General features: G+C 64.3%; 111 protein-coding genes, 3 tRNA genes and 1 pseudogene (1 of these 115 only partly in view). 52 read left to right on the top strand and 63 right to left on the bottom strand.

The features are described 5' to 3' along the window. Positions 1-11: 11 nt before the first annotated feature. Positions 12-323, top strand: a complete 312-nt coding sequence (locus AC1C2N_RS05950; protein ID WP_483406493.1) for a hypothetical protein — start codon at positions 12-14, stop codon at positions 321-323. Between the two features lie 74 nt (positions 324-397). Here the strand turns inward: AC1C2N_RS05950 and AC1C2N_RS05945 are convergent, their stop codons facing one another. Next, the gene (locus AC1C2N_RS05945) at positions 398-1,978 is read right to left on the bottom strand and encodes a CYTH and CHAD domain-containing protein (protein WP_495433246.1); all 1,581 of its coding nucleotides are present in this window, start codon (positions 1,976-1,978) and stop codon (positions 398-400) included. 193 nt (positions 1,979-2,171) lie between these two features. Here AC1C2N_RS05945 and AC1C2N_RS05940 point away from each other — a divergent pair, with 193 nt between their 5' ends. Then, positions 2,172-2,360, top strand: coding sequence for a hypothetical protein (locus tag AC1C2N_RS05940; protein ID WP_495433245.1), 189 nt, complete (start codon positions 2,172-2,174; stop codon positions 2,358-2,360). Beyond that, positions 2,357-2,809, top strand: a complete 453-nt coding sequence (locus AC1C2N_RS05935) for an HhH-GDP family DNA glycosylase (RefSeq protein WP_495433244.1) — start codon at positions 2,357-2,359, stop codon at positions 2,807-2,809. The genes AC1C2N_RS05940 and AC1C2N_RS05935 overlap by 4 nt, the downstream gene beginning before the upstream one ends. Here AC1C2N_RS05935 and AC1C2N_RS05930 read toward each other — a convergent pair. Then, positions 2,806-4,245: a lipase maturation factor family protein gene (locus tag AC1C2N_RS05930; protein ID WP_483406497.1), complete on the bottom strand. Its 1,440-nt coding sequence runs from the start codon at positions 4,243-4,245 to the stop codon at positions 2,806-2,808. The genes AC1C2N_RS05935 and AC1C2N_RS05930 overlap by 4 nt on opposite strands. Before the next feature lie 138 nt (positions 4,246-4,383). On the opposite strand from AC1C2N_RS05930, the gene AC1C2N_RS05925 reads away from it, so the two are divergent. Beyond that, on the top strand, positions 4,384-5,160 hold the full coding sequence (locus tag AC1C2N_RS05925; RefSeq protein ID WP_483406498.1) for a pyridoxamine 5'-phosphate oxidase family protein: 777 nt from the start codon (positions 4,384-4,386) through the stop codon (positions 5,158-5,160). A gap of 8 nt (positions 5,161-5,168) precedes the next feature. Here the strand turns inward: AC1C2N_RS05925 and AC1C2N_RS05920 are convergent, their stop codons facing one another. Continuing rightward, the gene (locus AC1C2N_RS05920; RefSeq protein ID WP_495433243.1) at positions 5,169-5,591 is read right to left on the bottom strand and encodes a hypothetical protein; all 423 of its coding nucleotides are present in this window, start codon (positions 5,589-5,591) and stop codon (positions 5,169-5,171) included. A 98-nt stretch (positions 5,592-5,689) separates the two neighbouring features. Here AC1C2N_RS05920 and AC1C2N_RS05915 point away from each other — a divergent pair, with 98 nt between their 5' ends. Then, positions 5,690-6,082, top strand: coding sequence for a PPOX class F420-dependent oxidoreductase (locus AC1C2N_RS05915; protein ID WP_495433242.1), 393 nt, complete (start codon positions 5,690-5,692; stop codon positions 6,080-6,082). A gap of 33 nt (positions 6,083-6,115) precedes the next feature. On the opposite strand, the gene AC1C2N_RS05910 is transcribed toward AC1C2N_RS05915, so the two are convergent. The 3 genes from AC1C2N_RS05910 to AC1C2N_RS05900 form a co-directional block, all read right to left on the bottom strand. After that, the gene (locus AC1C2N_RS05910; protein WP_483406501.1) at positions 6,116-6,667 is read right to left on the bottom strand and encodes a type 1 glutamine amidotransferase domain-containing protein; all 552 of its coding nucleotides are present in this window, start codon (positions 6,665-6,667) and stop codon (positions 6,116-6,118) included. 162 nt (positions 6,668-6,829) lie between these two features. Then, a complete protein-coding gene (locus tag AC1C2N_RS05905) occupies positions 6,830-7,432 on the bottom strand; it encodes a DNA alkylation repair protein (RefSeq protein ID WP_495433241.1) in 603 nt (200 codons plus the stop codon). 50 nt (positions 7,433-7,482) lie between these two features. Beyond that, complete coding sequence (locus AC1C2N_RS05900; RefSeq protein ID WP_495433240.1) at positions 7,483-7,965, bottom strand: MarR family winged helix-turn-helix transcriptional regulator; 483 nt, start codon at positions 7,963-7,965, stop codon at positions 7,483-7,485. A gap of 260 nt (positions 7,966-8,225) precedes the next feature. On the opposite strand from AC1C2N_RS05900, the gene AC1C2N_RS05895 reads away from it, so the two are divergent. After that, positions 8,226-10,001: a stealth family protein gene (locus AC1C2N_RS05895; protein WP_495433239.1), complete on the top strand. Its 1,776-nt coding sequence runs from the start codon at positions 8,226-8,228 to the stop codon at positions 9,999-10,001. A gap of 172 nt (positions 10,002-10,173) precedes the next feature. Here AC1C2N_RS05895 and AC1C2N_RS05890 read toward each other — a convergent pair whose 3' ends face one another. Beyond that, the gene (locus AC1C2N_RS05890; RefSeq protein ID WP_483406505.1) at positions 10,174-11,142 is read right to left on the bottom strand and encodes a phosphodiesterase; all 969 of its coding nucleotides are present in this window, start codon (positions 11,140-11,142) and stop codon (positions 10,174-10,176) included. Positions 11,143-11,357: 215 nt separating this feature from the next. Here AC1C2N_RS05890 and AC1C2N_RS05885 point away from each other — a divergent pair, with 215 nt between their 5' ends. The 3 genes from AC1C2N_RS05885 (at position 11,358) to AC1C2N_RS05875 (ending at position 14,825) form a co-directional block, all read left to right on the top strand. Continuing rightward, positions 11,358-12,836 carry a phytoene desaturase family protein gene (locus AC1C2N_RS05885; protein WP_483406506.1) on the top strand — a complete coding sequence of 493 codons (1,479 nt, stop codon included), beginning with the start codon at positions 11,358-11,360 and terminating at the stop codon, positions 12,834-12,836. Beyond that, complete coding sequence (locus AC1C2N_RS05880) at positions 12,833-13,276, top strand: SRPBCC family protein (RefSeq protein ID WP_483406507.1); 444 nt, start codon at positions 12,833-12,835, stop codon at positions 13,274-13,276. The genes AC1C2N_RS05885 and AC1C2N_RS05880 overlap by 4 nt, the downstream gene beginning before the upstream one ends. Positions 13,277-13,463: 187 nt before the next feature. Continuing rightward, positions 13,464-14,825 carry an ABC transporter substrate-binding protein gene (locus AC1C2N_RS05875; RefSeq protein ID WP_495433238.1) on the top strand — a complete coding sequence of 454 codons (1,362 nt, stop codon included), beginning with the start codon at positions 13,464-13,466 and terminating at the stop codon, positions 14,823-14,825. Between the two features lie 70 nt (positions 14,826-14,895). Here the strand turns inward: AC1C2N_RS05875 and AC1C2N_RS05870 are convergent, their stop codons facing one another. Together AC1C2N_RS05870 and AC1C2N_RS05865 are read right to left on the bottom strand one after the other, a co-directional pair. Next, entirely contained in the window at positions 14,896-15,852 is a 957-nt protein-coding gene (locus tag AC1C2N_RS05870) for a carbohydrate ABC transporter permease (protein WP_483406509.1), read from the bottom strand. After that, positions 15,849-16,775, bottom strand: a complete 927-nt coding sequence (locus AC1C2N_RS05865) for a carbohydrate ABC transporter permease (RefSeq protein WP_495433734.1) — start codon at positions 16,773-16,775, stop codon at positions 15,849-15,851. Before AC1C2N_RS05865 ends, AC1C2N_RS05870 begins: the two co-directional genes overlap by 4 nt. A gap of 364 nt (positions 16,776-17,139) precedes the next feature. On the opposite strand from AC1C2N_RS05865, the gene AC1C2N_RS05860 reads away from it, so the two are divergent. Next, the gene (locus tag AC1C2N_RS05860) at positions 17,140-17,862 is read left to right on the top strand and encodes a hypothetical protein (RefSeq protein WP_495433237.1); all 723 of its coding nucleotides are present in this window, start codon (positions 17,140-17,142) and stop codon (positions 17,860-17,862) included. A gap of 43 nt (positions 17,863-17,905) precedes the next feature. On the opposite strand, the gene AC1C2N_RS05855 is transcribed toward AC1C2N_RS05860, so the two are convergent. From AC1C2N_RS05855 to AC1C2N_RS05845, 3 genes are all read right to left on the bottom strand, one after another. Continuing rightward, positions 17,906-20,947 carry an ATP-binding protein gene (locus AC1C2N_RS05855; protein ID WP_495433236.1) on the bottom strand — a complete coding sequence of 1,014 codons (3,042 nt, stop codon included), beginning with the start codon at positions 20,945-20,947 and terminating at the stop codon, positions 17,906-17,908. Positions 20,948-20,984: 37 nt separating this feature from the next. After that, a complete protein-coding gene (locus tag AC1C2N_RS05850) occupies positions 20,985-21,350 on the bottom strand; it encodes a hypothetical protein (protein ID WP_495433235.1) in 366 nt (121 codons plus the stop codon). A 107-nt stretch (positions 21,351-21,457) separates the two neighbouring features. Beyond that, positions 21,458-22,993 (bottom strand): DUF7059 domain-containing protein, encoded by a 1,536-nt coding sequence (locus AC1C2N_RS05845; RefSeq protein ID WP_495433233.1) that lies wholly within the window; start codon positions 22,991-22,993, stop codon positions 21,458-21,460. 52 nt (positions 22,994-23,045) lie between these two features. Between AC1C2N_RS05845 and AC1C2N_RS05840 the strand changes: the two genes are divergently transcribed. Both AC1C2N_RS05840 and AC1C2N_RS05835 read left to right on the top strand, forming a co-directional pair. Continuing rightward, a complete protein-coding gene (locus AC1C2N_RS05840) occupies positions 23,046-23,438 on the top strand; it encodes a YccF domain-containing protein (protein ID WP_483406514.1) in 393 nt (130 codons plus the stop codon). Positions 23,439-23,849: 411 nt separating this feature from the next. Further along, positions 23,850-25,997 carry a RecQ family ATP-dependent DNA helicase gene (locus tag AC1C2N_RS05835; protein WP_495433232.1) on the top strand — a complete coding sequence of 716 codons (2,148 nt, stop codon included), beginning with the start codon at positions 23,850-23,852 and terminating at the stop codon, positions 25,995-25,997. On the opposite strand, the gene AC1C2N_RS05830 is transcribed toward AC1C2N_RS05835, so the two are convergent. Then, positions 25,975-26,517, bottom strand: coding sequence for an 8-oxo-dGTP diphosphatase (locus AC1C2N_RS05830; RefSeq protein ID WP_495433230.1), 543 nt, complete (start codon positions 26,515-26,517; stop codon positions 25,975-25,977). The two genes, AC1C2N_RS05835 and AC1C2N_RS05830, sit on opposite strands and share 23 nt — an antisense overlap. A 52-nt stretch (positions 26,518-26,569) precedes the next feature. Beyond that, the gene (locus AC1C2N_RS05825) at positions 26,570-26,950 is read right to left on the bottom strand and encodes a TraR/DksA family transcriptional regulator (protein WP_483406517.1); all 381 of its coding nucleotides are present in this window, start codon (positions 26,948-26,950) and stop codon (positions 26,570-26,572) included. Between the two features lie 137 nt (positions 26,951-27,087). Between AC1C2N_RS05825 and AC1C2N_RS05820 the strand changes: the two genes are divergently transcribed. The 8 genes from AC1C2N_RS05820 (at position 27,088) to AC1C2N_RS05785 (ending at position 35,678) form a co-directional block, all read left to right on the top strand. Next, entirely contained in the window at positions 27,088-27,441 is a 354-nt protein-coding gene (locus tag AC1C2N_RS05820) for a hypothetical protein (protein WP_483406518.1), read from the top strand. 122 nt (positions 27,442-27,563) lie between these two features. Beyond that, positions 27,564-27,854: a GIY-YIG nuclease family protein gene (locus tag AC1C2N_RS05815; RefSeq protein WP_483406519.1), complete on the top strand. Its 291-nt coding sequence runs from the start codon at positions 27,564-27,566 to the stop codon at positions 27,852-27,854. Positions 27,855-27,927: 73 nt separating this feature from the next. After that, complete coding sequence (locus tag AC1C2N_RS05810; protein ID WP_495433228.1) at positions 27,928-30,072, top strand: DUF6049 family protein; 2,145 nt, start codon at positions 27,928-27,930, stop codon at positions 30,070-30,072. After that, positions 30,065-31,693 carry a murein biosynthesis integral membrane protein MurJ gene (murJ, locus tag AC1C2N_RS05805; protein ID WP_495433227.1) on the top strand — a complete coding sequence of 543 codons (1,629 nt, stop codon included), beginning with the start codon at positions 30,065-30,067 and terminating at the stop codon, positions 31,691-31,693. Before AC1C2N_RS05810 ends, murJ begins: the two co-directional genes overlap by 8 nt. Before the next feature lie 193 nt (positions 31,694-31,886). After that, positions 31,887-32,861 (top strand): thioredoxin-disulfide reductase, encoded by a 975-nt coding sequence (gene trxB, locus AC1C2N_RS05800; protein WP_108392816.1) that lies wholly within the window; start codon positions 31,887-31,889, stop codon positions 32,859-32,861. 26 nt (positions 32,862-32,887) lie between these two features. Next, on the top strand, positions 32,888-33,211 hold the full coding sequence (gene trxA, locus AC1C2N_RS05795; protein ID WP_495433225.1) for a thioredoxin: 324 nt from the start codon (positions 32,888-32,890) through the stop codon (positions 33,209-33,211). Positions 33,212-33,351: 140 nt separating this feature from the next. Beyond that, a complete protein-coding gene (locus tag AC1C2N_RS05790; RefSeq protein WP_495433224.1) occupies positions 33,352-34,674 on the top strand; it encodes an aminotransferase-like domain-containing protein in 1,323 nt (440 codons plus the stop codon). 50 nt (positions 34,675-34,724) lie between these two features. Next, complete coding sequence (locus AC1C2N_RS05785) at positions 34,725-35,678, top strand: D-alanine--D-alanine ligase family protein (RefSeq protein WP_483406523.1); 954 nt, start codon at positions 34,725-34,727, stop codon at positions 35,676-35,678. 18 nt (positions 35,679-35,696) lie between these two features. On the opposite strand, the gene AC1C2N_RS05780 is transcribed toward AC1C2N_RS05785, so the two are convergent. The 8 genes and pseudogenes from AC1C2N_RS05780 to rpmH form a co-directional block, all read right to left on the bottom strand. After that, the gene (locus AC1C2N_RS05780; protein WP_495433223.1) at positions 35,697-36,659 is read right to left on the bottom strand and encodes a ParB/RepB/Spo0J family partition protein; all 963 of its coding nucleotides are present in this window, start codon (positions 36,657-36,659) and stop codon (positions 35,697-35,699) included. Then, complete coding sequence (locus AC1C2N_RS05775; RefSeq protein WP_483406719.1) at positions 36,659-37,579, bottom strand: ParA family protein; 921 nt, start codon at positions 37,577-37,579, stop codon at positions 36,659-36,661. The genes AC1C2N_RS05780 and AC1C2N_RS05775 overlap by 1 nt, the downstream gene beginning before the upstream one ends. A 2,064-nt stretch (positions 37,580-39,643) precedes the next feature. Next, the gene (rsmG, locus tag AC1C2N_RS05770; RefSeq protein ID WP_483406525.1) at positions 39,644-40,279 is read right to left on the bottom strand and encodes a 16S rRNA (guanine(527)-N(7))-methyltransferase RsmG; all 636 of its coding nucleotides are present in this window, start codon (positions 40,277-40,279) and stop codon (positions 39,644-39,646) included. 126 nt (positions 40,280-40,405) lie between these two features. Then, positions 40,406-40,924, bottom strand: coding sequence for a Jag family protein (locus AC1C2N_RS05765; RefSeq protein ID WP_495433222.1), 519 nt, complete (start codon positions 40,922-40,924; stop codon positions 40,406-40,408). 187 nt (positions 40,925-41,111) lie between these two features. Continuing rightward, a pseudogene (gene yidC, locus AC1C2N_RS05760) lies at positions 41,112-42,068 on the bottom strand (membrane protein insertase YidC); the annotation flags it as partial. A gap of 6 nt (positions 42,069-42,074) precedes the next feature. Continuing rightward, the gene (gene yidD, locus AC1C2N_RS05755; protein ID WP_495433221.1) at positions 42,075-42,416 is read right to left on the bottom strand and encodes a membrane protein insertion efficiency factor YidD; all 342 of its coding nucleotides are present in this window, start codon (positions 42,414-42,416) and stop codon (positions 42,075-42,077) included. Continuing rightward, positions 42,413-42,754, bottom strand: a complete 342-nt coding sequence (rnpA, locus tag AC1C2N_RS05750; RefSeq protein WP_495433220.1) for a ribonuclease P protein component — start codon at positions 42,752-42,754, stop codon at positions 42,413-42,415. Before rnpA ends, yidD begins: the two co-directional genes overlap by 4 nt. Before the next feature lie 27 nt (positions 42,755-42,781). After that, positions 42,782-42,919: a 50S ribosomal protein L34 gene (gene rpmH / locus AC1C2N_RS05745; RefSeq protein ID WP_010204566.1), complete on the bottom strand. Its 138-nt coding sequence runs from the start codon at positions 42,917-42,919 to the stop codon at positions 42,782-42,784. 329 nt (positions 42,920-43,248) lie between these two features. Between rpmH and dnaA the strand changes: the two genes are divergently transcribed. The 11 genes from dnaA to AC1C2N_RS05690 all read left to right on the top strand — a co-directional run bounded on the left by dnaA (position 43,249) and on the right by AC1C2N_RS05690 (position 55,299). Beyond that, entirely contained in the window at positions 43,249-44,679 is a 1,431-nt protein-coding gene (gene dnaA / locus AC1C2N_RS05740) for a chromosomal replication initiator protein DnaA (protein ID WP_495433218.1), read from the top strand. A 401-nt stretch (positions 44,680-45,080) separates the two neighbouring features. Next, positions 45,081-46,229: a DNA polymerase III subunit beta gene (gene dnaN / locus AC1C2N_RS05735; RefSeq protein WP_483406529.1), complete on the top strand. Its 1,149-nt coding sequence runs from the start codon at positions 45,081-45,083 to the stop codon at positions 46,227-46,229. A 60-nt stretch (positions 46,230-46,289) separates the two neighbouring features. Beyond that, entirely contained in the window at positions 46,290-47,180 is an 891-nt protein-coding gene (gene gnd / locus AC1C2N_RS05730) for a phosphogluconate dehydrogenase (NAD(+)-dependent, decarboxylating) (RefSeq protein WP_495433217.1), read from the top strand. Positions 47,181-47,212: 32 nt separating this feature from the next. Then, complete coding sequence (gene recF, locus AC1C2N_RS05725) at positions 47,213-48,409, top strand: DNA replication/repair protein RecF (RefSeq protein ID WP_495433216.1); 1,197 nt, start codon at positions 47,213-47,215, stop codon at positions 48,407-48,409. Between the two features lies 1 nt (position 48,410). Further along, a complete protein-coding gene (locus tag AC1C2N_RS05720) occupies positions 48,411-48,926 on the top strand; it encodes a DciA family protein (protein ID WP_483406532.1) in 516 nt (171 codons plus the stop codon). Positions 48,927-49,048: 122 nt separating this feature from the next. Continuing rightward, on the top strand, positions 49,049-51,055 hold the full coding sequence (gene gyrB / locus AC1C2N_RS05715; RefSeq protein WP_108389780.1) for a DNA topoisomerase (ATP-hydrolyzing) subunit B: 2,007 nt from the start codon (positions 49,049-49,051) through the stop codon (positions 51,053-51,055). Positions 51,056-51,126: 71 nt separating this feature from the next. Next, positions 51,127-53,712, top strand: a complete 2,586-nt coding sequence (gene gyrA, locus AC1C2N_RS05710; protein ID WP_495433215.1) for a DNA gyrase subunit A — start codon at positions 51,127-51,129, stop codon at positions 53,710-53,712. 2 nt (positions 53,713-53,714) lie between these two features. Further along, positions 53,715-54,119: a DUF3566 domain-containing protein gene (locus AC1C2N_RS05705; RefSeq protein ID WP_483406534.1), complete on the top strand. Its 405-nt coding sequence runs from the start codon at positions 53,715-53,717 to the stop codon at positions 54,117-54,119. A gap of 75 nt (positions 54,120-54,194) precedes the next feature. Then, positions 54,195-54,268: transfer RNA gene (locus AC1C2N_RS05700), tRNA-Ile, on the top strand. Between the two features lie 36 nt (positions 54,269-54,304). After that, positions 54,305-54,377: transfer RNA gene (locus AC1C2N_RS05695), tRNA-Ala, on the top strand. A gap of 469 nt (positions 54,378-54,846) precedes the next feature. Then, on the top strand, positions 54,847-55,299 hold the full coding sequence (locus tag AC1C2N_RS05690) for an NUDIX hydrolase (protein ID WP_495433214.1): 453 nt from the start codon (positions 54,847-54,849) through the stop codon (positions 55,297-55,299). Here the strand turns inward: AC1C2N_RS05690 and AC1C2N_RS05685 are convergent. After that, complete coding sequence (locus AC1C2N_RS05685) at positions 55,296-55,727, bottom strand: pyridoxamine 5'-phosphate oxidase family protein (RefSeq protein ID WP_483406536.1); 432 nt, start codon at positions 55,725-55,727, stop codon at positions 55,296-55,298. The genes AC1C2N_RS05690 and AC1C2N_RS05685 overlap by 4 nt on opposite strands. 118 nt (positions 55,728-55,845) lie before the next feature. Continuing rightward, on the bottom strand, positions 55,846-56,376 hold the full coding sequence (locus AC1C2N_RS05680) for a DNA helicase (protein ID WP_483406537.1): 531 nt from the start codon (positions 56,374-56,376) through the stop codon (positions 55,846-55,848). A 104-nt stretch (positions 56,377-56,480) separates the two neighbouring features. Here AC1C2N_RS05680 and AC1C2N_RS05675 point away from each other — a divergent pair, with 104 nt between their 5' ends. From AC1C2N_RS05675 to AC1C2N_RS05635, 9 genes are all read left to right on the top strand, one after another. Next, positions 56,481-57,023 carry a peptidylprolyl isomerase gene (locus tag AC1C2N_RS05675; protein ID WP_483406538.1) on the top strand — a complete coding sequence of 181 codons (543 nt, stop codon included), beginning with the start codon at positions 56,481-56,483 and terminating at the stop codon, positions 57,021-57,023. Between the two features lie 24 nt (positions 57,024-57,047). Then, positions 57,048-57,896 (top strand): rhomboid family intramembrane serine protease, encoded by an 849-nt coding sequence (locus tag AC1C2N_RS05670; RefSeq protein ID WP_495433212.1) that lies wholly within the window; start codon positions 57,048-57,050, stop codon positions 57,894-57,896. Between the two features lie 45 nt (positions 57,897-57,941). Continuing rightward, complete coding sequence (locus tag AC1C2N_RS05665; protein ID WP_108389788.1) at positions 57,942-58,187, top strand: cell division protein CrgA; 246 nt, start codon at positions 57,942-57,944, stop codon at positions 58,185-58,187. Positions 58,188-58,417: 230 nt separating this feature from the next. Next, positions 58,418-59,224: a class E sortase gene (locus AC1C2N_RS05660; protein WP_483406540.1), complete on the top strand. Its 807-nt coding sequence runs from the start codon at positions 58,418-58,420 to the stop codon at positions 59,222-59,224. 2 nt (positions 59,225-59,226) lie between these two features. Continuing rightward, positions 59,227-59,385, top strand: coding sequence for a hypothetical protein (locus AC1C2N_RS05655; protein ID WP_483406541.1), 159 nt, complete (start codon positions 59,227-59,229; stop codon positions 59,383-59,385). Between the two features lie 7 nt (positions 59,386-59,392). Then, positions 59,393-60,040, top strand: a complete 648-nt coding sequence (locus AC1C2N_RS05650) for an anthranilate synthase component II (protein ID WP_483406542.1) — start codon at positions 59,393-59,395, stop codon at positions 60,038-60,040. Between the two features lie 194 nt (positions 60,041-60,234). Beyond that, on the top strand, positions 60,235-60,870 hold the full coding sequence (locus AC1C2N_RS05645; RefSeq protein WP_495433210.1) for a hypothetical protein: 636 nt from the start codon (positions 60,235-60,237) through the stop codon (positions 60,868-60,870). After that, positions 60,867-61,280, top strand: coding sequence for a phage holin family protein (locus AC1C2N_RS05640; protein ID WP_483406544.1), 414 nt, complete (start codon positions 60,867-60,869; stop codon positions 61,278-61,280). The genes AC1C2N_RS05645 and AC1C2N_RS05640 overlap by 4 nt, the downstream gene beginning before the upstream one ends. Then, positions 61,277-61,951: a DUF3618 domain-containing protein gene (locus tag AC1C2N_RS05635; RefSeq protein ID WP_495433209.1), complete on the top strand. Its 675-nt coding sequence runs from the start codon at positions 61,277-61,279 to the stop codon at positions 61,949-61,951. The genes AC1C2N_RS05640 and AC1C2N_RS05635 overlap by 4 nt, the downstream gene beginning before the upstream one ends. A 93-nt stretch (positions 61,952-62,044) precedes the next feature. Here AC1C2N_RS05635 and pknB read toward each other — a convergent pair whose 3' ends face one another. Genes pknB through AC1C2N_RS05600 form a run of 7 tightly spaced genes read right to left on the bottom strand, consistent with a single transcriptional unit; the run spans position 62,045 to position 70,955 of the window. Next, positions 62,045-63,739, bottom strand: coding sequence for a Stk1 family PASTA domain-containing Ser/Thr kinase (gene pknB / locus AC1C2N_RS05630; RefSeq protein WP_495433208.1), 1,695 nt, complete (start codon positions 63,737-63,739; stop codon positions 62,045-62,047). Between the two features lie 59 nt (positions 63,740-63,798). Further along, positions 63,799-65,532, bottom strand: a complete 1,734-nt coding sequence (locus AC1C2N_RS05625; RefSeq protein ID WP_495433207.1) for a protein kinase domain-containing protein — start codon at positions 65,530-65,532, stop codon at positions 63,799-63,801. Then, positions 65,529-66,983: a peptidoglycan D,D-transpeptidase FtsI family protein gene (locus tag AC1C2N_RS05620; protein ID WP_495433206.1), complete on the bottom strand. Its 1,455-nt coding sequence runs from the start codon at positions 66,981-66,983 to the stop codon at positions 65,529-65,531. The genes AC1C2N_RS05625 and AC1C2N_RS05620 overlap by 4 nt, the downstream gene beginning before the upstream one ends. Beyond that, a complete protein-coding gene (locus tag AC1C2N_RS05615) occupies positions 66,980-68,401 on the bottom strand; it encodes an FtsW/RodA/SpoVE family cell cycle protein (protein ID WP_483406549.1) in 1,422 nt (473 codons plus the stop codon). Before AC1C2N_RS05615 ends, AC1C2N_RS05620 begins: the two co-directional genes overlap by 4 nt. Further along, the gene (locus tag AC1C2N_RS05610; protein WP_483406550.1) at positions 68,401-69,660 is read right to left on the bottom strand and encodes a Stp1/IreP family PP2C-type Ser/Thr phosphatase; all 1,260 of its coding nucleotides are present in this window, start codon (positions 69,658-69,660) and stop codon (positions 68,401-68,403) included. Before AC1C2N_RS05610 ends, AC1C2N_RS05615 begins: the two co-directional genes overlap by 1 nt. A gap of 3 nt (positions 69,661-69,663) precedes the next feature. Further along, a complete protein-coding gene (locus AC1C2N_RS05605; RefSeq protein ID WP_495433205.1) occupies positions 69,664-70,212 on the bottom strand; it encodes an FHA domain-containing protein FhaB/FipA in 549 nt (182 codons plus the stop codon). Beyond that, positions 70,209-70,955, bottom strand: a complete 747-nt coding sequence (locus AC1C2N_RS05600) for an FHA domain-containing protein (protein WP_483406552.1) — start codon at positions 70,953-70,955, stop codon at positions 70,209-70,211. The genes AC1C2N_RS05605 and AC1C2N_RS05600 overlap by 4 nt, the downstream gene beginning before the upstream one ends. Positions 70,956-71,160: 205 nt before the next feature. Here AC1C2N_RS05600 and AC1C2N_RS05595 point away from each other — a divergent pair. Beyond that, positions 71,161-71,244, top strand: a tRNA-Leu gene (locus AC1C2N_RS05595). A gap of 61 nt (positions 71,245-71,305) precedes the next feature. Here the strand turns inward: AC1C2N_RS05595 and AC1C2N_RS05590 are convergent. The 6 genes from AC1C2N_RS05590 to AC1C2N_RS05565 form a co-directional block, all read right to left on the bottom strand. Continuing rightward, positions 71,306-72,151 (bottom strand): ABC transporter permease, encoded by an 846-nt coding sequence (locus AC1C2N_RS05590; protein ID WP_483406553.1) that lies wholly within the window; start codon positions 72,149-72,151, stop codon positions 71,306-71,308. After that, positions 72,148-73,134 carry an ATP-binding cassette domain-containing protein gene (locus AC1C2N_RS05585; RefSeq protein ID WP_483406554.1) on the bottom strand — a complete coding sequence of 329 codons (987 nt, stop codon included), beginning with the start codon at positions 73,132-73,134 and terminating at the stop codon, positions 72,148-72,150. Before AC1C2N_RS05585 ends, AC1C2N_RS05590 begins: the two co-directional genes overlap by 4 nt. A 29-nt stretch (positions 73,135-73,163) precedes the next feature. After that, the gene (locus AC1C2N_RS05580) at positions 73,164-74,009 is read right to left on the bottom strand and encodes a DUF4097 family beta strand repeat-containing protein (protein WP_483406555.1); all 846 of its coding nucleotides are present in this window, start codon (positions 74,007-74,009) and stop codon (positions 73,164-73,166) included. Between the two features lie 78 nt (positions 74,010-74,087). Continuing rightward, positions 74,088-74,576 (bottom strand): histidine kinase, encoded by a 489-nt coding sequence (locus tag AC1C2N_RS05575; protein WP_483406556.1) that lies wholly within the window; start codon positions 74,574-74,576, stop codon positions 74,088-74,090. Between the two features lie 129 nt (positions 74,577-74,705). After that, positions 74,706-76,490 (bottom strand): beta-glucuronidase, encoded by a 1,785-nt coding sequence (gene uidA / locus AC1C2N_RS05570; protein WP_483406557.1) that lies wholly within the window; start codon positions 76,488-76,490, stop codon positions 74,706-74,708. A gap of 118 nt (positions 76,491-76,608) precedes the next feature. Next, a complete protein-coding gene (locus tag AC1C2N_RS05565) occupies positions 76,609-77,985 on the bottom strand; it encodes an MFS transporter (RefSeq protein ID WP_495433204.1) in 1,377 nt (458 codons plus the stop codon). A 374-nt stretch (positions 77,986-78,359) separates the two neighbouring features. On the opposite strand from AC1C2N_RS05565, the gene AC1C2N_RS05560 reads away from it, so the two are divergent. Together AC1C2N_RS05560 and AC1C2N_RS05555 are read left to right on the top strand one after the other, a co-directional pair. After that, positions 78,360-78,935, top strand: coding sequence for a TetR/AcrR family transcriptional regulator (locus AC1C2N_RS05560; RefSeq protein WP_483406559.1), 576 nt, complete (start codon positions 78,360-78,362; stop codon positions 78,933-78,935). An 80-nt stretch (positions 78,936-79,015) separates the two neighbouring features. After that, positions 79,016-79,378 carry a hypothetical protein gene (locus tag AC1C2N_RS05555; protein WP_483406560.1) on the top strand — a complete coding sequence of 121 codons (363 nt, stop codon included), beginning with the start codon at positions 79,016-79,018 and terminating at the stop codon, positions 79,376-79,378. Positions 79,379-79,447: 69 nt separating this feature from the next. On the opposite strand, the gene AC1C2N_RS05550 is transcribed toward AC1C2N_RS05555, so the two are convergent. The 4 genes from AC1C2N_RS05550 to AC1C2N_RS05535 form a co-directional block, all read right to left on the bottom strand. After that, the gene (locus AC1C2N_RS05550; RefSeq protein WP_483406561.1) at positions 79,448-79,753 is read right to left on the bottom strand and encodes a metal-sensitive transcriptional regulator; all 306 of its coding nucleotides are present in this window, start codon (positions 79,751-79,753) and stop codon (positions 79,448-79,450) included. An 8-nt stretch (positions 79,754-79,761) separates the two neighbouring features. Next, positions 79,762-81,441, bottom strand: a complete 1,680-nt coding sequence (locus AC1C2N_RS05545) for an FAD-dependent oxidoreductase (RefSeq protein ID WP_495433202.1) — start codon at positions 81,439-81,441, stop codon at positions 79,762-79,764. A gap of 16 nt (positions 81,442-81,457) precedes the next feature. After that, the gene (locus AC1C2N_RS05540; protein WP_495433201.1) at positions 81,458-81,622 is read right to left on the bottom strand and encodes a DUF8730 family Cys-rich protein; all 165 of its coding nucleotides are present in this window, start codon (positions 81,620-81,622) and stop codon (positions 81,458-81,460) included. Positions 81,623-81,721: 99 nt separating this feature from the next. After that, entirely contained in the window at positions 81,722-82,768 is a 1,047-nt protein-coding gene (locus AC1C2N_RS05535; RefSeq protein ID WP_495433200.1) for a LacI family DNA-binding transcriptional regulator, read from the bottom strand. Positions 82,769-82,893: 125 nt separating this feature from the next. Between AC1C2N_RS05535 and AC1C2N_RS05530 the strand changes: the two genes are divergently transcribed. Further along, positions 82,894-84,660, top strand: coding sequence for a glycoside hydrolase family 35 protein (locus AC1C2N_RS05530; protein WP_495433199.1), 1,767 nt, complete (start codon positions 82,894-82,896; stop codon positions 84,658-84,660). An 88-nt stretch (positions 84,661-84,748) separates the two neighbouring features. Here the strand turns inward: AC1C2N_RS05530 and AC1C2N_RS05525 are convergent, their stop codons facing one another. The 12 genes from AC1C2N_RS05525 to AC1C2N_RS05470 all read right to left on the bottom strand — a co-directional run bounded on the left by AC1C2N_RS05525 (position 84,749) and on the right by AC1C2N_RS05470 (position 95,890). Further along, complete coding sequence (locus tag AC1C2N_RS05525; protein WP_483406565.1) at positions 84,749-85,651, bottom strand: carbohydrate ABC transporter permease; 903 nt, start codon at positions 85,649-85,651, stop codon at positions 84,749-84,751. Further along, positions 85,648-86,634, bottom strand: a complete 987-nt coding sequence (locus AC1C2N_RS05520; RefSeq protein ID WP_495433198.1) for a carbohydrate ABC transporter permease — start codon at positions 86,632-86,634, stop codon at positions 85,648-85,650. The genes AC1C2N_RS05525 and AC1C2N_RS05520 overlap by 4 nt, the downstream gene beginning before the upstream one ends. 86 nt (positions 86,635-86,720) lie before the next feature. After that, positions 86,721-88,034, bottom strand: coding sequence for an ABC transporter substrate-binding protein (locus AC1C2N_RS05515; RefSeq protein WP_495433197.1), 1,314 nt, complete (start codon positions 88,032-88,034; stop codon positions 86,721-86,723). Positions 88,035-88,316: 282 nt separating this feature from the next. Then, the gene (locus AC1C2N_RS05510) at positions 88,317-88,646 is read right to left on the bottom strand and encodes a hypothetical protein (RefSeq protein ID WP_483406568.1); all 330 of its coding nucleotides are present in this window, start codon (positions 88,644-88,646) and stop codon (positions 88,317-88,319) included. Positions 88,647-88,724: 78 nt separating this feature from the next. Further along, entirely contained in the window at positions 88,725-89,237 is a 513-nt protein-coding gene (locus tag AC1C2N_RS05505) for a hypothetical protein (protein WP_495433195.1), read from the bottom strand. A 36-nt stretch (positions 89,238-89,273) separates the two neighbouring features. Then, on the bottom strand, positions 89,274-91,637 hold the full coding sequence (locus AC1C2N_RS05500) for an ATP-binding cassette domain-containing protein (RefSeq protein ID WP_495433194.1): 2,364 nt from the start codon (positions 91,635-91,637) through the stop codon (positions 89,274-89,276). After that, complete coding sequence (locus AC1C2N_RS05495; protein WP_495433193.1) at positions 91,637-92,047, bottom strand: VOC family protein; 411 nt, start codon at positions 92,045-92,047, stop codon at positions 91,637-91,639. Before AC1C2N_RS05495 ends, AC1C2N_RS05500 begins: the two co-directional genes overlap by 1 nt. Before the next feature lie 5 nt (positions 92,048-92,052). Then, positions 92,053-92,502, bottom strand: coding sequence for a helix-turn-helix transcriptional regulator (locus tag AC1C2N_RS05490; RefSeq protein ID WP_495433192.1), 450 nt, complete (start codon positions 92,500-92,502; stop codon positions 92,053-92,055). 79 nt (positions 92,503-92,581) lie between these two features. Further along, positions 92,582-93,382, bottom strand: a complete 801-nt coding sequence (locus AC1C2N_RS05485; protein WP_495433191.1) for a cytochrome c oxidase assembly protein — start codon at positions 93,380-93,382, stop codon at positions 92,582-92,584. Then, a complete protein-coding gene (locus AC1C2N_RS05480) occupies positions 93,379-93,876 on the bottom strand; it encodes a DUF2243 domain-containing protein (RefSeq protein WP_483406574.1) in 498 nt (165 codons plus the stop codon). Before AC1C2N_RS05480 ends, AC1C2N_RS05485 begins: the two co-directional genes overlap by 4 nt. Before the next feature lie 131 nt (positions 93,877-94,007). Beyond that, entirely contained in the window at positions 94,008-94,739 is a 732-nt protein-coding gene (locus tag AC1C2N_RS05475; protein WP_495433190.1) for a hypothetical protein, read from the bottom strand. Between the two features lie 77 nt (positions 94,740-94,816). Continuing rightward, complete coding sequence (locus tag AC1C2N_RS05470; RefSeq protein WP_495433188.1) at positions 94,817-95,890, bottom strand: SDR family NAD(P)-dependent oxidoreductase; 1,074 nt, start codon at positions 95,888-95,890, stop codon at positions 94,817-94,819. 59 nt (positions 95,891-95,949) lie between these two features. Here AC1C2N_RS05470 and AC1C2N_RS05465 point away from each other — a divergent pair, with 59 nt between their 5' ends. Then, on the top strand, positions 95,950-96,507 hold the full coding sequence (locus AC1C2N_RS05465; RefSeq protein WP_495433187.1) for a TetR/AcrR family transcriptional regulator: 558 nt from the start codon (positions 95,950-95,952) through the stop codon (positions 96,505-96,507). On the opposite strand, the gene AC1C2N_RS05460 is transcribed toward AC1C2N_RS05465, so the two are convergent. Both AC1C2N_RS05460 and AC1C2N_RS05455 read right to left on the bottom strand, forming a co-directional pair. Beyond that, positions 96,482-97,408, bottom strand: a complete 927-nt coding sequence (locus tag AC1C2N_RS05460) for an LLM class flavin-dependent oxidoreductase (protein WP_483406578.1) — start codon at positions 97,406-97,408, stop codon at positions 96,482-96,484. The two genes, AC1C2N_RS05465 and AC1C2N_RS05460, sit on opposite strands and share 26 nt — an antisense overlap. Continuing rightward, complete coding sequence (locus AC1C2N_RS05455) at positions 97,405-99,714, bottom strand: LLM class flavin-dependent oxidoreductase (RefSeq protein WP_495433186.1); 2,310 nt, start codon at positions 99,712-99,714, stop codon at positions 97,405-97,407. Before AC1C2N_RS05455 ends, AC1C2N_RS05460 begins: the two co-directional genes overlap by 4 nt. 82 nt (positions 99,715-99,796) lie before the next feature. On the opposite strand from AC1C2N_RS05455, the gene AC1C2N_RS05450 reads away from it, so the two are divergent. Then, positions 99,797-100,144, top strand: a complete 348-nt coding sequence (locus AC1C2N_RS05450; RefSeq protein WP_483406580.1) for a winged helix-turn-helix transcriptional regulator — start codon at positions 99,797-99,799, stop codon at positions 100,142-100,144. A 115-nt stretch (positions 100,145-100,259) separates the two neighbouring features. Next, complete coding sequence (locus tag AC1C2N_RS05445; protein ID WP_495433185.1) at positions 100,260-101,375, top strand: SDR family oxidoreductase; 1,116 nt, start codon at positions 100,260-100,262, stop codon at positions 101,373-101,375. Positions 101,376-101,419: 44 nt separating this feature from the next. Here AC1C2N_RS05445 and AC1C2N_RS05440 read toward each other — a convergent pair whose 3' ends face one another. Both AC1C2N_RS05440 and AC1C2N_RS05435 read right to left on the bottom strand, forming a co-directional pair. Beyond that, positions 101,420-101,986: a hypothetical protein gene (locus tag AC1C2N_RS05440; protein ID WP_483406582.1), complete on the bottom strand. Its 567-nt coding sequence runs from the start codon at positions 101,984-101,986 to the stop codon at positions 101,420-101,422. Positions 101,987-101,999: 13 nt separating this feature from the next. Further along, positions 102,000-103,145, bottom strand: coding sequence for a zinc-dependent alcohol dehydrogenase (locus tag AC1C2N_RS05435; RefSeq protein WP_483406583.1), 1,146 nt, complete (start codon positions 103,143-103,145; stop codon positions 102,000-102,002). A gap of 419 nt (positions 103,146-103,564) precedes the next feature. Between AC1C2N_RS05435 and AC1C2N_RS05430 the strand changes: the two genes are divergently transcribed. Together AC1C2N_RS05430 and AC1C2N_RS05425 are read left to right on the top strand one after the other, a co-directional pair. Beyond that, positions 103,565-104,026, top strand: a complete 462-nt coding sequence (locus AC1C2N_RS05430) for a hypothetical protein (RefSeq protein WP_495433184.1) — start codon at positions 103,565-103,567, stop codon at positions 104,024-104,026. Positions 104,027-104,029: 3 nt separating this feature from the next. Beyond that, positions 104,030-104,557, top strand: a complete 528-nt coding sequence (locus tag AC1C2N_RS05425) for a hypothetical protein (protein ID WP_495433183.1) — start codon at positions 104,030-104,032, stop codon at positions 104,555-104,557. A 311-nt stretch (positions 104,558-104,868) separates the two neighbouring features. On the opposite strand, the gene AC1C2N_RS05420 is transcribed toward AC1C2N_RS05425, so the two are convergent. Continuing rightward, the gene (locus tag AC1C2N_RS05420; RefSeq protein WP_495433182.1) at positions 104,869-105,339 is read right to left on the bottom strand and encodes an iron chaperone; all 471 of its coding nucleotides are present in this window, start codon (positions 105,337-105,339) and stop codon (positions 104,869-104,871) included. 170 nt (positions 105,340-105,509) lie between these two features. Here AC1C2N_RS05420 and AC1C2N_RS05415 point away from each other — a divergent pair, with 170 nt between their 5' ends. Both AC1C2N_RS05415 and AC1C2N_RS05410 read left to right on the top strand, forming a co-directional pair. Continuing rightward, complete coding sequence (locus AC1C2N_RS05415; protein ID WP_495433181.1) at positions 105,510-106,730, top strand: MFS transporter; 1,221 nt, start codon at positions 105,510-105,512, stop codon at positions 106,728-106,730. Between the two features lie 14 nt (positions 106,731-106,744). Next, complete coding sequence (locus AC1C2N_RS05410) at positions 106,745-108,289, top strand: YibE/F family protein (protein WP_495433180.1); 1,545 nt, start codon at positions 106,745-106,747, stop codon at positions 108,287-108,289. A gap of 30 nt (positions 108,290-108,319) precedes the next feature. Here AC1C2N_RS05410 and AC1C2N_RS05405 read toward each other — a convergent pair whose 3' ends face one another. The 5 genes from AC1C2N_RS05405 to AC1C2N_RS05385 form a co-directional block, all read right to left on the bottom strand. Next, positions 108,320-109,699: an FAD-binding oxidoreductase gene (locus AC1C2N_RS05405; protein ID WP_495433179.1), complete on the bottom strand. Its 1,380-nt coding sequence runs from the start codon at positions 109,697-109,699 to the stop codon at positions 108,320-108,322. A gap of 128 nt (positions 109,700-109,827) precedes the next feature. Further along, the gene (locus tag AC1C2N_RS05400) at positions 109,828-110,997 is read right to left on the bottom strand and encodes an AI-2E family transporter (RefSeq protein ID WP_495433178.1); all 1,170 of its coding nucleotides are present in this window, start codon (positions 110,995-110,997) and stop codon (positions 109,828-109,830) included. 145 nt (positions 110,998-111,142) lie between these two features. Continuing rightward, the gene (locus AC1C2N_RS05395) at positions 111,143-111,655 is read right to left on the bottom strand and encodes a CarD family transcriptional regulator (protein ID WP_108389832.1); all 513 of its coding nucleotides are present in this window, start codon (positions 111,653-111,655) and stop codon (positions 111,143-111,145) included. 85 nt (positions 111,656-111,740) lie between these two features. Continuing rightward, positions 111,741-112,391 carry a TetR/AcrR family transcriptional regulator gene (locus AC1C2N_RS05390; protein ID WP_495433177.1) on the bottom strand — a complete coding sequence of 217 codons (651 nt, stop codon included), beginning with the start codon at positions 112,389-112,391 and terminating at the stop codon, positions 111,741-111,743. 107 nt (positions 112,392-112,498) lie between these two features. Continuing rightward, positions 112,499-112,870 (bottom strand): hypothetical protein, encoded by a 372-nt coding sequence (locus tag AC1C2N_RS05385; protein ID WP_495433175.1) that lies wholly within the window; start codon positions 112,868-112,870, stop codon positions 112,499-112,501. Between the two features lie 209 nt (positions 112,871-113,079). Here AC1C2N_RS05385 and AC1C2N_RS05380 point away from each other — a divergent pair, with 209 nt between their 5' ends. Next, positions 113,080-113,485, top strand: partial view of a M23 family metallopeptidase gene (locus tag AC1C2N_RS05380; RefSeq protein ID WP_495433174.1) — the start only. The gene runs 590 nt beyond the window's last position; only the first 406 of its 996 coding nucleotides appear in the window; the start codon lies at positions 113,080-113,082; its stop codon lies beyond the right edge, outside the window.

Genomic DNA, 113,485 nt, shown 5'->3' with positions numbered 1-113,485 from the left:
AACCTCGACGCATGAGTGATGAAACACTGAACCCAGGACAGGGCGTACCGAGTGGTGACCCGGTGGAAGAGACGCCGAGTGGTGACCTCAACGACGTTGAGCAGACCACGAAGGACCGGTCATACAGTCCGTCGAGCGCGGTCGAGACCGAGGAACTGCAGAACGCGGGCGGCGATTCGCCGGCCCTCGACGATCCTGACATCGACGATGACAACGTCACTCTGTTGCCCGGCACGGGTGGACCCGATGATGTCGGCGACATCGACGTCGACCCGGGTGAGATCGATATGAGCGGGAACGCCGGCAAGCCTCACGCTGAGTGACGTCGGGGCTCGGCCCCACTGCCTCCCCAGGAGCCTCAAGGCGGGCACCTGGGGGAGCAGTTCACGCCGCCGCCCTAGAACCGATCGGCGAGCTTCTCCACATCGTCGATCGCTTCGGATGACTCGGCGAGCGCCGTGTCACCGTTCCGGTCGTTGATGCCGGCGAGAACTCCGTAAACGAAGGTCCTTTCCCCTTCGGCATCGGCACGGTTCGCCGTGAGCACCAGGTGCTGACCGAACAGAACACTGTCGTGATGCTCACCGAGCGTGTCCTGCACGAGCTCACCCGCCTTCGCGACGCGTTCGTACTTCGAGCCGAAGCCCTTCTTTCCTGCCACGGTCTCAGCGACATAACGCAACCGCCGTGCGGCTCGCCGCACCGCATGCAGCTGCACCTCGAGGTCAGTTCCCGCATTGCCGATGGCATCCGCACGTTTCGTCACCCGACGGATCTCACGACGGACCGTCTTCCTCACGACCTTCTTCGCGGGCTTCCACGCGGCTTTGGTCAACGGAGGGTCGGCGACGAACTCGTCGAGCGCATCGAGCAGTCGAAAGTACGCGGTCGACGTCATCAGCCGGCGCAGGCGATCGTGAGCATCCCGGTAGTCGACTTTCGCACCGTCGATGAGCCGCAGTCTGGCATCGTCATCATCGTCCTGCGGCGGCAACCCGTCGAGGTATGCGATCGCACGCATCCCACGCACCTCCGCGTCTCGCACCTCACCCAGCGCGGCACCGAACCGCTTGAGGCGATCGCGCAGATCATCGGTGGCTGGGCGGTCGAACAGCTTTCGATATGCGGCGAGCACACTCCGCAACCGTCGTATGGTCGTCCTCATCCGGTGGACAGCGTCCGGTTCGTCGGCACGCGCCGCAGGGTCCGCCTGCTCGAGGGTCAGAACCAGCGTGGAGAGAGCCTCGACGACAGCGGATGCCGCACTCCCGTCCGGCAGCTCGGCCTTCGTCGGCTCCTCCTCGAGGAGCCCGACCTCGTGGGCGGGAACGACATCGGTGAGTGAATCGCTCCCGAGCGTGCGGGCCAGTTTCGAGACACTCGACGACGGATGCGCACCGACAGCTCCGAGCATCCGTTCGATCTGGTCCAACAGCACGGTCCTGCCCTCTTCGGTGTCGGGAGCACCGCCGAGCAACTCGACCTCCCACTCTCGCCACCTGCGGAGGGCTTCATGGCGGATGTCGGTTGCCTCGACCTCGTCATCGGCAAGCTCGACCACCCCGACACCGGTCGCGTCCTTGAGGTGGACCGCGGTCCGCGTCGTCGAAATCCGTGCGAGCGGCGTGACCTCTCGGTCGCGCACCCACACCCGCACTGGTTCGAGCACAGCGTCAGGAACCGCACCGGTGTCTTCCCCGAGGGGCCAGTGCAACTCTGTACGCCCCTCCGCCGCCGGCATCTTGATGTGCCAGCCCGCGTCTGACCCGCCCTCGCGCCGCCGGATGATGATCCGACGCCTCGCGAGATCGAGATCAGCCGTGTCGTAGTAGACGGCCTCGAGGGTGACCGGATCCTTCACCTCGACCGATGCAATACCTGCAACCCCCACCAGCTCAGGGAGCCGCACATCACGGTCGACGTCATATTTGCGCTCGATCTCGACCTGCGAGCGGCCCGGTTCCGAAGAGTTGGTCATATGTCCTGTTTACCCTCTCGGGACCGATGCTTCCATTCCGGCCAGCAGATACGCGGGTCACCAGAGGCCGGGCGCCATCTCCTTCCTGGCCAGGAAACCAGCGATCGACAACGGATGCCACGAACGGATGCCACGACTGGATGCCATCGTCAACCCCTGTGACTCGGGGATGTACCCGGCGTACGCTCACCACATGACGACCAACGACTCCGGTGGGTTCTCCCGTGAATCCAGCCCCACATCGACCGACCCGCTCGACAGCGATGCGAACCCCTCGGATGACGCGGCTTTCGGCTCCGACGACGGAATCGGCGATGGCACAGGACTGGGCGAGGGCAACGGTAACGCCGGACAGTCGTCGGAGGACACCCCTTCCGAATGAGCGGCAATCTCTCGCCGGCTGACCTCGACCTCGACCCGTCCAGCGGCTCACCCCAGCAGCTCTACCGCTGGTTTCTGGCGAGCGTGCTGTTCGGGCGTCCGATCCAGCAGTCCGTCGCGGCCGAGACCTATCGGATTTTGATCAAGCGGGACTTCACGAGCCCGCAGAAGTTCGGCGAGATCGGCAGGGAACCACTCAGGCGACTCCTCGATCAGGGCGGATATGTTCGCCTCGATTACCAGATGGCCGACACTCTCCACGCTGTGATGCGCTCGATCATCAGCGACTACGGATCAGTGCACCGGCTCGTCGCCACCGCCGAGGACGAGCACGAGCTGACCAGGCGCCTCACCGCGCTCAAGGGAATCGGGCCGGTCACCGCGCGGATCTTCACCGACCAGATACCCGCAGCGGTATACGGCTCGGCGCGCGAGGACGCGCGCGGTTAGTCCCGCCCCTGGGGGTGAAGGGTCACCGGATCCACGAGCGTCCCGACGAGCGTGCGTGACCACCACGCACCGGTCCGGCGCTTCTCTTCGGGTGTCGAGTACCTGTAACGGAATACCCGGGCGCGGATCCAGCGTGGTGGGGCCACCGGAAACGGATTGACGCCGAGCAGCCGTATCGTGCGATAGTCGCCAGCGAGCAGCCGCACAATCAGCATCTGGAACCAGCGATTGTCGGGCGACCCGAGCGCCAGAAACCACATCAGCCAATCCAGCCTGAGGTGGTACGGAGCGATCTGCGGCGGCATCCGTGTCACATCGCCCGGCTTGCCCTTGAATTCGTAAGGCAACCACTCCGAGTCGGGTCCGGGGTGCTCGTCAGTGCAGCCCTCGACAATCACCTCGAGCCGCACCTTCGTCACCGTGCCGAAAGCGCCGTACGCATTCACGAGGTGGTACCTGTTGAAGCTCGCATTCATGAGTTGATGCCGCGCAAACAGGTTCACGAGCGGCCGCCAGCTGAGAACGGCCAGGAACGCGGTCACCGCAAGCACGACCACAACGAACCAGAGCGGCGTCTCCGGTTGCTCAGCATCGAGCAGGAGACCGGGGAACACCGCCTGCACCTCGTCATCACTCACCGCCGAGAATGCGAGCACGATGGTGATCCAGTTGAGCCAGGCAAAGTTACCGGTGAAGACCAGCCACAGCTGGGTCAGGATGATGATCACCGCAGCGACGGATGCCACGGGCTGGGGCGCAAACAGAAAGAACGGGACGACGAGCTGGGTGAAGTGACTGCCGAGCACCTCCCCCTTGTGGAACCACCGCGGCAGGTGGTGTGCGTACCAGCTGACCGGGTTCGGCATCGGCTGGGTCTCATGGTGATAGGTCAGTGCGGTGAGGTCACGCCACTCGGACCCGCCACGCATCTTGATCATTCCGGCACCGAATTCGAGCCGGAAAACCAGCCAGCGAAGGAAAATGATCACCACGAGCGGCGGAGCGACCTCGTCCGAACCGAGGAACGCAACGATGAACCCGGCCTCGCAGAGCAGGCTCTCCCAGCCGAAGCCGTAGAACGTCTGCCCGATGTTGACGATCGACAGGTACCCCACCCAGAGCAGCAGGAAAGCCACCATGGGCAACCACGGTGGCCCCTGCTGCGGCAGACCGACCACCAGGGTCGCCGATAACCCCGCGCCGGCCGAGGCGATGCCGAGCAAAAACGAATCGCTGTACTTCCAGTGGAACAGGCTCGGGGACTGCCGAAAAGTGACCCGGTTCAGAAACCACGGCGCGGGCGCCAGGCCACGCTCGCCGAGCAGGGCAGGAAACTGGTTGGCCGCAGAAATGAACGCGATCAGGTAGAGCGCAGCGATGCCGCGCTGAAGCACCTGGCGCGCCAGCTCGTAGTCCCCCGCTGCAAACCACTCCATGATGCTGCCGACGGTAGTCCCGGCCTCCGGGGTGCTGTCAACCGCTTGAGAACAGCTGTCGCGCCAGCGTAGCGTCGCAAGGGATCGACCGGCGCGTGCATTCTGCGCGCCGTCACGCACAACGAGGGAGACAGAGCGATGACGTTGAACAACCCATTCGATTCAACCCGTGCCGGACACTCAGGGACGCCGGGCTCCCCGGGTACGACAGGCGCCGCCGGTGAACCCATTGGCACCAGCGCAGACACCGTCAACACGGCATACGGCCGCACCGATGCTGCGCACGGCGCCGACACGATCCCGGACCCCAACGACACGGCTGAGGTGACAACCACCACTGACGACGGGCTCATCGACGCCGGCATCAGTGACGCGGTGACAGCGCCGAGCACCGCCGAGGAAACCACCGATCCGTCTTCGCCAGAATTCCACGCCGCCGAAGACGACGACATGGTCACGATCGCCAGGCTGGTCAAGGCGTCGAAGATTGCACTGCTCACCACGGTCACGCCGAGCGGCCAGCTGCACAGCCGTCCGCTTGCGACCCAGGAGTCCGACTTCGACGGTGACCTCTGGTTCTTCACCCAGGATCCGAGTTCGAAGGTGGAAGACATCCGCTCGAACGACCAGGTCAACGCCGCTTTCGAGTCGGGCAAGGGCTACCTCTCGATCTCGGGGTCGGCGACGCTCGTGCACGACCGCGACAAGATCAACGAACTGTGGAGCCCCGCTCTCGAGGCCTGGTTCCCCGACGGCAAGGACGACCCGACGGTCGCCCTGATCAAGGTCAGCGCGCAGTCGGCCGAGTACTGGGCGTTGAACGAACCAGGCGTTGTGACCATGTTCAAGATCGCAAAAGCCGTGGTGACCGGGAACCAGCCCGACATCGGCGACAACAAGTCGGTCGACCTCTAGGCTGCCCCTCAAGCCAGGTAGTCGTCAGGAGCGATCCACCGCACCCCGCGCTTGTGGCTCAGCAATTGAGCTCGAACCGGCACGCCGGCCGCGGCACATTCGGCATTCAACTGCCGCGCCCACGCCCGATCGAGCTGGGTGAGGTCAGCGCCCGCGTATCGCTCCCACACGAGAATCACCCGGACCGCCCCCGCGGACTCCATGATGGCCGCCACGCCGGAGGCCAGAGCATGGGCGTCCGCGGGGCGGGGCTGCACCGGAAAGTCGTCGATCGGGACGAGCATGGGCAGCTGCACATCATCGTCGTCGAGAAAGAGCAGCCAGAGCTGCCGTCGGGCGGCGCGGCCGATGAGGGCGCTCACCCGTTGTTCAATGAGCTCGTCTGTGTCGAGCGGTTGCTGATTCGCCGTCGAGGCGCTGATGTCTGTCATGGCTCGATACTCGACCTGCGCGCTGCGCCCGGCCGACGGCATCCGGGATCTGTGGACAAACGGATGCCTGTGGATAACGCGACGCGTAACTTGGGAACATGACAGTTGAGATCCCGCAGCATCTCCGGCACCTGCTGACCGATGCAAACTTCGGCAGCCTCGCCACAGTGCGACCCGACGGCACCGCGCAGGTCAACCCGATGTGGTTCGAGTTCGACGGTGAGAACCTGCTGTTCACGCACACGACCAAGCGGGCCAAGTTCCGCAACCTGCAGAAGAACCCGTCGATGGCGTTCTCGATCTTCGATCCGGAGAACCCGCTGAGCTACATCGAGCTGCGCGGAGAGCTCGCCGAGGTGCGCCCGGACCCCACCGGGGCGTTCTACGTGCGACTCGGCAAGCGTTACGGCAATGCCACGCAAGAAGCGCCGCCGGACAGCGCCGATCGGGTGATCCTCGTGATGACAATCACGCGGGTGATCGGACGCTGAATCCGGCGGCGCCTCTGATGGTGACCGGAGAGACTACGCGGTCTGCCCGGAGTGCTCGCCCTCGGCGATCTCTTCGACGAACTTGGCGTTGAACGCCGGCAGGTCATCGGGTGTCCTGCTCGAAACGAAGCCGCTGTCGACGACGACTTCTTCGTCGACCCAGTTCGCTCCGGCGTTGATCAGGTCGGTCTTGAGGCTCGGGTAGCTCGTGAGTTCGCGGCCACGGACGACGCCGGCCTCGATCAGGATCCACGCGCCGTGGCAGATGACGCCAACCGGCTTGTGCTCCTCGAAGAAGCTCTTGGCAAACGCGACCGAGTCATCGTCCATGCGCAGGTGATCGGCGTTGACGACACCGCCGGGCAGCATGAGCGCGTCGAACTTCGAGGCTGACGCGTCGGCCGAACGCACGTCAACGTCCTGCTCGTGCCCGTTCTTACCCTCGATCGTGCCGATCTTCGGTGAGACGAGAACTGCCTCGCCACCGGCATCCGTCACCGCCTGCCATGGGCTCGTCAGCTCGGAGTCTTCAAAACCATCGGTCAGCAGAAATGCGACCTTCTTGCCAGAGATATTCTCAGTCATCGTGCTCCTTTCGGGGCCTGCCACGTTACGCCCTGGGCCATGCGCGGGCACAGGCCTTGACGGGTGCTCCGCGAGCCACTATCCGGGGGACGGATGCCGGACACGTCGGATGCCGGACACGTCGCCGGTGGGATCTCCCGCGCGGTATCTCCGGCCCTGGCCTCACGTCGCCAGGGCATCCAGCACGAGGTCGATGGCCTCGCTGACGATCTCACTGGCGTACGGTTCGGCGAGAACTGCCCTGGCCTGGCGCGCAAACCGCTCGGGGTCGCCCGTCCCGGCACGCAACGCGCGGAGCGGGGCGAGGATCGCGGCGCGACGGAGCCACACGTTGTTCTCTCCGAGCCAGCGGTCAAGGGCCGCACGCGCTTTGCTCTGACCCACGTCATCCAGGTGCTCGATCATCGGCCCGACGACGTCTGTCGCGAGCGGATCGACCAGCGAGCGAGCACGTCCGTCACGGAGGAACCCTTCGATCCTGGTCAGGTCCGAGTTATCGAGAACCGCCACGTGTGACTGCAGCAACACGACCGCAGCGAGCCGACGTTCGTAGATCGGAGGCCGCCAGAGCTCGGATGCCAGAGCGGTGATCTCGTCGTGCGACATCCCGCGGTATTTGCGCATGGCATCCCGAACCGTACCCCGCACGGCACCGACCGACGCGCCGTACGATCCCAGCCCAGTCGAGTCCCGGTCGTCGGCGGGCGGCGTCCACGCGGTCTCCCGCTGCAGAGCCGCGTCGATGAACTCGCCGGCTTCAGTCATTTCCCAATTCTCGCTCAGTCCCTATCCGAGCTCGACCGGCGCTGACAGCCTCAGCGCGCTTGCCTGGCGAACCTGTGGTCGGGATCGAGGGTGTCGAGAATTCGCCCCATGATGCGATCGAGATCTGCGATGTCCGCGGCGTCCAGCGGGTCGATGACGTTGTCCCTCACAGTGTTCACGTGACCGGGCGCCGTCGCCACCACTTTCGCCATCCCCGCGTCGGTGAGGTGTGCGTTTGTCGCACGCTTGTCCTCGGCGCACGGCCGGCGTTCGATGTACCCCTTCTTCTCCAGTCGGGATGCCACGTGCGAGAGCCGCGGAAGCGTTGCGTTCGTCGCCGACGCAAGGGCCGTCATCCGAAGCACGTGGTGAGGGGACTCGGAGAGCATGGCGAGCACGAAATACTCGAAATGGCTGAGTTCAGCGTCACGTTGCAACTGCGAGTCGAGCACGCCGGGCAACAGCTCGACCACCGCAACGAATTTCTTCCATGCGTTGAGTTGGTCCTCATCGAGCCAGCGTGCTTCAGTCATGAAGCCAGTCTACTAATGCTTGACGCTACAACCATCCATTATCCGCGAGTTTCCGCTGTCCTACGCGGTTCGGTCACGGCCTGAGAGTGCGTCCAGAGGTGCTCAGGAGTCATTCGGCGCCGGGTGTGTTTAGAATGAGCACTGCGACACCGGCCACCCGGCCGCTCCGTCGACCCAGCGCAGGCAGCGCCGCCATGCCCGCAGATGCGGAGCGCACCACACACGCCGATACGGCGAACCCATCGAGAAGGGTGGCGATCATGACGACGTTTAACACACCGAAGAAGCACAAGACGGCGACCGAGAGCGCCGCCGATGCGTTTCGCCGTGATAACCCGATCACGGCGTCGATGCCGATCATCAGTGAGTCACCGGAGCTCGTGCTGCTCTCAAACGGCACTCGCCTGAACCGCTTTTCCCGCGACGATGTGGTCCTTCGTAAGGGCGAATTCACGCTGATCAACGGCCACCTCACCCCGCGTGAGTCCATGATCACCGACCTGCTCAGCATCCGTCGGGTGCTCGAAGATGCAGACATCCCGTATCTCCTGGTGCGTGGCAGCAACGGCAACCCGGTGATCGCTGTCGATCGCAAATGCCGTAAGCAGCTCTCGGCCGCATTCGCCGCCGCCTACGAGGACGAGCCGTTCTACGCGAAGGCCATTGACCCCGCGACGCTCCGGGACGGCGGAAAGCCCGGTAAGACGCCGGATGCCACCCCGACGCTGCTCGCGGACGGCACGTTCGCGAGCGACAAGAAAGCATCGGTTTTCCGGCTGTATCGCCCCCGCATCGAACCGATCGGGCGGTTGCGTTACGGCCCGGATACCGCCGTGCAGCTCGAACTTTGGCGGTTTGGTGAGGACGAGATCGTCGCACCCGTCGAGAACGCGTTGATGCGCAGGAGGCTGCCACGGTCGGAAGCGCTCGAAGACACGGTCGAGATGTTCGGCCAGACCTGGCCCACCCTGCAGAACATGTTCGCGGACCTGGCGAGCGACGTGACCTTCGATGTCGACATGGTCTTCTCCTGGGTTGACGGCTCAAGCGAAGAGTTCCAGCGCGCACGCGCGAAGCGGATGCAGAACTACGTCGTTGGTGACGGCGACGACTCCGACGCCCGGTTCCGGCAAATCAACGAGCTTAAGTACGCGCTCAGGAGCGTCTACATGTTCGCGCCGTGGGTGCGCCGCATCTTCATCGTCACCGACTCACCCCGCCCCGAGTGGCTGGCTGAGCACCCCGCTGTCACCCTCGTCCGCAGTGAGGACCACTTCAAGGACACGAGTGTGCTCCCGACGCACAACTCGCACGCTGTCGAGGCCCAGTTGCAATACATCGAAGGGCTCTCAGAGCACTTCCTCTACTCGAACGACGACATGTTCTTCGGGCGCCCGATCAGCCCCGACATCTTCTTCTCGCCCGGTGGCATCACGAAGTTCGTGGAGGCATCCACGCGCATCGGACTCGGTGACAGCGACCCGTCGCGCAGCGGTTACGAGAACGCGGCTCGCGTCAACAGGGGACTGCTCCGCGAGCGGTTCGGCAAAGTCACCACGAGGCACCTCGAGCACTCGGCAGCACCCATGCGCAAGAGCGTCCTGCACGAGCTCGAGGCCGAGTTCCCCGAGGAGTTCGCGCGCACGGCGGCGAGCCGGTTCCGCTCGGCGACCGACATTTCGGTGACCAACTCGCTCTACCACTACTACGCGCTTATGACGGGGCGAGCGGTCGTGCAGACCAATGCCCGAGTGAAGTACATCGAGACGACACTCAAGTCGTCACTGCCGTCGATGGAGCGGTTGCTCAAGCGCCGCGACCAGGACATGTTCTGCCTCAATGACGGTTCGAAGCCCGAGATCTCGGTTGAGAAGCGTACGGAGGCTGTCACCCGGTTCCTCGAGCACTACTTCCCGTTCGCGGCCCCGTGGGAGACCGAAGTCGCCGTTCACGGCGCAGAGCCGGAGCTGATGCAGGAGGGCGTGACGGTGTCCATCACCGAATCATTCACGGCCTCGGTCACGGACGCGATCTAGCCGGTCGTCGCACGGCGACGTCAGGCCCGGCATCCGTTTGCGTCGACGACCAGCGGATGCCATTACTCCAGTCGCGCGAGGGCATCACTTGCGGTCGAGAACATCCCGCGCAACTGATGCGTTCGACCGGAACTGATGTTCTCGGCACGCACGCCGCGCGGCCCAGGGAGAGCTAGACCAGCACCGGAATCGACTCCGTCGGCGGCGCGCTCCGGTGAACGGGCGTCGGAGCCGTGTGCGTCGGAACCGGCTCGCCCGCGATCGGCTCGGCGATGTGAACGCCGAGCACGTCCAGGCGCTTGGCGCTCTCCTGCGGATCGATGTAGTCGAGCGTGGGGAACGAACCGAGCGGCACAACCGAGTGCAGCACAGTGTTGGGATACACGTGCACGAGGTTGAACGCCCGAGCCCCGTCACGCCCGCGGGTCCCGCCGACCGGGACCGTGAGGTCCTGGGTGTAACAGGTGGCGGATGCCACGGAGACCGGGATGCCCGCAAAGGTCGCCATCGACGAGTAGTGCAGGTGACCGCCGAGGATGCTCCGAACGTCGGACCCCTCAAGCACCTCAGCAAGACCGCTCTGGTCGCGAAGCTCGACGCTCACGGCGAGGTCGAGCACACTCGGCACCGGCGGGTGATGCAACGCAAGGATCGTTCCGTCCGGCGCCGGCACCGAAAGCTCTTCCGCGAGCCAATCGAGCTGGTCGCTCGTCACTTCGCCGTGGTGATGCCCCGGTACTGAGGTGTCGAGCGTGATGACGCGAAGGCCGTTGACGTCGTACACCCGGTCAACGGGTCTCGACGTCGGCACCTCGTTGAACAGCCCGGCGCGGAAGGCTTCTCGTTTGTCGTGGTTTCCCATGACCCAGATGACCTGGGAACCGAGCCGGCTCGCCGCCGGATCCACGATGCGCCGGATGCGCTCGTAAGCGTCGGGCTCGCCCTTGTCGGCGAGATCCCCCGTGAAGATGATGGCCTCTGGACGACCCCCTGAGGCTTCGAGCTCTGTGAACACCTGCCTGAGGTGTTCTTCGCTGTCGACCGAGCCGTAAAGCCTGTTACCTCCGGCCAGAAGGTGAGTGTCACTGATGTGCAGAAGGAAGTGGTCCGGCCTCGGATACTCGGCCGTGCGCTCTATCACAATCCGTCCAATCGGGTTTGGCGGTGATGCCTCGTGGTGTCCACCCTAGGTGTTAACTGCCATTTGACCAGAACATTCCTAACGAAAGGTGAATGCGACACGGCAGGTGTCCCAACGGAAGGCAAATGTCGGAAGGCATGCGGAAATCGAATCGCTCCGCGCGCGTCCCCGTCAAGGGGTCGATCCTGAGAGTGGTCGCTGGCATACTGCGAAGGATGTCTGAGCCTGATGCAATCGTTGTCGGAGCGGGTCCGAACGGCCTCGCCGCCGCCGTCACACTGGCTCGAGCCGGTCTGTCCGTTCGCGTGTACGAACGCGCCGACACCATCGGCGGCGGGTCACGCACCTCGGAGGCGACCCTTCCAGGATTCCGCCACGACACCTGCTCGGCCGTTCACCCGATGGCCCTCGCCTCGGAATTCTTCTCCCGATTCGGGCTGACCGACCGCATCCCGTTCGCACTTCCCGAACTCTCCTACGCCCAGCCCCTCGACTCGGGACGCGCGGGCCTCGCCTGGCACTCCCTCGACCGCACCGTCGAGGACCTCGGACGTGACGGTGCCGCATGGCGGCAACTGTTCGAGCCACTCGTTTCGCACGGTTCCTCGGTTGCGGGCTTCGTCGGAAGCAGCCTTCTTCGCGTGCCGAAGCATCCGATCACCATGGCCAGGTTCGGGCTGCGCGCCCTGGAGCAGGGCAGCCCGCTGTGGAACGTGCGCTGGCACGACGATGCCGCCCCCGCACTGCTCACCGGTGTGCTCGCGCACGCGATCCGACCGCTGCCGACCTTCGCGCCGACCGCCGCCGGGCTCGTGCTTGCCACCCTCGCCCACGCTGAAGGCTGGCCGGTCCCGATCGGTGGCAGTCAGTCGATCGTCGACGCGATGGCGGCGGATGTCACGGCGCACGGTGGCGAGATCGTCACCGGTTCCGAGGTCACCCACCTCCGCGAGCTGCCCCCAGCCAGGGCTGTGCTGCTCGACACAAGCGCGCGCGGCCTCGTAAAGATCGCGGGGAACCGGCTGCCCGCCGGTTACGCCAGGCGGTTGGGCAAATTCCGTTACGGCAACGCCGTCGCCAAGGTCGACTTCGCCCTCTCCGGGCCTGTGCCCTGGACCAACGAAACCCTGCGCGAGGCCGGCACACTGCACCTGGGCGGCACCCGCGAGGAGATCGCAGCCGCGGAGCACGATGTCGCCAGCGGACGGCATCCGTCGAACCCCTACGTCCTCGTGTCGCAGCCGAGCGTGTTCGATTCGACGCGAGCGCCCGAGGGCCAGCACACCCTGTGGGCGTACACACACGTTCCCGCCGGATCCACCGAGGACCGGACCGAGGCGATCACCAGGCAGATCGAACGGTTCGCGCCAGGTTTCCGCGACCTGATCCTCGCCAGCGCCCATAAGTCGGCCGTCGAGTACGAGTCGTACAACCCCAACTACGTCGGCGGCGACATCTCCGCCGGCGACGTTGACATGCTCCAGCTCGTCGCCCGTCCCACCCTCTCGCTGAACCCGTGGCGGACCCCTCTCGCCGGCCTGTATCTGTGTTCGTCGTCGACCCCACCGGGCCCGGGCGTGCACGGAATGCCCGGCTGGAACGCGGCACTGCTCGCCCTCCGCGACAGGTTCGGCATCACGACACCACCCTCACTCTCGCCCACACCAGACCAGCTACTCGGAAGGCAGCCATGAGCGTCAACTACCGACTCATCCACACGAGCCCTGAACGCGTCTTTGAGGTGCTTGCCAACGGATGGCTGTACCCGAGCTGGGTCGTCGGTGCGTCCCGGATGCGAGACGTCGATGACTCCTGGCCCAAAGAGGGCGCTCAGCTCTTCCACTCGTTCGGCGTCTGGCCCTGCCTCATCAACGACTCGACCTCGGTGCTGGAGTGGGATCCACCCCGGCACATGAAGGTTCGTGCCCGCGGCTGGCCGATCGGAGTGGCGCATGTCACCCTCGACGTGAAGCGTCGCGGGGAGGACTGTGTCGTGCGGATCACCGAAGACGCCGTCGAGGGCCCCGGCCGCCTCATCCCCGAACCCGTCCGACGGCTGATGCTGCACGCACGCAACAACGAAACGCTGCAGCGCCTCGCCTACCTCGCCGAGGGTGGCGCAACCGCCAACTGACGCGCGATCGCGGGAAGTTCGTCCCGCGCTTCCGAAAAGAGAAGCGAACCCGGAATCACGCGGATGCGCAAGCCCCTTGCTGGTCGTTAAGGCCGTCGATAACTTCAGCTGAGCAGCGATTTCGCTGGTGATTTCTCGGCACGGTGGCCGATCGCGGATGGCCTCGTGACTCAACGAAGGGAATTCGATGGTTCAGAGGCAGAAGCGGCTTATTGCGGTGACTGTGGCGGCATCCGTGCTCGTCCTGACGGGGTGCAGCGGGGGCGGCGGCGAAACGGCAGAGGTATCATTCAGCGACAGCCCGTCCGGTGCCCTGGCGGCATGGGGATTCGACAACGCCGACGACGTCGGAACGTCGCGGCTCGAATACGCCGAGAAGCAGCTCTCGGATGTCGACATTGAGATCGACCAAACGGCATTCGACGCACAGAAGTTCACGACGAGGGTCGCCAGCGGAAATGTCCCGGACGTGGTGCAGATGGATCGCCAATTCGTCGGCACGTATGCGGCGCAAGGGCTCATCACACCTCTCGACGAGTGCTTCGCCACGCACGGCGTCGACCCTGACGAGCAGTACTACGAGTCGGTCGTGGATGACGTTGAGTGGGACGACAAAGTGTGGGGAGTCCCCCAGTTCTATCAGCCACCGGCAATCATCCTGAACAAACGCGTCATGGACGCAGCAGGCGTCACCCCTGACCAGATCGACACGTCAAAGCCCGATGTCCTCCTCGGGGCCATTGGCAAGATGTACACCGCATCGGGTGGGAACCCGACCGTCCTCGGCTTCGACTCCGTCGGTGTCAACCAGGCCGGTTTATGGCTCCTCGGCTTCGGCGGCGAGATTATGGATGACGAGGGCGTGCCGGCTCTCGATTCACCCGAGAATGCCCGGGCGCTCGACTTCCTCAAGCAACTGTTCGACGCCCAGGGCGGATATGCGAAATACCGGAGCTTCACGGACTCCTTCGATGCGTTCGGCGACAACAACCCCTACGTTGCTGATCAGGTCGGCGCTCAGGTGAACGCGCAGTGGTACGTGAACGTCCTGAGCCCGTACGTGGACGAGGTCCAGATCGAGGCTGTCCCGTTCAAGAACATCGAGGGTGAGCCGTTCTCGGTCGCCAGCGGTACCGCGTTCGTGATCCCTGTGGGGGCGAAGAATGCGGATGCCGCCTGCGCCTGGGCGCTGGAACTCACCTCCCAGGATGCGTGGCTGGCGGCGGGAGAGGCGCGCGCGGCAACGATCTCCGAGAGCCCGGGAGCGATCAACACCGGCCTGTTCACCGGATCACCGGCCGCCGATGAGGCGATTCGCGACCAGTTCGTTAAGGAGAGCGGAAACGCCGGCTTCGACCAGACGATCGCCACGTTCTACGAGGTCGTCGGAGAAGGTGAGTCCTACGGCGCTTCCGCTGCGGGGCAGGAGATCCAGACCGAATTGAAGAACGCGGTCACGTCGGCGCTGCTGGGTGACAAGTCGTCTGAGGATGCTCTCGCCGACGCTCAGGACGCTGCGATGCGGGCATACGACAAGGTCGTGAAGTAACGTCTGACGCGACTCACACAGAACGGGCAACCCTGCTGGGTTGCCCGTTCTGTGTGAGGGAGGCGAAAGTTCAGCCTTTTCGCCCCTGCGTCGCCACCCCCTCGATGAAGTAACGCTGGCCGAAGGCGAAGATCAACAGCATGGGCAGGGTGATGATGAGCGATGCCACCATCACGTACTGGTAATCGCCGTGACCGCCGGCGGTGGGGCTGTACTTCGTCATCGCGTACGCGATCCCGAGCGGTGCGGTGAATCCCTCGACCGAACCCGCGTTGAGGTAGATGAGCGACGCCTGAAGGTTGTTCCAGCTGGCCTGGAACTCGAAGACGAAGACGATGATGAATGACGGGATCGACAGCGGCATCGCGATGCGGCGGAAGAGCCCCCAGTAACTGCAGCCGTCGATGCGGGCGGCCTCGAACAGCTCGCGCGGGAGCCCGAGGAAGAACTGCCTCTGCAGGAAAATGTAGAACGCAGACCCGAAGAGGTTCGCTCCCCAGAGCGGCACCCACGTTCCGATCAGGCCCAGTTCCTTCCAGATGAGGTACTGGGGGATCATCGTGACGGCACCCGGCAACATCATCGTCGCGAGGACAAGCCCGAACAGCAGGTTGCGCGCCGGGAACTTGAAGTAGGCAAAGCCGAACGCCACAACCGAACTCGAAATGGCAACCGCCAGAGCCGCGAGCAGGGCGATCGAAAGGCTGTTGAACATCCAGCTGACCAGGGGTAACTGGTCCCAGACCTCGACGTAGTTCTCAGGAACCCAGGTACGAGGGATGAGCGAGTTGTCGAAAACCTGCCCGCGTGGCTTGAGGCTCGCTGCGAGAAGCCAGACGAATGGATACATGAACAACAGCCCGAAGCCGATGAGTGCGATCCAGAGAACTACCCTGCCGAGGACACTCTTCGGTTTGTACCAACGGTCGACCTTCGGACCGTTTCGGGGAGTCCCGGCAACCGTCTGCTCCCCGATCACCTGGCCCTTGAGCCTGACGGCGTCCGGCGATGACTCAGTCACGCTCATGTGTGGCCATCTCCCTCGTAGTACACGAACCGGTTGCCGAACTTCATCTGAATAAAGGTGATCAGCATGATGATCATGAACAACAGCCATGCCATCGCAGCGGCGAACCCGAAATCGAACTGCCGAAACGCCTGCTGGAACAGGTAAACCGCGTAAAACAAGGACGACTCCGGTGACGCGTTGGACTGGTCACGCCAGAACAGGAGATATGCCTGGTCGAACACCTGAAACGCCCCGATCGTGAGCACGATCACGTTGAAAAAGATCGCGCTCGAGATCATCGGCACGGTGATCGAGAAGAATTTCCGCACCGGCCCGGCCCCGTCGAGCGACGCCACCTCGTACAGGTCTCGGGGCACGCTCTTCAAGGCAGCCAGAAAGATCACCATTGTTCCGCTGACCGTCCACAGCGTCATCAACACAATCGACGGTTTCACCCACGCCGGGTCGACGAGCCACTGCGGGCCTTCGATGCCGAGGAGGCCGAGTCCCTGGTTGATCGCGCCCGAGTTGCCGTTGAGGAGCAGGAGAAAGACGGATGCCGTCGCGACTGTCGGGGTCATTTTGGGCAGGTAGTAGACGGTGCGGAAAAAGCCTGCGCCCCTTCCGACGCGCGCCAGCAGCATCGCCAGAAACAACGCGAACGCAATTTCCAGCGGGACGGCCATGAGCGCGTAGACGAGGGTATTGCCTAGGGCGAGACCGACCTTCGGGTCCTCGAAGAGCTGGGCGTAATTTGCGAACCCAACGGGGGTCGAGCTGTTCGCCGCGAGGTTGTAATCACTGAAGGAGATGATGAGGCTGTAGACCATCGCACCGAGGGTGAAGATCAGAAACCCGATCACCCATGGAGCGATAAAGAGATAGCCGGCGATGGCTTCGCGGCGGTTGTAGGTTCGCTTGGGCGCCCGGCGAGGGCGCACGCGCCGAGCGCCTGCCTTCGTGTCACGGCCCTCTGCGTGGCCGACGACGCTGGTCACGAACGGTCCCGTGTCCGAAACGCCCTGAAGATTCGTCTGTTCATGCTTCTTCTCTGTGTCAGGTTCAGGACAGTGCTGAAAAAACCGAGCTGAAAACCACGCCCTTGTTGCGGCGCCATTACAACGGGACTCTAGAAGCGAACGGAGAACTCGGCAAGACATTCTCAGCAGAATTAATCCGGCTATCATGCCACCGGCGCGGTACCGATGATCCGGCGAGAGGGTTGACCATCCTCCCTTCTGGCCAGATCGGGACTGTGACATAGTGTGCTCGACCTTCGATCAGGTCTCTCGGGCAGGAGTACTCATGACCACGCAACACTCACAGCGGGTCGGCCTGCTGCATACAGATCCCGCCCTCGCAGCATCCTTCTCTTCAGCACTCCGCGACGCTCATCCCACTGTCGAATCAGTCCATATTGTGGATGCAGGGCTGCTCGACCCGGATGCCGCCGGAGGGGTGACACAGGAACTCACCAACCGCGTCGCTGCCCACATCAGGCACCTCGAAGCATCCGGCGCCCTGGCTATTCTCGTTACCTGCGCATCGACCGCCGAGGTTGCGGAGCAGGTCAACTCGACGGTTCCCGTTGTTCGGGTCGACGCGGCGATGGCCGAACAGGCCGTGGCGATCGCGACCGAAGCGGCCCGCCGCGAAGACCGCACGGGGCACATCGAAGTACTCGTAACCCGCCCTTCCACCGTCGGGCCCACCGGCCGCCTGCTCGAACGGTTCGCGGCCGCTCACCCCGACGTGACCGTCGACGTCACCGTCGTCGATGGCGCCGCCGACGCACAGGAACAGGGTGACATCGCGGGGCACAACGCCCTGGTCAGGGACGCAGCGATCGAATTTGCCGCCCGCTCAGATGTTCTCGTTCTCGCCCAGGCGTCGATGGCTGAGGCGCTTCACGGCGTTGACCTTCCGACCCGCGTGCTCACCTCACCCAACGGGGGAGTGCGGGCGTTGCTCGCGGCACTCAGACTGCACGGTTCACCCACGCACGCGGCAGCACCGCCGGATGCCTAACCGCCGGATGCATAGAGCACCCACTGACCTTGTGAGTCGCCTGTCACGCGGACTCGCGCGCCAGAAACGCGGCCTCGGTGCGGCTGGAGGCCCCGAGCTTCCGCAGAATCGCTGAGACGTGGACGCTCGCCGTCTTGGCGCTGATGAAGAGCCGCTCGCCGATTTGACGGTTGGTCAGGCCCTGCCCGAGCAGGTCGAGGACCTGCCGCTCGCGAAGCGTCAGTTCCGTCGCGTTCGTCGTTCGCCTGTTCGGTGCGTCATCGAGGGTGAGTCCCGCGCGCTCGGCAACACCGACAGCGGTGCGCCCGACAAGACCGGCACCGAGCAGCTCAGCGCCGCGAACCGCGTCACGGAGGGCGACAACAGCTTCGTGACGTTCACCGGCCTCGACGAGCGCCTGCCCGAGACGAAGGGCCGTGTACGACGGCAGGTGGGCCTGCGCAGCCGGGTCGGAGGCCACGACTTCCGCCGCACGCTTCCAGGCATCAGGATCATCACCCATCCCTCGCGCCCCGGAGAGTTCAGCGTCAAAGATCGTCGACCAGAGGGATGCCGTTGGCCACCAGTCCACCCGACCGACCAGCGCCCGGAGTCGGTTCTCCAGGGCACCGTCTGACACAGGAGATTCACCAGCACGCCTGAGGGCGGCGAGCGTGCGGCCGGCCGTTGCCAACAACGGAAGTTCATACCCGGCGACGGGCGTGTGGTCGCCGTCGAAGAGGACATCCATCTCGTCCCACGCCTCGGCCACCGCGCCGCGGGCGAGGTGAAGCTCCGCCGCGACTCGCGGAAAACTGAGCCTGACCTGCATCTCGGACTCACCGAGTTCACGCGCGTGCGCCCGAGCACTGCGGTATAGCCGGTACGCCGCGTCGGTCTCGCCCCGCCAGGTCAGCAGGAACATCCGCGCGCGGTTGAGGTAGGCGTTGAACGTCGGCGACGGCAGGAGGCGGACGGCGCTGTCGATGTACTGGTCGGCCCGTTCCCACTGTCCGAGGGCGATCAGGGGATCGACGGCGTTCGATTTGAGGATGATGCCCGAACTGCGTTCGACGCCCAGTTCGCGGGCGCGCTGGATGCCCAGTTCAGCGATACTCACCGCCTCCGAGTAGTGCCCGAGGAGGTATTCACTGTCGGAGGCATTGACCCGGTAACGCAAACGCGCACTTGTCTCGTTCTGCGAGAGCGCCAGCGCCTCGTCGAGATGCGCACGTCCCTCCTCGAATCGACCGACGTTGATCTCGGTCGTACCGAGAATGTTCGAGGCGATCGATGCGTGCCGGTCTGAACCGGCATCCGTTGCTTCGCGGAGCCCTTCACGGGCTGTTTCGATTGCTTCGTCCATGCGCGCCGCGAGCATCAGGCGTCCGGCGAGTGCGGTGAGAAGTGCCGATCGCAATTCACCGGCGCTCATCGGGGCACGCGCGAGTCCGGTTGTGCCCGCCATTCCGGTCGCGCCTGGCGGCACCAGTTCGAGGGCTTCCCTGAGCAACGGGATCGAACCCGGCTTGCCGGTATTGCCGAGGTACAGCGCCTTGTCCCTGAGCAACCGCGCGTAGCGGAGGCTCTCGGTGCGGGGACTCTCCTCGAGTGCGACGTTGATCATCGCGAGCGAGCGCTCACCCTCCCCGGCGTTGCGAAGAGCGGATGCCGTCTGCGCGAGGAGATCGATCTTCTGGCGTCCGGCGACCTTCTCCGCGTCAGGAATTTGGTCCCACAGCTCGAGAGCCCGCTCGCCCATCTGCGCCGCCGTGCCGTAGGCGTGGGTCGCCCGAGCTTCGGTCATCGCGTCGAGCGTCGCGGGGAAGGCACGCTGCGTGTCGTGGGCAGCCAGCCAGTGATAGGAGATCTCTGCCGCGACGCGACGTTCACCCGAGAGCGCCTCGAGGGCTTCGGCGAACCTGGTATGGAATCTGGTCCGCTCGCCCGGCAGCAGGTCCGTGTGAATGGCCTCGCGGACCAGGGCGTGCCTGAACGCGTAACTGAGTTCATCGGCCACGAGGATGTTGGCGATCATCGCTTCCCTGGCCGCGGCATCCAATTGCTCGGGCTCGCCGGAAAACACCGCCGACAGCAGGTCGTGATCGACACGCACGCCCCCGGCGGAGATCAGGCGCAGCAGGTGTTGCGACTCGTCGCTGAGTCGTTCATAACGGGCGAGCAGAAGCTCCCGCAGGGTCCAGGGCAACTCGCCTTCACCCGTCGCCCCGAAGCCGACGAGCTCTTCGACGAAGAACGGCACTCCCTCACTGCGTGCGTAGACGCTGTCGAACGCCTCGTCGTCGGGCTCGGATCCGAGAATCGCGGCCACCTGCCTGCGCACTTCCTCCTTCGTGAGCCGAGCAAGTTCGACCCGGGTCACGCTGCGGCTTCTGTCGAGTTCGCTGAGGAGCGAACGCAGCGGATGCCCGCGACCCACGTCTTCGGAGCGGAAGCTGAGCACAACGAGAATGCGGCCACGGCCGAGTACCCGGAGCAGGAAACGAAGGAGGTCGAGGGTGCCTTCATCCGCCCAGTGCAGGTCTTCGATCGCGATGACGAGGGGAGTCCGCCGCGACACAGTCTCGACGAGCGTGGCCACAGTGTCGTGCAGTCGATTGAGCGCGGCACCCGCCGGATCGGCGCGTTGGACGCCAAGTTCGGGCAGGAGAGCGGTGAGGGCCTCTGCCCCCGGACCGCTCGCCTCGCGCACTGCCTCTACACCAAGCTCGGCAACCAGGCCGCGGAGGACACTCTGGATGGGAGAGTACGGGGCGCCGACAGCACCGAGGTCGACGCTCTGCCCGGTAAGCACAAGTGCGTCGACGGATGCGAGACCCAGAAACTCCTCGATCAGGCGGGTTTTGCCGATCCCGGCTTCGCCCGAGATGACGACACCCTGTGGGCGGTCGGTGAGGACCTGGTCAAAGACCGCGTGCAGTTGCGCAAGTTCGGACTCACGCCCGATCATGGCTGGACTTGACGCCGGTGACCTCACCTGTTCATCGTGCCACGACGCACTGACACGCGTCGAGGCACCCGAACCGGCCGAAGCGGAGTCGAGGGATGGCACTCGGGCGAGGACGTCGACCGCCGGCGTCGTCACGATCGCAGTCGCCGTCGCAGTCGCCGTCGCAGTGCCGTCATCGCGGCGAGCCGGCCATCACCGGCATCCGCTCATCGTCGCGTTCCGCTGAACTCTCCGTGCCGACGCTCGTGACCGACGGCGCTGCCTCGACGCGAGCCGGCGGCAGCACGGGCTCGGGGTTCGCGGATGATCCCTGAGCGGGGCGGATCCATTCGGGCCCTCCTGCCGCGGTGTCCTCGCGGAACAGGAACCGAGCGAAGCGGGCGAGCATCGACGGGCGGACGGCGCCGACTGCCCCGGCGTCACCGCCGGATTCACCCGCACGTTCCTCGGCCACGCGGCGGAACTCCAGTTGCCGCCTGAGCTCCTCCTCGGAATAGCGGAGCAGAAGTTCCGTTCCGTACTCGCCTGAGATCTGCATGGTGTCCTCCTGAGATTGATGACTCCATCGTGTTCTCTAAGGGGGGCGAGCAGTATCGGGCGAATGCCTTATCTCTTGTGCCGGCTGCGGCTACTCAGCGTCATCCACTACTCAGTCTCATCGACGGGGAGAAGGAACCCGTCGTCGATAAGGCCGCGGACGCGTGGCATCAGTTCCGCGAGCAATTCGGCAACATCGACCTCGAGCAACTGCGCGATGGCCGCGGTCACAGCACCAATCGTCAGGTCACCGTCGCTCGCGCCGACGAGCGCGGACAACGCGGTATCCATCCGGATCGTTCGCCCGAAACCGCTGCCCTGTCGCAGCATCATCGCGGTGGGGTCTTCGTCTCCCGGCCAGTAGTGGCGTTCCTCGGTCACGTCCGGCGCGGCACTGACGTGCGACAGGGCCAGCTCCTCGTCGTCGCGGACCTTCTGCCAGTCGTGCGCGGCGAGCACAGACGCGAGGTGCACGCCAAGGCCTGACTCATTGGTGCCGAGCGAACCGTGCAACCGTTCAAGTCGCCGCAGCGATGGGTCGCCCGCCAGTGGCATCCGCAGTGTGATGTATCCGAACCCGACAGCGGTGACCCGGCGCGCATCGAAGTCATCGAGCCAGGCGTTGTACAACCGGTCGAAGTCCGGTGTGCCCGACTTCGTTCCGCCGTCGCGGATCCAGGTCTCGGCGTACTGCGCCGGATCCTGGGTGTCGCGCTCGATGATCCAGGCATCGAGGCCGGTGCCGTCGACCCAGCCACCGACGCGCCTGAAGGCATCCTGCCCGACGCGATACTCCCAGTTGCCGAGGAGCTGAGCAACGCCGCCGGGGGTGAGGTGTGCGGCGGCACCGCGGAGAACGGCCTCGACGAGAGCGTCGCCCTCCATACCGCCGTCGCGGTACTCGTAGGCAGGAACACCGTCGGCCCTCGGGGTGATCACAAACGGGGGATTCGACACGATCTGGTCGAATCGCTCTCCGCGCACGGGTTCGAACAGGCTGCCCAGCCGGAACTCGATGTTGTGGATCGAATTGAGTGCCGCGTTGAGTGCCGCGAGTTCGAGCGCGCGAGCCGAGATATCCGTCGCGACCACGTGGGTGGCGTGGCGGGCGGCGTGCATGGCCTGGATGCCGCAACCGGTACCCAGGTCGAGGACCCGTCCGACGGGGGTCTGCATCATCAGCCCGCTGAGCGTCGTCGATGCTCCGCCAACACCGAGCACGTGTTCTTCGCCGAGCGGACGCCCGAGCACCAGTTCGCCGAGGTCGGATGCGATCCACCAACTGCCCGCGCCGTGGGCGTCAACGAAGCTGTACGGCCTCAGGTCGATCAGCGGCCTGGCCTCGGTGCCCGTGACGCCGACCAGCCCGAGCTCGACAGCACCATCGGCGCCGAGATTCGGCAGAGCGGCGACCAGGTCATCGTGCGTGACGGGCAGTCCGAGCACGAACAGGGTTGCGAGCGTCGCGGATGCCTCCGGCGCTGCATCCCTGCGCCTCGCCGCGAGCGCGCGGAGCGCCGGCACCCTCTCATTGCGGTGGAGCGCGGCATCCGCTTCGGCACCCCACAGCTCTGTGAGTGTCGTCACCGTGAAGCGGGCGGATTCGAGGTCTAACCGGAGGAGTTGCACGAGCGCTGAAGTCACGGTTACCAGTGTGTCACCGACGCTCAGGGTCGGCTGTCAGACTGAGCGCACTATGAAGACACTTCTGAACATCATCTGGGTGGTGCTGTCGGGTTTCTGGCTGTTCCTCGGCTATATGCTCGCCGCGGCAATCATGTGCATTTTCATCGTCACCATCCCCTGGGGGATCGCCGCTGCCCGGATCGGCCTCTACGCACTCTGGCCGTTCGGCAAGGAAGTGGTCGACAAACCAACGGCGGGCGTTGGCTCGACGATCGGCAACGTGGTCTGGGTGCTGCTCGCCGGCTGGTGGATCGCGCTCGAACACATCGTCAGCGGTGTTCTGTTGTGCGTCACCATCATCGGGATCCCGTTCGGCTGGGCCAACTTCAAGATGGTGCCGGTCGCGCTGCTCCCGCTCGGCAAGCAGATCGTCGACTCGTCAGAGCGGATGCCGCGGCGCTGATCGGACCCGGTCCCACGCGCTCGCCCACGCGAGCGCTGCAGACTGCCCCACCCGAGCGAGCGCTGCAGTTGCATGCTCGCGCTGCAGTTGCCTGCTCGCGCTGCAGAAGCTTCTGCAGCCTGGGCATGGATGTGCAGCGCTCGGCGCGCCAGTGCGCGCTGAGCGGACACGGCGTGCCCGGTGTGCGCCGAGCGGATGCCGCGCTGGCCGGCCCGCGACCCAGCGCGGGCGGCGGCGCGAGCCGGAACCCGTCCGCCCACTCGAGCGCTGCAGTTGCATGCTCGCGCTGCAGAAACTTCTGCAGCCTGGACATGGATGTGCAGCGCTCGGCGTGCCAGTGCGCGCAGGCCCGCGCTCTCGCACCCCCCGGGCACGCACAGGGCTGTCAGCCGCACCTGCGAAGCTGGGGTCATGACGAATACCCGTGCCGACGCCCTCGAAATCCTGCGAACGTTGGTCGGTTCACCCGACGCCGACTTCCACGAGGGACAGTACGAGGCCATCACCACCCTCGTCGATGAACGGCGGCGTGCCCTCGTGGTGCAGCGCACCGGGTGGGGCAAGTCGGCTGTGTATTTCGTCGCAACCCTTCTGCTCCGCCGTCAGGGCGCCGGGCCAACCCTCCTCGTGTCCCCGCTGCTCGCCCTCATGCGCGACCAGGTCGAAGCGGCAGCGCGCGCCGGTGTCCGTGCCGTCGCCATCAACTCGGCCAACCCGCACGAGTGGGGCGATGTTCTGCAGAAGCTTGAGCGCGACGAGGTCGACGTGTTGCTCGTCTCGCCCGAGCGCCTCAACAACCCGCGATTCCGCGAAGAGCAGCTGCCGAGCCTCGTCAAGCGCACCGGCCTCCTCGTCGTCGATGAGGCCCACTGCATCTCCGACTGGGGCCACGACTTCCGCCCCGACTACCGTCGCCTGCGCGACCTCATCGCCGAGATGCCGACGGGCGTCCCCGTGCTCGCCACAACCGCGACCGCCAACTCCCGCGTCGTCACCGATGTCGCCGAGCAACTCGAATCAGCCGGCCACACGGAGGTCGTGACGATCCGCGGCCCGCTCGCCAGGGCATCCCTGCGACTCGGCGTGCTCCGCCTGCCCGACGCCGGCACGCGGCTCGCCTGGCTGCTCACCCACCTCGGTGACCTGCCCGGCTCAGGCATCATCTACGCGCTCACCGTGTCTGCAGCCGACGACACCGCCCGGCTCCTCCGTGAGGCTGGCCACGAGGTGCAGGCATACACCGGGCGAACGGATGCCGGCGACCGCGAAGGCCTGGAACAAGCGCTCAAGAACAACCAGGTCAAGGCGCTCGTCGCGACGAGCGCCCTCGGCATGGGGTTCGACAAGCCCGACCTGGGGTTTGTGATCCACCTCGGCGCTCCGTCGTCGCCTGTTGCGTACTACCAGCAGGTCGGTCGCGCCGGGCGCGCCGCAATGATCGACGGCAAACGGGCCAGCGCAGACGTGCTGCTGCTGCCCGGCACCGAAGACGAAGCGATCTGGCAGTATTTCGCCACCTCGTCGATGCCCGACGAGGCGAAGGCCACGGCGGTCATCGACGAGCTCGCGTTCAACGGTGCTCCGCTGTCGACCCCCGCGCTCGAAGCTCGGGTCAACCTCAAGCGCAGCCCGCTCGAGCTTCTACTCAAGGTGCTCGACGTCGATGGCGCCGTGCAGCGGGTCACCGGCGGCTGGGTCGCAACCGGTCAGCCCTGGGTCTACGACGCCGAGCGATACGCCCGCATCGCCGCGGCGCGCGTGGCCGAACAGAACTCGATGATCGAGTACGAGCGCACCACCGGGTGCCGGATGGAGTTCCTCCAGCGTGCCCTCGATGACGATACAGCTGTGCCGTGCGGTCGCTGCGACAACTGTGCAGCGGCAGCGGGGGAGGCCGCCTGGTACCCAACCGATATCCGGGAGGACGCATCAGGGCAGGCCTCGCAGTCCCTCAACCGCGTCGGGGTCGTCATCGAACCGCGGGCCCAGTGGCCAACGGGCGCGGATCAGCTCGGCGTGCCTGTGAAGGGCAAGATCGCGCCGGCGGACCGGGTAGAGCCAGGCCGCGCCCTCGCGCGGCTTACCGACCTGGGTTGGGGCGGCACCCTCCGCGACCTCTTTGCCGCTGGCGGCACCGATGCACCGGCGAGCCGTGCCATGGTCGACGCCTGCATTCGGGTGCTGAGCCAGTGGGACTGGGACGAACGCCCGGCGGCGGTCATCAGCATGCCGTCCCGCCGACGCCCTCTCCTGGTGGACTCGGTGGCGCGCGCCCTCTCCGATGTCGGCCGGCTGCCGTACCTCGGCGCGCTCGAGCTGGCAAACGGGGGACCATCGGGCGAACCCGGGGGCAACAGCGCCTACCGGTTGTCGAGCGTGTGGGACCGTTTCAGCGTCGGGCCGGAACTGGTAACCGCTCTGAACGGTTACGCTGGTCGCCCTGTGCTGCTGGTTGACGACCTCACCGACAGCCGGTGGACGATCACCGTCGCTGGCCGCGTGCTGCGGCAGGCGGGAGCATCCGCCGTTCTTCCGTTTACGCTCGCGATCCAGGCGTAGCGGCACCCGCCGGGAGCGGACCGTCCGACTCGATCACCGTCGACAGATCGGCGCCGAACACGAACCTCCGCTCGATGACGTCGCCAGAATCAGGTGAGGCGAGCACTCCCGGCAGCCAGTACCTGGCGTCATCCCACATCCGATCGAACGGGATCGCGTCGACCGGATGCCAACCGAGAAGCAGCTCGTCGGACTCGACAATGTCGCCCTGCCACGATCGCGTGGCGAAGACCCACGAGATCTGGCTCCACGCCTCACGCGTCGGAAACTCGTACCTGATGCGACCGAGCAACACGAGATCGTCTTCGAGAACCCGAAGTCCCGACTCCTCGAAGACCTCGCGGACCGCCGCCTGCGCGGGCGTCTCGCCCGGCTCGAGCTTGCCGCCGGGGCCAACGAGCTTGCCAAGGCCAAGGCCCTTCTTCTTTTCACCGAGCAGGACCCGGTAACCGTCTTCGTCGGTTTCATCGAGGATGTAACAGACGCAGACTTCGGGCAAGTCAGCGGGGTTCTCGGTCATACGGCGAGGTTACGTGCCGGGTGCATCGACGGCCAACTCAGGGCAGGTAACCCTATCGACCGGTTTCAGCGAGCCGCGCGCACTCGATGCACAGCTCAGCGACCGGGCGGGCATCGAGTCTGGCCCGACCGATCGGCTTGCCGCAGCGGGTGCAAATTCCGTAGCTGCGGTCATCGACTCGGGCGAGCGCACGATCGAGGTCCTTGAGCTGGCGCACCGCGTCGTCCTGCAGCCCGGTCAGGCGCGACCACTCGGCGGTAAGAGTTGGCCCCTCAGGGTCGTGTTCGTCGTCCTGTTCGCCGTCACGCGCGTCGCGTACTTCGGTGAGGGATGCCGCCACGTGCTCCTGCTGGGCGAGGAGTTCTGCGCGTTCAGCCTCGAGGGTCTCGCGGAAGTGCCGCAGTGTGCTGCTCGCGAGCGGTTTCTGGTCCATGCCCCATCGTCGCACGGCCGTGGTGGATTCCACCGGGACCGGCACGCGGCATCCATTATTTGGCACCTGAGAATCCTCGCGTACCCTTTAAACCGGGCTCACAAAACACCCAACGTCGAACAAGCGAAGGAGGCGCGATGACCATGGCCAGGATGGACCTCGACGAGTTGCGCCGCTATGCCCGGTATGAACTCGACGTTCTCATCGAGCACCGCTGCCGTGCCGGTGAAGACCCATACGACTTTATCCACGACCTTCCAACGGTCGACGAACTCGTTGTCTTCGAGCTGCGGGCCGACGCACTGGACGCGAGCGGGATGACCGCGCAATATGCGATGGCGAAGCACGCTGCACGAAGCGATCTGGCGGATGCCGCTGTCCACCGCAAGAATATAGCTCAACTGGAATATGAACTATTGCGAAGCATCGCGCTCGAGCATCCCGACCTCACGCGCACCGTTTGGACCCTGCTGGACTCCGTCAGCGAGTAATCGTCCGACCGGCCGTGTCGCCCATCGTCGTCTGGTCCTCCACAGGCAGGGAGAGACCTGTGGCACCCGACAGCACCCGGTAATCCGGTCTGCTCGCTCCTCGTCGGCCGCACTCTTGGTCGATGCCGTACGTGTACATCCTTCGTCGCGCCGACGGTGCCTTCCTCACCGGGAGCACCTGGAACCTCTCGCACCGCTTGTGGCAGCACGGCATCGGAGCGGATGACGACGGTGCAGCGACATCGCTGGCACTCGTTTATGTCGAGTGGCACGAACGGATCGATGAGGCCTACTACCGTGAGCGGCAGATTCACGGCTGGAAGCACTGGCAAAAGTACGCGCTGATCGAGGCGGACGGCGACGGCGAGCGACCCGCGCATTTGGGGCAGGGTCCGCCGTCTCCCGCGCGCTGAAAGCATCCCCCCAGCGTCCACCTCTAGAATCGATCGATGCTGGAACGTGGATCCTCCGCGCCGGCGAACGCCTATGACACAGAAACGACCGCCGTTGACCATGCGTGTGCTTCTTGCCACCGTGGTCGGTTTGTTGTCCCTCGGCGGCGCAACCTCACCCGCCATCGCCAGTGAACCGGCAGCCGCCACCACGGCGCTCAGCGCTCCAGCTGCCGCTCCGAGTGTTGAGGATGTCTCCGTATCGATCCGCCAGTCCGCCAGCTTCCTCGGCGCCGGCGGAACGATGGCTGTCACCGTGACCGTTGAGAACACCACGGCAGTCTCCGTCGCCGACGGCACTCTGGTCCTTCAGTCCAACACGGGCGCCATCGACTCCCGCGCCGAGCTCACCGAGTGGCTGGACCTGTCCACAGCCTCCGGCACCGAACACACGGTCGCCCAGGTCCCGGTACCGGCCCTTGGACCTGGCGCCAGCCACACCCTCACCCCCATCCAGGTCACCGCCGAGTCGCTCGCGCTGGCCACCGGGGGCGTGTACCCCATCGATGCCGTCTACACGAGCGCGGAGACTGTCGTAGAGGCGCGGGACACGGTTGTCTACAGCCCAGATCCTGCGGCGTCGCCGCTCGGCGTCGCCGTCGTGATGCCCATTACAGCTCCGCCGGGAACGACCGGCCTGCTGACGGCCGATGCCCTTGCTTTCTATACCTCCCCCAATGGCGTACTCACGAAACAGCTCGACGGGGTCATCGACCGCCCTGTGGCGCTCGGAATCGACCCGATGATCATCGCGTCGATCCGCGCACTCGGTGACGCAGCGCCGGCATCGGCGGTCGCCTGGCTCGACACCCTCTCACGCGCCACAAACGAAACCTTCCCGCTCCAGTTTGCGGATGCGGACCCCGCCGTGCAGGCACAGGCCGGTATCCCGAACCTCCTGAGTCCGACGTCACTGCTGTTCGGCCTCGATCCCGACAACTTCGCCGCCCCGTCGGCCGACGTTCCAGACAGCGAGCCGGTCCCCGGCGAGACGGAAGCACCGCCGGCAGATCCGGGTCCCGATGAGACACCGCTCCCGACCCTCGCCGAACTCACCGAGTGGCCGTACACAACAACCGGTGTCGTCTGGCCCGCCGACGACACAGTGGTGTCCACCGACCTGCCCATTTTCGCGGCATCCGGCGCAACGTCGACGATCGTCTCCTCCGGCAATGTCGCAACGACTGCCTCATACACGCCTGGAGCGGCGTCGAGGGTCGGTGACGCTGCGCTCATCGTGTCGGATGCCGCGGCGTCAGAGGCGCTCCAGGACGCGGTCACGGCAATCAGCACCGACGACCAGCAGGACGCCCTCGCGGACCTCGCCGCCCAGCTCATGGTCGTCGGCGCCGAGCGCTCTGCACCGGAGCGGACGCTGGTGCTCGCCCTTGACCGCGGGTGGCCGCCGTCGTCAGCCCGGTTGAGTGAGGCGCTGTCGGCGCTGGCTACCCTGCCGCTGGTGTCGAGTACGTCACTCAGCACCGCGGCTTCCGCCAAGCCGGAAACGGTGACGATCGTTGACGAACCGGAGGACTCCGGGCGAACAGCTACCGTGGCGCGATTCAGCGCCCGTGAGGCGGAGATAGCGTCCTTCGCCACCGTCCTCGACGACCCCACCATCCTCACGGGCGCGGAGCGAGCCGAAATTCTGGCCCTGCTCGCCGTCTCGTGGCGTGACAACGCCGCTGACTGGGACGCTGCCGTCCAGGAACACGACGACCAGACCACCGCCATCCTCGACTCAGTGTCGATCACGGCCACCACCCAGATCAACATGGTGAGCAACCAGACCTCGCTGCCGTTTTCCGTGCGCAATGACTTCGACCAGCCCGTTACCGTCGTGCTCCAGGCGTCCACCTCGAGCCTCAAGCTCAGTGTCGACGCGGCGGTGACCCAGACCATTCCAGCGAACTCCCGCGAAACGGTTCTCGTACCCGTTCAGGCGCGGCTCGGCAACGGAGATGTCCTGGTTCGGGTGCAGCTCTACTCGCCGCAGAACGCCGTCATCGGTGGCAGCGTCCAGGTCCCGGTCAGCGTCCGCGCTGACTGGGAAGGAATCGGGGCCGCCGTGATCGGCGGCCTCATCCTCGCGCTGTTCCTCGGCGGACTCATCCGCACGATCCGTAAACGCCGCCCCGCAAAGGCCCAGAACATGTCCACTGAAAGCGGCAATGACTAAATCAACAGACGAAGGCAGCATCGGCCGGGCAAGCTTGTTCCTGGCATCCGGGACCCTCGTGTCCCGTTTGCTCGGTTTCGTGAAGGCGATGCTCCTGGCATCCACCATCGGCCTCGTCGGCTCACGCAGCGCCGACGCGTTCGGCGTCGCCAACCAGTTGCCAAACACCCTCTACGTCATCATCGCCGGCGGTGTTCTGAGCGCGGTGCTCGTTCCGTCGATCGTGCGCTCCATCGTGCACGCCGACGGCGGCAAGGCGTACATGAACAAGCTGCTGACGATCACCTTCGTCGTGCTGCTCGGCGCGACGGTTGCGGCCGTCCTGCTCGCGCCAGCACTCGTGAGCATCTACTCGGTGAGGCTGGACGAGGAGACGCGCGCTCTCGCGATCGCGTTCGCCTACTGGTGCCTGCCGCAGATCTTCTTCTACGGCCTGTACTCGGTGCTCGGCGAGATCCTCAACGCGCACAAGGTATTCGGCCCGTTCACCTGGTCACCCGTGATCAACAACATCGTGGCGATGGCTGGCCTCGTCGTCTTCATAATCGCCTTCGGGGCGGACCCCAACGGTGACCGACTCGTCACCGACTGGACACCGAGCATGATCGCTGTCCTCGCCGGCACAGCGACCATCGGTGTCGCAGCGCAGGCGATCGTCCTGTTCTTCTTCTGGAAGAGAATCGGACTCAGCTACCGACCCGACTTCGCCTGGCGGGGAGTGGGGCTCGGCGCGACCGGCAAGCTCGCCGGCTGGTCATTCGCGATGCTGGGACTCACCACCCTCGGCGGCCTCATCCAGACCAACGTCGCCCTCATCGCCTCCGGATACGGGGCAGGACCGGCGACGCTGCAGAACGCCTGGCTGATCTTCATGCTGCCCCACTCGGTGATCACCCTGTCGGTCGCCACCGCCTACTTCACCCGTCTGGCCGAGCACGTGCGTGAGAACCGGATCGAGAATCTGAAAACGGATGTCTCGGCTGCGGTTCGCCAGATCACCCTGCTGATCGTGCTGGCGACGGCCGTTCTCCTCGTCGTGGCGTTCCCCTTCGCAAGCCTGTTCACCGACCAGTTCGCCGACACCGCCGCGATGGGCTTCGTGCTGATGGGCTACCTCGTCAGCCTTGTCCCGTTCGCCGTGCTCTTCGTCTTCCAGCGGACCTTCTACGCCCTCGGCGACACCCGCACACCCTTCTTCTTCACGCTGGTTCAGACGGCCGTGTACATCGCTCTCGCGCTGGCCTGCGCGCAGCTGCCGCGCGAGTTCATCGGTATCGGCCTTGCCGTCTCGATGTCGATATCGATCGTCGTGCAGATGATCACCGCCGGCATTCTGCTCGCGAAGCGGATTCACGGACTCGACATGGCCCGCATCATCCGCAGCCTCACCGTCTACACGGTCGCCGCCATCCCGTCCGTGCTCGCTGGAGTCGTCCTGATCTTCGTGCTTGGCGGGTACACCAGCGGCTGGGCGCTTGCCTCGCCCCTCAACGCGGTGCTCACCATGGCACTCATCGGTGTCGTCATGCTGGCCCTCTACGTCGGCGCACTCGCGCTGATGCGTTCCGAGGAACTCCGGGAAGCCATCGCGCCGGTCAAGCGCCGCCTGCGTCGCCGCTAGGCTTCACGCCGAGAACACCACTTCCGGTCGAGAACACCCGTTCCGCCTGATGTTCTCGACCGCAACTGATGCGCTCGGTACCGGGCGCTGAACCCCGCGCTCACAGTCCTCTCACAGCCTCCACAGGGCCTCTGGAATAGTGCCCAACTAAGATGTGTTGGACTGGTCGAGCGAACTTTTGAGGAGCAATACCGTGCGCAATGTCATCATCATCGGGTCAGGGCCTGCCGGCTACACAGCGGCAATTTACGCGGCCCGCGCGAACCTGAACCCACTGCTTCTCGCGTCGAGCGTTGAGGCCGGCGGTGAGCTGATGAACACGACCGAGGTCGAGAACTACCCGGGTTTCCCCGAGGGAATTCAGGGCCCTGAGCTCATGAGCAAGTTCCAGGAGCAGGCAGAACGCTTCGGCACCGAGATCATCCTCGACGACGTCACCGAGGTCTCCCTCGGTGGAGAAGTCAAAACCATCAAGACCGGTTACTCCGGGGACTTCGAGGCGTCGAGCGTCATCGTCGCAACAGGAAGCGCCTACCGCAAGCTCGGCCTCGCCGATGAAGAGCGACTGTCTGGTCGCGGCATCTCGTGGTGCGCCACCTGCGACGGTTTCTTCTTCAAGGAGAAGACGATCGCCGTTGTCGGCGGCGGCGACTCAGCGATGGAAGAGGCCACGTTCCTCACCCGCTTCGCCTCGAAGGTCTACGTCATCCACCGCAAGGACACCCTCCGCGCGTCGAAGATCATGCAGGACCGCGCCTTCGCCAACGACAAGATCGAGTTCGTCTGGAACTCCGAAGTCGTGGGCATCTCCGGTGAGAACGCCGTCAACGGCGTGACTCTCCGCAACACTGTCGATGGCACCGAGAGCCATCTCGAGCTCGGCGGCCTGTTCATCGCGATCGGCAACGACCCGCGCACCCACCTGTTCCACGGCCAGCTCGAACTCACCAGCGACGGCACCATCGCCGTCGACGGCCGCTCGTCCAGGACCAACCTCCCCGGCGTCTTCGCGGCCGGCGATGTCATCGACCCGAACTACCGGCAGGCCATCACCGCGGCCGCATCCGGAACCGTTGCCGCGCTTGACGCCGAGCACTACCTCGCGAGTCTCGAGCAGGAAGCGCACCACAACCCCGAGATCGCATCCGCCGTCGCGGCATCGGTTTAATTTCTACCTACCCACAAGGAGCAACAATGTCAGCACGTGCAGTATCTGAAGCCACTTTCGACGCCGAAGTTCTGAAGAGCGACAAGCCGATCCTCGTCGACTTCTGGGCTGAGTGGTGCGGCCCCTGCCGCATGGTTTCCCCGATTCTCGACCAGATCGCGACCGAGCACAGCGACAAGATCGACATCGTCAAGGTCAACGTCGACGAGAACCCGCAGCTCGCCATGCAGTACCAGATCACGTCCATCCCCGCGATGAAGGTATTCAAGGGTGGCGAGGTCGCGCAGACCATCATCGGCGCCAAGCCGAAGGCAGCTCTCGAGAACGACCTGGCCGCCTTCCTGGCCTAGCCAGTCCGGCTCCACAATCGACCCGTCCGGCTCATGCCGGGCGGGTCGATGTCGTTAACACCTGGTGCAAGCCACCCGTGGTCAATTGGCATCCCCACGGGACGGCTAACATCGATGAAAGACCAGGAACGGAAAAGACAGTGTCAGAACTCGGCTCTCGCCACTCATCCGGAAACAACCTCGACCCGTGGTACGGCTCATACGCCGCCCGTACGGCCGGGTTGGCCGCCAGTGAGGTCCGCGCCCTGTTCGCCGTTGCAAGTCGCCCCGAGGTCGTCTCCCTGGCCGGTGGGATGCCGTTCGTCTCCGCTCTGCCCGAGGACCTGGTGACGGATGCCATGAACCGCGTCATGCGGGAACAGGGCCCAACAGCACTCCAGTACGGTTCAGGGCAGGGCGTCGAGAAGCTGCGTGAGCAGACACTCGAGGTGATGGCGCTCGAGGGGATCCAGGGAAGCGCTTCCGACGTCGTGATCACGACGGGCAGCCAGCACGCCCTCGAGCTGTTCAGCAAACTCTTCATTGACCCGGGTGACGTCGTCATCGCCGAGGGGCCGAGCTACGTCACCGCGATGGTGATCTTCAAGAGCTACCAGGCCGAGGTCGACCACGTCCCGATGGATCAGGACGGCCTGATTCCCGAGGCGCTCCGCGAGCACATCGCGAGCCTTAAGGCTGCGGGAAAGACAATCAAGTTCCTCTACACGATCCCGACGTTCCACAACCCCGCCGGTGTCACACTCTCCGAGGCCCGACGCACCGAAATCCTCGAGATCGCGCGTGAGAACGACATTCTCGTACTCGAAGACAACCCGTACGGGTTGCTTTACTTCGACCAGAAGCCGCCGGCGGCCCTCCGTTCACTCGAATCGGATGGCGTCGTCTACCTCGGCACGTTCTCGAAGACGCTCGCCCCGGGCTTCCGGGTGGGGTGGGCGCTCGCGCCGCACGCCATCCGCGAGAAGCTCATCCTCGCCAACGAGGCCGCGATCCTGTGCCCGTCGTCGTTCAGTCAGCTAGTGATCTCCCAGTATCTTGATCAGGCCGACTGGAAGGGCCAGATCAACACCTTCCGTGGTGTCTATCAGGAGCGGAAGGAGACGATGCTCTCCGCCCTCGGGGAGTACCTGCCCGAGCTCACCTGGACGAACCCCACAGGTGGGTTCTACGTCTGGCTGACCCTGCCTGAGCAGCTCGATTCGAAGGCGATGCTGCCGAGGGCCGTGAAGGAACTCGTGGCGTACACACCGGGAACGGCCTTCTACGCCGATGGTGACGGGCGCCAGAACATCCGGCTCTCGTTCTGTTACCCGACGCCGGAGAGCATTCGAGTCGGGATCAGGCGCCTCGCAACGGTCATCAACGGCGAAATCGATCTGCTCGACACCTTCGCCGGCACCGGTCGGCTGACCGGAGGGAAGTCGCGAGGCACATTCGCGGCCCCACCGCCCAACATGTCCTGAGCACCCGCTGCGATGACCCGCTCACCCAGACCCAAAGAAAAGGCCTGATCATGACTGATTTCAAGAAGCTCAACATCGTCGTGCTCTCGGGTGGGATCTCGCACGAGCGAGACGTGTCCCTTCGGTCAGGGCGGCGCGTCGCCGAGGAACTGCAGGCTGCAGGGCACACGGTGACGGTTCGCGATCCGGATGCCTCCCTGCTGCCGGCGCTCACGGAACAGGCGCCGGACGTCGTCTGGCCTGCCCTCCACGGCGCCAGCGGCGAGGATGGAGCGCTTCAGGCGCTGCTCCGTGCCCGCGGCATCCGTTACGTCGGTTCGCACGCTGAGGGGGCCGGCCTCGCCTGGTTCAAGCCAACGGCCAAGGTCCTTGTTTCACGTGCCGGCATAGCCACCCCGGAGTGGCTGACGCTGCCGACGGAGACGTTCCGCGAGCTGGGCGCCAACGGCGTACTCGCGGAGATCGTGCACGGTATCGGTCCCGCAGCCGTCGTGAAGCCCGCTCAGGGCGGTTCGGCCCAGGGTGTGACGATCGTGACGGATGCCGGTGACCTGCCACGAGCGATGGTCGACGCCTACACCTACTCCGACGTTGCCCTGATCGAGAAGAAGATCGAGGGTACCGAACTCGCGATCGCCGTGATCGATTCGGGTCACGGCCCTGTCGCGCTTCCCGCCGTCGAGATTCAGCCGCGCTCCGGCGTTTACAGCTTCGAGGCGCGCTACAACGCGGGGGAGACGACGTTCTACGCCCCGGCACGCGTGTCGGATGACGTCGCCAGGCGCGCAGGCGAGACGGCCGTTGCGGTGCACGAGTTGCTCGGCCTTCGCCACATCTCGCGCATCGACCTCATCGTCGACGAGAGCGGGGTTGTGTGGTTCCTTGAAGCCAACATGCTGCCGGGTCTCACCGAGACCTCACTGGTGCCCCAGGCCATCGAGGCGGCCGGCCTGACACTCGCGTCGACCTACAGCGCCCTGGCCATGGCGGCTGCCGGGGAGTAGCCCCCGGCAGCGCCCACGTCACGCTCCGTAGCTGGGCTCGCCGATCTCTGCGAGGATGCGGTTGAGGTCTCCAATCGTCGCGAATTCGATCGTGACCTGGCCTTTTCTCGCCCCGAGGTTCACTTTGACCCGGGTATTCAACCGGTCGCCCAGTCGATCCGCGACCTCTTCGAGGTGGGCGTGGCGAGTTCCGCCAACCGCTTTCGGCTTTTTGGGAGCCTGCCCCTGAATCTGCGCCGCAGCAGCCTCCGCCGCGCGCACCGACAGATCCTCGTTGATGATCTTCTCCGCCAGCCGCAGCATCAGCTCCGGCTCGACCAGCGAGAGGATCGCGCGGGCGTGACCCGCACTCAGAACTCCTGCAGCGACGCGGGACTGGACCGATTCTGGGAGCTTGAGCAAGCGGATCGTATTCGTGATTTGTGGCCGTGACCGGCCAATTCGCGTTGCGAGCTCGTCCTGGGTGATGCCGAAGTCCGCCAGCAGCTGTTGGTAGGCGGATGCCTCTTCCAGCGGGTTGAGGTTGGATCGGTGGAGGTTCTCCAGCAACGCATCGCGCAGCATGTCCTCGTTGGCGGTGTCCTTGACCACAGCAGGAATGGTGGCGAGGCCGACTTCCTTTGTGGCCCTGAGGCGACGCTCGCCCATGATGAGTTCGAACTTGCCACGCTTCGACTGGTGCGGCCGCACCACGATCGGCTGGAGGACACCCACCTCGCGGATGCTGTGCACCAGTTCGGCGAGATCGTCTGCATCAAAATTGATGCGCGGCTGTGCGGCGTTGGGGATGATGTCCGCCGGGTCCAGATTAACTAGTCGGGCACCGGGCACCGCAACGAGATCCGGGTCTTCTGTGGTCCGTGCCGGGTTGGTCTGCGGGAAAAAGACGTCGACCGGGCGACCGTTGTCGGTCATCTCCTGTGTCGTCGTGGGAATGAGAGATCCGATCCCGCGGCCGAGGCCAGTTCTTTTCACGGCCATTAGCGTGGTGCTCCTTCAGTAAGCAGTTCGTTTGTGTTCTCGTCCGCGGTCTCACGGGCCGCGCGCTCACGCTCGGCCTCCCGCGTCGCAATTTCGGTGGCCGCCTCGAGGTATGAGATCGCGCCGACGCCGCTGGGATCGTGGCTGATCACGCTCTGGCCGAAGCTGGGCGCCTCAGAGATGCGGACCGCCCGCGGAATGATGGTCTTGAGTACCTCAGCGGGGAAGTGGGCGCGCACATCGTCAGCGACCTGATGTGCCAGGTTCGTTCGGGTGTCGAACATCGTCAGCAGGATGGTGCTGACCGTGAGTGGGGGATTCAGGTGCTTTTGAATCATCCGGATGCTGTTCAGCAGCTGACTGAGACCCTCCAGGGCGTAGTACTCGGCCTGAATAGGGATGAGCACCTCGCGTGCAGCGACGAAGGCGTTGATGGTCAGCAGGCCCAGCGAGGGTGGGCAGTCAATGAAGACGTAGTGATAAGTCTCCTCGGACTCGCGCACGAACTGCTCGAGCGCCGTGCGGAGCCTGTGCTCGCGGGCCACCTGCGACACCAGCTCAATCTCCGCGCCGGCGAGGTGGATCGTCGACGGTGCACAGAAAAGTGTGTCGAACTCCGGACTCTGCTGCACGACGTCCGCCAGGGGAAAGTCGTCGATGAGCACGTCGTAGATACTCGGGATATCAGCATGGTGGTCAACGCCGAGGGCGGTCGACGCGTTGCCCTGCGGGTCGAGGTCGATGACCAGAACCCGAGCTCCGAGCTTTGCCAGGGATGCCGCGATGTTCACGGTCGTCGTGGTTTTACCCACGCCGCCTTTTTGGTTTGAAACCGTGAAGATCCGCGTCTTTTCGGGCTTTGGGACGGTTATTTCTGCCAGATTCCTGCGTCGGTGAGTGAGATCGAGGATCTCTCTCATGAGCGGCGATGAGTCATCTGCGGTGGGCGATTGCGTCACCGACTCTCCTTCTGTGTGGGGATGTTTCACGTGAAACGTGCTCCGTCCTGTCGTAATTTCCACCGTACCTGACCATGTCGATCCGGCAGGTTTGTGCGTGCGCCTGTCGCGCTTTCGGGCGGAAAATAGGCTCGTGGTCGCCGCCCTCGGGGTGGGACTTTCGCAGCGTGCAACGGATGTTTCACGTGAAACCCCTGCGTCGGTCTGACTGATGCAGCTGCAGGATCGACGGACACGACGGGGTCGAATCACTTGCGCCCGTGCACCCACAAGCGCGCCAGATCCGGTTCAACGACGCCGTCCACAGCGGCATTGTTTCACGTGAAACCCTGCCTCTGGATGGGACCGCAAGCTGGATGTGAATACTCAGCACGACCTGCCCAATTCGAGTGGGTGATGCGCAGAGTGGCGATGCAGCCTCCCGCCCGGCATGCACCACTGCAACTGAACCCCGCAAGGCTCTGGATGTTTCACGTGAAACCAGCCGCAACCTGTCGACCGGGTGCCGCAGTCGGAGGGCGCCGCAGTCGGAGGGCGCCGCAGTCGGAAGCTGCCGCTCGCCCGCCGTTCGCCCGTCCGGAGTCAGGTTCACAACTGAACACGGCGCGCGGGAATGGCCGGGCCCAAGCCAGGCGAGGGTGTGTGACTATACGTGCCTCGGGAAAAGTAGGCCCGACTTTTCGCAGCAAAAGAGGTGAAAAGGGGCGAAAAACGGCCCACCGGTGATCCGTGAAACGCGCTTAGGATGGCTCCCACAGGGCTGAAACACCCTGTTTCCCGACCTTTTTGACCCAAATCGGCCGCGACAAGGCGCACGGGGATACGCCCACTGGGTTACCGATCTGCGACGAACCGCGTCGTGCCGGTCCGACATGAGCCGTGTGGTCATTCATTGGTGGCCGATGGCGGGGTGGAGCGATGACCAACGCGCGGGTGCTGCGAGGAGGAAGCTTCACACTGACCCGGCGCGGGAGTGATTGCCACGACGCCGCCGACACGAACTCGCTGGGCGAACAGCCGATGTTTCACGTGAAACTGTCGCGTTCGACCACCAGGACCGACACTTGCGGCTATGCCACGAGCCGACGAGGCAACGAGACAGCGAGGCAACGAGGCAACGAGGGGACACGAGATCTGCCCGGTGGACGCTGCCGGAACGTCCGGCGCCACCTACGGTGCGCGCCGAATCCCGTCAGGCTACCGGCCAGCCTTGTCGTGGGGGGGCGAAGTTTCACGTGAAACTCTGAAACACGGAGAACGGAGAACGGAGGGCAGATCCTGCACCCGTTGCAAGACCCACGTTCGGCAACTGCGACGGGCAGCATCAGCGGTTGCGGCCGGCCCCCGGCCCGGGGGAGCGGTGTATCAGCAGGATGCCCCACCAGGCAATCCTGTTGTTCGCCCGCCGCGGTGCACCGGATCCCCTAGACAAACGAGAAGGCACACCAGTACGCCGACCCGCAACCGCGGTGTTTCACGTGAAACCACGACGGGCTACGTCTGTGTCGTCGCGGCCAGCTTGGGCGCCACGACTACACGACTATAAGACAGGAAGGCGGGTATATCGATCGCGCCGGATTTTCGCTTCGCGTATGTAACAGCCGTTGCATTCACAGCCAGCGCCCGTGAGTTCGAGGTTCTGCCCGCGCACTCTGTTCCGGGAAATGCCCACGCACAGCTGCGGGGCACGTGCGGCGAAGCCTCAGGTCGACGGCGCGCATTACAAGCCGCTACCAACCAGACGCCGATACTCATACTGAGACTGAGACTGAGACTGAGACCGAGACCGAGACCGAGACCGAGACCGAGACCGAATCATCCGCCCGACGTCTGCGCAAGAAATGTTTCACGTGAAACGGGGCCTGGTTTCAGGAGGATCCGGCCGATAAACGGCAAATATGCCGCGCGGCCGCACGCCGCGGACATGGCTTAGGATCGCTCTGAGAGAGCTGAACCGGGCCGGTTCAGGACACGCACAACGTTGCTCTCCGGCTCGGTCTCACCGAGAGACCGGCCATGTGGGCCCTAACCGCGAACGGTTCCGAGGATCACACGCGTGACATCGTCAGTCAGTCCTTCACCAAGGACCTCAACCCGGGCATTGGACACCTTGTACTTGCGCATTTCCTTCTGTGCGGCAGCAATCTCCGCCTCGGCGTTCGCGCCTTTCATCAGGACCAGTTCACCGCCGTCCCGCAGCAGGGGAGCGGTCAGTGGAAGCAGTTTGCGGAATGCGCTGACAGCCCTGGCCGTCACCTGGTCCAACGGCGTCTCGAGCTTGACCTCTTCAGCCCGTGCACGGAGAACAGACACATTGCTCAGTCCGAGCCGGCCGACTTGATCATTTAGCCAAGCAACGCGGCGCTCCATTGGCTCAATGAGAACAAACTGCACATCCGGTCGGGCAATACCGAGTACGATCCCGGGCAGACCGGCCCCGGACCCCACATCGCCGACCAGGCCGGGCCGCAAGAGCGGAGCGACGAGAGCGCTGTTCAGGATGTGACGTGACCACAGCCGGGGAAGCTCCAGCGGCCCAATCAACCCGAGCTCTTCGCCGTGCTCCGCGAGGTTCTGCGTGAACTGGCGGGCTACCTCGAGTCGAGCGCCGAGTACATCGACGGCAAATGCGGGTTCCTGCTCGAGCTGCGGTTCAGACATGTGCTCTATTTCTTCGTTTTCTCGAGGGCTGGCAGCCACGGCCGGCGCGTATCGTGCCGCGCGACGGTCCGCTCATCGACGACCAGCCGACCCGTGTGGTGCCGCAAGCCCGACATGGACTCACTCTCAGGCGCGGGTGATCACCGTGTGCCGGTCGCGACCTTCACCGTGGGAGTTGGACGTGAAGCCCCGCTCGGAGACCACATCGTGCACGAGTTTGCGCTCATAGCTCGACATCGGGGGAAGAGCCGCGGAACCTGCACCGGCCTCGATCTGGGCAATGGCACTGTCGACCAGAACGGTAAGTTCCGCCTGACGCGCATCGCGAGAGCCACCGATGTCAAGGATGAGGCGCGAGAACTGTCCGGTCTTGCTCTGTACGGCGAGGCGGGTCAGCTCCTGCAGGGCGCTGACCACGTCAGGCTTCGACAGGGAACGGATGTTGCTGCCTTCGCTCGCGGTCACTGCGACATACGCCCGCCCATTGCGAACGTCGATGTCGATGTCGCCGTCGAGGTCAGCGATGTCGAGAAATTCCTCGATGTAATCAGCCGCAACGTCGCCCTCTTCCTCGAGCTGCGATGCCGTTGGGGAGTCGTTCCGTGCAACCTCGAGCTCTGCCGGGTCGTGAATAACGTCGCTCATCGGACTACTTTCCGTTGTTCTTGGGGGACTGATTTCCGGATGCCGGGTCCACGGAACCCGCTGATTTGGCCGGCGAAGCCTGGGCCTTCGGTGGCACCTGGGCCTGGGGTGTTGCCCCTGCTGCCTTGGCAGGATTGCCGGACTTCGCGGGATTAGCTGGCTTCGCTCCGGCCGCGCCTGGCTTGGCCGCAACCTTCTTCGCCCGGTTCTTGCCCATGGGCTGCTGACGCTGCGCCGGTCGCTTCTCTTCGATGACCAGGGTGTCACCATCACCGGACTCGGACGGCTTCAGCTTTCCCTTGCGAGCGAGGCGCTCTTCGCGCTCCTTGGCGGCTTCGGTGCCTGGCATCGGCATCTGCCTGATGATGATGAACTGCTGCACCATGGTCCAGAAGTTCGAGACCAGCCAGTAGAACATGACACCGAGCGGGAACGCGAAGCCGGAGAACAGGAAGACGAACGGCAGGATGTACAGCAGGATCCGCTGCTGCTTGAACATCGGGCTCGCCTTGGTCTCTTCCGAGATGTTCTTCGACACGATCTGCAGCTGGGTGATGAACTGGGATGCCGTCATCAGGACGACCATGATCGCCGCGACAATCATCACGCCGACTTCCGGGCCACCAGGAGCATTCATTGCCGAGGAGAAGCTCATGTGCAGCGGCGCGAAGTCGAACAGCGACGAGGAGCCGAACTCCTCAGACAGCGCCTCGTTCAGGGGCCCGACACCGGATTTACCGGTCTGTGAGTCGTTCAGTACCGAGAACAGCGCAAAGAAGATGGGCATCTGAACGAGCAGCGGGAGACATGACCCGAGCGGGTTCGTACCGGTCTTCTTGTACAGCTCCATCGTCTCGCGGCTCATAGCCTCGCGACTGAACTGGTCTTTCTTTCCCTTGTACTTGTCCTGGATCTTCTTCAGCTTGGGGGCGACTTCCATCATCCGTCGCTGGTTCTTGATCTGCTTGACGAACAGCGGGATCAACGCCGCACGAACAACAACCGTCAGGCCGACAATCGAGAGAACCCACGTGAGGCCGTCTTCCGGCGCCATCCCCAGGAAGGCGAACAGCGAGTGCCAGCCCACAAGGATGAGTTCCACTACCCACTTCAGCGGCCAGAGGATGATCGACAGGAGATCCATGCGGGGTTAGCCCTTTCGGTGGCTGGCTGTTACAACGAAACCACGCGAGGTCACGGAGTATCGGAAGTTCTTTTTCAGTGGTGCATCATCGACGCCACCTGCGGCCCAGGGATGGCACCGGGCGATCCGCAGAGCGGCAAGCCCGGAACCGACCGTCACGCCGTGCTGCTGTATGGCGTGCATCGCGTAGGCCGAACAAGAGGGATAGTACCTGCAGACTTCCCCATAAAGCGGTGAAATGACTGTGCGGTAAGCGATCAATGCAGCGACAGCAGCATTACGCGGCAGCAACAGGATGCCGTGGGCCAGGCCCGAAACATTGGACTCGTCGACAGCCACACCGGTCATGATCGCGCCACCAGCTTCGCCGTACTGTGCTGGATCTCCGCTTTCAAACCGGAAAAGTCGCTGGTCGCAGCTGGCGGGAGCGCGCGGAAGACAAACTCTGCGCCCTCCGGCAGCTCCGGTGCAAGGTCGTGCGCAATTGCCTTCAACCTGCGACGAGTGCGATTGCGAACCACCGCGTTTCCTACAGTTTTTGCAACAATGAACCCGAACCGCGGAGTACCGCCGTTCGGGTTCATCAGTTGGTACGTGACGCAGTTCGCGCTCACAGCACGTCGACCCCTGCGGACTACCCGTCTGTAGTCATCCGCGCTCGTTATGCGTTGCGCTTGGGCGAGCACGATGACAACAGGGGAGAAGCGGTTGGACTAGGCGGAGAGCTCGGTACGGCCCTTGCGGCGACGGGCGCCGAGAATGGCGCGGCCGGCACGGGTACGCATGCGCAGACGGAAACCGTGCACCTTGGCGCGACGACGGTTGTTCGGCTGGAAAGTTCTCTTGCTCATAATTTCTCACTCCACGTTTGGAATTTCCGCTGCAGCTGATCGCACGCAGGGAGAATTGGGTGCCCGAGGGCAGAAGTCAACTGATTAAACCTACGTCCTGCGACTCCTGTGGTCAAACCGGCGAAGCGCAAAAGAACAATTATCCACAGTTTCCACAGGCGGGACTCTCTGACACGCGGGCCATTTTGTGCTGTAAATTTGGGCCTTTCACGCTGATTCGTTACCGTGAGGGAATAGTTATCCCCAGCCCAACCGATGCGGTTCCCCACAGATCCGCGCGTTTTGGCACGTCCGGTGGATAACTCTGTGAATAACTTCGTAAGGGAATCATGTCAAACGAGCAAGAGTCCATCACGCAAACGTGGCAGACCGTGCTCGATGTACTTGCTACAGACGAGCGAATCACGCCCCCACTCCACGGGTTCCTCAACCTGGTGGTTCCCAAGGGCATCATGGCGGGGACCTTCTATCTTGAGGTTCCCAACGAGTTCACCGCAGGCCAGCTCAACATGCGGATGCGGGCACCGCTCCTCAACGCCATCGGCACGCTGCAGGAAACTCACGGCGCATCAACATTCGCGGTGGTCGTGAATCCGGAGATCATCGATGAAGAGTACGAACCTCTTCCCCAGGCGCCCGTGCAGCAGCAACAACCTAATTACCTGCCGAGTCCGACAGCTCCGGCCATGCACGACACAGCACTTCCTGCGCGACAGAACGACACCCGGCTGAACTCGAAGTACTCCTTCGACAACTTCGTGATCGGTCAATCCAACAGGTTCTCCCACGCCGCGGCCGTCGCTGTCGCTGAAGCTCCCGCCAAGGCGTACAACCCGCTCTTTATCTATGGCGACTCAGGACTCGGTAAAACCCACCTCCTCCACGCCATCGGTCACTACGCGATGAGCCTGTATCCGGGCATCCGCGTTCGCTATGTATCGAGCGAGGAATTCACCAACGACTTCATCAACTCGATCGCGAACAACAGGGGCTCCGTCTTTCAGTCGAGATATCGCGACATCGACATCCTGCTGATCGATGACATCCAGTTTCTCCAGGGCAAGGCCGAAACGCAGGAAGCGTTCTTCCACACCTTCAACACCCTGCACGACCACAACAAACAGGTCGCCATCACGAGCGACCTTCCTCCGAAGGCGCTCACGGGGTTCGAAGACCGCATGCGGTCGCGCTTCGAGTGGGGCCTCATCACCGACGTCCAGGTTCCGGACCTCGAGACGCGCATCGCCATCCTCCGAAAGAAGGCGCAGAGCGAAAAGCTTCAAATTCCTGACGAGGTACTCGAATTCATCGCGTCCAAGGTCTCATCCAACATCCGTGAACTCGAAGGAACCCTGATTCGGGTGACGGCATTCGCGAGCCTGAACCGTACGCCCGTCGACATGAACCTCGTGCAGACGGTTCTCAAGGACCTGATCACCCTCGACGACGACAACGTCATCTCGCCGGTGGACATCATCAACATCGTGGCCGCCTACTTCAAGCTGAGCGTCGACGACCTCTATGGATCCAGCCGGTCACAGGCGATCGCCACGTCGAGGCAAATCGCGATGTACCTGTGCCGCGAACTGACGAATCTCTCGCTTCCCAAGATCGGCCAGCTCTTCGGAAACCGCGATCACACCACTGTGATGTACGCGAATAAGAAGATTTCCGACCTCATGCAGGAACGTCGCTCGATTTACAACCAGGTCACAGAACTGACCAGTCGCATCAAGCAGGGCCACCGCTTCAACCGTTAAAGCGGTGCTCAGGCGCGGTTAAAGTCCACAGGATGTCGCAGTCTTACACAGTGTGGATAACCCTGTGGAAGAAATTCGAATAACTCGCCTGAGCCTGTGAGTGAACCCGCTCTTAATGTGCACAACCGGCCTACATGCCAGTAACGGCAAGGATCTCTGTCCTGCTCAACTCCACAACGCGCCAACAAGTAACAACCGTGTGGTTCCCTTTGATTTACTCGCATCGAGAAAGTTATCCACAGTTTCCACAACGGTTAAGACCATTAAAGAATTCTTAAACTTTTAATCCGCCAATAACCTTTTGGCGAGACGAGCCTCGCCCCAACGAGGGTGTGACGTGCTCTCTCAGACCCGGCTAACATGGTGATCCACTCGTACCTTGAAATGACAGGGGATCCACCGTGCGGTTTAGCGTCAATCGCGATGTCTTCAGCGAAGCGGTTTCGTTCGCCGTGAAGCTTCTGCCCCAACGAACCACTCTGCCGATCCTCAGCGGTGTGCTCATCGAAGCAACCGACACAGGACTTGTGCTTTCAAGCTTCGACTATGAGGTTTCAGCCCAGACCGAGATCAACGCCCAGGTCGAAGAGCCGGGGACCGTCCTGGTTTCCGGCCGACTTCTCGCCGACATTGCAAGCCGGCTTCCCAACGCACCAGTGGTCTTTTCGACAAACGAGAACCGCATCGTGGTCAGCTGCGGCTCCGCCAACTTCACGCTCCTCTCCATGCCGGTCGAGGAATATCCGAGCATTCCCCAGATCAGCGGTCAGACCGGCCTGGTACCGGGCGAAGACTTCGCCGCAGCGGTCGCACAGGTCGCGGTTGCCGCTTCGCGGGACGACGTGACGCCGGTCATCACCGGTGTCCAGCTCCAGGTCACCGACAACCGCCTCGGCCTGGTCGCCACCGACCGCTATCGCGTCGCTGTCCGTGAAATCGACTGGGACAACGGCGAGAACACGAACCCTGAAGGCCTCACCGCACTGGTGCCGGCGAAAACTCTGCAGGAGGTCGGCAAGACCTTCGGCCACTCCGCGACGATTTCGGTGTCATTCACCGCCAAGGACGACCGGGAACTCATCGCATTCACCGCGGACAACAAGACAGTGACGTCGCTCCTGATCAAGGGATCCTTTCCCCCGGTCCGGCGTCTTTTCCCCGACAACACCGACAACTACGCGGTGATCAACACGGGCGAACTGATCGAAGCTGTTCGTCGTGTCTCCCTGGTTCTCGAACGCGAGGCAGCACTTCGGTTCACCTTCACGATCGATGGACTCACGATGGAAGCCGTGGGCTCCGAGCACGCCCAGGCATCCGAATCGCTCGACGCTCTGCTGACCGGCGATGACATCGTTCTCAGCCTCAAGCCACAGTTCCTCATCGACGGTCTGACCGCCGTTCGCAGCGAATTCGTGCGATTCTCCTTCACGAAGAGCGAGAACACGAACAAGCCGGGTCCGATGCTCATCACGAGCCAGTCGTCCAAGGACCAGCCGGGCGCTGACAGCTTCAAGTACCTCCTCCAGCCCAACCTCCTCCTCCGGTAGACACCGACAGCAGACCTGGCCGCGTAATCCGCGACATCCCGCCTCACGAAAGGGCTGACCATGCACATCGGTCTCATCGGACTCGGCAAGATGGGCGGCAACATGCGCACGCGGTTGCGCGCCGCCGGTATCGAAGTAACAGGTTTCGACCGCAATCCGGATGTCACGGACGTTGCGACGGTTGACGAGCTGGTGGCCGCGCTGCCGTCACCACGCACGGTGTGGGTCATGGTTCCCGCCGGAAAAATCACGGACGATGTCATCGGCGAACTCAATAACCTGCTCGGCGAGGGCGACCTCGTGATCGACGGCGGAAACAGCCGTTTCACCGAAGACTTCAAGCACGCAGAACTTCTCGCCGGCAACGGAATCGACTACATCGACGCGGGCGTCTCCGGCGGAGTGTGGGGTCTCGAGAACGGTTATGGCCTGATGGTCGGCGGATCTGCGGCCCAGGTTGAACGGGTAATGCCCGTTTTCGATGCGCTTCGCCCCGAAGGTCCTCGCGAAGAGGGCTTCGTTCACGTCGGCGAAGTCGGTGCCGGCCACTACGCCAAGATGGTCCACAACGGCATCGAGTACGCCCTCATGCAGGCATACGCCGAGGGATTTGAGCTGCTCGAGAAGCGTGAGGACATCATTCGGGATGTTCCGGGCACGTTCAAAGCATGGCAGCGCGGCACAGTTGTCCGGTCCTGGCTGCTTGAGCTTCTCGTCCGTGCACTGGACGAAGACGATGATCTCTCCGAAATCGAGGGCTATGTGGAAGATTCGGGCGAGGGCAGGTGGACCATCGAAGAAGCGGTGGCCAATGCGGTTCCGGTTCCCACAATTTCCGCATCGATCTTCGCCCGCTTCGTCTCGAGGCAGGACGATTCACCGGCCATGAAGGCGGTTGCCGCTCTCCGCAACCAGTTCGGCGGTCACGCCGTGAAGAAGAGCGACGAATAGTCGCGTCAGTGGTTCACAGGTAGCCTGTCTCAGTGATCGTTACCCACCTCAACCTCAGCGAATACCGCAACTACGCGGTAGCTGACGTGGCGTTCGCACCGGGGGCAAACCTCTTCGTCGGCCGAAACGGCCAGGGGAAGACGAACCTCGTCGAGGCTCTCGGGTACCTGTCAACACTCGGATCGCACCGGGTTTCCACCGATCAGGCTTTGATTCGCGCGGGCGCCGATGCCGCGGTGATCAGGGCTCGCCTGCAGCACAACGGTCGTGACCTCCTCGCGGAAGTGCAGATCAATCGCAGCGGCGCCAACCGCGCGCAGGTCAACCGAAGCCAGATCAAACCGCGGGAACTGCCCCGTTACTTCTCGAGTGTGCTCTTTGCCCCGGAAGACCTCGGCATCGTGCGCGGAGATCCGTCAGCCAGGCGACGGTTCATCGACCAACTGCTCGTGCTGCACACCCCCCGGCTCGCCGGCGTGATGAGCGATTATGAGCGCACACTCAAACAGCGCAACTCCCTGCTCAAATCGGCGCGATCTTCGGGGCTGAAAGCGAACCAGCTGACGACCCTCGAGATCTGGGATGACCGCCTCGTGGTTTTCGGCTCCGAAATCATCGACGAACGGGTGCGTCTGGTCGAAGCCCTGTCCCAGCCGATCCGGGATGCTTATGCCTCGGTTGTCGGTGACGACCACGGCCCATCGCTGACCCCACTGCTCTCCATCAACGGTGTCGATGCCGAGGAAACCGGCGCGGCAGCGACCGAAACCCGTGCCGAGCCAGGTGATTTGTCCACGGCAGATCTTTTCCGCTCTGCCCTCGCCTCCCGGAGGAAGAGTGAGGTCGAGCGCGGTCTCACACTGGTCGGCCCGCACCGGGATGACATTCTCTTCGAACTCAATTCACTCCCGGTGAAGGGTTATGCCAGCCACGGCGAATCCTGGTCGTTCGCTCTCGCCCTGAAGCTGGCATCCGCTGAACTGCTCCGTCGTGATTCCAGCCTCGGAGATCCGGTGCTCATCCTCGACGACGTGTTCGCCGAACTCGATTCACACAGGCGTGCTCGCCTCGCGTCGGCGGTCTCGACCTTCGAACAGGTTCTCATCACCGCCGCCGTTCTCGACGACGTGCCCGCGGAGCTCGCTGCCCATACCGTTCATATCGAGGCGGGACGGATTATTGACAGTCCCGTTATCAGTGCGACCGAGAGCGAGCGCGACAGTGTCTGATGTGACGCGAGGGTCTGATGCGACGCCAGGTTCCGACAAAGGGGCCGAAGCAGCGCGGGTTTACGTGCGGTTCAAAGAGCTGTTCGGTGGCCACAAGCACTACGCCCGCTCCAAGCGAAAGAGCCGAACGGATGCCGCTGAGAGCGTTCCATTCGGTGCCGGGCGCGATCCGAAGGGGCTCGGCGACATCGTTGGGGCGCTTACCAGCCAGCTCGGCTGGGATTCGCCCCTCGCTCAGTCCGAACTCGTCGCCAACTGGACGTCGCTCGCCGGTGAAGAAACGGCCAATCACTCCACCCCCGTCGGAATCGACAACGGTGTCCTGACCGTGCAGTGCGAGTCGACCGCGTGGGCAACGCAGTTGCGGATTATGCGGGTCGAGATCATGACGCACATCGCCGTTCGGTACCCGCAAGCCGGCATCGAGAGCATCCGTTTTCTAGGCCCCAACGTTCCAAGCTTCAAACGCGGCCCCAGATCGGTTCAGGGGCGTGGCGTGCGCGATACCTACGGTTAGGCAGTCAAAACAGGTGGACTGGCTGATAAAAGCGGCTCAGACAGGCGATTCTGCCCCGAACCACTGTTCTTCTTGATAGAATGACATGTCGAGTTAGAACACGGTTTGGAGCCTAATTTCATATGTCATCAGAACCGGACAGGTCCGTGGACAACAGTAGCTACGGTGCAAGCCAGATTCAGGTTCTCGAAGGTCTCGAAGCCGTACGCAAGCGCCCCGGAATGTACATCGGTTCAACCGGTCCCCGCGGATTGCATCACCTCGTGTATGAGATCGTCGATAACGCTGTCGATGAGGCCCTCGCAGGATACTGCGACAACATCGAGGTCACCATTCTCAAGGACGGTGCCGTCCGGGTTACGGACAATGGCCGCGGCATCCCCGTCGACATTCACCCCGCGGAGGGAAAGTCGACCGTCGAGGTTGTTCTGACCATCCTGCACGCCGGCGGAAAGTTCGGCGGCGGCGGTTACGCCGTTTCCGGTGGACTTCACGGTGTCGGCAGCTCGGTGGTGAACGCTCTTTCCACGCGACTCGATGTCGAGGTTCGCAGGCAGGGGTCGGTGTGGCGTGCCACATTCCACGACGGTGTTGCTGATGCGCCACTGTCCCAGGACGAGGACTCCGACGAGACGGGCACGACGATCACGTTCTGGCCGAGCGCCGAGATCTTCGAGACGACCGAGTTCGATTACGACACGCTCAAGATGCGCTTCCAGCAGATGGCGTTCCTCAACAAGGGTCTTCGGATCGCTCTGACCGATGAGCGTGACGACCACCTGGTCGAGGCTCCCGCCGTCGACGGCGCTGCTCCCGAGCTCGTGCACCAGTCGAACGTCTTCCTCTATGAGCGTGGCCTTGTCGACTACGTCGAGTACCTCAACCACGCCCGCAAGGCTGAGCTCGTCAACGACGAGATCATCTCGTTCGAGACCGAAGACGACAACCGCAAGATTGCGCTCGAAGTGGCGATGCAGTGGACGACCGCATACACGGAGAGCGTCCACACCTACGCAAACACCATCAACACCCACGAGGGTGGAACCCACGAAGAAGGCTTCCGCGCGGCGCTGACGACTCTCGTCAACAAGTACGCCAGGGAAAAAGGCCTGCTCAAGGAGAAGGACGACAATCTCTCCGGTGACGATGTTCGCGAGGGCCTGACCGCCGTCATCTCGGTCAAACTCGCCGAACCGCAGTTCGAGGGCCAGACCAAGACCAAGCTGGGAAACACCGAGGCCAAGGCCTTCGTTCAGAAGGTCGTCGGCGACCAGCTCGGTGACTGGTTCGGGCGCAACCCCGCCCAGGCGAAAGAGATCATCCGTAAGGCGTTCCAGGCAGCGACCGCCCGGATGGCCGCACGCAAGGCCCGCGAAACCGCACGCCGCAAGGGACTCCTCGAGGGTGGCGGAATGCCGGGCAAGCTCAAGGACTGCCAGTCAAAGGATCCTTCGCTCTCCGAGATCTTCATCGTCGAGGGTGACTCGGCAGGCGGTTCCGCTGTGCAGGGCCGAAACCCCGAGACCCAGGCGATCCTGCCGCTTCGGGGCAAGATCCTCAACGTCGAGAAGGCGCGGCTTGACCGCGCACTCGGCAACGCTGAGGTCCAGGCGATGATCACGGCATTCGGTGCCGGCATCGGTGAGGACTTCAACCCGGAAAAGGCTCGCTATCACAAGATTGTTTTGATGGCGGATGCCGACGTCGACGGACAGCACATCACCACGCTGCTGCTGACCCTTCTGTTCCGATACATGCGTCCCCTGATCGACTCCGGTTACGTCTATCTCGCGCAGCCGCCACTGTTCAAGCTCAAGTGGTCGAACGCTGCGCACGAATACGTCTACAGCGACGACGAGCGCGACGCTCGACTCGCCGCTGGAGCCGCCGCCGGCCGCCGGATTCCGAAGGACAACGGCATCCAGCGTTACAAGGGTCTCGGTGAGATGGACTACAAGGAGCTGTGGGAAACGACGATGGCTCCCGAGACCCGCACACTGATGCAGGTCAACCTCGACGACGCTGCCGCGGCCGACGAGATTTTTTCGACACTCATGGGCGAAGACGTTGAGTCCCGCCGTAACTTCATCCAGAAGAACGCCAAGGATGTGCGCTTCCTCGACATCTGATCGGGCCACGCCCGAGAAGCATCCGACGCCGGATGAGCCGAGAAACGCCGACTGACAAGTAGAGAAGACTGATGGCAGACGAAACCAACAACAGCGACGAGACTGCTGCGGAGACCACGGCCGCTGTTGTACCCATCGACCACGGTGTGCACGGTCGCATCGATCAGGTCGACCTTCAGCTCGAGATGCAGCGCTCATACCTCGACTACGCGATGAGCGTCATCGTCGGTCGCGCGCTTCCCGAGGTTCGCGACGGCATGAAGCCCGTGCACCGTCGCGTGATCTACGCGATGTATGACGGTGGATACCGGCCCGATAAGGCATTCTCGAAGTGCGCTCGTGTCGTCGGTGACGTGATGGGGCAGTTCCACCCCCACGGTGACTCCGCCATCTACGACGCCCTGGTCCGCCTGGTTCAGCCGTGGAGCCTCCGCTACCCGCTCGCGCTCGGCCAGGGAAACTTCGGTTCTCCCGGTAACGACGGCGCCGCGGCTCCCCGATACACCGAGACCAAGATGGCCCCGCTCGCCATGGAGATGGTTCGGGACATCGACGAAGACACCGTCAATTTCCAGGACAACTACGACGGTCGAACCCAGGAACCCGCTGTTCTGCCGGCGCGTTTCCCCAACCTCCTGGTCAACGGATCCGTCGGTATCGCCGTCGGTATGGCCACGAACATCCCGCCGCACAACCTCCGCGAGGTTTCGGCCGGTGCGCTGTGGCACCTCGCCAACCCCGAGGCATCCCGCGAAGAGCTCCTCGAAGCGCTCATGCAGCGCATCAAGGGCCCCGACTTCCCGACCGGAGCCCAGATTCTCGGCACCAAGGGCATCCACGATGCCTACAGCACCGGCCGTGGCTCGATCACGATGCGCGCCGTTGTCAGTGTTGAGGAGATCCAGGGTCGTACCTGCCTCGTCGTCACCGAACTGCCGTATCAGGTCAACCCCGACAACCTGGCGATCAAGATCGCCGACATGGTCAAGGACGGCAAGATCTCCGGCATCGCCGACATCCGCGACGAAACCTCCGGCCGCACCGGACAGCGTCTCGTCATCGTGCTCAAGCGCGACGCCGTTGCCAAGGTCGTGCTCAATAACCTCTACAAGCACACGCAGCTTCAGGAGAACTTCGGCGCCAACATGCTGGCGATCGTTGACGGCATCCCGCGCACCCTCGCCATCGATGGATTCATCACCGCCTGGACCGCGCACCAGATCGACGTCATTGTGCGTCGGACCAAGCACCGCCTGGCCAAGGCCGAAGAGCGCGCGCACATCCTGCGTGGTTATCTCAAGGCTCTCGACGCTCTCGACGAGGTCATCGCGCTCATCCGCCGGTCGAAGACGGTTGAGGATGCCCGTGACGGCCTGATGGACCTGCTCGACATCGATGAACTCCAGGCCCGCGCGATCCTCGACATGCAGTTGCGTCGACTCGCTGCCCTCGAGCGCCAGAAGATCATCGACGAGCACGACGAGATCGAGCTCCAGATCACCGAGTTCAAGGCGATCCTGGCCGACCCCGAGCGCCAGCGCAGCATCGTGAGCGAAGAGCTGACAGAGATCGTCGACAAGTACGGCGACGACCGCCGCACAGAGATCATGTTTGGCTACGACGGCGACATGAGTATCGAAGACCTCATTCCCGAGGAAGAGATGGTCATTTCCGTCACCCGTGGCGGCTACATCAAGCGGACCCGCAGCGACAACTACCGCCAGCAGCACCGTGGTGGCAAGGGAGTCAAGGGCGCCCAGCTGCGTGCGGATGACGTCGTCGACCACTTCTTCGTCACAACGACCCACCACTGGCTCCTGTTCTTCACGAACAAGGGTCGGGTCTACCGGGCAAAGGCCTACGAGGTGCAGGAGGCCGGCCGCGACGCCAAGGGCCAGCACGTCGCCAACCTCCTCGCCATGCAGCCCGACGAGGAGATCGCCGAGATTCTCGACATCCGGGACTACGAGGCAGCGAAATACCTCGTCCTGGCCACGCGAAACGGCCTCGTCAAGAAGACGGCGCTGAGCGAGTACGACACCAACCGCACGGGCGGCATCATCGCGATCAACCTGCGTGAGGGCGACGAGCTCGTCGACGCGCTTCTGGTTGAAGATGACAGCGACATCTTCCTGGTGTCCCGCCGCGGTATGTCCATTCGCTTCACAGCGAGTGACGAGGCGTTGCGCCCGATGGGACGCTCGACCTCCGGTGTGATCGGAATGCACTTCCGTGACGACGACGAACTGCTGTCGGCATCCGTTCTTCCTTCGGATCCGGATTCGGATGCCTTCGTCTTCATTGCGACGGAGGGCGGCTATGCAAAGCGCACCGCGATCGAGCAGTACCGACTGCAAAACCGCGGCGGACTCGGCATCAAGGTCGCCAAGTACAACGAAGATCGCGGCGATCTCGCCGGGGCTTTGATCGTCGGCGAGGACGACGAGGTGCTTGTGGTTCTTGCGAGCGGCAAGGTGGTAAGGTCTGCCGTGGCCGAAGTTCCGGCCAAGGGCAGGGACACGATGGGTGTCGTATTTGCACGATTCGCAGACGACGACCGCATCATCGCCCTGGCCAGGAACAGTGACCGTAATCTTGTCGCCGAGGTGGACGCGGAATCCGCAGCTGCCGAGGGCGAGTCGGAGCAGAAAGAGTAAGCATGAGTAGCGTTGCCGAGAAACTCGCGAAGAAGTCGACGAAACGCACCACAACAAAGCAGGTGCGACTAAAGCTCGTCTATATCGACTTCTGGTCGGCGGTCAAACTGTCGTTCCTCGTCGCGATTGCCCTGGCAATCATCACCATCGTGCTGTTCTTCCTCGTGTACACGGTTCTTGACACCACGGGGATCTTCGCGAACATCAACGGACTGTACAAAGACGTCGCTGGCGTTGGCGATGACCTCACGGCCATCTTCAACCTCGGCCGGGTCATGGGCTTCGCCGTGGTCGTTGCCATCCTCGATCTCATCGTTGTGACCGCACTCGGTGCGCTCTGCGCAGCGCTGTACAACCTCAGCGTGAAGATCACCGGCGGCCTTCTCGTCGGCTTCACCAACAACTAAACGTCCAGAATCGGGTGGCAAGCCACTCGATTATAGAAATCGGCAGATCTCGGGTAGTCTCGAACCTGCCCAAACGGGGATATAGCTCAGGCGGTTAGAGCGCTTCGCTGATAACGAAGAGGTCCCAGGTTCAAGTCCTGGTATCCCCACTCGGGAGACAATTTTCACAAGTTTTCTCCCTAATCGGGGCCTTAGCTCAATTGGTAGAGCGCCTGCTTTGCAAGCAGGAGGTCAGGGGTTCGATTCCCCTAGGCTCCACAACACAACACGAAAATGCCCCGGCCACGTGCCGGGGCATTTCTGTTTTCATCGCGCTGCCGCCATCAACTGCTCGGCGCCCGGGATGGCTCCTCCGCTTGCGTGGACGACAGGGGTTGCTCCCGCGGTGGCTGCCGTGCTGCCACACGGGCGCTGACGGCTTCTCTCGCCGTCTGCAACCGCACGGTGACGCCTTCATCGGCGCCGACCGTTCGAGGCCCTGAGTCGCACACAGGGCCGCCGTCACTGGATGGCATCCCGCCGTCTCGAATTAAGCTTCGAAAACCACGTAAATCCGCCAAAGGCGGAGCCGAATTACGCGCGTGTAGTTATCCACAGCACTATCCACACCTGTGGATAGATTCGCAGATCGCCGGGCGTTAACGTCCTGTGAGTTATTCACAATTAATTGTGAGTATTCGAAGATTGCGAACAGCTCCCCGAAAACCGCGCTGTGTAGATTGGGGCGATGGACATCCGGGTCGCCGCGTATGGCGTGATTATTCGAGACGGCGACATCCTGCTGGCGCACTGGAATGCGTCCGGGCGCAGTGGGTGGACGCTGCCTGGCGGGGGCATACATCCCGGCGAGGATCCTGCGGATGCCGCTGTGCGGGAAATTCGCGAAGAGACGGGGTACACCGCCGAACTTGATCGGCTACTCGGTGTGGACTCACTCCTCGTCCCGGCAGAGCAGCGTTCCGATCCAACGGCGGGGGTGCCCCTCCACGCGCTCAGGGTGGTGTACACGGCCCATGTGACCGGTGGAGAGCTCGCCTACGAGATCGGCGGTTCCACCGATCGGGCGGAATGGTTTCCGCTCGCCAGCCTCGGCGAGCTGGACACAGTCGGACTCGTGGCTGTTGCCCTCGAGTTGCTTCGACAGCCGCAGACCGGGGCCCAGGGGACCGGCCGGAGCTAGTCGGTCGGTTCGATCACTATCTCGTCGTCATCATCCTCGGTCGGTTCGAACCGGAGACCGCTGATGGACTCGGGAATGATCTGGACAACCGCTTCCCTCCTGCCGCGGATGAAGGGGTCACGAAGCTGAGGGGCAATCCTCGCGAGTTCTCCGGGCTCGTCATCGATTCTCCGGGCGCGGCCATGGATGATGACGCTCCAGGCCGATCCAGCCCCGATCTCATCGACTTCGAAGAGCACGGCGGCATTCACCGTGAGGGCGGCAAGCTTGTCGCCGGGGATGGTGCGGAAGTAAATCGAGCCGTCGATCACCGTGTGCGATACCGGGTGGATGCTGGCCACGCTCCCGACCGCTGTCACAATCCTGCCCACCAGCGCACCTGCCACCAACTGCATGGATTGGTCTTCGGTCAATTCCGTGGTCGGCATTCTGACTCCCTCAATGAACTCGGCGTGGCCGCCATTGTCACCCATGCGTTGGCAATGCGACAGGGGTTAACGCAACAATGGCCGGCCCCAGGGGGACCGGCCAGTGTTGACGAAGACGTTAGAGGTTGGGCAGAGCCGGCTCTTCGTCGGCGACCCAGAGTTCATCGTCCGCACGGAATGTCTGCCAGACGGCGTATGCGACACCCGCAGCGGCCAGAACGCCAACACCAACGGCGATGACGTTGCCGGCGCTCGTGGTCTTCTTCTTCGGAGCAGGCGCCGTGGCCTTCTGCAGCCGCTCCAGTGCGGAACGGACGCGAGTGTCCTTGGCGATGTCGCTGATCGACAGCACAGAACCAACGACCCCACCGATTGCCGGCAGGACAGCCTTGTCCAGGCCGTGCTTGGCGGTATCGACGATTCCGCGTGATGCCGCGTACCCGCGGTCGACGACGGGCTGAACGCGGTGTTCGTAGGTGTTCACCACGGTCGGCACTACCTGCTCACGACCGTATGCAGCCAGTTGCCTCGACGCTTCGCGGGCGACGTGGTTGGCGTGGTCAAGGATCTCCTGCTGTGAGCGCCACAGATCGTTGGCGTCCCCCTTGAGCCGCTTGAGTTCCTTCTTACGCTTGCGTGACAGGCTCACCGCTGACCTCCATTTATCTCGTTCGTACGCGACAGGACTCCATCTTGCCACCGAATGGCCTGAACGCCACCTGACAGGCTCAGTGGATGTGTAAGAATTGGGGCATGTCAAAGCACACCGCTGTCGCCACCCTTCACACCAACTACGGAGATATCAAGGTCAACCTCTTCGGTGACCACGCCCCCAAGACGGTTAAGAACTTCGTTGGCCTCGCGACCGGTGAGATTGACTGGACCGATGAAAAGACCGGTGAGTCCAGGAAGGGCACACCGCTCTACAACGGTGTGATCTTCCACCGCATCATCCCGGGATTCATGATCCAGGGCGGCGACCCGCTCGGCAACGGAACCGGTGGCCCCGGCTACAAGTTCGACGATGAGATCAACCCGGAACTCAACTTCAACGAGCCGTACATGCTCGCCATGGCAAACGCCGGAACCATCGGTGGCAAGGGCACGAACGGTTCGCAGTTCTTCATCACCGTTGGTGCAACCAGCTGGCTCCAGGGCAAGCACACCATCTTCGGTGCCGTCGAAGATGAGGCGAGCCGCAAGGTCGTCGACAAGCTTGCCGAGGTTCCGCGCGACGCTCGGGACCGTCCTCTCGACGACATCGTCATCGAGAGCGTCACGGTTACCGACGCCTAAGACCCGCACGACTCCGGTCGCTCGATGACCTCGAATTCTGCTCCGCCGGTGCGAGGCAACAACTATTGCTACCGGCATCCTGACCGCCAGAGCTTCGTGCTCTGCCAGCGGTGCGGGCGAACGGTGTGCGGCGAGTGTCAGACTCCCGGCGCCGTCGGGGTCATCTGCCCCGAGTGCATGAACGAGCAGCGTAAGAGCGCTCCGCGTACTCGAGGTCGCGCCGGGTTCGTCCGCAGGTCGAACGACAAGCCGGTGGTGACATACGCCATCCTCGCGGTGACGGCGCTCGTGTTCCTGCTCCAGCTGATCCCCGGCCTCGGAATCACCGAACGACTGCTGTACGCTGGCGTCTATTCATCTCCGCTCGCCTTTGAACCCTGGCGGATGCTGACGACGGCACTTGTGCACTCGCAGAACTTCATCCTCCATGTCGGTCTCAACATGTACTCGCTCTGGTTGTTCGGCCAGGCGCTCGAGCCTATGCTCGGACGGGCACGCTTCCTTACGCTGTACCTGATCTCGGCTTTCGCGGGATCTCTCGGAGTGCTGTTTCTCTCTGTGCCCAACCAAGCTGTCGTGGGCGCATCCGGTGCAATCTTCGGCCTGATGGGTGCGTTCCTCGTCATTCAGCGCAAGCTGGGCGGAAACATGAACGGTCTCCTGGTTCTCGTCGGGATCAACCTCGTCATCGGGTTCATCCCCGGAACCAACGTTGCCTGGCAGGCGCATGTCGGCGGACTCATCGGCGGCGCGCTGGTCGGACTGATCTTTGCCTCAACCCGTGGCCCGCGACAGAAGGGGCTTCAGATTGCCCTCATTGTCGCCCTTTCTGTGGTTCTGGTTGCACTCAGCCTCGTCCGTTTCGTGATCTGACCGGCGGCTCTGCAGCGTCGTACCTTTACGGGTAGAATCATGCCTATGGCACGCGAGAAGACGAAGAGCACCCAAACGCCCACGAGCGCGCAGCGATCCGGCGAGCAGGCCCCGAACCCGGTCTGGTTCAAGCCGGTGATGTTCGGCTTCATGCTGGTCGGCCTCATCTGGATCATCGTGTTCTACGTCAGCCAGGGCGCCCTGCCGATCGCAGCCCTCGAGTCCTGGAACATCGTCGTCGGTTTCGGAATCGCCTTCATCGGCTTCCTGATGACGACGCGCTGGCGCTAACCAGCTTCTCTTCACTGTCACCCGACACCCGGCGTTGTGCCGTGGTCTCGGGTGACTGTGCGTTTAACGTCGATTCCGCCAAAAATCCCGGGTCAAAAGTTATTAACACCCTTATTAACACTGTGGACAATTACACCGGTGTAATTATCCCCAGCCTGTGGATAACTGTGTGGACAACCCGTGGAAAGCGCGAAGGTGAGCTGTCATCTCCTGCGGATAGAATTGCCCGCATGCCTTCGACCGAGCCAGCACTGCCCGACACCGCGGCTGGCCGCCGGTTGCGTGCGCGAGCGAAACCGACGCGAACCCGATCGCGGATCAGTATCGTCGGCGTGATCGGAGAACTCCTGATCACAGGCGGAGTTTTGGTCATGCTCTTCCTCGTCTGGCAGTTGTGGCTGAACGATGCCATCGAGCGCGCCGCGCAGGACAGCGAGGCGGCTGAGCTGAGCAGGCAGTGGGCGTCGAGCATGCCGACAACAGTGCCGAGTCCGCCCGCGAGTAATCCACAACCTGTGGATTACGGAGAGCCGGTCATCCTTCCGCAGCCCGGAGACGCCGAAACATTCGCCATCATGCATGTTCCGCGCTTCGGGCCTGACTATGCGGCAAAGATCGCCGGCGGAGTCTCCAAGTCACGGACTCTCGACCCACTGGGAATTGGGCATTACCCCGATACGCAGATGCCGGGAGAAGTAGGGAACTTTGCCGTTGCCGGTCACCGAAACACCCACGGCAAGCCACTGAACGCGATCGGATCGCTCCGGGTCGGTGACGCGATAGTCATCCAGGTTCAGGACGGCTGGTACACCTACCGGTATCGCACCACGGAGTACGTGAAGCCATCGGGCGTCGGGGTCCTCGACCCGGTGCCTCAGTCCGACGGTGTTGTCGCAACCGATTCGATCATCACGCTGACAAGTTGCAATCCCGTGTTCTCCCAGGCCGAGCGCATCATCGCCTACGGAGTGTTCGAATCCTGGACTCCCCTGTCAGCGGGCCCGCCCGCTGCACTCACCGAATCCCTGGAGGGCTGAACATGTATGCCGCGCTCTGGCGCGCACTCCCCGGACCGGTGTGGGTGCGACTTCTCATCGTGATCATTCTGATCGCTGTAGTTTTGTATGTGTTGGCGACCTGGGTCTTCCCCTGGGTGCAGAGCATCGTCGACACGCAGGAAGTAACCGTTGAAGAGTAGGAGTGACGTGACGCGCGTACTGGTGATCGACAATTACGACAGCTTTGTCTACACGCTGAACGGGTATCTCCTCCAGCTCGGCGCCGAAACTGACGTGATCCGCAACGATAAGTTCCGGCCGGAGGATGCCGCTCGGCGTATCGCTGAGTATGACGGCGTTCTGGTGTCACCGGGCCCTGGCACTCCCGCGGATGCGGGGGTGTCCATCCCGGTGGTGAAAGCTGCACTCCGCGCCGGCACGCCCTTGCTCGGCGTCTGCCTCGGCCACCAGGCGATCGCTGAAGCCTTCGGCGCCACGGTGACGAACGCCGACGAGCTCATGCACGGCAAAACGTCGCTGATTGAGCACGACGACAGCAGCTTCTACTCTGGCGTGCCGCAACCGTTCACTGCCACGCGCTACCACTCGCTCGCGGTCGTCAACGGCACAGTGCCGGACGAGCTCGTCGTCACCAGCCAGACCGAGGGTGGTGTGATTATGGGGCTCAGGCACGTCGATGCTCCGATTTACGGCGTTCAATTCCACCCGGAAAGCGTGCTCACCGAGGGCGGGTATCTGATGCTCGGGAACTGGCTCGCCACGGCGGGCCTGGCGGAGGCTGCTGAGACAGCAAAGGGTCTGACGCCCCTCGTTCCGACGGAGTCCGCGGCCTGATCCCGGGCGTTAAGTTCCCCGGGATTTCGCGGTTTTTGGTCGCGCGATACTCCCCTGTCCGCGGGGTGTCAACCCCGGCCCTTAACCTTGCCGTTCGGCGGCGCTGCAGTCAGGATTCTTGTCACACGACTCGAGACCCTAACGCCGCTTTTCACTCTGAACCGCGGCTCGGTCTCCTCCTAGGAGGAAGAATCATGACACAAACCTCAACCGGTACTGAAGACGCATCCACGACCGACCGGGTTCGCGAGGCCGGAGGCCACGTTGCTTCGACCGCCGCCGACGAGGCGTCGAACGTCAAGCAGGAGGTCGGCACCCAGGCAAAGAACCTCCTCGGTGAGGTCCGCACTCAGCTGACCTCACAGGCCAGCACTCAGCAGGAGCGTGCCGCTGGCGGCATCCGGACGATGAGCGAGCAGCTCCGTTCGATGGCCGACTCGTCGGAGACCAGCGGCGTTGCAACGAGCCTCGTTTCACAGGCGGCTTCCCGCGCGGAAGGCGTTGCCGGATGGCTCGAGAGCCGCGACCCCGCTGGAATTGTCGACGACGTGAAGAGCTTCGCTCGCCGACGCCCAGGAGTATTCATTGCAATTGCCGCTGGCGCGGGAATCGTCGTTGGTCGGCTTGCCAAGTCGCTCGCCGCCGGAAACGACGACTCGACCTCCACAACGGGTTCAGCATCCACAGTGACGCCGCAGGCATCGACGCAGACGTTTGACGCTGCGCCGCCCGCGACCGACCTGGGCTACGTGGCACCGCCCGCATACAGCGACACTCCGACGTACGCCGACACCGCAAACGAATACGGCGATACCGGTGACGTCCGATGAGCGAACCATACGTGCCGGATCCCGACGGGAAGACTGAGTCCCTCGGCCAGTTGCTTGGTGAGGTGTCGAAGGACATCTCGACTCTCTTCCGCCAGGAAGTTGAACTCGCGAAGGCGGAACTCTCCGACTCAGCCAAGAAGGCTGGAAAGGGCGCCGGAATGTTCGGCGGCGCAGGCGTCGCCGGCTTCCTGACCCTGATGTTCCTGTCCATTGCGCTGTGGTGGGGCCTCGGCTACCTGATGGGCAACGTCTGGTCGGCTCTGATTGTCGCGGCAATCTGGGGAATCGTTGCGGCGGTCCTCGCGATGCGCGGCAAGAAGGAAGTCGAAGAAATCCAGGGTGCGCCCAAGACCGCAGAAACACTGAAAAAAGTGCCAGATGCATTCAAGACAAGTGAGGACCAGAGATGACCAACGATCCCGAAGCAATCCGTCAGGACATTGAGGAAACACGCCGAGAGCTCGGCAACGACGTCGACGCCCTCGCTGACAAGGTCAGCCCATCGAGCATTGCCCAGCGTCAGACCGATAAGGTCAAAGGCTTCGGCCGCCGCGTCAAGGACAATGTCATGGGTGTTGCTGACAGCGCCAGCTCACACTTCAGCGACGCGGCTTCACAGGTCGGTGGCGCAGCCTCCAGCGCAGGCAACATGCCGTCCGCCGCAGTGAACAAGGCAAAGGGCAACCCTCTTGCCGTTGGTGTCATTGCCTTCGGTGCCGGGCTGCTCATCGCTTCGCTGATTCCGGCGTCGAGCGCGGAGAAGCAGCTTGCCCAGACCGCCAAGGACAAGGCCGGGCCGCTCGTTGATGACCTCAAGGAGACCGCAAAGGGCGTCGCCGAGGACCTCAAGGAACCCGCAATGGATGCTGCCCAGTCGGTCAAGGGAGCGGCCACAGACGCTGTTTCCAACGTCAAGGGCGATGCGCAGTCGCAGACCGACGACATCCGTGGCGGTTCTGACGACTCGTCAACCGACGCACAGTCGGACACGGCCACGTACTCCACTGAGGGTTACGTGTCGCCGGACGGTGGCGGAGTGCCCCCGACGACCGACTACTCGCGCGATGACACGCTGCGGTAGATCCGTCTAACAACGAAGCGGTGGCTGGGACTTACGGTCCCAGCCACCGCTTTCGTTTGTCGTGGCATCCGTTCACACGGCTGGCGACGACAGCTATCCGGTGCAGTAGGTGAGCTCGATGGTCGACTGCTGGGGTACATCGCCTGGGGCGAGTGACTGGCTCGTGACCGGGTTGCCGGGCTCCGCAGGACAGGTGGAGTCAGGCTGAGGTTCCACGGTAAGGCCGACCGCCGGATCCTCCATCAGATCGGTTGCAACACTCAGGCTCTGTCCCCGAACGTCCTGAATGGTCACCATGCCGCTCGATACGATCAGGTTCACTGTCGAGCCGGGGGCGACCTGGGTGCCCGAGGCAGGGTCGGTGCTGATGACGGTGCCCGCCGATAAGTCAGGGGAGTTTTCACGGCTGATGGCACCCGTGGTGAGGCCGGCGGCAACCAGGTCTGCCTCGGCCTGCTCGGTTGTCTTATTGGTGACTTCCGGCACCCCGATCGTGGGAGCACCGGTCGAAACAACAACGCGGACGACGGTTTTCGGCGGAACCCGGCTGTCTGTCCCCGGATCCGTTCGGATGACGGTTCCCGCTTCGACCTCGGAGTTCAGTTCGTTGACGACGCTCGCGACGAGGTCGAGTTCGGTGAGCGTGTTGACCGCGCTCTGCTCGCTGACGCCGACGAGGTCGGGCACAGTACGGGATGCCGCTGGCGGCGGTTCGACGCTGCTCAACGTCATTACCCAGATCATGACCGCCGCGAGGACCACGACGATGGACGCGATTCCGGCCCAGATCCACACGACGGGCGGACGGCGCTGGGTGCGGGTTACAGAGTCATCGCTCGTGAGCTGGCGGAGCGCCTGCTCCGTGCTCGAGGGGACGTGGGGTGACTGTCCGAAGAGCGCAGTTGCAACGTCCTCATTGTCTCGCTGGGTGGGGATCTTGCCCCGGCCGGCGAGCTCGACGTCATCACGGAACTCGGCAGCCGTCTGGTACCGCTCGAAACGATCCTTCTTCAGCGCCCGCATGACGACGTAGTCGAGCGCGGGTGAGACCTTCGGGTTGACGCTGGACGGCTTGACCGGGGTCTCGCTTACGTGCTGGTACGCAACCGCAACCGCGGTGTCTCCCCGGAACGGCGCGCGCCCCGTGAGCATTTCAAAGAGCACGACGCCGGTTGAGTACAGGTCGGTGCGAGCGTCGACAGTTTCGCCCTTCGCCTGCTCTGGCGAGAAGTACGAGGCGGTGCCGAGGATCGCCGTGGTCTGCGCGACGGTGGAGGAGGAGTCGCTGACGGCCCTGGCGATTCCGAAGTCCATCACCTTGACCTTGCCCTCTGGCGTGATCATGATGTTGCCCGGTTTGATGTCGCGGTGGACGACACCTGCCCGGTGGGAGTATTCGAGAGCTGTGAGGATGCCCTCAGCGATCGCTACCGCGCGCGTGGAGTCGAGGGGCCCGTCGGCGATCACGGTCTTGAGCGTCTCGCCCTGGACGTACTCCATGACGATGAACGGCTCGCGCGTGATGCGGCCGTCATGTCTCACGGTTTCTTCACCGGCGTCGAACACCCGGACGATCGTCGGGTGGGCCATGCGTGACGCGGCCTGGGCTTCCTGTCGGAAGCGGGTTCTGAACGCGGGATCAGTGGCGAGATCGGCCTTGAGTATCTTGATCGCGACGGTACGTCCGAGCTTGGTGTCGGTGCCGCGATAAACGTTGGCCATTCCACCGCGGCCGATAAGGTCACCGACGAGATAGCGCCCCGCAAGCAGGCGTTGTTCGTCAGCCACTCATTAGCTCCTTCAGCAATCGCAAGTCAGTCGGGTACATCCTAGCCGTTGGCCGATGTTCAACCGCCGGGAGTGTTCTCGCCCTCAGTTGGCTCCTGAATCGTCGCGGTCGCCGTCGGAGACTGGCCGGTCTCCTGCTGCCCGCAGTGTGCGCTGTAGCTCACGCTGAACGTACCGGGCGCGGAGCCGACGGTCACTCGCGCTGTGTTCGACGAAACCTCGCCTCCGGCGGCCTGGGACGTGCCACCCGCCACCGTGATGCGGTAGCCGAGAAGCGACGAACCAGCCGGGCACCGGGTGAACGCGGCCCAGTTGACCGTGACCTCTGCTCCCGCCGTGAGCGCTGTGCAGCTTGTATCGACGCAGGCGGCACCGGACAGCGTCGGCGTTGCGGTCGGCGTCGGGATCTCCGCCATCGGGCTGTACACGGTGACCTTGACGACGCGGCCCTTTTCGAGGTTGCCTTCGGGGTTGATCGCGTAGACAGTGCCGACTTCGTCCTGCGAGCTCGCGGCATTGCCGTCAACGCGCTCGGACGCCAGTCCGAGCGACCTGAGCTTCGTCGCGGCCTGGTCATAGGTCAGGCCGATGAAGTCTGACTGGCTCACGGCGATGAGGCTTTGCGTGGGTTCCGGCGTCGGCGTTTCCTCGGGCGGTTCCGTGGTCTCAACCGGTGCGCTCGTCGTCGTCTCAACCGGCGGCGGTGTCTCCTCCTGGTTGACCAGGGCGATGACCGTTCCGGTGAGGACAACGGCGAGAATCGCGATCAGGGCGATGAGCGGCCAGGTCCACGGGCTGCGCTTCTTCTTCTTTTCCGAGGTGGGCACCTCGGCCGTTGTGGTGGGGAGGTCGGTCGCGCCGGCCGCCGCCGTTCCGAGAAGAGCGGTTTCGGCATCCGAACCAAGGAGCATCGTCGCTGCTGTCGGCGTCGAGTCCCCTGCGATGGCAGGAACCGCGACGGTCGCAGCTGACACGTTGCCCTGGCGCAGAGCCTGCGCCGCGCGAGCCACGTGCGCAGCGGATGCCGGACGGTCTGCCGGGTTCTTGGCGATCATCGACAGCACGAAATTGCGAACCGGTTCCGAGACGGTCACGGGGAGTGGTGGTGGTGTCTCGTTGATCTGCGCCATGGCGATCGCCACCTGCGACTCACCGGTGAACGGACGCTTTCCGGCGAGGCACTCGTAGGCGACGATGCCGAGCGAGTAGATGTCGGTTGTCGGCGACGCGGCGTGGCCTGACGCCTGTTCCGGCGACAGGTACTGGACGGTGCCCATCACCTGTCCGGTAGCGGTCAGCGGTACCTGATCGGCGATGCGCGCGATGCCGAAGTCGGTGATCTTGACCCGACCATCCGGTGTGATCAGGAGGTTTCCCGGTTTGATGTCACGGTGAACGAGCCCGGCGGCGTGAGCGGCCTGAAGTGCCGCCGCTGTCTGCGCGACGATGTCGAGGACCTTGTCGGTCGACAACACGTGTTCCCGCTCGAGCATCGTCGAGAGCGCCTCGCCCGGAACGAGTTCCATCACCAGGAAGGCACTGCCGTCCTCCTCGCCGTAGTCAAAGACATTGGCGATGCCCTCGTGGTTCACGAGTGCTGCGTGGCGTGCCTCCGTGCGGAAACGCTCGAGGAAGTTGGGATCGCCGAGGTACTCATCCTTGAGGATCTTGATGGCGACGCTTCGGCCGATGACCAGGTCCGTGGCGTTCCACACTTCACCCATACCGCCGATGGCAATGCGGGATTCGAGCTCGTAGCGCCCCCCGAAGGTGACCCCTGCTGTGGGTCTCATTTGTTCAGCACCGCCTCTATGACTTTCTTGGCTATGGGAGCGGCCACGATGTTGCCGGAGCTGTGATGCCCCAGGTTGCCGTCATTCTCGACAACGACCGCGACTGCTACTTCCGGGTTTTCCGCTGGCGCGAAGCCGGTGAACCAGAGTGAATATGGTTCGCCTGTGCCGTTCTGCGCTGTTCCAGTCTTCCCAGCCACATCGACCCCCTCTATTCTTGCACCGTTGGATTGGCCCTCTGAGACGGCGCTGATCATCATGTCCGTCAGCTGGACGCAACTCTCCTCGTCGAGAGTTTCGCTCATGAGCTCAGGTTCGAAGCTTTGCAGAACTTCAAGGTTTCTCCCGGTAACCCGGTCAATCAGGTTCGGCGCCATCAGGTCGCCGTCATTCCCGATGGCAGCGGATGTCATCGCCATCTGCAGTGGGGTCGCCCGAACTTCGTACTGCCCAAATCCCGTCAAACCGGTCTGGGCATCGTCGAGGTTCGTGGGGTAGAAGCTCTTGCCAGATGGGAATGGCAGGAGGATTTCAGAGTTGAACCCGAACTTTTCGGCCTGCTCGCGAATCGCGTCGTCTCCGAGTTCGATGGCGAGTTCTGCCATCGGGACGTTGCAGCTCTGGCGGAGCGCTTCCTTGAGGGTGACCGTTTCGCCAGGTCCACACGCGGCGCGCGTCCAGTTGAAGACCTCGGACGTGCTGCCGGGCAGCTGGAAGCTCACCGGGTTGGGGAATGTGCTCTCCGGAGTGTACTTACCGCTCTCGAGCGCGGCTGCGGCAACGATGATCTTGAACGACGAGCCGGGAGGGTTCATGTCACCGCTCGTTGCACGGTTCGTGAGGGGCTTGAGCGGGTCGTCTTCCAGCGCGGCGTATGCCGCGACAACGGCCTTCGAGTCATGGCTCGCGAGGACGTTAGGGTCATACGTCGGCGAGGAGACCATGGCGAGGATGCGACCGGTCGCTGGTTCGATCGCGACAACGCCGCCCTGTCTGTCACCGAGCGCGTCGAACGCGGCCTGCTGGACGACGGGGTCGATGGTCACCTCGACGGCGGCGCCCTTGGGCGCCTGACCCGCCACGATCCTGTTAATGGTGTCGAGGAACTGCGTGTTCGATGTTCCCGAGAGGTAATCGTTCATGTACTGCTCGATGCCGGCTGACCCCTGGGTCGGGTTGTAATAGCCGGTCACCGGTGCATAAAGCTCACCCTGTGGGTACTCACGCTGGAACGCGTACTGATCACCGGTCGGCACCGACTGGGCGATGACGGTTCCTCCGGCGAGGATCGGTCCGCGTTCGGTGTCGTAGCTGTCGTAGAGGGCGCGCGTGTTCCTCGGGTCCAGGCGGAGCGCATCCGCCTGCACGACCTGGATGAAGGTTGTGGAGACAAAGAGTGCGGCGAACATCGCGAGCACCACGAAGCTCACTCGTTTGAGTTCTCGATTCATGCTGACACCTCCGATGCCGGTCCGGTTCGAACGCTGTCACTCACCCTGAGCAGCAGCGCGACGATGATCCAGTTCGCCACGAGTGACGAGCCACCCGCCGCGAGGAAGGGGGTGGTGAGGCCGGTGAGCGGGATGACGCGGGTGACGCCGCCGACCATGATGAACACCTGAAGGGCCACGGTGAACGCGAGGCCGATGGCGAGCAGCTTGCCGAAGTCGTCCTGGCCGGCGAATCCGATCCGGATGCCGCGTGACACGAACAGGAGGTAGAGGCCGAGGATCGCGAACAGTCCGGCGAGGCCGAGTTCTTCGCCGAGGCTCGCGATGATGTAGTCGCTCTGCGACAGCGGCGTGAGTTGTGGTCGGCCCTGGCCGAGTCCCGTACCGATGAGACCACCGTGGGCGAGACCGAAGATGCCCTGCACCAGCTGGTAGCTGCCGCCGGTGGCGTCGTAGACCTGCGGGCTGAAGGCATCCAGCCAGTTCTGGAATCGGCCCTGGACGTAGGTCAGCGTCTGCGACGCGAAGAAAGCGCCTCCACCGAACAGGCCGATGCCGATAAGGATCCAGCTGAGCCGGCCCGTGGAGATGTAGAGCATCACGGTGAACAGGCCGAAGTACAGGAGCGCGGTCCCCATGTCGTGCTGGAACACGATGATGAGCATCGACAGGGCCCAGACGACGAGAATCGGCCCGAGGTCGCGGAGGCGGGGGAATCGGATGCCGAGGATTTTCTTGCCCACCATCGAGAGGCTGTCGCGCGTGCGCACCAGATACCCGGCGAAGAAGATGGCAAGTGCGATCTTCGCGATCTCACCGGGCTGGAAGCTGCCGAAGCCGCCGAGGCTGATCCAGACCCTCGCACCGCTGACCTCGCGACCCAGACCCGGAACCAGGGGGAGGAGCAGGAGGACGAAGGCGAGAGCGCCGAACAGGTAGGTGTAACGGAACAGCACCCGGTAATTGCGGATCACAAGGGTGACCACGATGGCAGCGATGATCGCGACGGCCGACCAGGTGATCTGCCGCGTCGACGCAGCCTCCCACCCGGAGAGATTCTTGGCGAGGTCGATCCGGTAAATCATGGCGATGCCGAGGCCATTGAGCACGGTGACGATCGGCAGGAGAAGCGGGTCAGCCTTGGGTGCCACGTAGCGGAGGCAGATGTGCAGGCCGATGACAAGCACGGAGAGCCCCGCACCGAGGTAGAGGAGCTCGAGGTCGATCACTCCGGTTGCGCCAAGCTGCACGAGCAGGATCGCGACGGAGTTGATGACGCACGCGAAGAGCAGAAGGGCGAGCTCGCGGTTACGGAGTTTCTGGGGCAGGTGGAGCTTGCGCATGGTGCGCAACACACTGGTGTCCGGCCGCAGCGCGGAACCGTCTGCCGGTTTCGTCAGATTCGAGGCGTTTGCCATCAGCCACCGTCCTCGTCCTGGGACGTCGTCGTCCTCAGTCGCGACACGATCTCTTCCGCTTCCTCGAGCGACGCGGCGCTCAGGGTCTGTTCCACTTGCTGGCGGTCATACGTCGAGAGAAGGGACAGCGGGATCCCGGTGTCCTTGTGCTCGTGCGAGAGGCTGAACGGGCCGATGTCCTGCTGGATCCCCTGATAGATGACGACCGTGTTGTCGTCGGCGCCCACGAAGTAGCGCGACTGGGTCCACGCGTAACCGAGGAGGGCGGCGAGCACGATGGCAAGTCCGAGGGCAATGGTTCCGACGAGCCAGGTGAGGCGCCGCCGCCTGGCCCGGCGGGCGTCCTCCTCGATGAGCTCATCGAGGTAATCCTCCGACGCTGGTTCGAAGTGGCTCGATGCAAGGGGGTTGGCGCGTGCCGCGTGAAGCCGCAGCGATGGGAGCAGGCCGGCTCGCTTCGGCGCTTCGTTCTGGAAAGCGAGGGGCCGGGAAGCCGACCCGACGATGACCGGTGTCTGGGCGTTCGCGGATCGTTCGACGCCGACGTCGTAGATGACCACAGTGACGTTGTCTGGCGCCCCGCCATCGAGAGCCTTGCGGACCAGCTGTTCGCCGACCTGTCGCGCGGGCAGCTCCTGGGCGAGGGTCGCCTCGATCGCGTCCTTGTCCACGACGCCGGAGAGGCCATCGGAACAGAGCATCCAGCGGTCGCCAGGGTGGGTGCCCATGATCATCGTGTCGATTTCGGGGTTGGAGTCGACGTCGCCGAGCACCCGCATGAGCACGGAGCGGCGCGGATGCACCATGGCTTCTTCCTCGGTGATGCGCCCGGAATCCACGAGGCGCTGCACAAAGGTGTGGTCTGTGGTGATCTGGCTCAGTTCACCGTCACGGAGGAGGTAGATGCGGGAGTCACCGATGTGGGCAATTGCGATCTCGTCGCCGACAGCGGCAATGGCGTCGACAGTTGTGCCCATGCCGGCCAGTTCGGGGTGCTCGAACACGGCGTCGGCGAGCTCGTTGTTCGCCGAGATGATGGCCGACTGGAGTGCCGCTTCGGCGTCCTGCGCGCTGGTGTAATCGGCATCCGCTTCGATGATGCGTTGAAGCGCGATCGCGGATGCCACGTCACCGCCCGCGTGACCGCCCATGCCGTCGGCGACAACAAACAGGTGCTTCCCGGCGTAGCCGGAGTCCTGGTTGTTCGACCTGATCTTCCCGACGTGGGAGATGGCCGCGGAGTCGCCCGCTTTTGTCATCGTCTACCGCCGCAGTTCGAAACTGGTCGCGCCGACCTTGATCGGGGTGCCGAGTGTGATCTGCGTCGGTGCACTGATGCGCTTGCCGCCGAGGAATGTGCCGTTGGTTGAGTCCAGGTCCTGGATCATCCAGTCTTCATTCCACAGCAGGAGTTTGGCGTGGTGGGTTGAGGTGTAGTCGTCGCGGATCACGAGGCCGGAGTCCGGCGCACGACCGATGGTGAGCGGGTCGCGGCCGAGGGAGACTTCGAGACCCTCCTTGGGGCCGGCGGTGATGACCAGCCGACTGACGTTGTGGATTGTCGCTTTTTCGTTCTTGCGCGGCTGGGGAGGCAGCGAGGGTGGCGCCGCGGCCGCCCGTGGCGGAACAACGGGAGCCCGAGGAGCAGGGTTCTGCACGGGAGCGGGTGACGCGGCGGCGGCTGCCGCGGGCGTCTTGCGGGGGGTCTGCCCAAAGAGATCGGAGCGCAGTGCGTAGACGATGGCGAAGACGAACAGCCAAAGCAGCACAAGGAAGCCGATCCGAAGGACCAGCAGAGTGAGTTCACTCACCGCGCAGGCCCCCAAAATCCGTCGCCGGCGTCGTAAGCCCGCGTTGAATCTTCGGGTTCCATCGCTGAGTTTCGGGTCGTAGCCTGTGCCAACACTCGGAACACAATACGCGTTCGGCCGATCTGTACGACCGAGTCTGGTTCGAGCACGGCCTGGCTGAAGGCCTGACCGTTGAGGGTCGAACCGTTCGTCGAGCCGAGGTCACGGGCCTGCGCGCGCTCACCGTCCCAGAGGATTTCGACGTGTTTGCGGCTCGTCCCCGAATCATCGACGGTGATGTCGGCGTCGCTTCCGCGCCCAATGATTGTGCGGCTTTTCTCGATCGGGTACCGCTTGCCACCGATGTCGAGGACCGGTGTCCACGACACCTGGCCTTTGACGTTGACCGAGTCGACCTGGAGCATCCCGTCGCTGAGTGATGAATCGGCTGTCAAACGGATGCTGACACCACCGGCAAATTGATAGCCCTGGTTTTTCGCGTGCTTCTGGACGAGGCTCGTGAGTTCGTCGATGAGAGCCGGCCCGATTCCGGTCATCCGCTCGTAGTCGGATGGCGACATGCTCACGACGAACTGGTTGGGCGCGAGGATGCGCTCGCGGCTCACGACGGCAGCCTTGGTGTCGAGTTCCCGCTTGAGAGCGGACGTGATCTCGACCGGCTGAAGCCCCGAACGGAAGGTCTTGGCGAACGCACCGTTTACGGCGCGTTCGAGACCTTTCTCGAAGTTGTCCAGAATGCCCACAGGTCTCCCGATCGCGTGAAATAGCTATGCACATGTTAGTGGTCGGGGCTGAGAGTGGCACCGGAACGGGCGTCATGCCAGCATTCGCTGGCGCATTCGCGCCGATTACAGTACGGTTCGCTCGTCCTGGCCCTGGCCTCGAATGGAGTTCGAGCGCGTGCCATGCTAATCTCGCTGAGTTGACATGCGTGCATGTCGCAACACTGCGCGAGTGGCGGAATTGGCAGACGCGCTGGCTTCAGGTGCCAGTGCTCGAAAGGGCGTGGGGGTTCAAGTCCCCCCTCGCGCACAGTGAGTTTGATCGGCAAAAGGCCACCGGATCCCGGTGGCCTTTGTCGTTCCGGCCCGGGTCAGCGCACCGACTTCCGCTCGTAGATCGCCATCGACCAGACGTACCCGACGACCGCGATGACAACGCACCACCCGATCGCCAGTGCCGGGTTCCAGCCGAGCGGAGTGCCGAGCAGCAGGCCTCGCACCGTCTCAATGAACGGCGTGAACGGCTGGTACTCGGCAAACCACCGCAGCCCGGCCGGCATTGAGTCCGTCGGGACAAAGCCGCTTCCGAGCAGCGGCAGGATGGTCAGGATGAGTGGCAGGTTGCTCGCGGTCTCGACCGACTTCGCCTGCATCCCCATCGCAACCCCGAGCCAGCAGAGTGCATAGGAGATGAGGGCGATCAGGCCAGCGGCTGCCAGCCATTCGATTGGCCCCGCCGTCGGCCGGAACCCGATCAGCACGCCGACCCCGAGCACGAGCGCAACGGCAATGATCGCCTGGATGGTGTTGCCGAGCACATGCCCGGCGAGGACCGCCGCCCGCGAGATCGCCATGGTGCGGAAGCGCGCTGTGATTCCCTCGATCATGTCCATCGAGACGGTGATGGCGGCTCCCGTTATCGCTCCGCTGATCGTGATCAGCAGGATGCCCGGCATGACGTAGGCGGTGTATGCCTCGCGAGCCGTAGCGGGGTCAGCTCCGGGCAGGCCGGCTCCGAGCGTGCCGCCGAAGACGAACACGACGAGCAGCAGGGCAATGACCGGCCCGAGGATGGTGAACAGCGACAGGCCCGGGTAGCGAACCATGTGCAGCAGGTTGCGCCGCAGCATCGTCACCGAATCGGCGATGATGTGCGATTGGCGGCGGATGCCCGTGGCTGGGCCGGTGGCCGGGCGCGGTGCGGTGACTGTGGTCATGAGACTGTTCCTTTCGACGTGGCCCGGCTGGCCTGTTCCCTCTTCCCTGTCAGGGCAAAGAACACGTCATCGAGGTCGGGGGTAGTGATACTGAGGTCGTCGACGTCGACGTGAGCCGCATCGAGGCGGTCCAGGATGGTTCGCAGCGTTCGTATTCCGCCGGCACTTGGCACACTCAGCGCCAGGGCGGCATCATCGCGTTCCGCTCCCGCCAATATGCCGGAAGCGGCATCCAGTGCAGCGGCATCCGCGAATCGAAGCTGGACGCGTCCGCCGGGGACGAGGCGCTTGAGCTCCTCCGGGGTTCCATCGGCGACGATCCGGCCATCGTCGAGTACTGCGATTCTGTGTGCCAGCTCGTCGGCCTCATCGAGGTACTGGGTGGTGAGCAGTACTGTCGTGCCCTCCGCCACCAGCGCTCTGACAATGTCCCACATGGTGTGGCGACTCCGGGGGTCGAGGCCGGTCGTTGGCTCGTCGAGGAAGATCACGCTCGGGGTCGAGACCAGGGTCATGGCGAGGTCAAGCCGCCGCCGCATCCCTCCCGAGTAGGTGGCGAGAGGCTTGCGTGCCGCGTCGACCAGATCGAACTGCTCGAGCAGCTCGGCCACCCGGGCCTTCGAGCGTGTCGGGCCGAGGTGGCGGAGGCGGGCCATCAGCAGCAGGTTTTCCTCGCCGGTGAGCAGCCCATCGACGGCGGAGAACTGCCCGGTCAGGCCGATCGATGCACGGACGCCATCCTGCTGACGAAGGATGTCGAATCCGTTGACGGATGCCGAGCCGCCATCCGGACGGATGAGTGTCGACAGGATGTGTATCGCCGTTGTCTTGCCCGCCCCGTTGGGACCAAGGAGCGCGGTGACGGTACCCGCCTGGACGGAGAGGCTGACGTCGTCGAGGACGACCTTGTCGCCGTAGGACTTTCGGAGTCCGGTGACGTGGATAGCTGGCGTGTTTCCTGCGGTGTTCCCTGCGGTGCTCATTGGGGTGTTCCCTTCGAATCAGCCCGGCTTCATCGGGCGCGTTGAATGGTGATGTTGCCGAACTGGGTCCGCGCACGCACCGCGACGGTTTGTTCGGATGTGTCGGGTGCGGCGCCACCCTCGAGGTCGTTGCGCACGCGTCCGTCCCTGGATGACGCATCAAGCCAGGCGGGGATGCCGTCACGGACGCCGATGGAGATCTGGCCGAATCCGCTCTCGACCTGGATCGAGCCACTCGAGACCTCGCGCAATTCGATAGCGCCGTACGCAGTCTTCGCGGTCACCGACCCGAGTGCCCTCTCGATCTCGAGGTCACCGTACGAGAGCTTCGCCTCGAGTTCACCGCCGGATTCAGCGACCCTGATGTTGCCGTGGGACGACTTGAGCAACGCGTCGCCGGTCACGGTGCCGACGCGGATCTGGCCGTGATCCGCGGTGATCTCGGCACCGCCGTTCGCGGTTCCCACTGTTGTATTGCCGTGACCGGCGCGCAGCCACAGGTCGCCCGTCTGCTCCAGGTCAACGGCACCTGTCGATGCTTTGATCCGGGTGGCGCCGAGGCGGCCCCGTGAATTCAGGTTCCCGACCGAGATGTCGGCGGTGAGCCGTGACCCCGTCGGCAGTTCGACGGTCAGGTCGACAGACTCGGACGGCCCGATGAAGCTGAGTCTGGGCTTCGGACCGGTCACCGTCAGGCGTTGCCCGTCGAAATCGATCTTTGTCTCCTCGGCGCCCCGGCGGTCAACGGCCTTGGCGGGGTTGGTCGGTGACGCCGTCACGACGGTGTCTTCGCGGTCGCTCGCGACGACGGTGATTTCCCCGACCGGCAGCTTGATGGCGAGGTCTATGGGGTGTGGTGTGGTGAATCTGGGCATGCGTGCGCCTCCCTTTCTCTGGGCGTGCTTGACCGACCCCGTGGTGTCACGGGGCTCGTAATGTGGTGAGCCGGGCTTTTACCGCGCCCAGCCGGCGAAGTTGTCGCCGGTGCGCAGCGTTCGCTGTGCGTTTCGTCGTTGCTTGGGGGCGAGGGCGGCGGCAACCGCTCGGACCAGCCAGGTGTTGACCGACAGGCCGTCGGCGGCTGCCGCCTCGTCTACCCGCGCCTTGAGAGCGTCTGGCAGGCGAAGAGTGGTGCGTGAGGTGCTTGTGTCATCGAGATCGACCGCCGCGAGTGCGCGATCGTCGGTGTCGAGCTCCGGCGTGGGCTGCGTGACGACGAATTCAACGTCGCGCCCGCGCAGGCGCAAGTCAACCGATCCGGGGGCGAGATCGCGGGTGATTTCACCGACGGCGGCGGACAGCGCCTCGAGGAGCACGAGTCGCGTCGCGGAGTCCAGACCGGCTGCGAGCCGCTCGGCCACGGCGCGGGTGTCTTCCGCGCCGTTCGCGGCGGCATCCACCAGCTGGCGTTGGAGGTCAGTGACGTACGGCCCAAGTTCCATGACATCAGTGTGACACCACGATGGTGTCAGGTCAAGAGAAAAGTGGTGTCACCTCACACACCGCAAACACCACAGGAGATCACCGCGTGATTCGCGGGTGATCTCCTGTGGTGCGTCGGTGCTGTGGAGTTAGCCCCGTGGGTGGGTTTCGAGGTTGGTCCAGCGCGCGCGGAGGGCGTGTGCCGCTGCCTTCGGTTTACGGTCCCGAGTGAACACACCCTTCTTGTTGCCGTCCACGCGGATGATGCCAGCCGCGGTTTGGAAGTCAGCGAAGTTCCACACTTGCTCACCGACGAAAGACTCGATGCGGTCGAACACTCGGTGGTTCATCTCGAGGTAGGCGGCCTGGTATTCCTCGGTCCATGGCTGATCAAATACCGAGTGCAGTCCTGTCACGGTGTCGGCACCGTATTCGGTCATGATCATGGGCTTGCCGTACTTCTCTTCCCAGCCTCGCAACTCGCCCTCGAGGTGCTTCTCGGCCGAGGCGAGGTCGGCGTGGTCGATGTACCAGCCGTAATAGCGGTTGAGGCAGAGCACGTCGAAGAGGTCGGCGATGCGGTCCTGCTCGAAGGTGGCGAGCATCACGTTGACGAAGGTGATCGGGCGGGTCGGATCGAGCTCCCGGGTGAGCGTTGCGAGTGGCTCAAAGTACTCGCGGGCGCCATCAGAGCCGGAGTCAGGCTCGTTGGCGATCGACCACATCACGACGCTCGGGTGGTTCTTGTCGCGCGCGATGAGTTCGCGCAGTGCCTGGGCGTGTGCCTCCCGAGTCTCGTCGTTGACGGTATCTGGCCCGAAGGTGGGCACAACGGGGCCGCCCAGGAAGCCGCCGATCACGGAAAAATTCAGTCCGACGGCCGCGGTCTCGTCGATGACGACGATGCCGTGCCTGTCGGCGTATTCGAGAACCTCTTCGGCGTATGGGTAGTGCGACGTGCGGAACGAGTTCGCCCCGATCCACGTCATCAGCTCGAAGTCGTGCACGAGGTAGGCGTCGTCGTGGCCTTTGCCGCGGACCGCTGTGTCCTCGTGCTTGCCGAAGCCGGTGAAGTAGAACGGCTCACCGTTGATGAGGAACTGGTTGCCACGCACCTCGACCGTGCGAACGCCGATCGCGAGGGGATAGCTGTCGACGACCTCACCGTCCTGGAGCACCTCGGCGACGAAGTCATAGAGGTAGGCAGCGCCGGGTTGCCAGAGTTGGACGTTCGAGATGTGAACAGTGCCGGTCGCGCCGTCCGCCTCGCCAACGATGGTGCCGGAGGCATCCGTGATCCGCACGCGTACATCGGCGTCGGATGTCGTGACGACGTCGTAGGTGACGAGGCCGTCGGCGCCCTCAAGCCGAGTGTCGATTGTGACGTCGTCGACCCGGACCGCTGGGGCGCTGTACAACCACACCGAGCGGGCAAGGCCGGCGTAGTTGTAGAAGTCATGCAGGTAGGTTTGGCGTTTGCGGCCGTCGTCGCCGACCGTGACGTTGCCCGGCGGGATCGTGACGTTGGAGAGCATGTTGCTCACTCCGACGGTGAGGCGAAACTCGCCGCCGGGGGTCACCTGGTCGGTGATGTCGGCTTCGAACGGGGTGTAGCCGCCGATGTGCTCGACGACGAGGTCGTCGTTCACGTAGACCCGGCCCTCGTGCGTCGCTGCGTCGAAACGAACGAAGATGCGCTCGCCGGCCCAGCCCCGCGGCACGCGGACTGTGCGCTGGTACCAGACCCACCCGACGTGGTCGCGGATGTTTGCATCAACGAAAAGGTCGTTGTAGCTCGCGGGAACGGGAGCCTCGCGCGGCGTATCGAGTGTGGTCGACCACGGCGCGTCACCCGCTGTCGTGTCCAGGGCGAACCGCCACAGGCCGTCGAGGCGGACGAGTTCGCGAGTGGCGGTGGAGCGGGGCTTCAGCATGGGGGAAATCTCCTTGAGCGACATTGCTGGGCGAGCGGGACTGTGTCCCGTTGTGATCATCAAAGCAGAAGAGGACGGATGCTGGCAAGCGGTTGCCAGCATCCGTCCTCTTCCAGGGTCAGGCGCGGTCTGCTGCGGGTGCGAGCTCGGCCTCCTCACGGGCAGCCTGCCGAGCGGCGTCCTTCGGGTAAATGCGGTACATCAGGGTCCACAGCACCGCGTTGATCAGGTACGGCACCGAGATGAGCCAGAACATCAACGTCTCCAGCCCGAGCGCGTCGGCGAGGAAACCGAACGCGAGGCTGAACAGTGCAGCGAACAGGCCCTGGACGAAGGAGAAGATGAGCGCGTATGCGGTGGCAACGACCTTCTTCGACACGACCGAGCCCACGATGGGAAGCACGGCACCCGGGTGGCCGATCGAACTGACCAGGCCGGTGAGGAAGATCACGATGTAGATCGCGACACCCGTGCCCCAGTCGATCTGGAACAGCAGAGCGGTCGAGACTGCGAAGAGGACGAGGTATCCCTGCATCATCATGACCCGGCCTCGCGGGCCGAAGCGTCGTTCGAACCAGTCGCCGAGGAACCCACCGGCCAGGCCGCTGATGACAGCGCCGAGCATGTATACCGACATGAGGATCGCGGCGTCCGCCGTGCTCCAGCCGCGTTCGTCGACGAAGTAGGTGATGAAGAATGCGAACAGGACGAGGCTCGTGGTCAGGATAACCTGCACGGCCATGAAGAGGATCGTCTTCGTGCGCAGCAGGTCCCTCGCGGCGCGGAAGTTGAACTTCATGGCATCCGGATCGATCGCACCGACAGGGGTGTGCTTCAGCGGTTCGTGGACGAAGAGCAGAATGAAGACACCGGAGAGGACGCTGATTCCGCCCGTCACGAACATTCCGTAGCGCCAGCCGTCGTCGATGTTGGCAAACTGCCCGATGATCGGTGTTGCAATGACCGAGGCGAGGGTTGCGATCGTGCGCAGCATGCCGAACGCCTTGCCCCGCTCCCTGGATGAGTACATGTCGACGACGAGGCCGTTGACGATGGGCTCTGACGCCACCGTGCCCAGGACGCCGATCGTGTACAGGACGAAGAGTTGCGTGGAGTCCTGCGCGAAGCCGGCGGCGATCGTCCACAAGCCCCACAGTCCGGTCGCGATGAAGAGGATCTTCTTCCGGCCGTAGCGGTCGGCGAGGGAGGCCCAGATCGGGCCAAACAGCATCCGCGCGAACCGGCTGATCGCCGTGAGGATACCCAGCGCGCTGGTCTGCAGGCCCAGGGCGTCGCGGATGACGGGGAAGAGCGTGTTGACGAGTCCGCCCTCGAACCCGTCGACGATGCTGGCAAAGCCAAGAGCGAGCAGGCCGCGACCTCGTCCCTTGGGCTTCTTCGGGACCGGCATGGCGGCCGTATTCGTCCCGTGCGTGGCCTGGGCCTGCGTAGCGTCGAGGGGCTTGTCCACCGACTTGTCGAGAGGCGTGCTCACCGCAGCACCTCCGCGCCAGGGAACTGTAACTGCAAGGCACGCATCCGAACTCCTTTGTCTGAAGATGCAATCGATGGGCGTCCGTCATCGGTGACGGCACCGGGGTAGTGCTTGGCGACCATTCAACGCCGGGCTGGGCCTTTTGTCAACCGATTGCCAAAATATTCCTCCAGAGCCAGATTTACTGCGCCAGCATGCGAAACAAGCGGGTGCCAAATCACTGCTGCCGAGGCGCGTTATCGTGCGGACCGCACGTCGTACGGTGATGGGAGGTCGAAGCGCTGTGCTGTGACGGGGGAAACCGGTGCAGGCTGGGCGCGCAAGCTGCACGCGATGGAGTCCGGCCCGGGCGCGGGCACAGGGATAATGGCCCCATGCCCAAGATCACGGCCCCGACCGTTGCGGAACACCGCATTCTTCAGCGTCGTGCGCTCCTCGACGCCGCGGAGTCGATCATCGCTGACCAGGGGGTCGCCAGCGTTACCCCGCGATCGGTCGGAGAACGCGCCGGGTTGTCCCGCTCGAGTTTCTACGAGTACTTCCCCTCGAAAGACGACCTCCTCGCCGCGATTGCCATTCAGGCGTTCGAGGAGTGGGTCGCGGAGCTCGAGACCGCGACCGCAGCGGTGTCTCCCGGACCTGACCGCCTCCACGCCTATGTCGATGCGACGATGCGCATGACGGCGGACGGCAAGCACTCCCTGGCAACCGGACTTCGCGACGCCGATCTCTCACCGAAGAGCCGGGACGCCATCATTGCGATGCACGACATGCTGCTGGCGCCGCTCAGGACCCTGCTCGAGGAGATGCAGATTCCGGATGCCGCGACGGCGGCCATGCTCGTCCAGGGCATGATCAACTCGGGCGTTCAGCTGGTCGGCCACGGCGTCCCGGCCGAGGAGGTCACCACCTCCATCAACGCGATGCTCGATTCCGGTATTCACGCCTGACGACGGCATCCGTCACAGTTGGCTGAGGTCCGCGCTCGCCGGATTCGTGTTATCGACACACTGTCGATAACATCGGGACCATGGAGATTCTGAAGAACGTCATACTCGCATTCCACATCATCGGCATAGCCAGTCTGCTCGGTGGTGTCCTGGTGCAGATCTCTCAGATCAAGCTCGGAAAGACGCGTATCGTCCCCGCCATCATGCACGGTGCCTGGCTGCTCCTCATCACCGGTGTTCTCCTCGTCGGACTCCAGTACCCGCTCGGACACGAGGTCAACAACCTCAAAATCACCGTCAAGCTCGTCGTGCTCATCGCCATCTTCGTGATCGCTTTCATGAATAAGAAGCGCGATGTGCTCGCCAGCTGGGTCATCCCCGCACTCGGCGGCCTGGCCGTCGCCAACATCCTCATCGCAACGGTCTGGAAGCAGTACAACTAGGACTACACGCGAACGAAGCGCCGGTCGGGTCAACACCCGCCCGGCGCTTCGTGCATTCCCGGATGCCGGTCAGGCGAGCGTCAGAAAGAGCTTCTCCAGCTCATCGACCGTCATCGGGTCGCTCTTCTCGCCCGTGCCACTGACGCAATCCTTCATCGCCGATGACACGATGGTGAAGCCCGCACGGTCGAGAGCTTTTGAGACGGCGGCGAGCTGGATGACGACGTCACGGCACTCGGCCCCGGACTCGACGGCAGCGATGACCGATGACAGCTGTCCCTGCGCGCGCTTCAGCCGATTCAGTACCTTTTTCTGGTTGTCGTCGGGAGTTTCGGCGGCAGGTTCAGCGGGAACGGGTGCGGTGGGTGTCGACATGGGCGTCCTTACGCGAGTGAGGTAGCGGGAGGTGTGCGGTGGGCGCCGGTCTTCGGCGACGTGGCTGCCGTTCCGGCGAGCCAGGTGCGGTAGCCACCATCGAGGTTGCGTACGTCGTGCCCAAGCTGGGCGAGGAGCCGCGAGGCGGTGTGCCCGCGCTGCCCGACCTGGCAGTGGACGATGAGCGGAGCGTCCGGCAGTTCAGCGTCGCGTTCACGGATCTCGTCGAGAGGCAGGTTGATCGCCCCCGGGATCGTGCCCCTGTCGAATTCACCCGCGGAACGAACGTCGATCAGGATCGCCCCGGCCGAAATCGCGTCATCGAGTTCGTGCCACTGGACGCTGCGGCTTGCCCCCGTTGCGAGGTTGTCGGCGACGTAGCCCGCCATGTTGACGGCATCCTTCGCCGAGCCGAACTGGGGCGCATACGCGAGCTCCAGTCGCGACAGCTGGGATGCTGTCAGACCGCCGGCCATCGCCGTGGCGATGACGTCGATTCGCTTGTCGACGCCGGACCCGCCGACGATCTGGGCGCCGAGGATGGCATCCGTTTCAGTGTCGACGAGGAGCTTCATCGACATTTGTTCGGCGCCGGGATAGTAACCGGCGTGCGATGACGGATGCGTGTGGATGACGCGGTGTGGCCGGCCAGCGGCGAGCAGCCGGGCCTCGCTCCAACCGATCATCGCGATGGCAAGGCCGAAGAGTCCGACGATCGATGCGCCGAACGCGGGCACGCTCGGCTCAGCGATGCCGACGATGGCATCTGCGGCTGTCCTGCCGTGGCGGTTGGCGAGGCCGGCCATTGTCACGAGCGTCGCGCCATGGTCGATGGCGTCAGTTTTCTCAACCGCGTCGCCGACCGCGTAAATCGAGGGGTCACTCGTGCGCTGGAATTCATCGACGACGATGCCGCCGCTGGCCCCGATGGCAAGGCCAGCGTCGCGAGCGAGGGAGGAGTCGGGTCGCACGCCGCGTGCGTCGATGATGAGGTCGGCGGCGACGACGGTTCCGTCGTCGAGGTGCACTTTGCCGGCGCGGATATCGGTGACCGTGGTGTGAACGCGAAGGTCGACACCGTGGTCGAGGAGCGCGTCGATGACCGGGGCAGCCATCTCGGGATCCAGGGGGGACAGCGGACGGGGTCCGCGCTGGACGAGCGTCACGGCGAGTCCCCTGGCGACGAGGTTCTCGACCGCTTCGAGCCCGATGAATCCGGCTCCCATGACGACAGCGCGCGCGCTGTCGCCGACCTTATCGAGAACCGTGGCGATGGCATCCACGTCGTCGACGGTTCGCAGGGTGTGGATCGGGACGCCATTTCCGGGGAGAGTGCCGGTTACCGTTGCTCCAGCGGCCAGGATCAGGACGTCGTACGGCTCCGTGTGCGTGATGCCGTCGCGGACGCCGGTGACCTCTACCGTTCTGGATTCGCGGTTGATGTGGGTGACCTCCTGGAGTACCCGCGCATCGAGGCGAAAACGTGCGGCGAGTGAGGCGGGAGTCTGGAGGAGGAGGCTCTCCCGATCCTCGATGATTCCACCGACGTAATACGGCAGGCCGCAGTTCGCGAACGAGACATATGGCCCGCGCTCGAACACGACGATCTCCGCGCTCTCGTCGAGACGGCGCAGGCGGGTTGCCGCGGACATCCCGCCCGCGACACCTCCGATGATGACAATCTTCACAACGGTCCCGTTCCGCTTAGCGGCCGAATAGACGCGAGAAGAACCCGCCTGAGCTTGGCGTGTTCTCGTGACCCTGGCATCGGTCAGCGCGCGACACGCCCACCATGACCGCATCGACGTGCTGCCCGCAGCCCACCCATGTCGTTTTTCCACAGGTCCTGCAGGTCACAGCTCGGCACATCGTTTGAATTCTCCCTCGGTATTCGGGCGCCCGACGGGGTACCCGAAGCCAACGGTAAGATACCCCAGGGGGTATACAAAATCCACGCGGGAACTGTGATTACTTTGACAGGGAACCTTTGTTGCGCGGGGTCTTCGGTGGCGCCGTCGATGTCCGAACGACGAGTTCCGGAAAGAGCGGTTCGATGGCAACCGGCGCGCGTTTCTCGATCATGTCGATGACACGTGTTGCCGTTGCCCGACCGACTTTCTCGAACGGCTGCCGAACAGTGGTGAGCGCGGGTGCAGCGTATGCCGCGAGGGCTATGTCGTCGACGCTGACCACGGAGATCTCGTCAGGCACCGTACGACCCGCTTCGTGCAGGGCCCGAATTACACCGAAGGCCATCTCATCGCTGGAGACGAAGACAGCAGACGCGTCGGGGATCGCCGCGAGGGTCCGTCCTGCGCGATAGCCGGACTCAGGCGACCAGTCGGCCGGAATGACCGGCGGTGGGGTTATGCCGTGCTCTTCGAGCACTGCCTCCCACTCTTCGCGTCGGGCCTTTGACTCCTGCCAGAACTCAGCTCCGGAGACGTGCCACACCGAGCGGTGACCAAGCTCGAGCAGGTGCTCGGTTGCCAGGCGCGCGATGGCGCGTTGATCGACGAGCGCGTCGATCCCTGTGCTGTCGAACTGGCGGTGTCCGACGGTGGGCGTTCGCTCGGTGCGGGTACCAAGGGCTTCCGCGAGGTAACCGACCGGCGCGAGAATAACGATCCCTTCAGAGCCCTGGCGCTCCAACCGTTCGAACGCCTCAACGAACGCAGCAGGCGCAGAGTGTTGTGGAACGCTTGCGGTGGTAACCGTGTACCCCGATTCTGCCGCGACAGCTTCGACGCCGAGCAGAATGGCGCTTGTCGAATAGCGTCCGGACGAGACGAGGATGACCCCGAGGGTACGGGTCCGGCCAGACGCGAGCGACGCGGCCGCCGCGTGGAGGCGATAACCGACGGCGTCGACGGCGGTCATTACCCGACGCGCGGTTTCAGGTCGCACGTTCGAATGACCGGAAATCACCCGTGACACCGTCTGGGCGGAGACCCCGGCCGCGCGCGCGACATCGACCTGACTTGGCGACCGATCCTCGGGTGAACGACGTGGCATGCCCACCATCGTAGTGAGCGTTCACTCCGCCGACGTCGCTCAACCGGGGAGCTGAGCAACCACGGTAATGTTAACGCAAACATTTCCTGAGGGCGATCCTGCCCGCGATCGGAGGACCGACGTACATGAGTGCGAACACCACCCGGGATGTCACTGTCTCGACAGCTGCCCTCACGTACAACGACAACGTCCTTTTACGGGGAGGTCGGCCACACCGGATGCTCTCCGGCTCGGTCCACTACTTCCGGGTGCACCCGGCCCAGTGGGAGGACCGGCTGCGGCGCCTGGCCGCCATGGGCGCGAATACGGTCGACACCTACATTCCATGGAACTTCCACGAGCAAGTGGAGGGCGAGCCCGATTTCGACGGCTGGCGCGACGTCGAGAGCTACATCCGGCTCGCGGCCGAGGTCGGCCTCGACGTCTACGTGCGCCCGAGCCCGTACATCTGTGCCGAATGGTCGAACGGTGGGCTGCCGACGTGGCTCACGGCTCGCACGCGTGCCCTCCGAACGAGCGACCCTGAATTTCTGCGAGCGGTCGACGCCTGGTATGACGAACTTCTGCCTCGCCTTGCGCCGCTGCAGGCGGTGCACGGCGGACCCATCGTCGCCATTCAGGTGGAGAACGAATACGGTTCGTACGGCTCCGATCGCGGCTATCTCGAACATCTTCGCGATGTGATTCGCGATCACGGCATCGTCGAACTGCTCACGACGGCCGATGGAACCACATCCGACATGGTGCGTAATGGCTCGATTGACGGAGCCATGCCAACGTTCACCTTCGGCACCGGCGTCGCGGCCGCCCGGGAGCTCCTTCCCGCAGCAACACCTCTCCTGTGCAGCGAGCTCTGGGGTGGATGGTTCGACCACTGGGGCGAGAAGCACCACGTACGGAAGGCCTCGAGCACGGCGGGAACCGTCGAAGAGCTTCTCGCAGCCGGCGGGTCGGTCAGCCTGTACATGGCTCACGGTGGCACGAACTTCGGGCTGTGGAGCGGAGCAAACTGGGATGGGGTGCTCCAGCCGACGATCACGAGCTACGACTCCGACGCACCCATTGCGGAGGACGGCCGCCTGACCGCCAAGTTTGACGCGCTCCGGGCGTTGTTCGCACCGTTCCACGACGGCCCGCTCCCTGAGCCGCCCGCCGAACCGCGTTTCCAGCCCGCGGCATCCGCACCGCTGGTGCCGGAAGCATCCCTCCTGGCTGTCGTGCGCTCGGTGGCGGCCGGTCCGGTGACCCCGCGGCCGCTGACCTTTGAGGAGCTCAGCGTCGCCGATGGGCTTGTGGCCTACGAAAGCGCGGTGGATCTGCCTGGCGAGACGATCCTCGCGATCGACGGCCTGCACGATCGGGCTGTCGTCTTCCTCGACGGTGAGCGTATCGCCGTTCTCGAGCGCGACGGTCAAACGAGCGTGGCTCTCGAGGGGCCAGCACGGTCAGCGGTGCTCACCATCGTCGTTGAGAGCCTGGGTCGCATCAACTACGGCGCGAAGCTTGGTGAACGCAAGGGCATCCTGGGTGGAGTCCTCGTCGGTCGACGGCTGGTACACGGGTGGACCCACCGTGTGCTTCCGCTTGACGGCAGCGCCGTCGGAGGCGTGTCAGGTGCTGACGGATTCGCCAGCGCCCAGTTCGACCTCGACGAGGCCGCAGACGCCTGGCTTGCCTTCCCCGGCGGCGTCCGGGGCATGGTCTGGGTGAATGGCTTCCTCATCGGGCGCTACTCTGCGATCGGGCCACAGGAGACGCTCTACGCACCGGCACCGCTGTGGCGCGAAGGACGCAACGAAGTGCGCGTCCTCGATCTCGACCAGCTCGGCACCGCGGTCGAGATCCGTGACCGTGCTTCGCTGGGTGAGGTCGAGGAGTTCATCGGATCCTGATGATCATTCCTGGTGGCAACCACCTCTGACAGACAAAACGAGAGAGGCCCCGCGGCGTAGCGCCGCGGGGCCTCTCTCGTTGATTGGGTCAGCCCTTCACCGCTCCGGCGGCGAGTCCCGACTGGAAGAACCGCTGCAGGCTGAAGAAGAGCAGGATGAGCGGGACGACCCCGAGCAGGGCGCCGAGCATGACCGCGCCCTTGTCCGGAGCAAAATAGCTGACCATGCCGAACAGCCCCAGGGTCACGGGCTTGAGCTCCTGCGATGACACCATCAACAGCGGAAGCAGGAAGTTGTTCCACGTGGCGACGAAGACGAACAGGAAGATCGTCACCATTGCCGGTCCGAGGAGCCGCAGGACGATGGTGAAGAAGATACGCGCTTCACCTGCCCCGTCGATGCGAGCGGCCTCAAGCAGCTCTGAGGGCACGGAGGACTCCGCGTAGACCATCGCCAGGAAGACTCCGAACGGTGAGACCGCTGACGGGATGATGATCGCCCAGGCCGTATCGACGAGGCCCAGCGCCTGGAACTCGAGATACAGGGGCACCGTCAACAGCGCGACGGGGAGGAGCAGCCCGCCCATGATGAAACCGACCGCCACCCGCTTGCCAGGGAAATCGAACTTGGCGATGGCGTATCCAGCCATGACAGCGAACAGGGTTCCGATCAGGCCGGCAGACAACGAGTAGAAGACGGAGTTGCCCACCCACTGCCAGAACATGCCCTGGGTCCAGCTCATCAGACTCTCGTAGTTGGTGACGAGGTTCCAGTCGGCGAACCAGAAGCCGAACGTCGACGACAGGTCTCGGTTGTTCTTCGTCGCGGCGAACATCACCCACACCACAGGGGCGACGAAGTACAGCGTTGCGACGACAAGGGCGCTGATACCGGCTATCCGTGCGACCGGGCCAGGGAGCACGGACTTCGGGGGGAGATCGACGACGGGTGCCTTTCGGCGGGGTTTCCGGGTGGTGACGAGGGCGCTCACGCGCTTGCTCCCTTCCGGCGCTGCAGCAGCGCGTAGACGATGGCGAGGGCTCCTGCGATAGCGGCCATGAGCAGCGAGTATGCCGAGGCTGGACCAGTGCCCGATGGGGAGATCGCACCCATCATCGAGTTGTACGTCAGCATCATCGGCGTGTACGCCTTACCCATCCATGGGTTGGCGGCTTCCATGACGACCGGCTCGTTGAACAACTGCACGGTGCCGATGATCGAGAGAAGCACGGCGAGGAGCGCCGCCGAGCGGACGAGCGGAACCTTGATCCTCATAGCGATCTGCCATCCGCTCGCACCGTCGAGGCGGGCTGCTTCGTACAGCTCGCGTGGAACCGTCTGCAGCGCGGCGAGGAAGATGAGCATGTTGTAGCCCGTGTACGTCCAGGTGGTCATGTTCGACATCGAGAGCAGAACAGTGCCTGGACCCATGAGGTCGGTGCCTTCGGGCAGCAACTGCATGAAGGGGGAAACCTCAGGGGTGTAGAGGTAGAGCCACATCATGGCGGCGATGACGCCGGGGATCGCGTACGGCAAAAAGAAGGCCAGACGGAACACCGTGGGCCGGCGAACGATGAAGGAGTCGAGGAGGAGCGCGAGGGCAAGCGCAGCCACGATCATCACCGGAATTTGGAAGAGTGCGTAGAGCGTCACCCTCCCCATTCCCAGCCAGAAGACCTCGCTCCCCAGTGCGAGGGCGAAGTTATCGAATCCGACGAACGTGTCGACGACTTCACCACCGCCGTACAGGCCGTCCCCGCCTGGCTTCTGCGAGAAAAGCGCCGATCGGATCGACACTCCGATCGGAACGAGGAAGACGACGACGAACAGAACAGCGAATGGCGCCATGAACAGCCAGCCGGTTGTCGCCTGGGAGCCGAGACGGCGCTTGCGTTTCACCGCGGTCGGCCGCGGGGCCCTGGCAGCGGGTTCGGGTGGAGAGCTGTCCGGTACGGTGCGGGTGGTCATGGTCATCAGCTGTGGTCTCCTTCAACCAGGAACGGCCGGCGGACCACATCGATGTGTGGCCCGCCGGCGCGGTGTTCATACTGTCGTTTGCGTCACTTGGCGGTCGGAAGCCCGAGGTCTTCGAGAGTCTCGAGTGCCGTGGTCTTCGCTGTCGTAAAGATGTCAGCGACCGTCGCCGATCCACTCGCGACGTTCGAGGCTGTCTCGTTCATCTTGGTCAGCGAGGCGAAGCCCGGTGCGTAGACGAATTCGGGGTTCAGGTTCGCGGAGGCCGTTGCCAGCTCCGCGAGAACATCCTGCCCACCGAACTGGCGGAGCATCTTCTCGCTCGTCTCGGGTGTGCCGTTGGCGGCGATGACGAGACCCTGCGAAGCGAGGTCGTCAGTCTGGGTGTTGAACCAGGCGTTGAAAGCCATCGCTTCCTGCGGGTGCTCGCAGCCCTTCATGACGGCGACGCCCGAGCCGCCGTCGGGGCCGGTGACCTCTCCTGCGCCGAAGTCCGGGAGCTGCGCAACGCGCCACTGGCCCTCAGCGGGTGTTCCGTCGAGCGAGTCGAGCAGGAAGCCTGCCTCCCACGCTGCTCCGACGTGACCGATGAGGGATCCATCGTTCATTGCCTGGGTGAACCCTTCGCCCCAGCGCTCGGTCACGAGGGCCTGGTCGTTGTCGATGAGACCCTGCCAGAATGCGGCAACCTTCTGGCTTCCCGGACCCTCCGAGTCGACGGTCCAGCCCTCATCCGTCGAACCGAACCAAACGTCGCCGGCAGCAGCAGACTGGGCGGACAGCCAGGAGAGCGCTTCGTCAGGCGTGAACGCTGCAGCGAACTTCCCTGCACCCGCCGCGGTTGCAGCCTGGGCGCCGAGCTCGTCGAGCGTCGCGGGCACGGTGAGTCCGAGCTCGGTGAATACCGTTTCGTTGTAGTAGTAAACGAGGGGGCCGGTGTCCTGCGGGAGTCCGACTACCGCGTCACCGACGGTCATCATCGCGTATGCGCCGGCGGAGAAGTCGTCGGCGTACTTGTCAGCTTCCTCCGCGACGTCTTCGACGAGGCCCTTGACGAACATCTGCGGTACTTCGGAGTAGCCCACCTGGGCGAGGCAGCTCGCGTTGCCGGCTTTGACGTCGGTCTCGAGCTTGAGGATCATGTCGGTGGCTGCGCCGTCAAACTTCGTCGCCTTCACCTGGATGTCGGGGTTCTCTTCGTTCCACCTGTCGACGATCTCATTGACCGGGGTCATCCCTTCGCCATCGGGCAGGCGGTGAAGGTATTCGATCTCGACGGGCCCGTTAGAGCCTGCCGATGTGCTCGAACCCTCGGTGCTGCAGGCCGCAAGCCCGAAGGCGGAAATCGCCGCCACAGCCGTGACGGCTGTGAAACGCGCGAAGCGAGTCCTGGGTGTCATCTGTCGCTCCTCTTTGAGTGATACCGCCCCGGCTGGCGAGACGGATCGAATGCCGGCCCCAAGCGCTTCGTGCTTCGCCTCGCTGCCGAGCTATTGAATGTTTGCGCTAACACTACCGCGAAGGTGCACATAATCAAAGAAAAGAGACTGAAGTATCCTCAGGAAAGATAGCGCAACCACCACCGGGCCCCGGCCCGGTTCCAGTCAGGCTGGCGCCACCGCCTGGCGAGACGCCACGCAAAAACGGACCGGACGTGCCGCTGGTCGACCCGGCGCGCGGGCTCAGCGCTCCTGTTGACCCGGCTCTGTTTGCCCGCGCTCGGCGGGGTTGTTCGCAAAACGGGTACCGATGAGGGCGAGGAAAGCACCGCCGACGATGATCCCGACAGTCAGCGCAACCGGGACGAAGAGGTCGTACGTCGCAGCCCACCATGCGAGCCACACGCCGACCAGCAGGTTGATCGAGGCCCAGAGCACGTTCTCGGCTGCCGATGCCGGCACTCGCCAGGGGACGCGGTGCAGGTACCCGGCGCTGCCCCGCGTGAGGTGCGGAACGGCGTTCGCGAGGAAGATGCTCGACAGTGCGGCGATGGCATAACCGATGACACTCATGACTGTTCCCTCCGTTGGGCGACGACAGCGGTGCAGACGAACTCTATCGCCGCCGCTCGGGCATGTTGCGGCGAGTGGTCAGTGCCAGTTGATGTTCGACAGGGTGCGGGTGACGACGATCGGTTCGCCATTCATCTTCTGCGACAGGGCCTTGGCGGTTTCGATGGCAGAGCCGAGCGGATGTCCAAGGCCCACATGCAATCGGGAGGCCCCGACGCCGGCCATGATGGCGTCGAACGAGTCGACCCGGAATTCGTCTGTGGCCCCATACCGCCGGGGCCACAGACGGACGAGAGCGCCGTCAGCGACGACAGCGCGCTTCTCGAGCAGCATCAGGGTGGTGTAACCCATCGGAATCGTCTCCCAGGGTTTCTCCGGGTCGATGTCACCGAGAATGCTGGGCGTCACCCCTCGGTTCGTCGCGTACAGGCGAGCGGTCTCGTCGTGTTCGACGTCGAATACCGACGGGGCATCCGCGAGCCAGTCGCTTCGCTCGATGCAGTTCCGCACGGTGACTGTGATCGGCGGGTGTGACTCTGCTCTCCACGCGGTGGTGTCCCTGATGACTGAGACCTCTCGATGTGGTGTCATGCCTCCAGTCAACAGCACACCGGCTGTTCGAACGGTTCAGCCGCCGACGTAGGTCGCGAGGTGCTCGCCCGTGAGGGTCGACCGGTGAGCGACGAGGTCAGCTGGCGTGCCCTCGAACACGATCCGCCCGCCGTCGTGACCCGCGCCGGGGCCGAGATCGATGATCCAGTCGGCGTGCGCCATCACCGCCTGGTGGTGTTCCACGACGATGACGCTCTTGCCCGAGTCGACGAGCCGGTCGAGCAGGCCGAGCAGATTCTCGACATCGGCGAGGTGCAACCCGGTCGTCGGCTCGTCGAGCACGTAGATCCCACCCTTCTCGCCCATCTGGGTGGCGAGCTTGATTCGCTGCCGTTCTCCACCCGACAGCGTCGTCAGTGGCTGGCCCAGACTGAGGTACCCCAGACCCACGTCGGACAACCGCTCGAGGATCACGTGTGCCGCCGGTGTCTTCGCATCACCCGAGCCGAAGAACTCCTCGGCCTCGAGCACACTCATCGCGAGCACCTCGCTGATGTCACGCCCGCCGAGTGTGTATTCGAGAACGGATGCCATGAACCGTTTCCCCTCGCACACTTCGCAGGGCGATTCGACGGTCGCCATCATGCCGAGGTCGGTATAGATCACACCGGCACCATTGCAGTTCGGGCACGCGCCCTCCGAGTTCGAACTGAACAGGGCGGGCTTCACTCCGTTGGCCTTCGCGAATGCCTTGCGGATCGGGTCGAGCATCCCGGTATAGGTTGCCGGGTTACTGCGGCGTGAACCCCTGATGGCACCCTGGTCGATTGCCACCACACCGGCGCCGGGCGGAATCGAGCCGTGCACGAGCGAACTCTTGCCCGAACCGGCAACCCCGGTCATCACGACCAGCACGCCGAGGGGAATGTCGACGTCGACGTTCCTGAGGTTGTGCCTGGTCGCCCCTCTGATCTCCAGTGCGCCCGTCGGGCTTCGCACCTCGTCCTTGAGCGCGACCCGGTCGGAGAGGTGACGGCCGGTGAGGGTGTCGCTCGCGCGCAACTCAGCGAGAGTGCCCTCGAAGCAGACGGTTCCGCCCGCGGTCCCTGCTCCAGGGCCGAGATCGACGATGTGATCGGCGATCGCGATCATCTCGGGTTTGTGCTCGACCACGAGCACCGTGTTGCCCTTGTCGCGGAGCCGCAGCAACAACTCATTCATTCGCTGGATGTCGTGGGGGTGCAACCCGATGGTCGGCTCGTCGAAGACATAGGTGACGTCGGTGAGCGACGAACCCAGGTGGCGAATCATCTTGGTGCGCTGCGCCTCACCGCCCGAGAGCGTGCCAGCAGGACGATCGAGCGACAGATAGCCGAGGCCGATCTCCACGAAGGAGTCGAAGATGTGCTGGAGAGCGCCGAGCAACGGGGCCACGGACGGCTCGTCGAGTGACCGCACCCAGCCGGCGAGGTCACTGATCTGCATCGCACACGCCTCGGCGATGTTGACGCCGTCGATGCGCGACGACCGTGCGCCCTCGTTGAGCCGTGTGCCTCCACAATCGGGGCAGGTGGTGAACGTGACGGCCCTGTCGACAAACGCACGGATGTGGGGCTGCATCGCCTCCCGGTCCTTCGAAAGGAGTGACTTCTTGATCTTCGGGATCAGACCCTCGTAGGTCATGTTCATCGACTGGAGCGAGATCTTCGTCTGCTCCTTGTACAGAAAGTTGTCGCGCTCCTTCGCGGTGTAATCACGGATTGGCTTGTTGGGATCGACGAATCCCGACTCTGAGTAGATTCGCACCATCCAGCCGTCTGCCGTGTATCCGGGAATGGTCAGCGCGCCATCGGCCAGCGATTTGGAGTCGTCGAACAGCTGGGTCAGGTCGATGTCGTTGACCGTGCCCATGCCCTCACAGCGCGGGCACATGCCGCCGGTGATGGCGAAGTCACGGCGTTCCTTAATGGTCTTGCCGCCGCGCTCGAGCGTCACAGCGCCCGCGCCCGAAATCGAGGCGACGTTGAAGGAGAACGCCTGAGGTGGGCCGACATGCGGTTGGCCCACCTTGCTGAACAGAATCCGCAGCAGGGCGTTCGCGTCCGTCGCCGTGCCGACCGTGGAGCGGACGTTCGCGCCCATTCGTTCCTGGTCGACGATGATCGCGGTCGTGAGTCCCTCGAGCACGTCGACGTCCGGCCGGGCGAGGTTTGGCATGAAGCCCTGGAGAAAGGCGCTGTAGGTTTCGTTGATCATCCGCTGCGACTCCGCGGCGATGGTGCTGAAGACCAGCGAACTCTTTCCGGAGCCGGAGACCCCGGTGAACACCGTGAGCCGACGTTTCGGCAGGTCGAGACTGATGTCCCTGAGGTTGTTCTCGCGGGCTCCCTGCACCCGGATTCTGGTGTGCCCGTCGGCGAGGTGTTGATCCTCGGCCACTAGCGAAGCTCCTGCAGGCGAATCAGGTTACCCGCCGGGTCACGGAATGCGCAGTCACGGATGCCGTATGGCTGGTCGGTCGGTTCCTGGACGATTTCGGCGCCGCGAGCCTCGAGAGCCGCGAAGGCGTCATCCAGGTCGGTGGTGGCGAGGTTCACGCCGAAGTAGCTGCCCTTGGCAATGAGATCGAGGATCATCCGGCGTTCGTCTCCGGTGAAGTCAGGAGATGCGATCGGCGGCATCAGGACGATCGAGGTATCCGGCTGGTTCGGCGGTCCGACAGTGATCCAGCGCATATCCCCATAGCCGACATCGTTGCGAACCTCGAAGCCGAGGACGTCACGATAGAAGGCGAGCGAGGCGTCAGGGTCGGTCTGGGGAAGAAACGATTGGTGGATTGTGATGTTCATGATCGTCACGCTAGCTCCGGCTGTCGTGCTCGTGCTTCTCGATTCCTGACCGGTCTCGTCACCTGTTTTGCCACACACGGTGCCAGGCCCGTCGATGGGTGGATGGGCTCTCGCCGGTAGACACTCGGAGGAACCCCCACCAGTTCGGTGAACCGGGTGCTGAAGGTGCCCAGCGAGGAGCAACCGACGCTGAAGCACACCTCGGTGACGCTCAGGTCGCTGTTGCGCAGCAGCGCCATCGCCCGTTCGATGCGACGGGTCATGAGGTAGGAGTACGGGGAGACGCCATAGGCGAGGCGGAATTGGCGGCTCAGATGCCCGGCCGAGAGGTGCGCACCCCTCGCGAGCCCCTCGACATCGAGCGGCTTCGCGTACTCACGATCGATCCGGTCCCGCACGCGACGCAGAATTGCGAGGTCGGCGATGCGCTGCTTCTCGGCGGCACTGCTGGTCACACGCCCGATCGTGCCACGTCCGATTCGGCTTGTCCACCGCCCCTCGTGCGACCGGAGCGGTGGGTAGCTCTGCGCGGAACTAGCCGGAGCCCCGCATTCCGGGCTCGAGCGCCCGCGCCTTTCCGGCCGCGCGATACCACTGCAGACACAGGATCACGATGAGTGCGGCATCCGCCACATCACCGCCGTAATACATCAGCACGCTGCCCGACTGGGCTTCGGCGGCGGAAACCCCGGCCGGCGGATGCGCGTACAGATACTTGGAGAGGATGCCGTGACCGGCGAGGGCGGCCACCAGGACCACGGCTCGTAACGGGTAGCTCGCCCGGTGGGGGTTCGGGTCGACGCCGATGAGTGACGCGACCAGGAGATAACCGGCGATGACGAAGTGCGCCGTGACCAGGAGGTGGAAGAACGAGCTCGATTGCATCAGCTCGTACAGCTGTGTTGTGTAAAGCAGCCAGAGGCTGCCCACATTGATCACCGCTGCCGTCACCGGGTGCACTAGGAACCTGGCCGGGCGGCTCCGGAGCAGCCGCGACAGGCGGCGCGCCTGTCGAACATCGAGAGCTCGCAGCGCGAGGGTCACCGGGGCGGCAACGACGAGAAAAAGCGGTGCGACCATGCCGGCGAGGAGGTGGCCAAGCATGTGGGCGGTGAAGCTCTCGTGTCCGGCGGTCGCGAGCGGTCCGATCAGGGAGGCCGTGACAACGAGAAGTCCCGCGACCCAGCAGATCGTGCGCCAGAGCGACCAGCTCCGGCCCTGACGCCGTGCAGCACGGATGCCGCCGAGATACAGTCCCGCCGCGGCCGTTATGACGAGGGCAACGGCGAGATCGAGAGCCGCGATGCCTGGTTCGCCGTGGCCGTGCACTGTCACGTCGAGCGAGCTGTCCCGCGCCGGGTCATCACGAGAAGCACGATTCCGGCGACGAGCATCAGGATTGCGGTGACGTTCCAGACCAGGTCATAGATGAAGACGTCGGGGACGTACCGGATCTGGTGGATACCGAACAGCTTGTGCTGGACCGTGCCGTCGTACAACTGGAATGCACCGGCACCGACGAGGATGCCACCCAACCACCGCCGTGGCCAGAGCGCATTCCGGCGCCTGAGGTCGGCGAAGAGGAAGAGTCCGGCGATCGTGGCGAACCAGCTGATGGCGTGGAAGATGCCGTCGGAGACGAGGCCGACGTCCGGTGTGCCGAGATCGTAAAAATGGTGCCAGTGAAGCAACTGGTGGAACACCGCTTCGTCGATGAAGGCAACGATCCCCACGCCGAACAGAACCCCGGACCAGGCGTTCTGGGCCGAGCGGGCCGCACGGGCCTCACGGGCGTCAGGCTTGTTCGCTGTCAGGGGGGCGGATGCCATGGGAAATCCTTCGGGTCACGTGGGGAGCTTCCACCCTCGCTCGCTGCCGACGGAAAAGAAAGGCGTTCCCATCCGGCCGGGCATCTGTTAGCGCGTGCGAAGTACCCGGGAGCGTTCGAGCCGGGTGTCGCTCAGTAGACGAATCTGAGGGCGAGTGCACAGGCGATGGACTGCGACTCGATCTCGGCGTAGTCCAGCACCTCGCCGGTCGACACTTCCTCGCGGGCACCGAACAGTTCGGCGGCACGGTGGGCAACCAGCGCCGCGTCGACGTCACCGGTGATGTCCACAGCGTTGATGCTGAGGTTCATGCCGTACTCGTTGGTGGCCTGGCGACTGGTCCTGGTGATCACCGACACGACCTCGCGATCGAGGCTCGCCTTGAGCGAGACGTCGGAACCACGCGCGAGCACGAGTACCTGCGCGGGCTGCGCGAGGAGAGGAAGGAGGGTGTGGAGGGTCGCTGAGAGTGTCGCCGCGAATTCCTTGCGGGCCCGGCGATCGGCGAGTCCCGCCGTATCGACGGTGAGAACCACTCCCGTTGCCTCGTTCTCATGGAGCGACGCGGCGCAGGCAGAGATCTCTCGGGCGCGGATGGTGTCGACGCCGTGGTCAGAGAGTTCAGACACGATGGCCTCGAACGCGCCGCCCTCGTCACCGAGCACCATGACGCGAGGCGTTGCCTCGGCGTACGACGAGCCGGGCCTGGCGCGAGCGGGAGCTTCGATGTTCACGCGGAACGCTTCCCAGTCGACAGCCGGTGAATCGGAGTCGACTCCGCCTGACCCGTCGCGAGCGATGGTTGCTGACCTGACTTTCCCGAACACGAGGGTCGAGCTTACACACAGAGCGCCAGAATCCATACGCGGCTCCCATCGAAACCTCAGGAACAGCATCGGCCCGCGGTTTCCCGCGGGCCGATGCTCACATCACGCTGTGCTTACGCGGCGGACCAGCCACCGTCGCTCGCGAGGATGACACCGTTGACATTCACGCCGTCATCACTGAGGAGGAAGGTGATCGACGCCGCGAGAGCGTCGCTCTCGACAGCATCCGGCATGACCGCCATTCCTGCGCGAACCCGCTGCGCGCCGAGTTCTGACGCGAACGTGGCCTCGATGTTCGTGATCGTCGGTCCTGGTGCAACAGCGTTGACGCGCAGGCCGCTCGGCCCGTACATGAACGCGCTGCTCTTGGTCAGGCCGACGACGGCGTGCTTCGACGCCGTGTACGCCGCGCCCGCAGCCGAGCCGCGAAGGCCGGCCTCCGACGCAACGTTGACGATCGAGCCGAACTCGCGAGCGAGCATGAACGGTGCAACGGCCCGCATGAGCTTCATTGTTCCGTCGACGTTGATCGCGAAAACGCGCTTCCAGACCGAATCGGAGATCTCGTGCACGGGCGTCATGTCGTCCATGATTCCCGCAACGTTGGCGAGGGCGTCGATGGTTCCGCCGGCCGCCTCGATGATCGAGGCGATCGCGGCATCGTCGGTGATGTCGGCAACGACGGGCACGACCTCGGCATCGGGCAGTTCAGCGACGAGCTCGTCCAGGCGCTCGCTGGAGATATCGACGGCGATAACCCGTCCGCCCTCGCGGGCAACGCGCGACGCGGTTGCGCGACCGATGCCGGAACCAGCGCCGGTCACGATGACGGTCTTTCCGGTGAAGCGACCAGTGCTGATGCGTTCGACCCACTGCGGGCGCTCAACCGGTGGTGCGGCCGGCGCGGCTGACCCGGCCGCTGCCGGTGCGGCATCCGTTCCCGGTGCGGACTGGGATACGTCACCAGCGGCGGCGCGCTCGACGAGGTCATCGAGCATCTCCTGGGTGAATGAGCCCTTGCTGAGCTTGACGAGGCGCTTGATGGCGAGGCGACGGACGGGGCGCATGACCTCGGGGGTCTGTCCGCCCTGGGCGAGCATGTCGCGGAGGATGGCGCCGCCGACGGGGTGGTCGATCCAGGTGCCGATCGCGGAGTCGGCGGTAAGGGGAGTGGCCGTGTTTGTCATGTGCTTCTTCCTGTCGGAGGTACATACCGGACAACTGTGTCCGGTTGTAGGCTACACCCGTGCCACCGACAGCAAAAGCGAACCGCGGACCAAGCGCAGGACCCGAGAATCGTCGGGCCCTCATCGCTGCGGCGCGCGAGGTTTTCGCGACCGACGGGCTCTCGGCGCCACTCAGCGCCGTCGCCCGCAGGGCCGGCGTCGGCCAGGGCAGCCTGTACCGGCACTTCCCGGAGCGGATGGACCTCGCCGTTGCCGTCTTCGACGAGAACCTCACCGAGCTCGAGGCGTTTGTCGACAACCCGGGTTCGACGCTCGGTGCCCTGCTCACCCTGGTCATCGAGCAGGCCGTCGTGTCGACGGCGTTCATCGACCTGATCTGGGCGAACTCACACGACGCGCGGGTGCTTCACCTGGGCGATCGGCTTCGGAGCATGGTGGACCGTGAGCTCACCCGCGAGAAGGAGGCGGGGAGGATCGGAGCACACGTCGATCCCGAGGACGTGCTGCTGGCTGTGTCGATGCTCGCCGGGGTTCTCGCCCGAACGGATGCCGATGATCGGCCAGCCGCCGGGCGCCGAGCCGTGAGCCTGTTTACGCTGGCGTTTTCCCCGCGCTGACCCCGCGTGCCGAGCGCTCGCGCGCGACCTGCTCGCGGACGCCCGCTGCCACCTCGGCGAAGACTTCGATGGTGTACGCGTCGTCCGTGACGAGAATGAAGCCCGAGGTCCCGTACTCAAGCGCGATGCCGGCGAGCTGATCGATCCACTGGTTGGGCGGTCCGACGAGCAGACCCTGTCCCGCGGCGGTGAACCGGCCCGCGACGTTGAGCAGGCGGCGAATGGCTCTCGGATCCCGCCCGGCACGGGTCGCACCGTCGTCGATGTGTGCGTTCATCGCTGTGAGATCGCGCGGCCCGCCTGGGAGGTAAGCGAGAGAGGGCAGCCAGCCGTCGGCGGCGCGGCCCGTCATGCGGAGGATTCTCGGCTTGAGCGCTCCGACCCAGATGCCGATGTCGTGAGCGGGCTTCGGGCCACGTTTGGCGCCGTCGACGCGATGGAAGGAACCGTCGACGACCAGCCGGCCCGGAGCATCCGTCGCCCAGATTCCCCGGATGATCTCGATCGCCTCTTCGAGGGCCTCGATCGACTCACCCGGGGTGAGCCTGGTTCCACCCATCGCGACGATGGGGTCCCAGAAGCCACCGGCGCCGATGCCGAGCTCGACCCGGCCGCCGCTGAGCAGGTCGAGACTCGCGGCGCTCCTCGCGAGCACCGCCGGCTGGCGAAGCGGCAGGTTGAGCACGTTGGCGCTCAGGGAAATGTTCTCGGTCCTGGCCGCTGCGTATGACATGAGGGTCCAGGTGTCGTGGAAACCCGGCTGATACGGGTGGTCCTGGAAGGTCGCCAGGTCGAGTCCGGCTCGATCGGATACCACCGCCATCTCCACGGCGTGCATCGGCGGGTTGTTCGTGGGTGTGATGAACGTGCCAAAGAGCAGGTCGTGTCCGTAGTCGGTCATGAGGTCGCCTCCGTGAGAGTCGCGTTGCTGTGGGTCGGCGAGGTCGCCGCGGTGATCGGGAAGTTGTCCCGGAAGACGTGGTCAGGGTCGAAGCGTGCCTTGAGCTCACGAAGCCGGGCGAGCGTCTTCGGCGGGAATGCGTCGGCCAGGCGTTCGGGCCTCGTGTCGGTCTCGAAGCTCAGGTAGATGCCGTCAAAGAACGGGTACAGGGCCTCCCAGGCGGAGTCGAGCCGTTGCCGGTTCGAGCCGAGCGCGACAACCGAGAAGTTGGCGTTCCGATGTGCGTACGCTGTGGCATCCGGATGGATGTCGGAAATCGCTCCGCCAACCGCCCGGATCTGGAAGAAGTACACGATTCCGCTGGAGATGAGCCGTGCTGCCGCCGCGGCGAATTCCGGGGTGATGTGTTCCAGAAGGCCGGTGCGTGCCACGGGCTGGCCCTGGCCGCCGTTGGATTCACCCTGGGCGTTGGCCATCACCGCCGCGTATGGCGTCAGCTGAACGGACTGGCTGTAGAGCGGGGAGATGTTCGCGAAGGGCTGGAGCCGCTCGACGATGGTGTCTGGGTCACTGGAGTCGACCATCGCCATGATCTGGGCGACGGCGGGCTGGCCGGAGCGGGGAGGGCCCATGATCAGGAAGCTCGTGGTGTCGCGGGGGGCGGTCTCGCTCAGGTGGCCCCAGGTCTCGAGGAAGCCGGCGGTGTCTGTCGCGTCGAGCCCGAGTTGCGCCCAGCCGACGTCTCCGACCTCGTCCACCTCGAACTCGAAGGCGGTTACGATGCCGAAGTTCGCCCCGGCACCGCGGACGGCCCAGAACAGGTCGGGGTTTTCGGTGTCGCTCGCGCGGACGAGCGAGCCGTCCGCGAGCACCATCTCCACTGAGCGGAGGTGGTCGATGGTGAGCCCGTGTTCGCGTCCGAGGAAGCCGACACCGCCCGCGGTGGCCAGCCCGCCGACACCGACGCCGCCGTAGTCACCCGAGCTCAGCGCCCAGCCGTGCGGCGCCAGCGCAGCGGCGACATCCATCCAGCGCGCACCCGGCTCGATGCGGACCCGCCGCGTCTTCTCATCGAGGACGTCGATGCGGTTCATTCCCGAGAGGTTGATGACGATGCCGCCGTCGTTGGTCGACCTGCCGCTGATGCCGTGCCCACCGCTCCGGATCGACAGCGGGAGTTCGGGGTGTTCGCGCGCGAACTCGAGGGCCGCGGCGATCTCAGCCGGGGTGTGAACCGGCAGGACGAGTCCGGGGGACCCGCCGCGCAGGTAGGTCGACTTCACCCGGGCATAGGCGAAGTCACCCGGCTCGATGGCGGCGTCGGCGAGGATCCGTGGGACAGCGTCATAACGGATGCCCTCACGCCGTTTCGCGATCGCCGCCGACCCGCGGACGCGGGCGGTACTGGCGGGCCGGGGCAGCGCCGAGGTCACGGCCTCGCGCAGGGCGGGGACGACCTCGCTCGCGAATCGCTGCAGCACGGCGTCGTCGTTCGACGCCAGGAGAATGGCGCTCGCGCCCTGGTCGACCACCAGGGGAAGCAGGTCGTTCACCCAGTCCGAGGCGGTTCCGGAGAGGAAGCCGTCGTTGGTGTTTCCGAATGTTCCGCGGATCGTCACGAGCCTGCGCACCTCCCGCGGATCGCGACCAGCAGCGCTCGCCGTCTCGTCGAGGAGCCGGTTGCGTGCCGCAAAGCCGTCGAGGCCCGAGCCGTCGACCTCGGAAAGCCAGCCGTCGGCTCTCTCTGCCGCGAGTCGTACCAGCTGCGGGGTCCCGCCGCGGATCAGGATCGGTACGTCGTGCGCTGGCGCGGGGCCGGGCTGTGCTCCGTCGACCCGGAAGACGTCCCCCGTGTACCGAACAGTGCCGCGCTCGCCGACGGCCCACATGCGCCGGATGATGTCCAGTGTCTCCCCGGCGACCTCTGCGCTCTCTGCCGATTCGGCGGCATCCGCTGTGTTCTCGTCGCCGAGAGCCACCGTGACTCTGCCGCTGGACAGGAGGTCGAGGCTTGCGGCAGCCCGCGCGGCAACCGCCGGAAAGCCGGAAGGGTCGACCTCGAGCTGCGCGAGCAGGCCGATCCGGTCTGTGGTTCCAGCGATCCAGGCCAGGAGCGTCGCTCGATCGAGACCGGCGGTCCTGGGTGACGAATCGTCGGCCGCGGGAGCGTCGGGCACCGAATCGTCGAGTGCAAGGAGGTCGAATCCGAGGCGCTCCGCGAGCCGGGCACGGTCGACCAGCGAGTCGGGGCCGTCGCTCTCGGTTGCGAGGGCGACGCCGAAGATAAGGGGGTGGCCGTAATTCATGGTCATACTCTGACGGACCATGGACATCGCCACCAACAGCAGGTAAGCTACTTACCTCAAGTAAGTGGGGATCATGCGAGCAATGAATATTGAACACATCAATGACGACGAGTGCCGACAGTTTCAGGATGCCGTCGAACTCGCCGGACGCAAATGGAACGCAGCGATCCTGCTCGCGGGTGCGCGCGGAGCGCGGCGCTTCTCGGAGTACCGCGAGAGTATCGATGGCATCTCAGACCGGCTGCTCTCGGCGCGCCTTCGCGAGCTCGAACTCGAGGGCCTGATCGAGCGGGACGTCACTCCGACTACGCCAGTGATGATCAGTTACACCCCGACAGAGGATGGTCGAAGGCTCATCACCCTGATGCATCCCCTGGTGCTCTGGGGGAGAAACCGAGCGGTGAAAACCCCGAGGGCACTGAGCGCCTGATCGCGGGGCGGGTTGGTCAATTCGACAGGTCTCGTCAGGTGGGGGTGGGCCGTTCGGCGGCCCGAGTTTCGCCGGCCGGGGAATAGCGCGGGGTAGGTCGGCGTTATCGCTCTGAATGACTTCGATTACCCCACAGCCCGCTTCCTCTGACCGCACCGCCACCGAAGGACGCAGCGCGCTCGTGGTCGGCGCGACCGGGATCGGAGGATCCGCACTGGTCGATCTGCTCACGGAGCAGGGCTGGCCGGTCACGGCGCTCTCCCGGCGCCCCGGCGCTGAACGTGAGGGTGTCCGCCCGTTGTCCGCCGATCTTCGCTCGGCCGACGACCTTGCTCGCGTACTGGCCGATGAGCGGCCGACTCACGTCTTCTTCACCGCCTGGTCCCGGCAGGCGACCGAGGAAGAGAACATCGCCGTCAACGGCGGAATGGTTCGCGACCTGCTCGCGGCGCTGTCTCACGCGCCGCTCGAGCATGTCGCCCTCGTCACCGGACTCAAGCACTACCTCGGCCCGTTCGAGGCCTACGGGCAGGGGAACATGCCCGACACTCCGTTCCACGAGGAGGAGGCGCGACTCGACGCCCCGAACTTCTACTACGCGCAGGAGGACGAACTCTTTGCCGCGGCTGAGCGAGACGACTTCACCTGGTCGGTGCACCGCTCGCACACGGTCATTGGTCACGCCGTCGGCAACGCAATGAACATGGGACTCACCCTCTCCGTCTACGCGTCAATTTGTCGCGAACTCGGCACCCCATTCGTGTTCCCCGGATCGCTCACGCAGTGGAACGGCCTCACCGACATGACGGATGCCACGGTGCTCGCCGAGCAGATGCTCTGGGCATCGACCTCGCCCGCGGGGCGCAATGAACCCTTCAACGTCGTCAACGGCGATGTCTTCCGCTGGCGCTGGATGTGGACGCGTCTCGCCGAGTACTTCGGAGTCGAGCCCGTTGGGCCCGTCGCAGAGCCCAACCCGCTCGAGCAGCAGATGGTCGACGCTCAGGACGTCTGGCAGCGGATCGTGGAGAAGAACGGGCTCGTCGAACCGGACCTCGGCCGGATCGCCTCCTGGTGGCACACCGACGCTGACCTTGGCCGCGAGATCGAGGTCGTCACCGACATCAGCAAGTCACGGCTGGCCGGGTTCGGGGTGCACCACCGCACCGTCGACTCGTTCACCGCGCTCTTCGACCGATACCGGGCCGACCGGCTCATCCCGGGGGCGTAACGCCGGGCACAACCAACTCCCGTACGCGATTGCGTACGGGAGTTTCAGCGTTTGGCGATCGCCTTGACGCCCCAGATGACAGCGCCCGCCGCGGCAATCCACGGACCGGCGACGAGGATCGGGTCGATCCACTGGTGGTTGAGGTCAACCCGTTTTTTACCGAAGCGCGATGAAATGCCGCCGCGGGTGAACTCGCTCAGCACCCCGGTCTCGGTGATCGGGTTGTCTGGATGCAGGGTCGCGAGTGAACGCAGGTGGCTCCCGACGGCATCCACCCGGTCCGCTCCGAGAAGGATCAGCCAGTGCGCGGCACGACCCTCGCTGTATTTGGCGTACGCGAACCGCCGGAGCACGCCCGACAGTCCGTGCAGCGGCGCCGACGTGCCGAAGACCGGGGTCAGGAACTTGTGCTCAATCGAGCGTTCGCGCGGCACTTTCTCCTCCTGGCGGTCGGGGAAGTCCCAGTGGGCGCCGGTCGCGCCCGGATCGAATCGCTCGCGCGGAACAGACGGGCGGTCCTTCGGGTCGAGGTCGGCACCCCAGCCGGGGATGCGGGCGCGGAGTTCGTCGCTCGATTCGGGAGGCGTGGGGTGCTCAGCTGTGTACGGCATTCTCGTTTTCCTCTCAGGCGCCAGGAACGATGACGGGCTTGATGCAGTCATCGAGTTTCGCGGAGAACATGTGGTACCCCTCGGCGATGTGCTCGAGCGGGATGCGGTGGGTGACGATGTCGTTCGGCTTGAGGTATCCGTTCTGGATGTGCTCGAACAGGCGCGGCCACTGGCGCTTCGCAGGCGCCTGGTTCATGCGGAGGGTGAGCCCCTTATTCATCGCATCGCCGAATTTGACGGCACTGAACATCGGGCCGTATGCACCCATCACCGAGACCGTCCCACCCTTGCGGACCGAGTCGATCGCCCAGTTCAGGGCGACGGGAGAGCCACCTTGCAGCTTGAGCTTCGCTGCCGTCACGTGCTGGGTGAAGTTGCCGTCGGCTTCAGCGCCGACGGCGTCGATCACGACGTCTGCGCCGAGGAAGTCTGTTGCCTTCTTCATCTCAACGACGATGTCGTCGTACTCGGCGAAGTTGCGGGTTTCGGCGTGGGCAAAGGTGCGTGCCTTCTCGAGGCGGTACTCGAGGTGGTCGATCACGATCACCCGGCCAGCGCCCATGAGCCACGCGGACTTTGCGGCGAAGAGGCCGACGGGGCCCGCTCCGAAGACCGCGACGGTGTCGCCCTCGCTGATGTCGCCGAGCTGCGCACCGAAGTAACCGGTCGCCAGTGCGTCGGTGCACATGAGGGCGTCTTCGTCCTCGAGCCAGTCAGGAATGACCGAGGGCCCGACATCCGCAAACGGGACCCGAACGTATTCGGACTGCCCGCCGTCGTACCCGCCGCAGGTGTGAGAGTAGCCGTAGATGCCGCCGACGGCCGTGGCGTTGGGGTTCACGTTGTGGCAGTTCGAGTAGAGGCCGCGCACGCAGAAGTAACAGGAGCCGCAGTAGACATTGAACGGCACCATGACCCGGTCGCCGACCTTGAGGTTCTGCACGGATGATCCGACCTGCTCGACGACGCCGATGAACTCGTGCCCGAAGGTCATCCCGACCCGGGTGTCGGGCATCATGCCGTGATACAGGTGCAGGTCGGAGCCGCAGATGGCCGCGAGAGTCACACGGATGATGGCGTCATTCGGATGCTCGATCGGCGGCATCGCTTTTTCCTCGACTCGAACCTTGTATGGTCCGCGGTACACCATCGCCCTCATCAGATCTCCCGTCGTTGTCTATGACAGCTAGGTTCACATCAGTGCGGCCCGGCTGACAGGGGGTTGTCTCGTCGGCGGTGGGACGTTATAGGCGGGTACTCGGGCCGCCGCGCGCCTCGGTCGGCGGACGGCGGCATCGTGCACCGGCGCCCATGGGCGCCCGACCACACCCTCGGCACACGATGCCGTCGTCCGCCTGGTGGGCGTATGGTGCGGGCTCCCGGGCCGGCGCGGCGGAGTTCCCTGCTGGCGCCCATGGGCGCCCGGCCACACCCTCAGCAGGGAACTCCTCCGCGCGCCTCGTGCAGGAGATCGCACGGTTGTCAGGATGCTTTCGCCGATGGTGTCCTGACAAGCGCGCGATCTCCTGTTAACCGTGCGGCCCGAGTCAGGCACTGGCGCTCGCTAGGCTGAGAATCATGACCCGATTCGGTCCCCTCGAAGCCCGCGGAAGCACCCTCGTTCTCGGTGACGCAGGCGGTCACCACGCCGAACTGACGGCATCCGCTCTTGTGCTGCGCGAATTCCAGGAGGAGCCCGTCTCGATCGACTGGTCTCGCGTCGAGCGGATAACCCTTTCGGTGCCGGAGACCCGGTTTCGGCTGCCGGGTTTGGTCGGCACCGTCGGGCTTGCGGTGCTTGGCGGGGTGACCGGTGACATGGGCGTCGCGGGCGAGATCGACGACGGCACACTGCACGTGTCGGTTACGGGCGCAGACCCCGTCGAAATGCCGATCACCCGGCACCACGTCGGTGGCTACTGGGCGAAGAGCGTGCGGGCAGCGACCGCTCTCTTGAACCGGCTCGGCACTGACCCGGAGGCGCGCCAACTGCTCGCCGACCCCGAGAGGGTCGTTAAGCTCCTCGCATCAGGACGATGACGGATGCCGCCCGCTGACAACGACGCAATCGTCGCCGAGATCCGCGCGGTTCTCGACCGCGCCGTCGAGCGGTTGAGTGCTGCTGGAGCGCGGGACGAGGCGCTCGCCGAGTGGGTGCCCGAGCACCGGGTCCTGCTCATTCCGCGACCGCCGGTGCTGCGCTCGCTCGGACGCGTCTGGCGGCTCGGGGTGTTTTTGCTCGGCACCGATGGCACCCTCTACGAAAAGGGGCTGACGACGCGCGCACTCGAGCCGGGTCGCCCGGCCTACCAGTCGCAGTCGGCGGAGCAGCGCCGGGCGTACCGCGCCGCGGCATCCCGCGGTCGATTTGCCAACGGCGAGACGGTGAACTTCGACGCGGTTCCCGTCGAGCTCGATGCCGATGTGCTCGCCAGTTCTTCCGGGCGGCTGTTTCTTGAGGGAGGCCGGGCGCTGGTGCGCTGGAGCAGTACCGGTGCGGATGCCGTGGACTTCGCGTCATACCTCGATGATCGGGTCGAGCTGCTCGCGGAGCCGCCGTCCGGGGCGTGACGGCTGGGGAGCGAGCGCTGCGAAGTCGCCCACCCGGGCTGCGCGACAGAAGGACATCGGCCCGAGGCAAGGACGAAAACGCCGATTCCATCCTTCTCTGGGCGCTATTGCCCTGGCTCGGGTCGCACGATCATCAGGAGTTGGCACGAGTTACAGGATGCTGTGGGCGGTTGTGTCCTGATAACCGTGCGATCTCCTGTTAACGGCGCGTGCGGCATCCGCTCACTTAACCGTGCGGTCTCCTGATAAAGGTGCGTGCGGCATCCGCTCATTTAACCGTGCGCGGCCGCTCACTGGCCGCCACGCGGTACTCAGCCGATCGCGCGCGTCACGAGTTCGGCGATCCGCTTCTCATCCGCCGGCGTCAGCGATGTGATCGCGAAGGCCGACGGCCACATGGTGCCGTCGTCGAGCGCCGCACTGTCGTTGAAGCCGAGCGTGGCGTAGCGCGTGTTGAATTTGTCGGCCGGCTGGAGGAAGCAGAGCACGTTTCCGTCCCTGGCGTACGCGGGCATGCCGTACCAGGTCTTCGGCAGGAGCTCCGGCGCGTGCTCGACGATGATCGCGTGCACCCGCTCCGCAATGGCGCGATCAGCGTCTGACATTTCGGCGATTTTCGCACGCAGCTCCGCCTCGCCCTTTTCCCGAGCTTTGGCATCGCGTTCGTCCCGTCGCGCCTCGGCCTTGAGTTCGCGCGCGCGTTCCTTCATCGCCTCGCGCTCTTCGGCCGAGAATCCCTCGCCCTTCGTGCCGCCCGGTGCTGCCTTCTCTGTGTTGCTCATGTGCGGGGGTTCCTTCCCTGGTTGTGTGCCTCGCTCCATGCTAGGAACCGAGCGCGGCAATCCGCTTCTCGAATTCTGACCCATCGCGCGGTGTCGCATAGGCTGGGCAAATCGCGCGCCGCACACTGCCGTCGGCCACCCACTCCCACATACCTCGATCGGCGACGCCTGTGTCCTCACCAACGACAGCACCGACTGACAGCCCGGCCTTCCCCTGGATCGGACTACTGACCCTCGCCGGGGCGATATTCGTGTCGGTGACGAGCGAATTCCTGCCGACGGGCCTTCTGCCCGAGATGGCCAGCGACCTCAACGTCGGCCTCTCGACGGCCGGGTTCCTCGTCACGGTGTTCGCCGGAACCGTCGTGATCGCGACAACACCGCTCGCCGCACTCACGAGGAAGTACTCACGCAAAAGCCTCGTCGTCGTCGTGCTCCTCGTGCTCGCGCTCGGTAACGTGCTCGCCGCCCTCGCGCCGACCTACGAGATACTCGTCGGAGCGCGAATTCTCGGCGGTCTCGCCCACGGGTTGTTCTGGGCGGTCGTCGCCGCATACTCCGCCCATCTGGTTCCCCGGCACCAGCTCGGCAAAGCCGTCGCCATCACGGCCGGCGGCGGATCGGCCGCCTTCGTCCTCGGCGTCCCGGTCGGGACCGCGCTCGGCCACTCCCTCGGCTGGCGGATGGCGTTCGGCATCATCGCGGTGATCATCGTGATCCTCGCTCTGGCTGTCATCAAGTTCCTGCCACCGGTGAACCACCACGTCGTCGTCAAGACGGGCGAGATCCCGGTGCCGCTGCGCAAGGATCGCAGCATCCGGGGCATTGCACTGCTCTGCGCCGTCATCGTCATCATCATCACCGGGCAGAACATCTACTACACCTACATCGCGCCGTGGCTGATCGACGCTGCCGGGTTCCCGGAGACCTCGGTTGCCTTCCTGCTCTTCATCTTTGGTGGTGCGGGTGCGGTGGGGCTCGTCCTCGCTGGCTTTGCCTCTGACCGGTTCCCGAAGCGTGGCTTCGCCGTGGCGCTCATCGCGATCATGGCAGCGGTTCTCGTGCTCGCTCTGTGGTCGAACCACCCCGTCGTCGTCGTGGTTGCGTTCGTGGTCTGGGGTGTCGCTTTCGGCGGGATCCCCGCCATGCTCCAGACCCGGATGCTGCACACCGCCTCGTTCCGCACGCGCGACCTCGCAGCGGCCCTGCAGACCACAGCGTTCAACATCGGCATCGGCGGAGGGGCGCTCATCGGCGGGTTCCTGCTCGACACCAGGGGCCTGCAATCGCTTCCCATTGCCCACGTCATCTTCATCGCCGTCGGCTTCCTTCTGCTCGTGGGAAGTGACGCCATTCGCGCTGCCCGCGCGCGTCGACCGCTCACCGTCTGAACGCCGGGATTCACGTGACTCACTCGCACTCGCATTCATCCGCCGCGCCCACTTCGGACGCCATCGCGACCCGCCGCCGAGCCAATCGCCTCCTCGCCGCGATCCTGATCCCGCTCACCCTCCTGACCATCCTCGGGATGGCGCTGCTCTGGCCGAACGGCTCGAGCGACGACGTCGAGGTCGGCAACCCATACTCGGTAGCGGGAGGCACCGGTTTTTCAACGGGAACCGTGGAAAGTATGAGTGTCGCACCCTGCCTGTATCCCTCAGCGAACGCACCGGAGGGGCAGCAGTGCGTCGTCGTCAGCCTCACACCCGATGATGCGGATGCCGACCAGGGCGCTACAGCAGGGGACGGCACCGTCTCCGTCGAAGTGCCACCGGAGGTGGGCCGTGAGGTCGACCTGTCCGCCGGTGACCGCATCCGTTACCTGGATCTGGGCGAACGCGTCGACGACCCGGCCGCGCGCTACTCATTCGTCGACTTCGTGCGCAGCGTTCCGATGGCGCTTCTCGCTGCGGTCTACGCCCTCGTCGTGATCGTGGTGGCCCGGTGGCGGGGATTTCGGGCGCTGCTCGGGTTGTTCGGCGCCTACCTCGTTGTGGCGAACTTCATCCTGCCCGGACTCGTCGAGGGCAAACCACCGCTCCTGCTCGGCCTCGTCGGCTCGAGCCTCATCATGATCGCCGTGCTGTACTTCGCGCACGGGTTCTCGGCGCGGACATCGACGGCGCTCCTCGGCACGATCTTCGGGCTGGTGATCACGTCGCTCGTCGCGGCCTGGGCAACCGGCGCCGCGAACCTCACCGGGCTCAACGACGAGGCCGACTACACACTGTCGTACGCCACAGACTCGATCTCGCTGTCGGGCATCCTGTTATGCGGGCTCATCATCTCCGGCCTCGGTGTGCTCAACGACGTGACGATCACCCAGTCGTCGGCGGTCTGGGAAATGCACGAGCTGGCGCCCGAGTCGAGTGCCAGGCGCCTCTTCGCCGGTGCGATGCGGGTGGGCCGCGACCACATCGCCTCGACCGTCTACACGATCGTCTTCGCTTATGCGGGTGCTGCGCTCCCGCTGCTCATCCTGTTGTCGCTGCAGGACCGGCCGTTCCTCGAGACGATCTCGAGCGGCGAGCTCGCTGAGGAGATCGTGCGCACCCTCGTCGGCTCCATCGGGCTCGTTCTCGCCATCCCGGTCACGACGGGCATCGCGGTTCTCGTGGTCAAGGCCGTCGGTTCACAGGCGGCTCCACAGGCCGGTTCATCGGCAGCTTCACCGACCCCCTCGCCGATGCCTGTGACGACGGATGCCGCTGGCACCGCGGTATCCGAAGGTCACCAGGCGCAGGCGGCTGGCACCACCGGCAGGTCACACGTGTCGACGACGGTCTCTGTGTCACCGTTCGAATCATCGATTGTCACCGCGCCCGGTGTTGTCAGGTCGACCGGCCTTCTCGACGCGTCGGACGCGCCGCCAGCTGACGACGAACCCCTGACCAGGCGAGAGCGCCGGCTCCGCGACGAGTCGGGCGACGCCGGCGACCCGGCATCCTGAGGTTCGTCCCGCCCGAGCGGTGATGACGTGTCAGAGCGACAGGTCTGGTGGGATGTTGTGGTTTCGCCTGAACAGGTTCTCCGGATCGTACTTCCGCTTGATCGTCACGAGCCGGGCGAGGGTCTCCGGTGGGTACAGCCGAGACGGATGTTCACCCTTGGGCGCGGTCGAGAAGCCACCATACGTGCCCTGGAGGTGAGGTTCCAGCCCGCCCCAGAGCTGATGGGTGCGCTCGATGGCGTCAGCGGGCGCGTCAGGCGGCAGGAACGCCGCGGAGATGATGAGTGCCTCGCTGTCACGGAAGGCAAAGGCGGTGGCGTCGTTCGGGACCCGGTTGAAGGCGCCGGTCAGGCTCCTGACCATGAGCACCGAACCCCCGAGCTCGGTGTACACAGCGGCCAGCGGGCCGATGAACTCGTCGCTCAACTCCCGCGCGAAAGCGTTGTGGGTGACGATCGTCATTCCCTCGGGCGGGTGCGCCTCTTCGAGTACGGCGGCATAGGGCTGCGGCGCGATGTCATCGCCGTTCAGGCCGGGTAGCGCGCGGAGGGGAGCGATCGCCGCCTCGGCCTCTGGCGCATCGTCGCCTGCGTAGCAAACGAGAATCTGCACGCCGCCGGGCATTCCCGGAAAGTCCGGCATCGCGAGGAAGGTCGAGTTGAGGGCCTCCGGCGCCTCGCGCATAATGCCGCTCCACCGGGCCAGCAGTTCGGCGAGATCTCCTCCGGAGAACCGGAGCGTTCCTGCAAAGACGCGGCTGATCGGCTCGGCTGTGAAGGTAAAGCTCGTGACCACGCCGAAGTTGCCTCCTCCGCCCCGGATGGCCCAGTACAGGTCGGGGTTCTCGTCGGCGCTCGCCCGCACCTGTTCGCTTCCGGCCGTGACGACGGATGCCTCCACCAGGCTGTCCACGGTCAGGCCGACCGTGCGAACCAGCCAGCCGATTCCTCCGCCGACACCGAGGCCGCCGACTCCGACCGACACCGTGTCGCCCGAGCTGAGCGCGAGCCCCTCGGCTCCCAGCGCCGTCGCGACATCCCCCCACACGGCACCGGAACCGATTCGCACGAGCCCCCGAGAGGGGTCGAGCACCTCGATCCGGTTGAGGCGCCGAAGGTCGATGACGAGGCCACCCTCGTTCGAACTGAATCCGCTCGAGCTGTGGCCGCCGCTGCGGATCGAAAGCTCGAGTCGGTGCGACCGTGCGAATGCGACGGCCACACCGACATCATCCGCGTCAGAGACCTGCACCACGACGGCGGGCGCGCCAACCCGGCCATAAACGGTGCCGTAGGTAGCGCTTGCCGCCTCATAGTCGGGGTCGGCTGGCACAACCACCCGTCCGCCCACGGCCTGGGCGAGGTCGGCGATAGCGTCAGGGTGCAGGGAAGAAGAGTCGACCGTCGTCATGATTGCGCTCCACAGCGTCAGGATTTCGGTCGAGTTTTCTCCTCACGCCGCGAGGCGTCAAGGGCTCAGACGCTGGTTTTCGGCACGTTTCTGCCAACCTCGATGGAGCGTTCCGAACGGGAAAACGCTTAGCGCGCTGTTGCGCCAGGCCCTGCCGGAGTCTCTTTCGCGTCCTGCAGGGGGAACACGACCTTCTGCACGATGATGATGGCCGAAGCGGCGACCGGAATCGCCACGAGCGCACCGAGGATGCCGCCGATGGCCCCGCCACCCACCGCCGCGATCACGACGATCGCTCCCGGCACGGCGACGGCGCGGTTCATGATCCGCGGGCTCAGCACGTATGCCTCGATCTGCATGTAGACGAGGTAGTAGATTCCGGCGATGAGTGCCGTCAGCGGGGAGACGAAGAGGCAGATCAGCGTGTTGATGATCGACGCGGTCAGGGTCCCGACGAGTGGGATGAGCGAGCCGAGGAACGCGATGACAGCGAGCAGGAACGGCAGCGGCGCACCGATGATCGACAGGAAGATCAGGCTCAGGATGCCGTTGACGAGCGCGAGTGAGACCTGGCCGACGACGTAGCGGCCGACAGCACCGGTGATCTCCTCGGTGATCTGTGCGAAGTTCACGCGGCGGTACGCGGGCACGAACCGGTAGGTGATGCCCTTCATCGAGCGGAGCGACGCAAGGAAATACAGGGTGAGGATGAGGACGATGGTTGCGCCGGTGACGCCGCTCGCGACGCCGGCACCGACCGCGGCGATTCCGCCACCGATGGCGACGAGGTTCTTGGGGTCACTGATGAAGTCGATCGCGCCCGAGATGCCGCTCTGGATGCTGAACGTGCCGCCAAAAGTGTTCTCGAGGTCCTTGATGAGGGAACTGTTGGTCAGGTCCTTCTCGAGCTTCGGCAGGTCGTTGATCAGGTTCGTGCCCTGGTTGATGAGCACGGGGATCACCGCGAAGAGCAATCCTGCGAACACGCCGAGCACGGCGATAACAACGAGGAGGATAGCCAGGGCACGCGGAATCCGCTTTTCCAGCCAGGTCACAAGCGGGTCGAGGCCGAGCGCGAGGAACAGGGCAACACCGATGTAGATCAGGACGGTGCTGAGCTGGCTGATCACGCCACCGATGAGCAGGGCGGTGAGGACGCCGAGGCCGCCGACGAGGCCGATCCTGAACGCATTGATGCTGAAGCCGGGCGCGCCACCGCCGGTTTGAATGGCGATATCGGGTTTCAGGTCGCTCGAATCCGGGGTCTTCCGAATCGACTGCTGGCGCGTTCTACGCATGGTTCCCTGCCCCCCGCGCCACGGCACCCGGCGAGATACCGGAAAGTGGCGCTTTCTAAGTCAATCGTGCCTCACCGCACGCCAGGAACCTATCGGCTCGCCGAATACCGAGCGTCTGCCGATCAGCTCCTGCGCGTGGGTGGCTCTACGCCTGAGGAACAGCGGCCTCGGCGTGTGCGCTCGCGAGAACCTTCTCGAGGGCGGCGGATGCCTCTTCCGGGGTGAACTTCTGTGCGAGGGCGAGTTCGGACTCGAGGATCTGGCGGGCCTTCATCAGCAGTCGCTTTTCACCGGCCGAGACGCCGTGGTCCTGGTCGCGGCGCCACAGGTCACGGACGACCTCGGCGACGCGGTACACGCTGCCACTGGCCATCTTCTCCTGGTTGGCCTTGTAGCGGCGTGACCAGTTGCCCGGTTCTTCGACGAACGGCTCGCGCAGGACGTCAGAAACGGCCTGTACACCGGCGGCGTCGATGACGTCACGGACTCCAACGAGTTCGGTGTTGTCGATGGGCAGCTTGATGACGAGCTCGCTGGTGTGAGCGCTGAGGGTCATGACCTTCTTCTCAACACCCTTGATCAGCCTGGTTGAGATTTCGGTGATGGTGACCGCGCCGTGGTGAGGATAGACGAGTGTTTCTCCGACGGTGAAATTCATTTCCGGTGTACCTCTTTTTTCAATCGGTCCTTCAACGAAGGACAACGTGGATGCCGGTCGGCGCGGTGAGCGACCGGTCGGGGATTCAGCAAAACTGGGGTTCGACGAGCGTTTCCGGCAGGAGCCGCACGAGCTCATCCACCAGGTCGTCGTCGGAGATCGAGACGCGGCCTTTCATCGTCGAACCGATAAGGGTGAGCGCTCCACCCGCCACGAATGTCGCGGTGAGCTCCGGTCGTGGTCCGGTAAGGCCCCCGAGCGTGTCGATCGAGTCGAGCCAGAGGCTCGCATAACCGTTCACAACCTCGTCGTACGCCCGACGGGACAACGACAGGTCGAGGACACTCGCGTAGACCGGGTAGTGCTTGACCATGTGCGTGAGAAGCCGACGGTATCCGTCTCGTGCCGCGTCGTGCCGGCTGTCGGCATCCGTTCGGATCACATCGGTGACGGATGCCCGCACCTCCGCGAGCTGCACGTGCAGGTATTCACGGGCCAGGTCATCGAGGCCGCTGAAGTGGGCGTAGAAGGAACTGCGGCTGATGGCCGCCGCTCGGACGATGTCACTGACGGTGAGCGGTGAGGTTCTGGCGGTGGCGAGTGACTCGACGGCCGAGAAGATCGCCCGCCTCGTTTTCTCGGCGCGGGGGTCGGATTTGCTCATGCGTTCCGATTTGAGAATGCGCTCAGAATTGAGAACGCGCAGGGACTCCATCGGGGTCTCTGCGCGCAACATCAGACCAGTCTACCACTTCTCGGACACGTGTCCGACATTGTGCCACCGCATCCGTGGTAGTGGGGTTTCGCGCGCGGTGTGCGCCGGATGGGGCGGCGCTTGCCGTGTCAGCTGGTCGACGGCGCCTCGTCGACAATGCCGATGAATCCGCTGCCGATCCCGTCGACCTCCGACCTGCTCATGCCCTGGCCCGGTTCCGGCAGTTCGTCCGGATCGTGGTGCGAACAGGTGAGGTAACTGAACGTCGGCCACCACTTCTTCGGCCGTGCCGTCTCGGTGAAGCCACACACGTCACACCTGAGTTCCACCCAAACCGCCTTCTTGCCGGTGCGGTTGGCGCGGGACTGGGCAAGCCAGGCCGGTGGGGTCGCGTCGAGCTCGTCGAGCTCCTGCTCGCTCATTCGCGAGGGGATGCCGTGGCGCACCGCCATTTCAAGCGGAATGTCCAGTCGCTGTGCGGCTTCTCTGCGTGTAACCATGTCGCTTAATGATAATCGGTGGCCGTTGTCGTCTCTCCACGGTTGCCGATTTATCCACAGTTGGGGCCGCGGCAATGAATTTCCCAGCCTGGGCCGTTAGTGTGGGTTGGACCCGTATGACGACTTCGGCCCTATCCGGTCGTCCGATCGAATCAACACTGCCCCGGCGCGCACGTTACCTCTGTGCCCGTTGTGCGGCTGGAGACTACATGAGTGACCAGAACCCCGACCTCGCCCCACAGGGCGGCACGGGTGACCCCGCTGGCTCAGCTGGCTCCTTCCCGACCAGGGCGAGCCTCCGCAAGGCAGCAGGGCTTCAAGCAGCAGCGCCCGTTTCGAGCGAACCCCGACCAGCGATGCGCGAGGTTGGCGGAAAGCCAGCACCTCGCGCAGCGACAACCGCAACGCCGGCCGCGAAGAAGCCGGCTGTGAGCGGATCACGCTGGCGCAACATCAGGTCAACCGTCATCATGGCGCTCGTCGTGCCCGGTATTTTCGGAACGATGGCACTGCCCGCATATGCGTTTGAGACGACACCGGACGCCACTGTCGCTCCGGTCCATGACACCGGCGCGCAGTCGCTCATCGTCAACGACTGGACCGCAGAGACCGTGA

Source organism: Mycetocola sp. Y791 (genome assembly GCF_059445325.1).
The sequence above is the reverse complement of the archived record's forward strand: the minus strand, read 5'-3'. Positions and strand labels throughout refer to the sequence as shown.

Coding starts and splice junctions, on each gene's coding strand:
- AC1C2N_RS05660 (WP_483406540.1), top strand. CDS start 58,418: ATGCCTTCGACCGAGCCAGCACTGCCCGACACCGCGGCTGGCCGCCGG.
- AC1C2N_RS05460 (WP_483406578.1), bottom strand. CDS start 97,408: ATGACCGACTACGGACACGACCTGCTCTTTGGCACGTTCATCACACCC.
- AC1C2N_RS05625 (WP_495433207.1), bottom strand. CDS start 65,532: ATGAGACCCACAGCAGGGGTCACCTTCGGGGGGCGCTACGAGCTCGAA.
- AC1C2N_RS05830 (WP_495433230.1), bottom strand. CDS start 26,517: ATGACCGAGAACCCCGCTGACTTGCCCGAAGTCTGCGTCTGTTACATC.
- AC1C2N_RS05390 (WP_495433177.1), bottom strand. CDS start 112,391: ATGTTGCGCGCAGAGACCCCGATGGAGTCCCTGCGCGTTCTCAATTCT.
- AC1C2N_RS05550 (WP_483406561.1), bottom strand. CDS start 79,753: ATGTCGACACCCACCGCACCCGTTCCCGCTGAACCTGCCGCCGAAACT.
- dnaA (WP_495433218.1), top strand. CDS start 43,249: ATGTCAAACGAGCAAGAGTCCATCACGCAAACGTGGCAGACCGTGCTC.
- AC1C2N_RS05480 (WP_483406574.1), bottom strand. CDS start 93,876: ATGGCATCCGCCCCCCTGACAGCGAACAAGCCTGACGCCCGTGAGGCC.
- AC1C2N_RS05655 (WP_483406541.1), top strand. CDS start 59,227: ATGTATGCCGCGCTCTGGCGCGCACTCCCCGGACCGGTGTGGGTGCGA.
- AC1C2N_RS05560 (WP_483406559.1), top strand. CDS start 78,360: ATGCCCAAGATCACGGCCCCGACCGTTGCGGAACACCGCATTCTTCAG.
- AC1C2N_RS05930 (WP_483406497.1), bottom strand. CDS start 4,245: ATGGAGTGGTTTGCAGCGGGGGACTACGAGCTGGCGCGCCAGGTGCTT.
- AC1C2N_RS05860 (WP_495433237.1), top strand. CDS start 17,140: ATGACCACGCAACACTCACAGCGGGTCGGCCTGCTGCATACAGATCCC.
- AC1C2N_RS05685 (WP_483406536.1), bottom strand. CDS start 55,727: ATGCCGACCACGGAATTGACCGAAGACCAATCCATGCAGTTGGTGGCA.
- AC1C2N_RS05810 (WP_495433228.1), top strand. CDS start 27,928: ATGACACAGAAACGACCGCCGTTGACCATGCGTGTGCTTCTTGCCACC.
- AC1C2N_RS05835 (WP_495433232.1), top strand. CDS start 23,850: ATGACGAATACCCGTGCCGACGCCCTCGAAATCCTGCGAACGTTGGTC.
- AC1C2N_RS05905 (WP_495433241.1), bottom strand. CDS start 7,432: ATGACTGAAGCCGGCGAGTTCATCGACGCGGCTCTGCAGCGGGAGACC.
- AC1C2N_RS05515 (WP_495433197.1), bottom strand. CDS start 88,034: ATGACACCCAGGACTCGCTTCGCGCGTTTCACAGCCGTCACGGCTGTG.
- AC1C2N_RS05445 (WP_495433185.1), top strand. CDS start 100,260: ATGACTTCGATTACCCCACAGCCCGCTTCCTCTGACCGCACCGCCACC.
- AC1C2N_RS05705 (WP_483406534.1), top strand. CDS start 53,715: ATGAGTAGCGTTGCCGAGAAACTCGCGAAGAAGTCGACGAAACGCACC.
- gnd (WP_495433217.1), top strand. CDS start 46,290: ATGCACATCGGTCTCATCGGACTCGGCAAGATGGGCGGCAACATGCGC.
- AC1C2N_RS05610 (WP_483406550.1), bottom strand. CDS start 69,660: ATGACAAAAGCGGGCGACTCCGCGGCCATCTCCCACGTCGGGAAGATC.
- AC1C2N_RS05435 (WP_483406583.1), bottom strand. CDS start 103,145: ATGAGGGCGATGGTGTACCGCGGACCATACAAGGTTCGAGTCGAGGAA.
- AC1C2N_RS05580 (WP_483406555.1), bottom strand. CDS start 74,009: ATGCCCAGATTCACCACACCACACCCCATAGACCTCGCCATCAAGCTG.
- AC1C2N_RS05925 (WP_483406498.1), top strand. CDS start 4,384: ATGACGTTGAACAACCCATTCGATTCAACCCGTGCCGGACACTCAGGG.
- AC1C2N_RS05470 (WP_495433188.1), bottom strand. CDS start 95,890: ATGACAAACACGGCCACTCCCCTTACCGCCGACTCCGCGATCGGCACC.
- AC1C2N_RS05775 (WP_483406719.1), bottom strand. CDS start 37,579: ATGAGAGAGATCCTCGATCTCACTCACCGACGCAGGAATCTGGCAGAA.
- AC1C2N_RS05900 (WP_495433240.1), bottom strand. CDS start 7,965: ATGACTGAAGCACGCTGGCTCGATGAGGACCAACTCAACGCATGGAAG.
- AC1C2N_RS05440 (WP_483406582.1), bottom strand. CDS start 101,986: ATGCCGTACACAGCTGAGCACCCCACGCCTCCCGAATCGAGCGACGAA.
- AC1C2N_RS05510 (WP_483406568.1), bottom strand. CDS start 88,646: ATGAGTGTCATCGGTTATGCCATCGCCGCACTGTCGAGCATCTTCCTC.
- AC1C2N_RS05530 (WP_495433199.1), top strand. CDS start 82,894: ATGAGTGCGAACACCACCCGGGATGTCACTGTCTCGACAGCTGCCCTC.
- AC1C2N_RS05535 (WP_495433200.1), bottom strand. CDS start 82,768: ATGCCACGTCGTTCACCCGAGGATCGGTCGCCAAGTCAGGTCGATGTC.
- AC1C2N_RS05405 (WP_495433179.1), bottom strand. CDS start 109,699: ATGACGACGGTCGACTCTTCTTCCCTGCACCCTGACGCTATCGCCGAC.
- AC1C2N_RS05555 (WP_483406560.1), top strand. CDS start 79,016: ATGGAGATTCTGAAGAACGTCATACTCGCATTCCACATCATCGGCATA.
- trxA (WP_495433225.1), top strand. CDS start 32,888: ATGTCAGCACGTGCAGTATCTGAAGCCACTTTCGACGCCGAAGTTCTG.
- AC1C2N_RS05450 (WP_483406580.1), top strand. CDS start 99,797: ATGAATATTGAACACATCAATGACGACGAGTGCCGACAGTTTCAGGAT.
- AC1C2N_RS05590 (WP_483406553.1), bottom strand. CDS start 72,151: ATGACCACAGTCACCGCACCGCGCCCGGCCACCGGCCCAGCCACGGGC.
- AC1C2N_RS05670 (WP_495433212.1), top strand. CDS start 57,048: ATGACCTCGAATTCTGCTCCGCCGGTGCGAGGCAACAACTATTGCTAC.
- AC1C2N_RS05945 (WP_495433246.1), bottom strand. CDS start 1,978: ATGACCAACTCTTCGGAACCGGGCCGCTCGCAGGTCGAGATCGAGCGC.
- AC1C2N_RS05385 (WP_495433175.1), bottom strand. CDS start 112,870: ATGGTTACACGCAGAGAAGCCGCACAGCGACTGGACATTCCGCTTGAA.
- AC1C2N_RS05815 (WP_483406519.1), top strand. CDS start 27,564: ATGCCGTACGTGTACATCCTTCGTCGCGCCGACGGTGCCTTCCTCACC.
- AC1C2N_RS05495 (WP_495433193.1), bottom strand. CDS start 92,047: ATGAACATCACAATCCACCAATCGTTTCTTCCCCAGACCGACCCTGAC.
- AC1C2N_RS05915 (WP_495433242.1), top strand. CDS start 5,690: ATGACAGTTGAGATCCCGCAGCATCTCCGGCACCTGCTGACCGATGCA.
- AC1C2N_RS05885 (WP_483406506.1), top strand. CDS start 11,358: ATGTCTGAGCCTGATGCAATCGTTGTCGGAGCGGGTCCGAACGGCCTC.
- AC1C2N_RS05675 (WP_483406538.1), top strand. CDS start 56,481: ATGTCAAAGCACACCGCTGTCGCCACCCTTCACACCAACTACGGAGAT.
- gyrA (WP_495433215.1), top strand. CDS start 51,127: ATGGCAGACGAAACCAACAACAGCGACGAGACTGCTGCGGAGACCACG.
- AC1C2N_RS05645 (WP_495433210.1), top strand. CDS start 60,235: ATGACACAAACCTCAACCGGTACTGAAGACGCATCCACGACCGACCGG.
- AC1C2N_RS05395 (WP_108389832.1), bottom strand. CDS start 111,655: ATGAATTTCACCGTCGGAGAAACACTCGTCTATCCTCACCACGGCGCG.
- AC1C2N_RS05585 (WP_483406554.1), bottom strand. CDS start 73,134: ATGAGCACCGCAGGGAACACCGCAGGAAACACGCCAGCTATCCACGTC.
- AC1C2N_RS05785 (WP_483406523.1), top strand. CDS start 34,725: ATGACTGATTTCAAGAAGCTCAACATCGTCGTGCTCTCGGGTGGGATC.
- gyrB (WP_108389780.1), top strand. CDS start 49,049: ATGTCATCAGAACCGGACAGGTCCGTGGACAACAGTAGCTACGGTGCA.
- AC1C2N_RS05895 (WP_495433239.1), top strand. CDS start 8,226: ATGACGACGTTTAACACACCGAAGAAGCACAAGACGGCGACCGAGAGC.
- rpmH (WP_010204566.1), bottom strand. CDS start 42,919: ATGAGCAAGAGAACTTTCCAGCCGAACAACCGTCGTCGCGCCAAGGTG.
- AC1C2N_RS05935 (WP_495433244.1), top strand. CDS start 2,357: ATGAGCGGCAATCTCTCGCCGGCTGACCTCGACCTCGACCCGTCCAGC.
- yidD (WP_495433221.1), bottom strand. CDS start 42,416: ATGACCGGTGTGGCTGTCGACGAGTCCAATGTTTCGGGCCTGGCCCAC.
- AC1C2N_RS05430 (WP_495433184.1), top strand. CDS start 103,565: ATGACCCGATTCGGTCCCCTCGAAGCCCGCGGAAGCACCCTCGTTCTC.
- AC1C2N_RS05665 (WP_108389788.1), top strand. CDS start 57,942: ATGGCACGCGAGAAGACGAAGAGCACCCAAACGCCCACGAGCGCGCAG.
- AC1C2N_RS05575 (WP_483406556.1), bottom strand. CDS start 74,576: ATGGAACTTGGGCCGTACGTCACTGACCTCCAACGCCAGCTGGTGGAT.
- AC1C2N_RS05520 (WP_495433198.1), bottom strand. CDS start 86,634: ATGACCATGACCACCCGCACCGTACCGGACAGCTCTCCACCCGAACCC.
- AC1C2N_RS05400 (WP_495433178.1), bottom strand. CDS start 110,997: ATGCGTAGAACGCGCCAGCAGTCGATTCGGAAGACCCCGGATTCGAGC.
- AC1C2N_RS05910 (WP_483406501.1), bottom strand. CDS start 6,667: ATGACTGAGAATATCTCTGGCAAGAAGGTCGCATTTCTGCTGACCGAT.
- AC1C2N_RS05765 (WP_495433222.1), bottom strand. CDS start 40,924: ATGAGCGACGTTATTCACGACCCGGCAGAGCTCGAGGTTGCACGGAAC.
- AC1C2N_RS05870 (WP_483406509.1), bottom strand. CDS start 15,852: ATGAGCGTGACTGAGTCATCGCCGGACGCCGTCAGGCTCAAGGGCCAG.
- uidA (WP_483406557.1), bottom strand. CDS start 76,490: ATGCTGAAGCCCCGCTCCACCGCCACTCGCGAACTCGTCCGCCTCGAC.
- AC1C2N_RS05940 (WP_495433245.1), top strand. CDS start 2,172: ATGACGACCAACGACTCCGGTGGGTTCTCCCGTGAATCCAGCCCCACA.
- AC1C2N_RS05950 (WP_483406493.1), top strand. CDS start 12: ATGAGTGATGAAACACTGAACCCAGGACAGGGCGTACCGAGTGGTGAC.
- AC1C2N_RS05780 (WP_495433223.1), bottom strand. CDS start 36,659: ATGGCCGTGAAAAGAACTGGCCTCGGCCGCGGGATCGGATCTCTCATT.
- AC1C2N_RS05425 (WP_495433183.1), top strand. CDS start 104,030: ATGCCGCCCGCTGACAACGACGCAATCGTCGCCGAGATCCGCGCGGTT.
- AC1C2N_RS05840 (WP_483406514.1), top strand. CDS start 23,046: ATGAAGACACTTCTGAACATCATCTGGGTGGTGCTGTCGGGTTTCTGG.
- AC1C2N_RS05640 (WP_483406544.1), top strand. CDS start 60,867: ATGAGCGAACCATACGTGCCGGATCCCGACGGGAAGACTGAGTCCCTC.
- rsmG (WP_483406525.1), bottom strand. CDS start 40,279: ATGTCTGAACCGCAGCTCGAGCAGGAACCCGCATTTGCCGTCGATGTA.
- AC1C2N_RS05540 (WP_495433201.1), bottom strand. CDS start 81,622: ATGTGCCGAGCTGTGACCTGCAGGACCTGTGGAAAAACGACATGGGTG.
- AC1C2N_RS05615 (WP_483406549.1), bottom strand. CDS start 68,401: ATGGCAAACGCCTCGAATCTGACGAAACCGGCAGACGGTTCCGCGCTG.
- AC1C2N_RS05820 (WP_483406518.1), top strand. CDS start 27,088: ATGACCATGGCCAGGATGGACCTCGACGAGTTGCGCCGCTATGCCCGG.
- AC1C2N_RS05690 (WP_495433214.1), top strand. CDS start 54,847: ATGGACATCCGGGTCGCCGCGTATGGCGTGATTATTCGAGACGGCGAC.
- AC1C2N_RS05620 (WP_495433206.1), bottom strand. CDS start 66,983: ATGAATCGAGAACTCAAACGAGTGAGCTTCGTGGTGCTCGCGATGTTC.
- AC1C2N_RS05475 (WP_495433190.1), bottom strand. CDS start 94,739: ATGGATTCTGGCGCTCTGTGTGTAAGCTCGACCCTCGTGTTCGGGAAA.
- AC1C2N_RS05825 (WP_483406517.1), bottom strand. CDS start 26,950: ATGGACCAGAAACCGCTCGCGAGCAGCACACTGCGGCACTTCCGCGAG.
- AC1C2N_RS05875 (WP_495433238.1), top strand. CDS start 13,464: ATGGTTCAGAGGCAGAAGCGGCTTATTGCGGTGACTGTGGCGGCATCC.
- AC1C2N_RS05635 (WP_495433209.1), top strand. CDS start 61,277: ATGACCAACGATCCCGAAGCAATCCGTCAGGACATTGAGGAAACACGC.
- AC1C2N_RS05420 (WP_495433182.1), bottom strand. CDS start 105,339: ATGAGCAACACAGAGAAGGCAGCACCGGGCGGCACGAAGGGCGAGGGA.
- AC1C2N_RS05880 (WP_483406507.1), top strand. CDS start 12,833: ATGAGCGTCAACTACCGACTCATCCACACGAGCCCTGAACGCGTCTTT.
- murJ (WP_495433227.1), top strand. CDS start 30,065: ATGACTAAATCAACAGACGAAGGCAGCATCGGCCGGGCAAGCTTGTTC.
- AC1C2N_RS05455 (WP_495433186.1), bottom strand. CDS start 99,714: ATGAATTACGGCCACCCCCTTATCTTCGGCGTCGCCCTCGCAACCGAG.
- AC1C2N_RS05505 (WP_495433195.1), bottom strand. CDS start 89,237: ATGACACCACATCGAGAGGTCTCAGTCATCAGGGACACCACCGCGTGG.
- AC1C2N_RS05920 (WP_495433243.1), bottom strand. CDS start 5,591: ATGACAGACATCAGCGCCTCGACGGCGAATCAGCAACCGCTCGACACA.
- AC1C2N_RS05850 (WP_495433235.1), bottom strand. CDS start 21,350: ATGCAGATCTCAGGCGAGTACGGAACGGAACTTCTGCTCCGCTATTCC.